The following is a 112,032-nucleotide window of genomic DNA, read 5'->3' on the forward strand; positions in this document are numbered from 1 at the left end:
ATGCCTCGCCGGTTCCAATGGCAGCGACCACGGCGGTCGAGATCAGTGGGCCAATGCCGGGAACGCTCATGAGGCGCTGGCAGTTGGCTTCCTTCTCGCTGATCTTCTCGATCTCGCTGGCGATCGTCTCGATTCGCTCATCGAGCAAAATCCAGTCTTCATAAAGGCCAGCGATCAGGCAGCTCATCCGTGGTGATATCTCGTCCTTGCGGTTCTTTAAAATTGCGGGGAGAGAGTTGCGCAGAGCTCTTGCTCCAGTCCTAACCGCGATGCCTTGCTCGATAAGGAACGCTCGGATCTGATTGATAGTCGCCGTCCGCCGCGAGACCAGGCGGGAGCGAACTCGATGGCAGGCCTGGAGATCGAGTTGATCCTGCGTCTTCTCGCGCACGGTGCGCAGGTTCGGCCGTAGGGATGCTTCGGCAATCGCCTCGGCGTCGTTGTAATCGTTCTTCTGCCCCTTCACGAACGGCTTCACATAGATCGCCGGGATAATCCTCGGCTCATGGCCCAGCTGCCGCAGGGCCCGGCTGACAAAGTGCGCACTGAGGCATGCCTCCATTCCGACCACACAAGGTGGCAACTTCTTGAAGGTCTCGGCTAGTGCCAGTCGCTTGATCTTGCGACGAAAAGCAATCTTGCCGTCAGTGCCGAAGCCGACGATGTGGAAGACTTCCTTGCCAATGTCGATGCCGATCGAGGCAAAGGGCGGTGTGGTGGTATCCATGAGCTGCTTCTCCGGGTGCTGCGGTATAGTCTTTGCAGACTATCCCCGTGGGGGAAGCAGCCGGTCCATCCCATTATCGGACATGGCGCGATGTCCGACCCGAGTCCGGAATGCGCATCAAACCGGACATCATTTTCGGATTTCTCAGCGATCCCGCGTTTCGCATCATCGGCCGAGCACATTCCACAACAGCGCCAACGCCGCGATCAGCAGCATGGCAAGGATGGTGCGCCGCCCGATGCGATTCATTTAAGCCTTGGCCCGCTTGCGGCGCGGCGTGTTCGCTGGCTTCGGCTTGCTGTGGTTCAGCGCCCGCATCATGCCGATCCGGGCGAACATCGTCGGCCCGTCATGTTCTGCGACCAGCAACAGTACCTCCATCGCCGCCTGCCATGGTTCGGCGTCGTGTTCTGCCTTGGGCAATTTCGTATGAAGATCGCAGCGTCGCGCAGAGTCGGGAGCTTTTTGCCCTTGGGTAGCAGGATCGGCTCGCTGAATTCCCGCCCAGTCCGTCGTCCGGGTGACCGCCATACACCACGCGAAAAAACCCCGCCGCGCCTCGACGGGGTCAAGTTCGGGAGAGCGGCACGAGATCACAAACGCACCGCCGGACAGATCATGCCACGATTCGGCGATGCTTGGGGCAGATAATCACGAATGGCATGGGGCGCGGTCGTCAGGAGCTATGGATGCGCATTCGCGTCGTTTGAGCAGTTGCTGGGACTTCCGCCCGCTCGAATGCACACCCGATATAGCCACGGCTCGACGTAACTGCCCGCCCACTTGCCTCGCCCCGCGTGCTCGGCTTCCCGTTGGATCGTGGCGAATTTTCCCTTCGAATACTGCGGCCAATCCAGCGCGAGCCCATTGCTGACAAGCCACCCTGCGAGGTCAGTCCCGCCAACCGAGCATGAGGCCACGGTCCGCCCATATTGGTCGTGCGAGAGCGGAATGCAGCTCACCGGCCGCCTTTCAATGAGGGCGTCGAGATCGTTCGCCGCCTTCGCTCCGCACCGATACTGCAAGCTATCTTCGCCCCGGCAAACCTGACTGCTTTCCGGAGCATCGATGCCCCACAGTCGGATACGTGTTCCGTGGATTTCCAGCGTGTCGCCGTCGATGATGCTGGCCTGACCGACGAGATCATCCGCGAATGCAGCCGACATCGATGCAAGCATTAGCCCGGTAAATATCGCCGCCGACAATCCAGTCGGGTCGTTCAAGGCGGCCACGGCTTTTTGGCTCCGGTATCGTCCCAATCGATTTCAATGATCTGCAGTGGCCTGCCGACTTGATCTCCGCGTTTCCACGCGGCGTCGACTTGATCGAATGTCTCGTGAACCACCGCGCCCGGATGACGTTCTTCAAACAGCGGCCCCTTGCCCTCAAAAATAATGATGTATCCCTTTGCCATGCCAAATTCCTGTTAATGGGGTTCAGGCCGCTGCCCGATCTTCTTTGTTGCCCAGCGCATCATCGTCAGCTCGCGGTCGGTGCCGACGTTGCGAACCACCGGCGCGGGGTAGTCGGGAAACACGCCGGGCATCGGCGGCAGGTTGCCGACGTAGCGGTTCATCACGCGAAATAGCGCAATGATGGCGGCCTGGTTGGTGGTGATCGAATAAAGGTTGCACATTGATTAATCTAAGGCACTCCGCTGTCATTTACGAAAATCGGACGAGACCAAAGTTGCATGTCCGGCCGTCAAGTGGATTGGATCAGCCAGATAACGGCGGCGAGGTTTAGGAGTGCGGTGCCAGCCGGGCCAAAAGTCTTCACGTTGTCCTTGACTGTCATTCCAACGACGGCATCAAGCGCCTGAACGATGATCATGCTCCAAGCCACGGCGAGGAGCCATCCGACCGATCCTGACAGAAACGGCACGACGCTCGCTACGAAAAGAGCGAGGCTCCTGGCACACGCATAAAGGGCCATTGTGCGGGCTGCGCCCGTCGCAGTTCGCTGTGCTGCAATAGAAAATCCCAAGCTGACCAGTGCGCTTACGGCTGAAATCAAGGCACACAGGATGAAGGGTGTCATCATCGTTCTCCCGGCCACCAAGCGGACGGTGGGTCATTGGCAGATATTTTCGTCGGACGCAGCGCCACCAGATGGCTGCGCTTGTACGGATAGCCCCGAACCTGGGAGCAATCCTTGCATCGCATGTAGCGTTCCAGTTCGTGGATCGGCGTCGTCTTCGGTCGACGGACGATAGTCAGCGCAACCGTCTGGTGCGTATCGCAGCCAAGGCACCGGACTTCGAGATAGCAGTAGCCTGCGTTGAGTGCGTCACCTAACGCCGGCGAAGGTTGGGCTGGTCCCTTGTAACGAGCATCCGATGGTTCCAGGCGACGCAGGCAAGCCGGTCGGCCTCCTTGCGCGCTTCCTGCGCGCGCTCCGCCGAGGCGCGGATTGAACTGCCATAGATCGTCTCTCGCGACTTGGTACCCATCAGGTATCTGCTCCGGTAGCACCCATCTCAGAGCCACGTTGCAAAATCCCAGTCTGCTCGACCACGCGGGCAAAGTCCGCGACTGTCTTCTCGTTGATGATCGACGATTCAGGCTTTCGCTGCTGCCGAATTCTCGGTAGGACGCTCGTTGACCTGGCTAAAACAACTTAAGCCGCGATCGCCCTGTCAAGCTGAAAGCATTTTTTGAAGCCTACAAGGACATCGAAAACCTCTGGGAAATTCTGTCTCCGTCGAAAGAACTCGTTGACCACATCGGCACCTTCAAACGCCTCGCCCAGCTTTACGCGGCGGTTCGCAACGCCTATGCAGACAAGGTCGGATTTATCTCCGATTTAGCCCACAAGACGCGGCAGTTGGTCGAGCAAAACGCGATGCAAGACGGCCTTGGTCGTCTGACCAAGAGCGTCACCTTCGACGTGAAGACCCTGGATGCGCTTCGCGCGGAGAAAGGTTCAGATGAAGGTAAGGTATTCAACCTTGTTCGCGGTTTGCAGAAGGAGATCGATGACCACGCTGACATGACGCCGGTGCTCCAGCCACTGAAAGATCGAGCAGAGCGAATTCTCAAGGATCTCCAAAATCGCAATACGACTGGGCTTGCGGCAATGGACCTCCTCGCGGCCCTGGCTGCGGAGAAAGACGCCGCGGCCAAGGCCGCGAAGGATACCGGCCTGACGCCGAAAGCCTTTGCGGTGTTCTGGGCACTGCGCGACGAAGCAGCCCTCAAGCACGCAGGTATTGATCCGCTGGAACTGGGAAAGGAAATCGAAAAGCTATTGGCCCGATTTCCAAATTTTCTTGTCAACGCCGATGAGCAAAGGCAGCTTCGGGCAGCTCTCTATCGACCGCTGATCACGCTGGCGAAGGAGCCTCGCATTCTTGTAGTCGACCGGATTGTCGCCAATCTCCTGAGTTAATACTGCCCATGTCGAAACGTGATGACAATCGTGACCTGTTAAAGCGCCGCATTGAACGCTGGGCCACAAGGCTCAACGTGGAGCCAAAACTTGTTCGCGTCCAGAAGATGACGCGCAAGTGGGGTTCATGCTCATCTCATGGCACGATCACCATCGCTGCCGACCTCGTGGATCAAACATCTGGATTTCAAGACTTTGTTGTCGCGCACGAATTGTTGCATCTTCGTGTCCCGAACCATGGACGATTGTTTAAGGCGCTGATGACTGCACATGTACCTGGATGGCGTTCGCAAGACATGCGTCGCTAAATGTCTCGCGCTGAGGCCAGGCCGGAAAACTTCGCAGACACTTGGATCGCGCAACAGGAGATAACTATTGGATCGTGAGAGCTTGCCCTCAGCCCCAGGTTGTTAGATATTCGGTTTGTGTATAGGCGCGCCAGGGGGAGGGCGAGATGTCAAAGCGACAAGTGTTTCATTCCGCTGCAAAAAATGATGCCTGGGCGGTCGTTCACAATGGCACGACCGTCTCTAACCACAACACGCAGAAGGCCGCTGAGGCTGCGGCGATTAAGGCCGGCCACAAGGCTGAGAACGCCGGTGGACTCGGTCAGGCCGTTTTGCATAAGAGTGACGGAAAAATCCGCGAGGAGCGCACTTACGGAGCAGATCCGAGAAACACTAAGGGGTGAGTCCCGCCTTGGATGCCGTTCGCGCAGTAAAAATCTGAAGCGTCGGCGAGCAACCCCGACCTGGCTTTACGATAAAGCCAGCGAGCGATGAGTGAGGCGGCGCGCGTGCAGCCTTCAGTCCGCAGCTGCCAGTTCATTCATCCGGCCTCCGCACCTACCGTATCGCAGAGCATGATTGAGTTGAGCCCGAGCGCCGCGCCAAATCGGCTGGTGTCCTTAGCGGGCGACGCTCTCTGATTGTGAAATACCATCAGCCCGACTCCGAATGGATTCGAACCAGCGTGGACACAGGTAAACCAAGGGGGACATTAGCGAACCTTAGCGTCCTGTTAAACCCACCTAAGCCATTGAAATCATTGAAGAATTGGCTCCACGGGCTGGATTCTAATTAGCGCAAAAAGCCCAATAAATAAGGTTTTTTTGCATTTCACGGCCCGCCGATACTGTAAATCGGCACTGTATGGGGTCGCCTCGCGCCCGTTTCGATCGGCATATGTTCCCCGGATCGGCGCGGGCCGATGCGAACAACGGGGATGATTAGGTATCGCAAGCATCGTCCCTGCGGCTATCACCGCTCTTCATCCGGATGCCCCAAGGGTAGGGCGTCCTCCCGGCTTTCGGTCAGGCAGATCATCCGCATGGGCGGCGCGCGCCATGGCTTGCCGTGCACCAGGGCCAAGCGGTCCCGATGGGCACACCGAAATGGGAAAATGCGCGGCGCGTAACAGGGGCCAGAAATCGAAGGTTTCCAAATAATTTGGAGCTTCACGAAATGTGAAATAGGATTCGTCCTATTGAGGCCTGAGTCCCAAAAGCTAAGGCCCTCGCCGGGGTGTACCGGGAGGGCCTGCGCTTGGTGCCTCGATTTCGAACGCGAGGGGTAGAGGCCCTTATGGAAGGGGCTAGTCACTAGCTAATGCGAGGGCCGGTTCTTTGGCAAAAGGGTGCCGGTCCCGCACTTCCTAGACGCGAATCGAGGGTGGAACCGCGACTCACCACTGGATGGTGATGCCTATGAGTCTGCCTGTCCACGCGGAAAAGTTATCAACACCCACATTTCTCGGTTTTTCATGGGTTTATCCCGGTCGTCCACAGGCAGAAACAACGCGCGCGATGAAGTCCTAAAGCGGATGCCCAAGATGCCGCCGAAGCCGCACGAGGCCGAAGTTCAGCAGCGAGGGTGATAGGCCCAAAAAATCAGGCAGCCGCCGCCCCAATCACCGCGTAAACCGTCTAGGTAGTTGAACTAGAGCGCCATGTACCTTTCCGCGAACTGAAAACTGAGATATGGAGCCGTCATCGAAGGATGACGGCCACCAAAATGAATAAGCCTGCCAGTGTCCGGAGTCAGGAGCGAATAAGCCTTGCGCGAGTGGAAGAGCGGTACCGGACCATTCGTACCCTCATTAGGGTCGCTGGGGGCGTCGGTGCCGTTCACCTAGGTCAGGGGGCAATAGCCCTTCTATCAGGAGAGACTACCAGGCTGGCGTTCGAACTTTCCGTTTTGGCTGACGTTAAATTCGCGGTTACGTTGACGTTGGCTGGCGCGACGACCACATGGGCCATTGCAGAGAGAGTGATTAGGCACCGAAAAGTGGAACAAATGCAGGGTCGCATTAAGGAATTGGAGACTAGATTAGATCCCAATCGCTCCAGTTCCGGGCTTACACTTAAAGGAAAGACCAACCCAAAGGACAAAACAAAATGACCCTGATCGCAGCAAATGCGCTGGTCAGTTTACTAGTTCTCGCGGCGTTCTTTTTCGTTGTGTATGGGCCGTGGCAGTGGGCGTGTACGGACTTTGCCCGGCAAAAACTCTTTGAGGCGAGAGACCATATTTTCGACATGGCCGCTAACGGCGACCTGAATTTCAAATCGCAGGAATATCGGGCCATTCGACGTTCGTTAGAAATGAATATCCGCTTCGCGCACGATCTGACCTTGCCTAATTTTCTGGTTCTACTGATCTCCCGGAGGGGGAAACTAGAGGAAAAGAGCGAACTTCACCGGGCCATCGAAAACCTTCCGCCGGCTGCTCGCACTGCCGTCGAGGCGAGGGTTCGATATGCGATGAAGTCACTTATATTGATGATGCTTTTTAAATCGCCGGTTGCGATGATTGTGGCGCTGCCTCTCGTTGGGGCGATTGTTTTGATTCATAGCTGCCGCGTGCAAGCATCCAAAGCCGCAGCCTTTTGCTCTGAATTAATTCAGGTGGAAGCAGAGAATGCGCCTACGGCAATTAAGGTGCATGTTGCACATCACGGCTTCGGTTGACGCGTCCGGCGGCGCAAGAACTTGCGCGCCTTTGTTTACGAAACTTTGGCTTCGTCAGGTCTACGAAACATTAGGCGCTTGCCAACGATGCCCTTGAGCGCAGTTTTTCAGCGGGCTGGCATCGCCGATCATCATCGTCCGGATGTACCCATTTGTACGGCGCGATCTCCCGCTCTTGCGTCAGCTTCACCATGTGCACGGGCGGCCTGTATCGTCGCGTTCCGCATGATCGGCATTTCAGCGCCGCTTCAAGCTTCCAGATCGGCGTATGGGCGGCCGCAATGGACCTTAATGCAGCAGCCTCTGTGACAAACAATTCTGAGGCAGGCGGTCGGTAAGCTCCGCACTTATGAGTTGAAGCTTTTGCTCCAATTGCTCGTTCAAGAGCATCAAGGCCGCAAGAGCGGCACGCAGATCACCGTTACAAGCGGCGACGATCTCGTCAACATCCTGCTCGTACTCGTCAAGAAAAACGTTGGTATCTGCGGGTAACATGCGAGCAACATCCAAGCAGAAAATGGTGCTTGGGGAGGATGGGGCTGAGGGTTTTCCCCGATATTCACAGGACATGACCAAAGCAAGCGGGTGCGATCAGTGCTAGGCCATCCGGTGAACCGGCGAACAACCGGCTCGGTGTTGCATTTTGGCAACCCGCCTTCTGCTCCGACGCGATAAGGTCGGTCGCTTGGGAGGGCACATGTTCGACGTTTATCTAAACGACAGACGCGATCTGCTCGTCGTTAGGAAGGGACTTCCTATACCCCTCGGCCGCACGCCAGGGAAATGGCGGAAGAGCAAGACGAAGGTCGTCAAAGTCAGTGACGAAATTAGGTCGGCGGTCCAAAGGCAAGGCTATTACGTGCGGAAGCTGAGGGACTTACCCACTAGTAGGCACTAGCGCGCGAAAGACCGGCCGCAGCAGCTTTCGGCAAATGTGCAATCTCTATTCCATAACCCCGAACAAAGCCGCCAGCGCCGCGCTATTCCGAGTGATAAACCGGTACGTCGGAACCTGCCGCCGATGCCGACGTGTTGTTACTGCCAGCACCGGCGGTGGCTAGAAAGAGAATGGCCCCGGTCGAGGGGCCATTCTCCATTAGTCGTCCCAGTTATGGTAACGACGCTTAATGATCACCGTTCGGTCGCCGTCGCGCTTATACCATCCGCGATGCAGCCCGCGATCATGCCCATAGAACTCCGCGCGCGGGCCGCGATAGTCGTCACGATAGTAATCTCGGTCGCTTCCGAACCGGAAGCCGAAACCCTCCGCGCTCGCAACAGTAGGCGCCGCAACCGCGATGGTCGCTAGCGCGGCGAGAACGCATGAAACCTTCTTCATATCCTTCTCCTATCGTTGTTGCGCGGGGAGAAAACGAATGGGGCATCGCGGCGTTCCTGGAACTACCTAGGAACTTTCTTGAATGGATATTCACCTAGATTGCCGATTGGACATCATTCGTGCGCGGCCATGGCGGCGCTTGTTTCGGCAAAAATGCCTCAAGCAGGAAGTCCGATGCGGCACGCTTTACTTGCGCTCGGTATCTTCCTAGCGATAAACCTACCCGCGTTTGCCGATGATCTTGGGCGGGCTAGCGTCATCGACGGCGATACGCTGGAAATTTACGGGACGCGCATTCGCCTGTGGGGCATTGATGCGCCTGAAACGGATCAGCTTTGCCGGACCAAAGGCGGTGAGCACTATCGCTGCGTGCAGAAAGCCGCGAACGATCTTGATGCCTTCATTGCCCGCCGCCCCGTCAGATGCGTCAAAGTTAATCGCGACCAATACAAACGCGCTGTTGCTGTCTGCACCGTCGCTGGCGTTGATCTCGCGGAGTGGCTGGTCAAGAACGGCCTGGCGCTCGAATTGGCCGCCCAATTATTCCAAGGGAGCATACGAGGCGGCGCTGGAAGCAAAGCGAGCCGACCGTGGCATGTGGAGCGGCAGTTTTATTGAGCCTTGCCGAAGACCGGGCGGATTACCCGAACGCCGACGATATTTGCCCGGATCGGCGTCATGAAAGCATTGAACCGGGGCCACGCTCGGGAGTTTAACCCATCTTGCAAGGAACCCCACTGGGGACGCCACAAGCTGGCGCGAGATCGATGAAAACAGTCTGGATTTACGTCGATACAAGGAAACAGGTCGGCGACCGTGACCATCTCAAGGTGTTTGCAAACTCGGACCTTGCCGATGAGTGGTTCGTGGTGAACGATCCTGAAGGCGTCGTGTTTGAATACGAGGTCATAGGCGTTGTAGATGACGAAACCCGGTCAGGACGTCAACGGCATCGCTAGGACTGAGGCCGACCACCACGTGAAATGCCCGGCCTGCGGGCAATGGTTCGACATGCGCGATCTCGGTCAGGTCGCAGAGCACATCCACGACGACCGCGAGATTGAAGTATCGGAAGCTCCGGGGCCGCCGCCGCGAGATGGGTCGGTGCAGTAGCCAGTGAGATCAGACCAAGGGTGTTATGCGGCAGCGCAGTCGGAAGCGAAGCGCGCGAACCTCGGAGTGTGGGGCAGTAGCTTCCAAGAACCTTAGCGCTATCGCACCTGCAGAAAAACAAGTGGATCGCCCGCTAGCTGTTCTGATCAGCTATAGCGACCCTGCGGTCTGATCGATATGCCGAGGTCGGGCGCAAAGGCGCTCGCGAGATACGACGGGAAGCACCGAAAATGAAATTCAAGGAGAACCTCCCGTTCGCAACGCCCGAAGCCGCCGAGCGGAAATTGCTCGAATTAGCGAACGCGATAGAGACCGATCATGCGGGGCGGCTGTCGGTCGCTGCCATCAACGGGCAATTTCGCGAGGCTGGCGGCAGCTATGAAGAATACGGCGCGGCGGTTAAGGCCGCTGTCGCGCATGGCTGGATCACGGCGCACCCGTCAGGTGCATATCTGATGTTCACGCAGGCCGGGGCGGAGCTGTTCGCGTAGTCCCGCCCTTTCAACTCGACGGTGTTTCCGATGGTATCAAAGACAGAGGCGTTGCGCAGGCTCACTTATAGAGAAGCGAGCGCAGAACACCATAAGGCGTTCGAACAACAGGTGCGCGCTGAATTAAATGACAGGGGCGCTTGCATCCTGATTTCTGCAAATCTTGAAAACGCTCTGGACGCCGCGCTCCAACAGGTCCTTTCGCCACCTCATGACGATATGTTTGAGGCGGACGGTCCATTGGCAACATTCGCCCGCAAAATTTCAATGGCGCACGCATTCCGAATTATAGGTCCTGTGACCAAAGAAAATTTCCGTCTCATTCGACACGTCCGAAACGCTTTTGCGCACGCCAAGGTACCGATTGAATTCAAAACACCGGAAGTCAAGGCGCTGATTGACGATCTTTTGCCCTACAATATGTCAGTTAGTCCACCTGTAGTGTTGCCTTCTGATAAAGCTTTCCGATTTCCGAGAAACATTTTCGAGGATGTATGTAACAGCATATCGTATTTGCTTTATACCTACTCGCTTGGCCCGATACTCCAATTTGATCACCATGGCCTCAAAGATGAATTAGGCCATTTCCCTCAGTATGATTTGTATCTGCAAAAGAAACCGCTTCCGTGACACCTTCGACCGTAGGGTGCGTGAGACCGACGCCTCATGACAAATGCCACACCTACCATAGCGGGGTAAGCTTGTGTCGTGGGATCAACGGTTTCGATCCGATCATATTGCAGGGGCCGGAAGCGCTGGTCACGCTCCACGACCCCGCGCAGTACACCATCAAACTGCCGAAAGCCGAGCGCGAATGCGGGAGTGGGAAACCCGCGATCGAGTGGTTGATGCTGGTCGGCGAGCATGGTGGCGATCCCATGGTGCCGCGCATCGCGATGATGAAAGCGTTGCCGAAGGCATGAGACGAAAACGGGGTCACGGCCAAGCTACCCCCGGACATGAGCGCGCGGGTAGGCACAGATGTTCTCACTACGCCGCGTCTTTAGTCGCAATCGCCTTGCGCAGGTCAGCGGCCAACTGGCGATAATGCAAAGCGAGCCGCGAATGTAATTCGCGTTTCGCCTCATCGGTCGCCAGCTTGGCAATCAGTTCGCATTCGGCGGCGTCGATCTCAAATTGCTCCAACTTGGCTTGAAGGTCGGTCATGGCAGCGCATCCCCTACGCCACAGCGAGGCGACTAGGTTATGCCTTTGGCTTACGTCACGGCTAACATCGTTATCCGATAGAACTATTTTTCCTTGCCCGTTCGCGTGGGGACAGACCGTTGTTGCCCATCTTTGGAAGCTTGTCAGCGCGGTATCTGACACATTGCCCCAACGATAAAACGCATAGCGTTCATTGGAGCATTTGCCGAGCGGCGCGGGGGCTGTTGAGGTTTTCGCCAGAGGCCCGGGTACCCTCAGCCGGGCGCTCGCGCGCTTTTACGTCGCAGCAGGAACGACTTTTAAAGCCCCGCTTTATTGGGTTGGGCCGCTTTTCCAGTTCGGGCGGCCCGGCACGGCACCCGTCTGATCTGCCACCAAGCCCCTCAAGGCGGGTCCGTGCTCTGGTTTTGGATTGCGCTATTTAGAAGCTGGGAAACGGCGGTGACAAGCTGCGCGGGCGCGAACGGCTTTTGCAAAAGGATGCTGTTGGGGACGCCTTGCGACGCCCAATCGTCCGCAGCCGCGCCTGTCATGTAGACGACTGGAAGGGCTGGGTCTCTTTCCCTGATTTGCCTCGCCACTTCCCAACCGCTCAGCCTGCCTCTCAAAGTCACATCGGTGACAACGGCCTTGTAATTTTTGCTCCCGCCTTTGAACAAGGTCAGGGCTTCTTCACCGGAGGAGAGAATATCGACTTCAAAGCCGCCCTCGGTGAGCGCCTCCTCCACAATACCTTGCAGCGGATACTCGTCCTCGATGACGAGAACCAGAGGTAACCCAGACACGCTTCGCTCCCGGTGGAGGAGGATTGCACCAAGTTACAAGCGCCGGGCGCTTTAGTTCCACAGAAATGTTTCAAAAGTGAACATGACCGGGCGCGGGATCGATCACGTCAGACGACGGCCCTGCATTCTGAGCGGCACGATCTCTCAGATCAGCCCTAGGAGGATGAAAAAACCGACCTCGATCAGGAATGCGGCTCCTAGGGTGGCGACGGCAAGAAAGGCGTCAGCTGGCGATAAAAGATGCATTGCTTGCCTCGCAATTTTGCGAAGCCCCGAGACCCAAGAGTAAATTCACCTGGATAAGAAATGTTTCGGTTCCGAACGCAAGGCCGCCAATTGAGGCGGCCTCATTGCACAAGAAAGCCAAAGATCATTATGCCGACAATGGCGGCAAGCCAGATAAACGGGAAGGAGAAATAGAGGCGGTCACGCATGGGCGGGATGCCTTATTTCGGTGGCCGTAGCTCACTCTTAAACCAGCCAGTGGTCTTTTCCGTTTTCAGAGGATCGGGGCCGTCGTCGCACTCAAAACATTGAAATGTGCGCGGCCCCTTGCCACCAAGAGGCAGCGCCAGAACCAGATACGCCCCGCAACTGGGGCAAGTCGGTCGTTTCGCTTGGCCCATGCAGAATTGTCGCTCCGGTTCCATGTCTCGTCAAGGAACAATGTTCTCGGTCGGGCCGACAAATCTCAGCAGGTACTTTGGGGGCCGGAAGCCCTCGCCGGGACGTGGGACGGCCCCCCTCGCGCATATTTGCCCCCGGTGATTTTGCGGTTTGCTTACGAATAATTTCCTATCGTTGCCTTGATTGGGTAGTGGGTCAGTTTGATTGTGGCAGGATTGTTAATGGAAAACGGACGCTCCGGGGGCGCATATTCGGACGATGCAAACACGCTGTCCGAAATGCTCCACAACGGTGAAATCCACCGGCCCCAACCAGTGGGAAATCATCAACGGTTTCTGCCCGGAATTATCGGGAACTCAGTGGAGCAACAGGCCTGAGTATTGCCCGATCCTCTCGCAGGTCGCAGAACCGGATGTCACTCTGCCGGGCGCGCCGAACCGGGTTGCCATTCAAGCCGAAATTGACCGCGTCAGGGTCGCAAAGGTCCAAGCATGACGCACCCCCAAAACGCCCTAGGGACCCCAACCAGCTCGCGAAGTCGATTATCGATGTAGCGACGGGGCAAAAGCCCGACTGCGACCCCACGCCAGAAGAACAGGGCAAGGACCCAGCTAATTGAGCCACTACCATTGATTGGGATGGGGCGCGGCGATCAACTTAACACCCAGCAGCGCGCGCGGATCGATATCGGGCCGATGCGTAACCGCTGCACCATCGGCTTGCGCTTTCCAAACTAACTCGGCCTCTTGCCGTTGAACCGACAGCAGGTCGGCGCGCACTTCTCCCTCCGCCTTCTGCCGCTGAGCGGCGGTTAGTGCATTCGGATCGTCGGCGACTTCATCGATCTCGCGATCCAGCGCCGCGATCAGCGCGTCGCCATGTAGCCACGCCAGCAGCGCCAGCGTGTCAGGCAGTTCGGTGAAACCGATCAGGCTGGGATCACCGTTGAGAATTCGCACTGGATGGGTCTGGGTCTGAAACGGAATTTCCGCATCGTTCTCGATAGCCTGTTCCACCCATGGTCTTCCGCTTTCAGCTAACTGTCCGATCCGTTCCCGCATCTTTTGTTTTGCGATGGCGCTCGGCCAAGGCGATGCCGCGATGCGAGCCAGATCGGCCTCCAGTTCTCGCCCGCGACGGCGAATCCGCTCTATCGCGGCTAGGATGTCCTCGCCCTTTTTCAGTTGTGGCTCGACAGGCTCGTGCATCACGATCTCGGTGCCGCCGGGCTTGCTCCGAACCCAGTCCTCGGCATTCTTGATCGTCGTCCTCAAAATGCGCCAACGTTCGCCGCGCAATTCGCCCAACTCGCTGCGTCGCTTTAGCTCAACCATTTTCTGGTCCAGCCTTGCCTGCTCGCTCGTAACGCGCACATCGTCATCATCAAGATCGAAGCCGTCTGCGCCTCGCGCTCCGCGCAGCCGGTGCAGCCGGTTGCGGTGACCTTGGATTTCAGTACGCAGGTCCTGCGTTTCTTCATGGGCGGACCTAACCAAGAGATGTGCGTCATCGCCAAGTTGTCGCAACTCGCGCAACCGCTCGGCGGCTGGCGGTGGTAACAGATCAGCCTCGTCGCCGAACTGCATCGTCATCATGCCCGGCAGCGGGCCGGTGACAACGCCAGCGTCAGCCGACGCAGCGGGATCGGTAGGAAAGCCGCCCTCGTTTCGGATCTGTGGAAATGGATTGCGCGCCATGATTCACCTCGCTGATTATCGCTGGCGCGATTAAAGCACGTCGCGTTTGCAGCGAAATCCAGTAGCTCGTTGCAAAGCTACCGCCGCTTGCGGTCACAAACAGGCGGAAAGGATTATGTTGATCAGCCGCACGCTCGGCGTCCTGCCGCGCGCTTTCAGAATTTGCCAATACAGCCGACGCCGATCATCGCGGTGGCGGCAGTCGGGATCGGACCGACAGCGAAGCCAAGTGGTGCTTTCGTAATTGCTCAAGTCGTTGCGGATCATTTCGGCTTGGCGGTTTCGGCTGCCGCGATAAAACCGGCGCGCCAACTCGCGGCTCAGATCGTCGCCCTCGGCCAGGGCAGTTTTTGTTTGCCATGACCGCTGACCGGGTTTGATGCGAAAGCCGAACGCGCTATCGGGCGCGACGCCTTGGGATATCTTACCGACCGCATCCAAGAACCATTTTCGAATGCCCGCGTCGAGCGGCGCGCCATCCAAAGCGGCGGCGACGGCTGCAAACCGGAACGGCGCGCTCATCTATCCGGGTCTTTACGAACCCGCCGCCGCCTGCGCCGACGCTTGATCGGCCTCAGTTGCTTGTCGAGACCGTTGCGCTTGCGCCATCCGGATTCGACTTTCGCCGCTCGTCCCGATAGAGCGTAACCAGCGATATCCCTGGCGCTGACCTTGACCACCATCGCGCTGTCCTTTCATCAGCAATTCAGTCACGCTTCGCGCCCTTTCTCCCATGATATGAGGAACCCGAGGTTGAAGCTTGAGCACCAAACTTCTTCCCGATCCTCACGTCATGCCCCGGTATGAGGGGGGCGGCATTTGCGCCGCCGGATACTCGGTTGCCCTTATCGCCCTTGCGGGCCAGCACCTTTTGGATGCCGTCTCCGTGCGCTTTTTTCGGCGCGCACCAGCGCTTTTGTAATCAAGGAGCCATACCGTGCTCCCGCGCTGTCATTTCACCGAACCGGGGGCTGCCCGGCGACCGTCGGCAGTTAGCCGTCGCATCATGGTCCGGGGCGCAATTGGCACAGCGTTGCCCGGAATTGTTTGATTCCGGGGTTTAGAGCGCCCCGGCGGCGCTGCGGTCATTCATCGGCGGATCAACATCGCATCGGAGCGATCTTGATAACCGGCGGCGGGAACATGGCCGATCTCGACCCGCCGCTATTCTCGCGGGGCGCGGGCGGGATGTTGGGGAGCGAAGCGGAAACCTTCGAGCGGACCTTCGCGCCAACAAGCCGACCGCGCGGGCGCGGTCGGTCAATCGGCACGAGATCGCTGACGAATTCCGGACGAAATTCTCGACGAAATTCCCGACGAAATCGCAGCCAAAGCGTCCAAGGGTTGCCCTGTGCATCTCGGATGCGTTGGCCCTCGATCCAGCCTTGCCCCTCTGGCGGGTCCGCCCAGTACAATCCCTCGAATTCTCCGACTGAATTGCGCCCGACGGTACAACCGTCTCGGGTCAGCAGGCGCTCCACAATCAGGCAGGTGATCTTGTCATCGTCAGCGATCAGGTGCATATGACGCGCGTCGGGCATTTTCGATCTCCATCGGTGGTTGGCGAACGTTGAGAGAAATCGCCCGCGCGCGGTCGGCACCGTTGCGCGGGTCTTTCTTTTGCGTGAACAGTGTGAGGGCCAGTCGCGATCATTCGGCGGACCGTTTCTCAATGCCGTTCGAAATATCGACAAGCGGCAGCATCGCTCGGCACCTTCTGGCCTTTGCGTCCAGTGAGTTGGCGGAATTTCGCGCACGAGGCTCGCTTTGGCGGGCGGTGATGTCCACCGGCCTTAGAGCGATCATCGGAGACATTGTGCTCCCACCAAGTGCATTTGCGGCAGGTTGCGCCGTTCGGGCCAGTCGTGGCGAAGTGCGCCATTCCCGAAAAGGAATGCGCTGCCGCCACAGTGATATCTGGATTAGGGATGTCAGTTTCAATTGCAGGTCTGTGAGAATGCTCATGGCGAATCCATCCACTGCTAAGGTTCGAACTGTGGCGAGATGCGTGGCAGGGAGATGCTTGCGTGATCATGGCGCTCCCACGATAGGCGACGTAATTCGGTCGGCCCGGTGTGCCGGCGGTCCCAAACGAACCAAGCGTAGGCAGTTGCGGTCGAAACCTTCGGGCCAGCCCAACCGTCGCGGTGCATGGCGGGCAAGCGGTTGCGGAAAACGTAGACGCGAGCGAGGTTTGCATGTTCAAGAATCCTGGTGCGCCGAGTGCTTTCGAGAAATGCCAATCGCAGCAGCATGATCACAAGCGGGCAGAGAGCTATCGCATGAGCTACAAATTCGTTTGCGAGCGCATATGGCGGATTCGTCACAATGCCTTCGGTCCCGGGCGGCAACTTGCGTTCGAGAAGAAAATCTCGCCCACCGGAATCTTGATCTGGTGAACGGTAGTCGATGAGATCGAATGAATGGACGACGTGGCCGTGAGTGCGCAGCACACGAGTAATCGCTCCGCGTCCACAGCAAGGTTCGCATAGAATCCTCGGCAGAGGCTCGGCCTTAATTAGCGCCCGTGTCGCTTCTGCCGGGGTTTCATACAGGTCAGTTCCGCGCTGGTTGAGCGCGGCACGGCCGACTTGAACGGAGTGCGGGAGAGGCATAATATCTGCCTTGATTACGGTAGACTGCGAAAGGCTTTGATCGCCCGGCGTGCTCGCGCCGGGCGTTTTGCTTTAGGTGTGCGCGAGATGCGCGCGATCATTTCGGGAGCCGGGCTGAGCGCGGCTTTCGGCGATGAGCGGCGCTGCTGATGCCGTCACGACAAAGGGCTGGCCATCCACGTAAACGAACTCCAGGCCACGCTGTCGGAGCTTGTAGAGGGTTGTGTTACTGACGGGGAATACGTGGGTACGAAAATACTTAGGCCGAACCAGCGGCGGAAAGCGTTCCAGAAACTTGGCCACATCCATTTGATTTGCTCCGTTGCGGCGGACCGACACGGGCAAATAAGTAAAGCAACGCATGGTGACGCACAGCAGTCTTACCGCCCGCGAAACCCCGGTAAAAATGTCAGCGAGACCGGCGGAAAATCCGGCTCATGGCTCGGCCATTGCGTTGAACGCCAAACCGCAATTCAAAATCGGGACCAAGATGCGAGTTATAAAATAATTCGAGTAGGTCGAGAAAATCAACGAACGTGCCGGAGCGACGGCTTGTGCCGGCCTTGCTTGCCTGTCGTGGCCGCTCGCCAGTGATCTGCTCAAACAGGCGGCCGATTTCCTCAACGGTCCGGTCGCGTCGCCAGTGCGGCAGGCGGCCTTCTGATGCTAGTGCAATTGCGCCGCCGATAATCGGTGCAATCTCATCCGGTGCAGGGATCGGGCCGGTAATGCCGGGAATGGTCTTGCTCCAACCCACCACACCACGAGCCTGCTCGATTAGCGCGAGAGCATCAGCGGGGAGCTTGACCCAGTTCTTCGCGTACAGCTTGGGTTTGCCGATGTTGCGCTCGACCGCGCGCAAGGCCTCGACAAGGCTTGTCGGTTGGTGGGTTACGGACAAGGATGCGGATCGTCCACGCTGTGACGTCTTGATCATCACGCGGCGATCACCGCGCAGCATAACCCGGATGTGCCCGTCGATCTGCTGCGCGGCCACGCCGACAAGGTTCGCATCGGCTGAGGGATACCGTTTGGCTAGCCAATCACGCAGGTCATCAACCCGGCGCTTGGGCCATAATTCTCGTACCGTTTGGGTCGCTGTCTTGGGCACCTGCGGCTCATCGGCGTACAGTACTTTTAACCGGGAGTTTAACGACCTCGCCCCCGGCTCGCAGAGCATCTAGCTTATCGGCCCAACACTGCATCAGTTCGATACGTTCCGGCAAACGGTCATCGCGGTCATAAACGGCCCGGGTCGCCTTATCGAGCCGGTCCTGTTGCATCTCGATTAGCTCGCGCTCAAAGCGGCGGCGGCCATTGATCCGCTCGCGGTTTAGGATCGTCGAAGCGCTAGAGCGGAACCCATGGGCGCAGTGGATGCCTTTATATCCCATCGAGTGCAGCGCGTAGTTGAGCGTATTCTCGCTGATCGTGCGGCCCGAGCGCCCGGGGAAAAGATATTGCTCGTCGCCCGTAATCTTTTGCAATTCGCGCAGCAGCGCGACCGCTTGGTGCGATAGCGGGATGACATAATCATCTTCCGAATAGCCCGCCTCCTCGCGTTGCGTCGCCATTTTCAATTCCTTGAATGGCACTACCCAAAAGCCGCTTTTGAGATTGAAGTGCGACCATTCCGCCGCCTGCACCGTGCCCGGGCGAACGAATGTCAGCGCCAGCAATTCCAAAGCGTAGCCGGTCAGGTTATCGCCGCGCCCTTCGAAGGCTTCAATCTTTCGCAGCAGCACGCCGAACTTGACGGGATCGGTGATCGCCGGGCGGTGCTGCTCCTTATGCTTGGCGAAACCTTCCTCGAAATTGATGTCAGAAAACGGCGAATGCTCGATCATGCCGTGCGCCTTGGCATATCCCATGATCTTGCGCGCCGCCGATTGGAGGCGGATGCGGGTCGGCTTGTTGACCGCTTTGAGCAGCGGCGAAAGATGGGCGACGCGGACCTGATCAATCGCCACCTTGGCGAACCCCCCCGCCGGGCCTTTGCCGTCGGTGAGGTAGCCGACCATTCGCTCGTCCCGGGCGAACGTCTTACTCTTTTCTGGCTTACCCGGGCGGGTAGCGAGCCATTCGTCGGCTACCTCACCGAAAGGGCGGGGCGCCGCAGCGGCTACGGTGGCGGCTTGCTTCTGCTCTACCGGATCGATTCCGGCCTTGACGTTGGCCCGGGCCATTTCGAGGGCGTCGAGCGCGACACCGAGGGTTTTCTTCGGGTATTCCCCGAGGGCCAAAGTCTTACGGGTGCCCAGCTTGTAATCGTAGCGCCAGAGCATCGATCCGTTGGGCTTGATCAGCAGATAAAGGCCGCCGCCGATGGTGTAGCGGTAGGGCTTCGCTTTGGGCTTTAGGTTCCGCAAATGCGCGTCAGTAATGCGTTTCATGGTTTTGGCTCTGGTACTGTAAATTTTCTCCGGGCTTACAGTATCGGGGCCTGATTGGTACTGTAAGCCGGCCCGGCTAGCGGCGAATGGCGGCGGACAGCCATGGACAGGAGGTTAACCCGAAAAGGCGGTAGAACAAGGGTTTTTTGGGGTTTTCTGTACGAAAACGGATGGCGGCGGATAAGGGAGAAGAGGCCTAATGGCTCCCCGGGCTGGATTCGAACCAGCGACCATTCGATTAACAGTCAGGTGGCGTTCTAGCGGAACTTGGCGTGGATAGCGAGCCCGACCGAAGTTGGAGACGGTCTGATTGGCACCGGATTTGGCACCGGACAGACGGGGACGACCGGTTACGTCACCAAACGGATCGGCACCGCAACCGGCGGTTTTGCTAGCATAAACGTACACAACGGGACGCCGAGGTACGGGCTAAAAAGAACGGTTGAGAATTTCAAGACCGGTGCTCAAGAGCGGTGCATCCGGACGAGGAGCGGTAGCTCGCAGATTCATTCTGCAGGCTTTTTCGCTGTGCAGGCACAAATAAATTGCCGTCCCCACCCTGTTAGTTGATGCCGCTCATGGTGTCGAACGCCATTTTGTGCACCGCCGGCAAAGGTCGGCTCTTGCGCTTTCAGCGCGATTGTTTGGACCAAGCCCAGCTGTTGCAGATGCTCCAAGAAAACAGAAATGTTCTCGGGAAACGACAAGTCGTCCGGAACGGCCATTTGTTCGACCACGGGAGCATCGAAGAAATTTCGTTGTTTGTCGTAGGAGCTCCAGCTTACCCGATCAACCGGCTGATCAGCTAAACTGATCAGGAGTTTAGCTTCATCAGGCGACAAACTCTTAATTATAGCGACAAACGCAGGGTGCGCATTTCGCAAGCGGGTGGCATCCATTGATGAGCTCAAGAGCTCAGAAAACATCCCATCTAACGACGTTCCTTCAGGCTCGTATCGAATACCTTCCACTATTGGCCCCAAGATTTGCGGGGGCGGAGAGACGCGATCAGCCTCCGGAATGCCTCTGACGGAGCGATCAATGAACGAGCGCAATCGATCCTGGTAAGCGCCCGCGAATTGCAACGGCGCCAGTGCAAGCTGAATAGTTTTCACCAAGTCTTGGACCATCTGCCCGGCTTGCTTGGCACCCGGCTTAACGACATCGCGATAGGCGGCCTTAACGGGAAGCTGTTTAGCTAATTCTTCCGCAAACGCCGCCGTTGGGTCTTTCAATGGTTCAGTCATTCAAGGATGCATCCGGACGAGGAGAGGTGAAGCGGGAAAAGTCAACTTCCGGCCTAGAAGGGTCCCCAGAGGGTCCCCAATCAATTCTGACGAGTTAGATCAAGGTCTAAAAAATATAGAAATACCCTTGTTTGTTGGGTTTTGTTGGTGAGCGCGGAGGGACTCGAACCCTCGACCCCATGATTAAAAGTCGCGTACAATCCCTTGTCAAGGTTGGGCAACGCGAAGCAACCATCAACCTTTTTCTCTACATTTTCAATAAGTTATGCTATAGTCTCCCTCGCATGACAGGGCAGTGCGTGGCGCGTCATAGCATGACGGATGTCGCACCTAATGTCGCACCTAGGGAGCGGGTTAGTGAGTAAAACGGGAAAGAGGGTTTTAACGGAGGAGGGCGTTAAGCGCCTGAAAGCTACCCCTGGCAAACAGGTCAATTACTACGATGCAAAGCAGAGCGGGCTGATCCTACGCGTGAATTGGAGCGGCTCGAAGAGTTGGCGGGTTTTGTATTACGTAGACCGCAAGACGAGGTCCGAGGGTTTGGGTTCATTCCCGGGAATGGGGGTCAAGGCAGCCCGCGACGCCGCCGCCGTATTCCGCGCCAATATCAAGACCTGGCTCGCTGACCGAAGCAAACCGTCACCGGCAGCCAAGGAAACTTTCAAGGAAGTCGCCGAGCAGTTCGTCAAACGGGAGGTGGACGGAAAACTGCTCTCGGCACCTCAGATCAAGGCAGTCCTCAAAAACGCGGTGTACCCGTCATGGGAGAATAAGCCGTTTGAGGAAGTCCGCAGAGGCGACGTCACGAAGCTGCTCGACGACATTGAGGATGGTCGCGGTCCGCGGGCCGCCGATATGGCGCTCGCCTACATTCGGCGCATCGCACAATGGTACCAAGCCCGACACGATGATTACACGAGCCCTGTCGTCAAGGGCATGGCTCGGACAAAACCGTCCCAACGTCGGCGAAAACGCATCCTGACCGACGATGAAATTCGGGCCATGTGGATGGCTTGCGATGAGCTAGGCACTTTCGGTGCGCTGACCAAGATGCTGCTCCTAACCGCACAGCGCCGGACCAAGGTCGCGACTATGAAGTGGACCGACTTGTCCGGCGCGATCTGGACCATTGAAACCGACCACCGTGAAAAAGGGACCGGCGAGCGGCTTAAACTTCCGAGGGTTGCCCTCGACATCATCGAGAAGCAGCGCAAAACCCGAATAAACGAATTCGTGTTCCCGGCGAGCCGTCCCGGCCGTCGCGATGGCCCGGGCAAGGAGTTCGGCAGTTACTCGGCCTTCGGGGAAGGGAAAGCAGACCTCGACAACCTGATGATAGCGGACTTCGCGAACCAAAAGGGCGTCAGGCTTAAGGGCCTCGACGAGGAGGCCCTGCAGCAGGCGCGCGATAAATTGTTGCCGCGCTGGATTCTGCACGATCTGCGCCGAACAGCAAAAAGCTGCATGAGCCGCGCTGATATTCGGCCAGATATCTCTGAACGTGTATTGGGTCACGCCATAGAAGGCGTCGAAGGCGTCTACGATCAGCATTCTTATGATGAGCAACGTGCTCGCGCTCTCGTCAGCCTTTCAAATCTGATAAATCGCATCGTCGATCCCCCCAGGGGAAATGTCGTCGCGCTGAAAGGGCGTTGAATCCTGTCCTCGGGGACAGTGCTGATATGTCTGCGGGACATATCGCGTTGATCGTTGCGTGTGCGTCGCCCGATCTCGCCTAATCAACAGGCAAAAACGGCGATTGCGCTCGATTAGGGCGCGCCCTGTGCGTTATTTCGGGATCGACGTGACCGACGTACAGGAGGGACGGGCGGCCGTCCCACAACCGCTTAAAACGGCGATCGCTGCTGTTGCGCTACGCTGACCGCTGATGCGCCGCATTGCCTGTTGACGCGAACGCCCGGCGTCATGCATCATCGTGGCTTCACGCAGCAATGATAACTGCGTGACGGAATGCAGAGTCGGAGCGATCAGGTCCTAGCCCTGACCTCACGCCGAGCGGCCGGTCCAGCACAGCCTCAGAGCACCGCGCGGATTCTTTATCGCAACCACGGCATGTAGCCGTGATCGAAAAGGATTCGGGACCGATGGCAACACAGACCCCACCAAGAATAGCGCGTTCGCCTTTCAAGGAAGGACAGCTGCGATGCAGCCGATTGCAAGCCGCGTTGGTGCTGAACAAGAGCACCTACACGATCGCTCGAATGGAAAAGCGCGGTGAGTTCACGGTCATCCGTGACACCAAGACCGGCCCGGTATCGCTGCTCGTCGAGGAAGTTTTGGCGAAAGCCGGCATCGAGATTTCGCCGTGCGAAATTTAACCGCAGATGCGCAGCAGCGCCGGGAACGTATTGTCGAGCGATACGGACCTGCGAAGGGTCGTTTCGTTCGCTGCCCTGCGCATGACGATAAAAACCCGAGCCTCGAACTCACGGTCAAGGACGACAAGCTGCTTTGGCACTGTAAAGCCGGATGTTCGCAGCGGGATGTGATGAATAAATTCATTGATGATGGTCTCTGGCCAGCGAGAAGCTTGGTCGGTGCGCGATTGCGGAGTGATCCTCTGGATGGTGCCCCTACTGAGGCAGACACCGGCAAGGTCGGCTTCGAGGAAATACTGGACGCATGCATAGACTGGGCAGCCTTGGCCCCCAGCGAACGCAAGATACTCTCGAACTATGCGAACAGTCGCGGCATTAAATTGTCTGATACGGTGCTTTTCTTGCCCGCGGACGCATCGAAGCGCCTGACCGGTCGTGGATTTCCAGCGATGGTTTTTGTGATTGGTCAGGGCACTGTCGAAACAGGCGCGCACGTCACTTGGCTATCGAAGTCGGGCGACACCAAACTCGACGTTGACGACCCGAAGCGAACATATGGCCGGGTCAAGGGTTCGGACATCAGGCTTCATCGCGAATATGACCGCGACGAGCCTTTGATCGTGGCCGAAGGAATCGAGAACGGCTTATCGGTCGAACGTATCACCGGCCTCAAGGCAATCGTCGCCATCAATTCCGGGAACCTCGACAAGGTCGAGGTGCCCAGATGCTCAGAGGTCATCATTGCCGCCGACAACGATCCCAACCGAGCGGGGATCGAAGGCGCGAACAAGCTCGCAAGGAAGCTGACCAATGCAGGCCGCGCCGTTCGCATCGCACTTCCGCGACACCGGGGCGATCGCAAGCGCGATTGGAACGACGAATTGCGGGACAGCAGCGACCTTGACGAGCTCAACAAACAAATCCGCAAGGCGAAACCTTACGAGCGGATCGGCGCGGTCTCTGCGACCGAGTTCCTGAAGATGGACTTCCCACCCCGACCGAGAATGTTGGGTCCATGGCTGACGACGGGTTGTCTTGCAATGGTTCACGCGCCACGAGGTGCAGCCAAGACATGGTTTTGCCTTTCCATCGCCCACGCGATCGTCACGGGAAAGAAGCTGCTTGATTGGAAGGTGAACACTCTTGCCCGAGTCATGTACGTAGACGGCGAGCTTCCGGCATCGCTGTTGCAAGACCGACTGAGACACTTTCGATGGAATGGGCGTGAAGATGACTTGATGATTTTGACGCCGGATTTTTATCACAAGAAGAATAAGTCGATGCCGGACTTGGGGGAACAAGAAGGCCGTGATCTGCTGGACGCAATTATTGAGCAGAACGATATCGACCTGATCATTCTCGACTCGATATCAACGCTCGTTCGTTCGGGAGGCGAGGAGAACGTTTCGGAGTCATGGGTTCAAATCCAGCCGTGGGCCTTGAAGCATCGGGGGCAGGGCCGGTCGATAATATTCGTGCACCATGAAGGTAGGAACAACAAACCCCGCGGCACGTCGAAACGCGAAGACACCTTGGACACCATGATCGGTCTAAGGCCACACCCAAATGTTGAAGGTGATGACTTCACGACGATTGGTTTGGAGTTCACAAAGTCCCGCGGCTTCTACGGTCTCGACGCGGCGCCACGAGTCTTGAAGCTTTCCACGGAAACGAAGGAGGTGGTGTGGTCAGACGGTTTGGTCATCAAGAGCAACCGTGATCGGGTCGTTGAATTGAAAGCCGGCGGCATGAATGGCACTGACATCGCGAAAGAATTGGGACTCACGAAAGGGCGGGTCTCTCAAATACTAAACTCGTCGTGAATGTTTAGGGGAGTTCCCCCCTTTAGGGGGGAAGGGAAGGGCCTAAACAATGTTTAGCAGTTTAGCGCCACTAGGGACTTAACGGGCTAAACAAATCGAATGAGAGAAAGAGGCACCAAATGGGAAGATGGGGACACGATAGCGATAGTGACTGGAACGGTTTTGACCCGGCCACACTTGCCTCACCCGAGACTCTGCGCAAAACGCGCAAGGCTCGCCGCGAAAGAGCGAGGATTGATGACCCTACACCTGTGCGACGGGCTGAAACGCAAACAGGGCGTGCATTCAAACCCAGCGGAGACGCCATCAAACGCGCGATCAAACTCGTGATTCTCGAGGAACCCGGCATATCAGTGCGCGACATCCTCGCTGAACTCCAAAAGCGAGTGGGAATGGTCGATGTTTCAATAGTGACCCTAACGAACATTCGCGCTGAATTCCGGCAAACTCTAAAATTTCTCAAAGAGCGCGGACACCTGAAAGGCGTCGATATTTGAAACGACCACGACAAACGACCGCGAAAAGGTGTAAACAGATGACTATGACCGATGCCGATACCCCGCTGGATATCAGCGCCAAGCTAGCCGATATTGATCGCATTTTGGCCGATCGCAACCGCACTGTGACCGATCGCGACCACAGATGGCAGCCATTTTTGGCCGTCATGTCCGGCATGACGGTCGGCGCGGCGCTGTTCGCTGCTGGCGGGACCTTTATGAATTTGTTTGGCTAGCGACCAGCGTGCAATGCAAATAAACCTTCCTCGATCTATTTAGTTAGACGCTCTGATGTCGCGCATCGGGAAGTACCCGAAATCGTCGAGTGCCGGCAGTTATGTGATCTAGGATCATGTGGCGACACCGCACAAATGGTTGGGACAGTGGCAGCCGGCACCTTTGGATAGACAGCAGGTCAGGCAGCAGGTCATGTTTCCCCTGCGAAAGAGGCGAAATATTCGCGGTCTCGAATACGGATCATCGCAGTATCGGTTATATCGATGCACGGCACGCGCAAAACAACAAAGGTCAGGTCCCGCGTCACCTCGGGCCGCAGCCTGTTTCCCAAGGTCGAAGGGGCACTCGTCGACGAACGAACGCAATATGCGCGCCGGTTTGCAGACCTTTTGGCCTCGCACCTCAATGACCTGGGTGGTGCCGATATGTGCAGCGAGGCAGAGAAGGCTATCGTTCGCAGGAGCGTGACTCTGATCGTGGCACTTGAGTCAATGGAGGCAGACTTCGCAACCGCAGGCGAGGGCACTCCCACCCAGTTGGAATTGTACGCGCGGCTCGGTGCACAATTACGGCGCATGCTGGAGTCTGTTGGTCTCAAGCGTCGACCGAAGGACATCACGCCAGATATCCGCGACTACATGGCCGGTCGCGTTGCGCGCAACGGCCACACACCGACGGGGCGTCAACGGATCAGCACCATAGACCACGAGGACGGTGACTGATGGCCTCACGTCCTCGCATTCGATTAACCGAGGACGAAAGACCAACACCACGGAAACGAATTGAACCAAAGCCAGTCGGAGCCACGATCCTCGACGCGATCGGAGACCCTCTGGTGTTCCGACCCTTCTTCAAGGACCACAACACGTGGGCCACGTGGTTCGCGATCCTAGCCGCGATCTTCGCGCTGCCGATGACCGCAGAACAGTTGGCGGCCTATCAACAGGTGACTGGCCGCAAAGAGCCGCCGACCGACATTGCAAAAGAGGTGTGGCTCGTCATCGGTCGGCGTGGCGGCAAGTCCAGAATCCTCGCTTTGATCGCGGTGTGGCTCGCCTGTTTCTTTGACTACACCGAATATCTGGCACCCGGCGAACGCGGCACTGTTCAAGTGATTGCGTCCGACCGTAAGCAAGCCAAAACCATCCTGCGCTACGTCAAAGCGCTCCTCTCCCACGTCCCGATGCTCAAACGCATGATCGACGGGGATACCGCCGAAGGCGTCTCGCTCACCAACAACGTCACGATTGAAGTCGCAACAGCTTCGTTCCGATCAGTTCGCGGGTTCACGCTCGTTGCGGCACTGCTCGACGAGCTTGCGTTCTGGCAAACGGAAGATTCCGCCAACCCCGATACCGAAGTGCTCAACGCGATCCGACCGGGCATGGCGACCATTCCCAACGCCATGTTGCTCTGCGCATCATCGCCGTACGCCCGCAAGGGAGCGTTATATTCAGCTTTCAAGGCGCATTACGGCAAGGAAGCCGACCCGATCCTCGTTTTCCAGGCGGACACCAAAACGGTCAACCCCGTCGTTGATCAGAAGGTGATCGATGACGCTTATGAGGCAGACCCGGCATCGGCTTCGGCCGAATATGGCGCTCAATTTAGGAACGACATTGAAAGCTTCATTTCGCGCGAGGCAGTCGATGCTGTCGTTTCGACGGGTACCTTTGAACGCGCGCCCATTACTGGCGTCAAGTACTCCGGTTTTGCAGATCCATCTGGTGGCTCCGCCGACTCGTTCACTCTCGCGATCGCCCATGAGTTCGAGGGCGTGGGAGTCCTCGACTGCATCCGTGAGCGCAAACCGCCGTTCTCGCCGGAAGATGTCGTTTCGGAATACTCAACACTGCTGAAGAGCTACGGCATCAACAAGATCATCGGCGATCGATATGCCGGAATCTTCCCCGTCGAATTATTCCGCAAGCACGGCATCACATACGAGCAGGCTGCGAAGCCAAAGTCCGACCTTTATCGTGAGGCGTTGCCGCTGATCAACAGTCGCAAATGTGATCTGCTCGATGACGCCAAGCTCGTTGCGCAGTTGCTCGGCCTCGAACGGCGCACCGCGCGATCAGGCAAAGATTCCATCGACCATGCCCCCACCGGCAAGGACGACGTTGCGAACGCCGTCGCCGGCGTTCTCACAAACCTATCGACCCGAAAATACAAGTACGACGCCAGCTTGGCATGGGTCGGCAACAGTAGCTCCGATGAATGGAGAAGAAGCAGGTTACATCAGTACGTCAACTCAGCAGGAAGGTATTTTCGATGACACGTAAAGCTAAAACATATGATGCGAACGGCAATCTAATCGACTCCGAGATCGTACCCGATGGTGGGGTTGTGCGGGTGCGGATGACCATGATGGATCATCAAATGCTTCCCTATCACGTGCAGCGCATCCTCGACGAGAACACCGTTGCGGATACCTGCATTCTGCACAAGCCCGGGTTCCTGCCCGTCAACGCCGCCGCTAGGCGTGATGCTCTCGAAAAGAAACTCGATGCCCGGGATGCAAAGCTCTCTGAAGCGTGGCGAGACCCGCCGAAACTCGACCAGACACACGAGAAACCGACTCCGACTCCGGCATTGGATCGCGAGGCCGTTTATCAAAGGCGCGACCAGCGCCTCCGCAGAGCGTGGGAAGATGTAGCATGATCGTGCTCTCGAATTTGCCCCTCAAGGCGCGGGAGAAATTCCGCGCGTTGGTGGACACCGAGAACGAGGCGCAATCTCTAGTCTCGGCCACGGCTCGTCAGTTAAGCGAGCTTGGGAGAGCCCTCGCTACGGCTCCTGAGGACGAGGCTGCAAACATTGAATTTGAGCAGTCGCGCATGAGGGCACGATTGCAGCAGCACCAAGACAACTATCGAGCGCGCTCCGCGATCAATTCGCGCGTTCGCCAATGGCTGGACGGGCTTGCGTCAAATACGGCGCTCGACGCCGCCAAACCTCTCAAGGTCAAGCTCAAGTCTGGCCAGACCCATTCGCAAGCAGTCGCCCGACTGCGTGAGCAGATCGGGGCACTCCGCAGTGAGCGCACGAGGACTGAACTTGCAGGCCCGACAGTCGAGGAGATCAAGGCAGCGGCCGTAGCGCATGTCAGCAAGCTGGCCGAACGCGGCAAACCGAGACTATTCATCGAGCATGGCAAATTCGAAGTCCGTTTCGGCACTGAGGACTTCAAACCGCAACCCGATATCACGTGCATCATTGCGTGGGCCGATCCCGATGCGTTGCTCAAACGGCTTGAGCAACAAATCGACGCGATGCCCAAGCCGAAATTGTCGATGTCCGCGAAAGCGCGAACCGATCGCCTCGCGGCCGTAAAGGCGGAATTGCTCGAACTTGAACGGCTCGAAGAAGCGCATATCGAGGCCGCGGAGCAAGACGGTCAGTTGATCGTCCGTCGTTCCGAAGCCGATCCCTTTGCGGTCCTCGGGCTCGTTGCCGCCCGCAGCAAAGCGAACGCGGCATGATTGTGATCCTCGGCGAGCTTTCGCCTTTGGGCTTTGCTGAGTGCGGGCAGTCAGGGTTGGTTGCCTTGGCGTGGCTCGCCTCCACAGGGCGTCTGACCTGCGGAGATCGCTGGGTCCGCAGACCCAGAGCCAGCGGCCGCCCACTCCCGCGGCGCGGCTGGCACCATTTCCATTACCCTCGGTCGTTTCAGCATCACCTCGACCGGGGACCTGGGCATCTCTGCGCATAGAGTGCCAGAGCCCGCGGCTGTTTGACGGCAGCAAAAAAACGAAATAGCACAGCGAGTTCGTTACTTTTCTTACGAACTCTGAGAACAACCACGATCCCCTCGCATGTTAAGTTGTGCGAGGGGTCCTTCAAAAGTAATAATCAAAGGGGTAGTTCGGTGGGGGAAATGAACATTATCGGAGACCTGTCCGGCGTGAGCAGGTGTCCGCATTGCTCTGTCGCAGCGCCCCAACTGAAGCAAGTTTGGGTCACCCCTAATGCTCTTTTCATACCTAGTAATCCGCTCGTGGGACGGCTGTGGGCCGCATATCAATGCACGACATGTTCCGACGTTATCTTAGCAAAGTGTGCGATAAGCCGAAGGCCCAGTGTGGGAAGTGGATTTATACCTGCTCCGAAGGTCGAACAGCTGTTCCCTTACACAAAATCAGCCCACGCTGATATACCGGAGCCAGCGCGAACCTTTCTTCAGCAGGCATATGACACACTGCATGCTCCCGACGCCGCCGCGGTAATGGCGGGAAGCGCAGTCGACGCAATGCTAAAGAAGCACGGGCTGAGCCATGGTTCTCTCTACTCGCGCATCGACGAAGCTTTGGCGGCCAATCTTCTAACGAAAGGCATGGCGGACTGGGCTCACGAAGTTCGGCTTGGTTCGAACCGCCCGCGCCACGCGGACGCGGAGAAACCGCACGTTTCCTCTGAAGAAGCCAAGCAGTCAGTCGATTTTGCGGAAGCTCTAGGTAATTTCTTGTTTGTCCTGACGGCAAGGATCACTCGGGGTATCGAAGCGTCGAAGACGGCGGAGCCTGCGGCCTAGGCGTGCAGCAGGGGATGAAGCCACCATCGCGATTGCAAATCCAGTCTCAAAATGCGGTTATGCTCGCATGAAAAAAACCGCGCTGATCACTGATCTGGACAACACCCTGTTTGATTGGGTCGAGCTCTGGCTAAACTGCTTTTCATCCATGCTCGATAGCATCGTCGAGATAAGCGGGATTCCGAAGGAGAGGCTGCTGCCCGAGATTGCCGCCATTCATCAACGGCATGGCACATCAGAATATTCTTTCTTGATTGAAGAGATTCCTTCGCTTCAATCCGTCCTCAACGGTGGCAAGGCAACTGAAGTCTTTGCGCCATCGATTGATATTTACCGAAGCAAGCGGCGCGAACACTTAAATCTGTATCCGGCAGTCGCGGAGACGTTGCTGAAGATAAAGGGCCGAGGCACACGCATCATCGGCTATACCGAATCAATGGCTTTCTATTCCAACTATCGCGTCCGCCGGCTCGGGCTTGATGGGGTGCTGGACCATGTTTTTTGCCCTGAGGATCACAAGTTGCCGGACGGCCTGTCGGAGAAAGACCTACGCAATTATCCTGCCACGCATTACAGCTTGAGGTATACTAAGCAACAGTTCACACCAAAAGGCTCGAAGAAGCCCGATACAGCCGTGCTGGAAGCGATTATCGATGACCTCAATCTCACCAAAAGCGACTGCGTGTACGTCGGCGACAACCTGATGAAGGATGTCGCGATGGCGGTTGATTGCGGGGTGGAGGATGTTTGGGCCAAATACGGCCAGGCTCACAAGCGGCCAGAATACAAGCTGTTGCAAGACGTCACGCATTGGACCCGCGAAGAAGTTGAGCGGGAGCAAAAGATAAAGGACCGAGAACACATTCATCCGACGCACACGCTGCACAACGGGTTTTCAGAGCTTCTTGAACTATTTGAGTTCGGTGCCTTCCGTGGCTAACGATCTAAGACTTCGCGACGAACGCGCAAAACAGGCGATTGACGTTTGGAAAACCATCGTTGGAGTGCAAATGCATTTCAACGAGATTGGCATGCGCGTGAGAGGCTTGTTCGTTACCATTTTGGTGGCCCTGTTTGCATCCATCGGGTTTCTGTTGGACAAAAAGCTGTCACTACAGATTTGGCGGATCAATGTTCAGTTCGCGACCGTAGTGCCGATCTTTGGAATCTTCGGTACGATGCTGTTCTATCTCATCGACCGATATTGGTTTCACCGGCTGCTCAAAGGTGCGGTCACCCACGCAATTCAAATCGAAAAAAAGTACCGCAGTCAGCTGCCCGAACTCTCCTTGAGCGACGAAATCGGCAAAGAGAGTTCCTTTAAGCCGACGGGTATCTTATGGCTGGTGGCAACAATTCTTGTTGGTGACGAAAAGTTTCAGAAGAAAGGACAGCTTCACTCAGATGGTAAGCTTGAGATCTTTTACAAATCCATGATGGTTGTTCTCGCGGTGACGTCCGTGCTGCTCGCAGTTTTGGGTGGGGTGACGCTCGACAAGAAAGGCGATCCTAGTTTTACGAAGCGTGAGCAGCTTACGAAACAGCCTTTGACGCCTCCAGCTCCCGCCGCACAGCCCGTCGGCACTCCAACACCAACGCCCAGTCCCACGCCGATCACTCCGCCTGCTCCTCCTGCGGTAGTCCCTCCAGCGGCTCCGGTGGTGCCGCCTGCGCCACCGAAAAATTAGCAGCGTGTAGTGTGACGTGAGGCCTAGCGTCGCCGCCGCATAGCGGATCGGGAGCCATCGCGTTGCCGCGCCTGGCTAGTGTCTCATTTTGAATTATCCCCGCCGTCTTTTTCAGATAAAGTCGTCCAATGACTTGTTCACTATTCGTTCTCATGATACGTTTGCCTCGACTCGGGCGGCTGTTGATTGCGGGGGAACGTTGCGGGGCCGGCGACGTAGCCAACCAGCGGCCAATTCGGCACTGTATAGAGGCAAGGCCCCGACTCTGGTAACGCACGGTCATGTATGAAGCTCGCAAGATATGCAATTTCCTTCTGGCGAATTTCGACGCGGTCGAGTTCGACCTCACCAATCTGCGTATGAACAAGCTGCTGTTCTTCATTCAGGCCGGAGCCCTGCGGCAATCGTCGGAGGGTTTCATACGCAATCATTTCGAGGCTTGGCAGTTCGGACCCGTCATCCGTCCTGTCTTCGATGCCTTCAAAATCCACAAGGAAAGTCCCATCACGGAACCTGCTCAATACCTGGACTACGGCTTAGGAAAGCATATTCCGGTCCCTTATGACGACATCCGCGAGGATCATCTCAAGATCATCGTCCGAGAATTCGAGAACTACAGCCGCTTCACGACGGGCCAGCTTGTGTCGCTCTCCCACGAACCCAATGGACCTTGGGACATCGTATACAGGGCACACCTCGCCGATCCCACCCTAAGCCCGCGTATTCCGAACCACCTTATCCGCCGGCATTTTGCTGGGGAGGAGAAATCCACAGTCCGTCATTAACGGTCCGTTTAGGATATATTGTGCCAGCCAGCCGAATCAGCCTACCGCTCAATGTTCGGCTCCATGTCACAGGAGGACCTAGATGGCGGGGCGCGGAAAGTACTTTGAGCTTTTAGATTTTCCCAAATTTGCATACCCGTCAGTAGTCGGCATGGATGCCACTCAGACCGCAGGCAACCTGATAGAGCGGTTGGCTGGTGGTGGCTTCATGTCCTACAGCATGATCTGGCCTCGCTTGGAGCCGATCGTAGGAGGCTACGCGACCGAGTCGTTCATCACGACGGAGTTCAGCCCCTACGAGGAGGACTGGAAGAACAACAGCATCCAAGACGTCGTGCGGCTCCTCAAGCAGCACTTCGGCGGTCGCGGTCGCTGGTACAGGCATCCGGTGAGGCCGACCAAGGTTCTTGGGTTTTGGTTCAAGCCCAGCATCAAGGGCGTGTGGTGGGTCGATGGTCAAGCTTACGCAGTCCTGATCAATGCTCGGAAGCAGCAGCGGCTTTTCCCGGAGCATGTGCGCTTCCTCGCTCGGGGCGTTCACGAACTGCATTGCATCGACGATCCGAACGATCCGATCCCGCTTATCATCGATGTGAGTGAGCCGGACAAAGGCCACGGTAGGGTGCTCAGGGCGCACGTCATGCCGGTCGAGAAGGCTATCTCGCTCGACGAGTTCGACGAAGCCGTCCGCCAATTCCTCAAGGCGCTGGAATTAGCAGGTGTGGCTCTGCCAACGGATGCGGTCGATGTCATCGATCTATTTAAGAAGAAGTAGGCGTCACTAGCTGATGATCGGAAGCTCGTTCGATGGCCAACAGGCAAACCTGTTTGGGGCGCATTGCTGCCTGCACGCCGGATCAAATGACGAAACATGCGGCAATTGTCGCGCATGTCGCACCTGCGTCGCACCTAGGATAAAGATCCAAAAGGCCGAAAACGCGCTAAGTTATTGATATGATTGGTGAGCGCGGAGGGACTCGAACCCTCGACCCCATGATTAAAAGTCACGTGCTCTACCACCTGAGCTACGCGCTCACTTGCCGCGCTGTGTAGGGGCCAGCTTGGTGCGGGTCAATAGCGCGACCACCTGCAAATGCGCCGTTGCGAGACGGCAGATTTTCAAGGCAACGCCGGCTGTTAGCTAGCATTCTTCAAGCAACAAGGCGCCCACAGAAAATCTGTCTGGTCAACTGGCTTCCCGATGAATGTCGGAAGTGACCGGTTGCGAGCTGCCGACCACTGTCGGCATCGCCACCGGGCGCAAGCCGATCAGCTCCGCGGTCCTGACGGCAGAACTGCGCCAGAACGAAAACGCGTTGACGCGTGAATTTTCCAGAATGGCAAGCGCCACGGCCGACAGGAACGGCAGGCTTTCCAGCACCAGGACACCCGCGAACACATAGATCTCGCGGACTTCCTTGTAGTTGTTCGTAACGACCAGCACAGCCGCGCCGACGAGCAGCAGGGTGCCGATGACCGCTTCCCAAAACGCCTGGAACTCGATCGACATCCGCGACAATCCGCCTTTTGAGGTGCGGGCGAACGGCAGGTGCTCAGTGATCAGACCGTTGGCCACCGCGCGCGAGACGGTCCATTGCACCGACATCGCCGCCACCATGGCGCCCAGCATCTGACCCCACTTCACCGGCACGCGAAGACGGTACAGCGCCATGAAATGCACCAGCGAGACCACAAAGGCGGCGATGATCGGCAGCGTCAGGATTTTGTCGGGGATGGCGATGTCGGCGAAGGCAACAATCGGGACCCAAATCAGGTTGAGAATGGCGACGAGCACGCCAAGGCTTTCGGCGCCCAGCCAGTTCAACCAGCCCAGCGCAAATTCACGCCGCTGATCGGGCGACAGCCGGCTCGCGCCGGGAAGGAAACGCCGCCAGTGCTTCTTGACGATCTGGAAACCGCCATAGGCCCAGCGGTGGCGTTGCTTCTTGAAGGCCTCATAGGTGTCCGGCAGCAGCCCGTGCCCATAGCGGTGATTGGTGTAATGCGTCAGCCAGCCGTGCTCGATGATCGCGAGCCCAAGGTCTGTGTCTTCGCAGATGGTGTCGCCGGCCCAGCCACCAACCATGTCCATCGCCGCGCGCCGGATCAGGCACATGGTGCCGTGAACGATGATGGCGTTGGCCTCGTTGCGCTGGACCATGCCGATATCGAAGAAGCCGGCATATTCGCCGTTCATGATGTAGTGCATCAGCGAACGCTCGCCGTCGCGATGGTCCTGCGGTGCCTGCACAAGGCCGACGCGTGGATCGGCGAAGACCGGCACCAAATCCTTCAGCCAGTCCGGCTGCACGACATAGTCGGCATCGATGATGCCGATGATCTCGGCATCGGCCGCCGTGCGGTCCATGGCGATGCGCAGGGCGCCGGCCTTGAAGCCTTCGACCTTCTCGGCGTTGATGAACTTGAAACGTTCGCCCAGAGCGCGGCAGTGATCCTGGATCGGCTGCCAGAACTCGGGATCGGGGGTGTTGTTGATGATGACAACACATTCGAAATTCGGATAGTCCAGCCGGGCGACCGCATCGAGCGTCTGCTTGAGCATTTCGGGCGGCTCGAAATAGGCCGGCACATGAATTGAGACCTTCGGAAATGTCTCAGTTCCCGCGAGCGCCGGCTCCGCCGACTGTCCCTGCACCAGCAGCCGGCGAGGGTTTCGGCCAAAGGCAATGGCGGCGATTTCCTCGATCCGGGCCATCGCAATCAGCACTAGCGGAACCAGAAGGATCAATCCCAGGGTCAAGGCCAGGGCCGAACCGAAAACGAAGTAGTGGCCGGCCCAATAGGCGAAGACGGTTGAGACCCACGCGCCGACGCCGTTCGCCGCCGTCGACAGCATCAGCGCCTGCATCACGGTCGGCTCCGTGAGCCGCAGAATTGGCAGCGATATCAGGACGCCGACCAGCAAGGCGATGATCGCGAGATTCCAGTAGTTCTCGTTGACGATCGGTCCGGTCCAGGCGAATTTTGGCTCGCGGGCCGCATCGAGAATGCCCCAATAGGGTCCGACGCCGCCTTCAAAGAACTTCCAGGGCTGATCGATCGCTTCGACGATGTTGTAGTCCATGCCGATGGCTTCGGCGCGCGTGACGAAATTGCGCAGCACCGACGCTTGCTCGAACGGGCCAGGTTCGGCATTTCGCAAATTGTAGCCGGCGCTCGGCCAGCCGAACTCCGCGATCACGATCCGCTTGCCGGGAAACTGGTCGCGCAAGAGCTGGAACATCGAGACCGCCTGGTCCACCGCCTGCTTGTCGGTGAAGTTTTCCCAGTAGGGCAAAACGTGGGCGGCGATGAAGTCGACGGAGTAACCGAGCTGCGGATTGTCGCGCCATATGTTCCAGATCTCGCCGGTGGTGACGGGAACGTTGACGGACTTCTTTACCCGCTTGATCAGCTCGATAAGGTCTTCGACCTTTTGCTCGCCGCGATAGATCGTCTCGTTGCCGACCACGACGCCGATGACGTTGCTGTTGCGCCGGGCAAGACTGATCGCGGCGTCGATCTCGCGCTCGTTGCGATCGGTATTCTTGTCGATCCAGGCGCCGACGGTAACCTTGAGGCCGAATTCGGCGGCAATCGGCGGAACCAACTCGACGCCGCCGGTCGAGGAGTAAAGCCGGATCGCTCGCGTCAGCGGCGCCAGTTTCTTGAGGTCAGCGCGGATTTTTTCGGCGCTGGGAATGTTGTCGACGTCGGGATGCGCCGTGCCCTCAAACGGGGCGTAGGAGACGCTCGGCAGCGTACCCCGGAAATCGGGCGCCTCCTGCTTCCCCTGAAGTAGACCCCAAAGTCCGGCGTGAGCAGCGGTTACAAACAACAGAACGGCGACGACGGCGCGCATCGCGACTAAACCATACGGGGCCTGCATTGGAGGAAACGAACCCGTCCCCTAGGTTCGACCGTCACGGCGGCAATTCAGGATATTCCTGCCACGTGATTTAACAACTGGTATGACGCCATGGCGTTTTAAGGGCGCGAATGACGGAACTAGCAAAAATTGCCGATCGTTCCGGCAGCCGCGAAGATTATTTTGGCGGCGCCGTCGGCGAGCCCGCCGGCTGAGGTGTGGCGGGTTGCGGTGAGGCGGGCGCCGCGGCAGCACCGGCGGTCGAAGGCGTCGGGGAGGCGGCAGCCGCCGCCTGCGGTTGCGCGCCCGGATTGATCCAGCACGCGTGGATGCGATCGCTGAGGCTCTTGGCCACCTTGTCGTCGATCTGCCCGCCAAACCGCGTCAGGCAGCGGAAGGTAGCCTGGACGTGTCCACCGGGACAGCCGAACCGATCATAGAGATCGAGGTGACGAAAGGCGGTGTCGAGATCGTCGAGCCACATCAAGCGAACGACGCGACGGCCGAGCCAGACGCATTCGGGATTCCCGCCCGGGCCATTGATGGCCTGCGAGGCTTCGACGAATTCGTCGGTCTTGCGCTGATTGTCTTTGGTTGCATCGGCCGCCGCCGCATTCGCGGCGGCTGGTTTGCCGGACTGATCCTGGGCCCGCGTGTCGCCGCTCTGGGCAAAAGCACTGCCAATACCGATCAGGAGGGTTAGCCCGGGCACGGCCAAGTGGCGCAGAACCGCATGTTTAACCTGAAGCACCCGTCGACGCATAACTTCCCCGATTTGTTGCCTGCCCGCGGCCGGCGCGCACGCGCCAGCTTGATGCCGTCCAAATAGGTCTCCAATGCGGCGGAGACGCCAAGGGATTCCCATGACGGACATTTCGGATTTTGTCCAGCAAACTCACAACTTTATCGCGATGTGGTAAAGCGGTCGGGCGGCAGCGCCTTCGATTGCGCATATCCTGCTCTTGGCAGACGGCCGGTGACCGGTTAATCGACGGACCCCCACCCGGAGGATGGAACCGATTTCTCGTCGTACGCCAGTCGCGCTTTTGCTCTTATCCCTGGGTGCAATTGCTGCCGTGTGGTGGTGGCAGGCCACACCTATCAGGCTGGTGCGCGCGCCGATCGATCCCAACGCCAAGCTGTTGTGCGTGTCCTACGCGCCGTTCCGCGACGCTCAGACGCCGCTGGTGCAGACCACCCAGATCGCTCCGGAGCAGATCGCCCAGGATCTGGCGCAACTCGCCAAAATCTCCGATTGCGTGCGCACCTATTCGATCGAAAACGGTCTCGATCAGGTTCCGGCGCTTGCCGCAAAAGTCGGGCTGAAGGTCATCCAGGGGATATGGCTCGGCAATAACCGCCTGAAGAACCTCGCCCAGATTGCGACCGTCGTGCGTCTGACCAAGGAGCATCCCGCCGTCATCACCGCGGTGGTCGTCGGCAACGAGGTTCTGCTGCGCGGCGAGATGACGACAGCCGACCTCGCCGCCACTATCCGCTCGGTCAAATCGCAGGTTTCGGTTCCGGTCACCTATGCCGACGTGTGGGAATATTGGCTGCGCAATCGGGAAGTCTATGACGCGGTCGATTTTGTCACGATCCACATCCTGCCTTACTGGGAAGACTTTCCGATCCGCGCCAGATATGCGGCGGCCCATGTCGATGCCATCCGCAAGCGAATAGCGGTCGCATTCCCCGGCAAGGAAATCCTGATCGGGGAGACCGGCTGGCCGAGCCAGGGACGAATGCGCGAAGGCGCGTTGCCGTCGCGCACCAATCAGGCGCGGGTGGTCTCGGAAATCCTCGATCTGGCGAAACGAGAAAACTTCCGCGTCAACCTGATCGAAGCTTACGACCAGCCATGGAAACGCCAGCTCGAAGGCACGGTCGGCGGATATTGGGGCCTGATCGATTCCGTCCAACGCGCGGTGAAATACCCGCCGGGCGAGGCCATCAGCAATTTTCCGTTCTGGAAGCTGCAGATGGGCTGCGGAATGGCGCTGAGCATTTTCACATTCGGCGTGGCCTGGCTGACGCTGCGCCGCCGGCCCTGGACGCCGCGCCTTGCATCCTGGATCGCAGTCGGAACCTCCGCGACCACCGCCGGGATCTTGTTGGGCGTCGCCGGCGACAAGATGTTCTATGAAAGCTACGGCATTGGCGGCTGGCTTGGCTGGGGCGCGTTGCTGACGGCCGCCATCGCTTCGCCCTTGCTTTGCGCCAACGCCTTGATGTCGGGGCGGGCGCTGCCGACATTTTTGGAGTTACTGGGCCCGCGCGAAACCAGAGCCCGATCGATTCTGACGATCATGCTGGGCGCCGTGCTGGTCGTGACCACGTTGATCGGCGTCGAGACCGCGCTCGGCTTGGTCTTCGACCCCCGCTACAAGGATTTTCCGTTTGCCGCGCTGACCATGGCGGTGGTGCCGCTCTCAGCGCTGATGCTGCTCAACCGTCCGCAGGACGGCGTACGCCCCATCGCCGAGTCGGTATTTGCCGGCGTATTGGCGGGATCGGCGCTCTACACGGCGTTCAACGAGGGCCCGGACAACTGGCAGTCCCTGTGGACCTGCATGATGTATTTCCTGCTCGCGGTTACGCTGTGGCGGGCGCGGGCCGTGCAAATCCCAAAATAAGCAGCGCGATCGCGGTACCCGATAGGCCGTTATTGTAGAGCACGATGCCGAATCCGGCGGCGATCAGCCCGCCCGTGAGCAAAACGATCGACGGCCGGATCACGTGAAGCGTCGCAATGATGAGTGCGACCACCCCGAAGACCGAATTGCGAAACAGGTAGGTCGCGAGCAGGCGGGTCTTGCACAGCATCGTCTGCAAACCGGCATCGCAGGCCAGCGCCACCGGCGAGAATTCGATCGCGAGATAGCGCAGATAGAGCGCATAGCCGACGGTGACAAAGCCGACGACGAGCAGCCATTGCACCTGATAGGGCGTCAGCCGAAACGGAGTTTTTTTCACGGGGGCATTTTCCGGCTAAGTGGAATCCGGTTAGTCGCAAGAAATTGCGGCTGACCAACCGAGGCGAATATGGTCGGGAATGCGCGGCGGGACAACCCGGGCGGCGACGTTTTCGATCCCGCCAAAGCGCATGAAAAATCGATGCCAAGCCATTGCCATTATAGCGTTTATTGGCGCAGGCTACCGTCGGCCGAACAGCGAAGAGACGGTGGAAGGGTCGGGATTTTTGGGCGGATTTTCGATTGTCGTCGCTCCCTTTGGCGTGCTTCGCCTGCGCACGGTAGGCGTGGTCGCAGCAGGATTGGCGGCGGCGGCCGGATCATCGGCCTTCATGACAAGGCGTTGACCGTCGAACACCGTGGTCGCGCAGGTCCGGTCGTTTTCGATCATGACGGCGCAGATTTTTGCCGCCGCCGCAGCATCGCTGAGCGGTCCGGCGACCAGCCGCAGCTGCATGCCTAATCCGTTGCTGCCCTCCCTCACCACGATGAGCGGGCGCAGCGTCGTCAGCACTGCATTCGACCGCGACTTGAGCAGTCCGCGCCACAGCGCGCGCAAGCCGCCGACCGAATTGGCACCCCCGACATCGACGCCGAATTCGGTCCGCTGTACCGCGAATTTAGGCACTGCATCGGCTCCCGCATCCTCGGCAGGTGTAACCAAGGCAACTACTTCCGGCATCGGCGCGGCGGTGATGGTTTTCGCGGGCTTTTCCGGTTCGATCAGTTTTGTGGCCGCCGCATCGGGTGGGGCCATCATCGATTTCGACGCCACCAGCGGCGTTGCCGGCGCGGCCGTCGGCGCGGCTGAGGTTCCCTGCCCAACCGGTGAGACCGGGACCTGGACTTGCTCGGGAGCAGGGGCGGCGTCTGCACGCGGTTTCTCGGCTGTGGCGGCTACCGCTGTCGCCACCGGCGACACCGCCGGAGCAGGGGCCGCATTTTGCGCCGTCGGCTGCGGCTCTGCCGTTGTGGAAGAGCTGGCAATGGCTGGAGTCGAGGCCGCGGCAGAAGTTTTCCGCGCAATCGCGCCGGTTGCGGAATCCAGTTCCAGGACCGTGACGCGGGAATACAGCCGGTCGCGATCGCTGTTTAGCGTGTCGATGGCGGATGCCAGCCGCCGCGTCTCGTTCTGGCTTTCCTTGGCGGCCGACTGGATTTGCTGCGACTGGCGCAGCAGATCGGCTGCCGCGAGCTGTTCGCGGCGCAATCCGATCGAGGATTGGTTGGCGTAGAGGGCAAGGGTTACCGCGCCGACCGCGGCAACACCCCACGATCCGAGCCGCCAGACAGAGCGCCGGTCGAACTCCTCCTCCTCGGCCAAAAATCCGGTCAGCGAGCCGCCGGGGTTTTCGGTGTCCAGGCTGCCAGCCAGATGGTCGTTATTCCTTGCCATACGACGCCTTCGGCCCTCCCGAGGCCTGCCGAATCACACGGCAAACATTAACAGGAAATGGGCCCCGGTCCTGATCCCGGCCGCCGGCGCGGTGCGAATCGCCCTTTCCATGGGGGATAAAAACGCTTTATGAGGGCGGCGGCGCACTATCAGCCGCAAATATAAGGATTCGGATGACCGCTCGATCCAGCCTGACCGTGGTGCTCGCGGCCGGCGAGGGCACGCGCATGCGGTCCTCGATGCCGAAGGTGCTGCATCCTGTCGCCGGCCAATCGCTGCTGGCGCATGTGCTGGCAGCCGCCCCCAAGGGAGCCGACGCGGCGCTTGCGGTGGTCATCGGGCCCGACCACAAGCCTGTGGCGGATGAGGTCAAGCGTGCGCGTCCGGACGCCGTGACGTTCATTCAGCACGAGCGTCTCGGCACCGGGCACGCCGTACTCGCGGCCCGCGATGCCATCGCGCGGGGCGCGGACGATCTGCTTGTGGTGTTTGGTGATACGCCGCTGATTTCGGCGGCGACATTTGCGCGTTTGCGGGCGCCTTTGAAAAATGGTGCCGCCCTAACCGTGCTCGGCTTTCGCGCCGCCGATCCCACCGGATACGGCCGGCTGCTGGTCGAGGGCGATCGATTGGCGGCGATCCGCGAAGAGGCCGATGCGACGCCTGCGGAACGCGCCATCAAGCTCAGCAACGCCGGCGTGATGGCGTTCGATGGCCGCAGAGCGCTGGAAATCATCGACAAAATCGGTAATGCCACCAGCAAAGGCGAGTATTATCTCACCGACGCGGTTGCTGTGGTTCGAGAGTTGGGACTGGAGGCCGTCGTGATCGAAACCAGCGAGGATGAAGTGCGCGGCATCAATACCAAGGCCCAGCTCGCCGAGGCCGAGCAAGTCATGCAGGCGCGGTTACGCCAGGCGGCGCTCGACGCCGGCGTGACGATGATCGCGCCCGAGACGGTCTACTTGGCCGCCGATACGACGTTCGGCAGCGACGTGACGATCGAACCGTTTGTGGTGATCGGTCCCGGCGTCTCGATCGGCGACGGCGCGGTGATCCATTCGTTTTCCCACATCGTGCAGTCCTCGATCGGCAAGAAGGCGTTGGTCGGCCCCTATGCGCGCTTAAGGCCGGGGACCTCGCTCGGCGAGGGCGTGAAGATCGGCAATTTCGTCGAGACCAAGGCCGCGACGCTGGAAGCCGGCGCCAAGGTCAATCATCTCTCTTACGTCGGTGACGCGCATGTCGGCGCGAAGGCCAACATCGGCGCCGGCGCCATCACCTGCAACTATGACGGCATCGGCAAGCACAAGACCGAGATCGGCTCCGGCGCCTTCGTCGGCTCGAATTCGTCGCTGGTGGCGCCGGTGAAAATCGGTAGCGGCGCCTATATTGGTTCGGGCTCGGTGATCACGCGCGACGTGCCTGACGACGCGCTAGCGGTGGAGCGCGGTCAGCAGACCAACCGCGAGGGCGGGGCCAAGCGATACCGCGAGATGAAAACGCAGGACAAGACGTCGAAGGGCGGATAAAGACCGAGGTTGTTGAGCTTTTGGCTTAATCCTGTTTCAATTCGCAATAATTATTGAGTATCTGGGCGTTCGCGATTCTCGTTAAGAGGAAATGCGCGATTTCGGCGATTTTTCGTCAATTTGGGGATATTGATCCGCATGTGCGGCATTGTCGGCATTCTCGGGCGGGCTCCAGTCGCAGAGCAATTGGTGGACTCACTCAAGCGCCTTGAGTATCGCGGTTACGATTCCGCAGGGGTCGCCACGCTCGAAGGCGGTCGTCTCCAGCGCCGCCGCGCCGAAGGCAAACTGAAAAATCTGGAAGCGCGGCTGAAGGCAGAACCGCTTGCCGGTCATAGCGGCATCGGGCACACGCGCTGGGCCACCCACGGCAAGCCGACCGAGAGCAACGCGCATCCGCACGCGACCGATAACGTTGCGGTCGTTCACAACGGCATCATCGAGAATTTTCGCGAGCTGCGGCTTGAGCTGGAAGGTGAGGGGGCGAAATTCTCCAGCGAGACAGACACCGAGGTCGTGGCGCATCTGGTCAATTCCTATCTGCTGAAGGGCGCTTCGCCCCAGGATGCGGTGAAGGCATCGCTGCCGCGGTTGCGCGGCGCATTCGCGCTGGCGTTCCTGTTCAGGGGCCATGGGGATTTGATGATCGGCGCGCGCAAGGGCTCGCCGCTGGCGATCGGCCACGGGCGCGGCGAAATGTATCTGGGCTCGGACGCGATCGCACTCGCGCCTTTTACCGACACAATCAGCTATCTCGAGGACGGCGACTGGGTGGTTTTGACCCGCGAAGTCGGCGTGATCTACGACATGCATGGCGCGGTGGCGAATCGCGAGGTGCTGAAATCCGGCGCGTCGTCGTTTATGGTCGATAAGGCGAATTACCGCCACTTCATGGCCAAGGAAATTCACGAGCAGCCGGAAGTAGTCGGTCACACGCTGGCGCGCTACGTCGATATGGCGACCGAGCGCGTGGCGCTGCCGCAAAAACTGCCGTTCGACTTCAAGGATATCCAGCGGATTTCGATCACGGCATGTGGCACCGCAAGCTATGCGGGCTATATCGCGAAGTATTGGTTCGAGCGCTTGGGCCGCGTACCAGTCGAACTCGATGTCGCCTCGGAATTCCGTTATCGCGAAGCGCCGTTGCGCAAGGGCGATCTTGCGATCTTCATTTCGCAATCCGGCGAGACCGCCGACACGCTTGCCGCGTTGCGTTACGCGAAAGCGCAGGGGCTGCACACGCTATCTGTGGTGAACGTTGCGACATCGACGATTGCCCGCGAAAGCGAGACCGTGCTGCAGACGCTGGCCGGTCCGGAAATCGGCGTCGCTTCGACCAAGGCGTTCACCTGCCAGCTGATGGTGCTGGCCGCGATTGCTATAGCCGCAGGCAAGGCGCGCGGCGAATTGTCCGATGCCGATGAAGCCAAGCTCGTGCATGGCCTCATCGAAATACCGCGTTTGATGGCGGCGGCGCTCGCGATCGAGCCGCAGATCGAGAGGCTGGCACGCGACATCGCCAAATCCAAGGACGTGCTCTATCTCGGCCGCGGCACCAGCTACCCGCTCGCTTTGGAAGGCGCGCTGAAGCTGAAGGAAATCTCCTACATCCACGCCGAAGGCTATGCGGCCGGCGAACTTAAGCACGGGCCGATCGCGCTGATCGACGAGAACATGCCGGTCGTGGTGATCGCGCCGTTCGACCGGGTGTTCGAAAAAACCGTCTCCAACATGCAGGAAGTGGCGGCCCGTGGCGGCGGCATCATTCTGATGACGGATGCGAAGGGTGCCGCGGCAGCGACCATCGAATCGCTGGTCACGATCGTGCTGCCCGACATGGCCGCGACGTTCACGCCTATGGTCTATGCCGTTCCCGTGCAGCTCTTGGCTTATCATACCGCCGTGATCATGGGCACCGACGTCGACCAGCCGAGAAATTTAGCGAAATCCGTAACGGTAGAATAAGGCGTGCTCCCGTCTATGTCGCAGGTCTTCAAATATCTGCTAAAAGAACTTAGCTGACATCTTATGATGGCCGCTCCGACCGACCTGGAACCCCAATGAACCGCGACGATCTGCCTACGTCCGTGCCCCCGGCCGGAGTCCCGCCGGACGCCCATAGCGGCCTCATGGCCCGTTTCCGAAACTACTTTCTGACCGGTTTGGTGGTCGCCGGCCCGATCGCCATCACCTTTTATCTGACTTGGTGGTTCGTGAACTGGGTCGACAGCCTGGTTCGGCCATTCGTTCCCACGGCCTATCGGCCGGAGACATATCTGCCGTTCGGGCTGCCGGGCTCCGGGCTCATCGTCGCCGTCTTCGCGCTGACGCTGCTGGGCTTCCTCACCGCAAACCTGATCGGGCGGACGCTCGTTGACCTCGGCGAGAGACTGCTCGGGCGTATGCCGGTGGTGCGCGCGATCTATCGCGGTCTGAAGCAGGTGTTCGAGACGTTGTTCTCGGGGCAGGGATCGAGCTTTCGCCGGGTCGGTCTGGTCGAATTTCCTTCGCCAGGAATGTGGTCGATCGTTCTGATCTCGCAGGCTCCGAGCGTCGAGGTCGAAAAAAGTCTTCCGGGCAAGGAAGAGCACATTTCGGTGTTCCTGCCGTGCGCGCCGAACCCCACCACGGGTTTCTTTTTTTACGTGCCCAAGAGCAAGATCATCGAAGTCGATATGAGCGCTGAAGACGCCGCCACCCTGATCATGTCGTGCGGCGTAGTGCAGCCCGGCTCAGACCCGCAGAAGAAAATTGCGGCATTGGCCGGAATGGCGAACGCCGCGCGGGTCGCGACTTCAGCCAAGCTGCCGCCGGAACCGGCGAAGGTGGAATGATCGACATCGTCATTCCGGCCCCTCCGTCATTGCGAGAAACGAAGCGACGAAGCAATCCATCTTTATCTTTTTGCTTAGGCAAAATGGATTGCTTCGCTTCGCTCGCAATGACGGGGAGGGGCTATGGTTGACCTCATATCAGCGACTCATACAGGTCCTTCCAATCGGGATTTAGTGCGTCAATCAAAGCTAGTTTCTTCGCACGGCTACCGGCCTTGATTTGCTTTTCCCGAGTGATCGCCTCGATCATGCTCTCGTGCAGTTCGTACCAGACCAAAATCTTACAGCCATATTTTTTCGAGAAGCCCTCAAGCAATCCCTCGCGGTGTTCGAAGGCGCGCCGTGGCAAGTTAGCCGTGACGCCCGTATAGACAGTTCCGTGACGCTGGCTTGTCATGATATAGACGCAGGGTTGTTTCATCTACTTTGTCCCGGCTGACCGCTTACGCCGTCATTGCGAGGAGCGAAGCGACGAAGCAATCCATCTTTATCTTTTTGCTTAGGCAAAATGGATTGCTTCGCTTCGCTCGCAATGACGGGGAGGGCTCTACCCGGCGCCGATCAGCGGCAGGGCTTCATCGCGCTCGAACAGATAGAGCAGGCAGCGCAGCGCTTCGCCGCGCTCGCCGGCTAGCTTGGGGTTGTCCTTCATGATGCGCAGCGCTTCGTCGCGTGCTTGCGCGATAAGCTGGGCGTGCACGTCGGAGCGCGCTATGCGGTAACCGGGCAGACCGCTCTGCCTGACGCCGAGCACGTCACCTTCGCCGCGCAGCTTCAGATCTTCCTCGGCGATCCGAAACCCGTCGGTGGTCTCCCGGATCACCTTGAGCCGTGCCATGGACATTTCGTTCAGCGGCTCCTTGTAAAGCAGCAGGCAGGTCGATGCTTCGGAGCCGCGGCCGATCCGGCCGCGCAACTGGTGCAGTTGCGCGAGCCCAAAGCGTTCGGCATTCTCGATCACCATGATGGTGGCGCCGGGAACATCGACGCCGACTTCGACCACGGTCGTTGCGACCAGAAGCCCGATCTCGCCCGCGGCGAACTGCGCCATCACGCGATCCTTGTCGGTGCCGCGCATCTTGCCGTGGACCAGGCCGACCTTGTCGCCGAAGCGCGCTTTCAGCCTCTCGAAGCGCGCTTCCGCGTCGGTGAGGTCGACGGTCTCGGATTCCTCGACCAGCGGGCAGATCCAGTAGACCAGTTTTCCGGCTGACAATGCGCGACCGACGGCCTCGATCACTTCGTTCAGGCGGCTATCGGGCACCGCGCGGGTATCGATCGGCTGGCGTCCTGCGGGCTTCTCGCGCAATTCCGAGACGTCCATGTCGCCGAAGTAAGTCAGCACCAGCGTGCGCGGGATCGGCGTCGCGCTCAGCACCAGCACATCGACGTTACCGCCCTTGGCGGTCAGCGCCAGGCGTTCGCGCACCCCGAAGCGGTGTTGTTCATCGACAACGGCGAGCGCCAATGCCTTGAATATCACATCGTCCTGGATCAGCGCGTGGGTGCCGATCAGGAAATCGATGTCGCCGGCTTCCAGCCGCGCCAGGATGTCGCGGCGCTCCTTGCCCTTTTCGCGTCCGGTGAGGATCGCGACCCGCAGGCCCGCACGTTCGGCGAGCGGCGTAATCGTCTTGATGTGCTGGCGCGCGAGGATTTCCGTCGGCGCCATCAATGCCGCCTGTTTGCCGACCTCGGTCACGGCGGCCGCTGCCAACAGCGCGACCACGGTTTTCCCTGATCCGACATCGCCCTGCAGCAGCCGCAACATGCGGACCGGCTGGCGCAGATCGTCGGCAATGGCCGCGGCAGCCTGCCGTTGTGACGACGTTAGCGCGTAGGGCAACGCGTCGATGATCTTGCTGCGCAGATGGCCGTCGCCGGCGTGGCGGTCGCCCGCAGGCCGCCGCAACTGCGCGCGCACCAGCGCCAGCGCCAATTGGCCGGCCAGCAGTTCGTCGAACGCAAGCCGCGACCAGAACGGTCCATCGGGCAAAATATCCGTGAGCTCGCTTGGCATGTGCACGCGGTTCAGCGCTTCCGCGATCGGCGGAAACTTGCAGCGGCGCAGCACCTCTGGACTGATCCATTCCGGTAGATCAGGCAGCTTTTGCAGCGCCTGCGCCATCGCGCGGCGCAGCGAGCCCAGCGCCAGTCCTTCCGTGAGGGGATAGACCGGATCGATACCGGACAGCTTTGCGAAACCGGCTTCATCCACGACGCGGTCGGGATGCACGATCTGCGGGGTGCCGTCGAACATCTGCAAGGTGCCGGAGACGAAACGCTTGGCGCCGACCGGCAGCAGCTTCTCGACATAGCCCGGTTGCGCCCGGAAATAGGTCAGCACCACGTCGCCGGTATCGTCGCTGGCATAGACCAGATGCGGCGCGCGCGGATTGCGCCCCGGCGTCGGGCGGTGCCGGTCGACGGTGACCTCCAGCGTCACCACGGTGCCCGGAACAGCATCGCGGATTTTCGGCCGGGCGCGGCGATCGATCACGCTTGCCGGCAGATGCAGCAGGAGATCGACGAGGCGCGGCGTCTCACCGCGGTCGAGCAGATAGCGGAACAGTCTGTCCTGTTTCGGCCCGACGCCAGCAAGGCTCGTGACCGGCGCAAACAGCGGATTGAGAAGAGCAGGGCGCATTGGAAAACCAAAAGATCGACTCGAGCGATGATGCGCCCCCACCGTATCAGGGCCGTCATAGCGCGGCCACGCCGGTGCCGACCGCCGATCTCGGGTGGAATTGGTCTAGGAGATAGCCGTGAAGGATACCCCGACGGACGCTACGACGCGAGCGGCACGCTGATGAGGATCACCGGGTAAGCGGCAAACAGTTGTTCGGATCCTGCTCAAGCCGCGCGAAATTGCCGCGAAACTGGTCGGTTCTCGCGAGAGGTCTGGGCAATCAACGCCGATATTGCACCGCTGAAGCTGCATGATCACTGTGTTGGCTTCGGAGAGCACCGCCATAGTGAACCTTCCGCCTTCGCTCTTCGAGCTACGGCGGACAGCTCGGCTGTTGCCCGACGGGCAAATCAGCAAGTTGGCTGTCCAGTCCCGTTTGCAAAAATATTCCTGTTCCCGCCGGACCCAAATCACTTCATAAGCTTCGCCGTCTCACCCCATGAGAGGGGCGTATCGCGATCGTCACGGACGCGGGGTGGGATGCGGTGGACGCGGCAGCGTCGGCGCGTGAGGCGAGCGCAGGGCGGGTTGAACCTCGTGAGCGATTGCGGCGCGCAGACGAACGGCGATTGCAGCGGACGGCAAAACCGTGTGGTCCTGGCACCCGTTGCTGGTGTCAAGTCGGCGGAGGTTTTGAGAGCCCAACCGGGTTCGGCAAAACCTTCAATCCGCCGATGACGGTGACAAGACGAATTCGTCGCCGGGGAGAGCACGATATAAGCCGTTAAAACCATTGCGTGCGGGAATGCCGGGTGTTCCGGTGACCTGCGGTGACTACCGTGTGCTTACTACCATTGCACACGGGCTGCGGGTGCAACGGGCACCCGGCATTCCCCACGCCCTCTGTTTCCTGGGCGAAAGATTCCAGCACGACTCGGGCGCATCGCGCCGCGAGACGTAAATTCGTGTCTGGACTGTTTGGAATTTGGATCGGTGGCGTGCATTGAGTAGCGCGTCACACGCCCAGCCGTCATCGCCGGCGAGAGAGCGTGTGAAGGATACTGACCTCATCCTGAGGAGCTTGCGAAGCAAGCGTCTCGAAGGATGGACGCAAACGCAGGGACTCGCAGCCATCCTTCGAGACGCGCGCAAGGGCGCGCTCCTCAGGATGAGGGATATGATCACAACTTCGAAAGCAGGCGATCCAGCAATCCGAAGCGCCAGCGATGGACCCGAGGAGCCGCGGCGTACTGGATACCCCACAGGAGCCTGTCATCGGGCTCGCCGAAGGCAATACCCGGTGGCTCGCAATGACGTTTTCCAAACGTCCGGCCACAAGGCTCTTTGGCCAGAGATAGGCTGGGTTGTGAATTTGCACAGCATACAGCTACTGACATCTGCTGATCCCAACGCTATATCAACCCCGCCCGGCACGTCCGGGCTTTTGGCGTTCGGATTGGAATCGGAAATGACAGGTTCGACACGATCGAGCGGCGGCCTCGACGACCGCCGCAAGCGGCTCTTGTTTCGCTGCTGGCATCGCGGCACCCGCGAGATGGATCTCATTCTCGGCCGCTTCGCGGATTCCGAGATTGCAAGCCTTACACCAGACGAACTTACGCAACTCGAGCACCTGATCGAGGTGCCGGATCCCGATCTCTATGCCGCGCTGACCGGCGAGGTGGCGCTGGCGCCGGAATATGCGAACGGCCTGTTCAATCGCATCAAATCGTTTCGCGTGGAAAACGACGCATGAAATCGCCGACACGATCGCCTGCTCAATTGCTGGCGCCTGGCCGCGCGCTGACCTTTGCCAACGTCGGCGAGGGCGCGGAAGGTCTGGTTGTCTCCGATCTGGCGCGGGCGGTGGCGGCGCAACCAAAACCGCCGGCGGTCAGCCTCGCTGTCATCTGCCGCGACGGCCCGCGGATGCAGCAATTGGCGCGGGCGCTGGAATTCTTCGCCCCCGATTTGCCGGTGATGCAGTTTCCGGCCTGGGATTGCCAGCCTTACGACCGGGTGTCGCCGCATGGCGGGATCCTCGCACAACGGCTGACCACGCTGGCGCGGCTGTCACGGCTGGAGGGCAGCGACAAGCCGCTCATCGTGCTGACCACGGTCAACGCCGTCGTGCAGCGCGTGCCGGCGCGCGACATCATTGCGGCGCAGGCGCTGTCCGTCGCGCCCGGCCATGTCGTGCCGATGGATTCGATCGTGTCGTGGCTGGAGCACAACGGCTACAACCGCGCTTCGACCGTGCGCGAACCCGGCGAATACGCGGTGCGCGGCGGCATCCTCGATCTGTTTCCGGCCGGGCTCGATCAGCCCGTACGATTCGATTTTTTCGGCGACGCGCTGGAATCGATCCGCTCCTTTGACGCGGAAACCCAGCGCACGCTGTTGGATATGCGCTCGCTCGATCTGGTTCCGATCTCGGAATTTCAGCTGGTGACCGAAACCATCCGCCGCTTTCGAATGGGCTATGTCGCAGCGTTCGGCGCACCTGAGCGCGACGATCCCTTGTACGAAGCGGTCAGCGAAGGCCGCCGCCATCCCGGCATGGAACATTGGCTGCCGCTGTTCCACGAGCGGATGGATACGCTTTTCGACTATCTTGGTGACGCGCCCGTCGCGATCGAGCCGCAAGGCGAGGACGCCGCGCGCGAACGCTTCAAGCAGATCGTTGACTATTACGAGGCACGGCGCGAGGCAATGGAGCACCCCGGGGGCGGCGCGGTCTACAAACCCTTGCCGCCAAACCGGCTTTATCTGACCGAGGACGAGTGGACCAAACGTCTGGAGCAAGCAGCCCTGGCGCGGCTCACCCCGTTCGCGGTGCCCGACGGCAGCGCCGACGTGGTCGATGCCGGTGCGCGGCAGGGGCGCAACTTCACGCCGGAGCGCGCCGACAGCGCGATCAACGTGTTCGAAGCGGTCGTCGCGCATGTGCAGGCGTTGCAGGTCCAGCGCAAGAAGGTGGTGATCGCGCTGTGGAGCGAGGGCTCGCGCGACCGCATGGGAAGCATGCTGCGGGATCACAAGCTGCTCAACCTGACCAACGTCAACACCTGGCGGACAGTGCAAGCCACGCCGCGCAACGAGGCCATGCTGGCGGTGGTCGGCATGGAATCGGGTTTTGAGACCGACAATGTCGCTGTTATCAGCGAACAGGACATTCTCGGCGACCGGCTGGTGCGGCCGCGCAAGGCCAGCCGCAAGCTCGACAATTTCATTTCCGAAGTCACGAGCCTCGCTAGCGGCGATCTCGTAGTTCATGTCGAGCACGGCATCGGCCGTTTTGTGGGGTTGCAGACGCTCGAGGTGGCGGGTGCGCCGCACGATTGCCTTGAGCTGCACTACGCCGCCGACACCAAGCTGTTCTTGCCGGTTGAGAATATCGAACTGCTGTCGCGCTATGGCTCCGACCAGGCCAATGTTGAACTGGACCGGCTCGGCGGCAGCGGCTGGCAGGCGCGCAAGGCCAAGCTCAAGAACCGCATCCGCGAGATTGCGGGCGAGCTGATCAAGCTCGCTGCCGAGCGGCATCTGCATGAAGCGCCGAAAATGCCGGTGCAGCCGCACGTCTATGACGAGTTCTGCGCGCGCTTTCCGTATGAGGAAACCGAAGACCAACTCGGGGCAATCAACGCGACCCTGAAAGACCTCGAACGCGGCCGTCCGATGGACCGGCTGATCTGCGGCGACGTCGGATTCGGCAAGACCGAGGTGGCGCTGCGCGCGGCGTTTGCAGTGGCCCTCGATGGCAAACAGGTCGCCGTTGTGGTGCCGACCACGCTGCTCGCACGCCAGCACAGTAGAACCTTCGCCGAGCGCTTTCGAGGCTTTCCGGTCAATGTCGCGCAGGCCTCGCGCCTGGTCGCGCCAAAAGAACTCACCCAGGTCAAGAAGAAAATCGCGGACGGCTCCACCGATATCGTGGTCGGCACCCACGCGCTGCTCGGCAAGTCTATCAAATTCAGGGATCTCGGTCTTCTGATCGTCGATGAGGAGCAGCATTTCGGCGTCAGCCATAAGGAGCGGTTGAAGCAGTTGCGCGCCGAAGTGCACGTGCTGACGCTAAGCGCGACGCCAATCCCGCGCACGCTGCAACTGGCGCTGACGGGGGTGCGGGACCTCTCCATCATCGCCTCGCCGCCGGTCGACCGGCTCGCGGTGCGCACCTTCGTGGCGCCGCACGATCCGCTGATGATCCGCGAGGCGCTGTTGCGCGAACGCTATCGCGGCGGACAGGCATTCTATGTCGTGCCGCGCATCGAAGACCTCGCAGGTGTGAAGGACTTCCTCGACAAGAATGTGCCGGAGATGAAGGTCGCGGTCGCGCATGGCCAAATGGCGCCGACCGTCATCGAGGACATCATGTCGGCGTTCTATGACGGCAAATACGATATCCTGCTGTCGACCACGATCATCGAGTCCGGCCTCGATATTCCTACCGCCAATACGCTGATCGTGCACCGTGCCGACATGTTCGGGCTGGCGCAGCTCTATCAGTTGCGCGGGCGGGTGGGGCGCTCGAAGCTGCGCGCCTATGCGCTGTTCACGCTGCCGGCACAGCAGAAGATCACAGCGCAAGCCGAGCGACGGCTGAAAGTGCTGCAATCTCTGGAGACGTTGGGTGCCGGATTCCAGCTGGCCTCGCACGATCTGGATATTCGCGGCGCCGGCAATTTGCTGGGCGAGGAACAATCGGGACACATCAAGGAAGTCGGCTTCGAGCTTTACCAATCGATGCTGGAAGAAGCGATCCTCAACCTCAAGGCCGGCGTGGTCGAGCCTGTGCCCGATCGCTGGTCGCCGCAGATCACCATCGGCATGCCGGTGTTGATTCCGGAGGACTACGTCGCTGATCTTTCGGTGCGGCTATCGCTGTACCGGCGGCTGGCCGATCTCGAAACCGACGAGGAGATCGACAGTTTCGCCGCCGAACTGCGCGACCGCTTCGGCGTGTTGCCGGATGAAGTGCGCTACCTGTTCAAGGTCGCCGCGATCAAGGCCTATTGCCGCCGCGCCAATGTCGAGAAGGTCGATGCCGGGCCCAAGGGCGCCGTGATCACCTTCCGCGACAACAAGTTCGCGCAGCCGGACCGGCTGGTGTATTTCATTCGCCAGCATGGCCAGGCGGCGAAGGTGCGGCCCGACATGAAGGTGGTGTTCTTTCAGGAATGGGAAACGCCGGAGGAACGCCTGATCGGCACTACCGAAATTTTGCGCCAGCTCGCCAATCTCGCCGAAGACCGAAAGGCGGCGTAGTGCGTGTGCCTGGCCGTTCACGAGGCGGCGCGACGCGCTTCGTCGTGAAGCCGCGCCAGCAGCGACTTCGCTGAGTCTGCCGGCAGCAGGGTGGCGAGCGTGACAACCGGCTCCGAGCGCGTGTCGCGTTTGCCGTTTGACGTCTGCCGCATCACGCTGGAAAGCCGCCGCGCGATCATATGAGCGGTGCGCAAATCGGTTTCGGCGAACACCACGATGACGGATCCGTCTTCCTGAGCGGCACCGAAATCCATTTGCCGCATCAAACGGCTGAGAATCCGCGCACCGTCGAGCTGCGCGCGTGGATGGGCTGGCTCGAAGGCAAAGCGAGCCAGCGACAACCCGCCGCCGCGCGATAGCGTTTGATAAACAGCCGTAGCGAAATCGCGATCGAAGGCGGCAGGCGTGAGCAAACCGGTCTTCGGGTCAAGCAGGCCGCCGGCATCGATCGACCGCAGCGTGCGGCTCAAATGGGCTTCGAACGCATGCTGACGGATCAGCGGCAACGCATTGGCGGCGACGCGTTCGGGGTCACCGGATATGACTTCCAGATTTGGCAGATCATAGGCCGGCACGACGCCATCCGAGGTCAACACCACGGGCAGGCTGCGAAAGCGCGCATCCTCAGTCAGCACGGTGAGGAAGGCGTCGACCACGCGCGGGCTGAAACCTTCGCTAAGCACAATGCCGTCGATGTCGCGGGTGTTGAGGTGCTTTGCCGCGGCTTCGATAGAGAGCGCCCCGACCACGCCCATCCGTTCGCCGAGCGACACCGAAAGCGAAGGATAGGCGGCGCCACGGCCGATCAGCAGCACCGTGGCATCTCGCGCAGGATCGGTATCCGCCAGGATCGTTCGCACCGCCGAGTCACCATCAAGCCGGCGCATCACGGTGGCATGCAATGCCCGGACACGCAGCGCGGCGCGCAGCCGTGCAATCAGGCGTTCGAAATTGCCTCCGCTTTGCGAGAAAGGAATGGCGTTCTCGGGCAACGATGTCTCGGGGTCGATGGCGATCAACGGCAGATATGGCTGCCGTCCCGCCATCTGTTTCGCGAGCGCATCGAAGCGATCTTCAGCGGCCTCCGCCATCGCGACGAGAACCGCGACCGGCTGCAGTTGCTCGACCGCGCGCGACGCGTCGGCCCAGGCGGCCTCGATCACCGGAAACAGCTTTGCCTCGTCGAGCGCGCTCGCGAAGGGCGGCCGCTCGGCGGTCGAAATGACAAGGATCGGGCCCTGCTGGGACATCAAAAGACTCGGATAACGCGATCAATGGAACCCGGAGGATGCTAATTTTTCCGCCTTAACGTCGCGTCAACGAAGCCGTCCGGATTTTCAAATCAGGTGGGGCGCGCCCGATCCCGAAACGCCTCCACCATCAGCGGGTTAAGCCCGAGTTCGGCTAGCGCCTCGCGAGCGCGGGCATTGTCCTGGGCGCGTCCGGCAAGGCGGTGACCGCTTACGCGGTCGGGCAACGCCGTCAGCAGCGCGCCCTGTCCGAGCCGCTTGGACCATTCCTGCAGATCCTGCGATAAGAACCGGTAACCGCCGACTGCCAAGATGCCCGAGGGCGGCGCGGTGATGCAGATCGCTCCGGTCGAAGGGTCGAGCCGCGCCGCGTAGTCGGTATCGACATAATCGCGCGACGGCGGCGCCACGAGAGAGTCGCCCGGCGGCGCCGCGGGTGCGTAAGCCGCAGGCGTTACCATCGGCCCACGCAGTGCCAGCGTTCCCTTCGGCGTCAGAACGATTTCGCCTGCGATCGATGAGCCCGGGACTTCGCGCGGCGCGCCATGCGGTCCCGGCAAGATCGGCGCCGGCGCGCCGTCTGCCGCGCGCCGGGCGCCGAACAGTCCGGCTTCACCGAACAGATAGACGTCCGTCAGCGTCGCCTGTTCTTTCGTCCAATTGGGACTTGACGCGACCTGTTCCGGCGCGCGCCATAAGCCGATCACATTACGCAACGTCGGCAGACGCGACGCCATGTCGATCTCAGCCAATCGCAGCGCCAGTTGCGCCGGAGCAACAAGCGTATCGCAGGAATACTGGTTGATGTCTTGCTCAAGCACCTCGCCATCGAATGGATGATGCAGCGCCAACGCTCCGCCCGATAACAACCAGACCACGAGCGAAGAGGTGAGGCCCGCGAACGATGACGGCGCGAATGCCGACATTACGGTCGATCCCTGCAACACATCGCTTTCGAGCGCCAATACCAGGCCACCGGCGATCAAACTCAGATGCGTACGCGGTACCGCGCGGAAGCCATCGACCGTGACATCGAATGAGATCATGGCCGCCTTGCGGCCGTCCTGGATTGCGGGGCCTATGGTCGCCGATTCACCCGAGAGGGCAAGGTCGAGCGATGCCATGCCTTCCGGCAGGTCATTGCCGAAGCCGCAGACGTGGCGGATCGAAAATGCTTCGGCCGCGGCGTTCATGGCGAGATCGGCATGGCTGACGCCGTCGATCTTGCTGGTGGTGACGATCGCTCGCGCCCCGGTGCGATTGAGCGCAACCGTCAGTTCCGCCTGCCGCCAGAGCAGCGGAAGCAACGCAACGATCAGGCCTGCGCGATGCGCGGCAAGCACCGTCAGCATGAACTCGACGGTGTTCGGCAGTTGAATCGCGACCACGGAATTGGCCGGCAAGCCGGCTTCGATGAAGTGCGCCGATAGCGCCGAGATCGCTCGATCGGCTTGTGCGAAGGTCAGGCGCTTTGGCGGTTGGCCCGTGACACGCTGCTTGTTGACGGGATCAAGCAGTGCCGGCGCATTCGGCCTGCGTGCCAGGATCCGTCGAAACAATCCGTCGAGCGTTGGTGAAGCGTTGTTCTGGATCACGGGATCACTTCGCTCGAGGTTCCGGCCGTTGCCACCAGGTTTCCGGGAGATATCCCGTCAAGGCCGTGGCCTTGGGCCATTTTATACGATTCCAGCGTGCAATCCATTGTTCTTGCACGTTATACAGCGGGATAGCGTAGAAGTTCGACATCAGCGTCCGGTCGAGCGCCCGCACCGCCGAGACGAAAGCGGGATGTTCCCGCGCCTCCAGCATGGCCGCGATCAACGCATCGATGGCGGGATCCTTGGCGCCCATGTAGTTTCGCGTGCCCTGATTGTCCGCGGCCTCGCTCCCCCAATAGAACGACTGCTCGTTACCCGGCGACAGCGACTGATCCCAGCGGTTCTGGATCATGTCGAACTCGAAACTGAGCCGGCGTTGATCGAATTGAACCGCGTCGACTGCGCGCACCGAGGCCTCGATGCCCGCGCGCTTCAGATCGCGCATATACGCCAGCGCGATGCGCTCCTGGTCGCGGGTCGTCACCAGGATCTCAAACGTCAGCGGCGCTTTGGTCGAACGCTGCCGCAACACAGTTCCGTCGAGATCGTATCCGGCCTGGGACAACAGCGTCAGCGCGCTGCGAAGCGTTGCGCGATCACGGCCAGAGCCGTCGGTAACGGGGAGGCGGTAGGTGCCGTCGAGAATGTCTGATGGTATGTGCGATGCGAACGGTTTCAGGAGCTCTCGCTCACGCTCGTCGGCGGGGCGGCCATAGGCCGATAATTCCGACCCCGCGAAGAAGCCTGCCGAGCGTCCATAGAGCCCGAAGAAGTAATTGCGGTTGATCCATTCGAAGTCGAACAGCAGCGTCAAAGCCCGGCGCACGCGTACATCGGAAAACATTGGACGCCGCGTGTTGAACACCAGGAATTCCGAGGGCTGCGGCATCCCGGTCTTGATCGTATCGCGGATCACCTCGCCACTGCGCGCTGCCGGGAAATCATATCCGTCGTGCCAGCGCAGCGGCTCGCTCTCGACGCGAAAGTCATAGAGGCCGCGCTTGAATGCTTCGAACTGGCCATTGGCCTCGCGATAGAAATCGAGCCTGATCTCGTCGAAGTTCCACAAGCCGCGATTAACCGGCAGGTCGCGGCCCCAATAGTCGGGATTGCGCGTCAGGGTCACGCTGGCGCTGGGCTTCACCGCGCTGACGCGATAGGGGCCGGAACCGATCGGCGCCGTCATCGTGGTCTCTTCGAAGGTCGCGACGTCGATGGCGTGCTTGGGCAATACCGGCATCAGGCCGAGGATCAGCGGCAGCTCGCGGTCATTGGCGTCGCCAAAATCGAACCGCACCGTGCGCGGGTCGGGGGCTTCGGCCTTTACGACTTTGGAATAATACTGGCGATGGTTGGGCCGCCCCTTGTCGCGCAGCAACGCCCACGAAAACAGGACGTCCTCGGCGAGCACCGCTTGCCCGTCGGAAAAGCGCGCGTTGGGATCGAGATGGAAGGTGACGTAACTCCTGGCGTCATCCGTCTCCACGCTCTTGGCCAATAGACCGTAAAGCGTGAAGGCCTCGTCATTGCCCCGCGCCATCAGACTCTCGACCACGAAGCCTCTGATTTGCTGCACGGCGAGGCCCCTGACGATCAGCGGGTTGAGGCTGTCGAAAGTGCCGAGCAGGCCCTGCACTAACCGGCCACCTTTCGGCGCATCGGGATTGGCATAGGGCATTTGGGTGAACCCGGGCGGCAGGGCCGGCACGCCATGCATGGCGATGGCGTGGCTCTCTTCCGCCGACACCTTGCGGGCGTCGATCGCCAACAGCACGGCGAAAGCAAGGGCGCCCGAGAGGAAAGCTCGAGCGGGCGTGCGCCTCGAAACCTGCGGCCCAGCACGCTGATTTGATTCGGTATTGCTCACTGTCGAGTTTTACCATAGCCGCAGCACACGGGCCTGTGGGATACGCCAAAGATGCTTGTCGGCATTGATCTTTTCGCGCGCCACTGTATGAAGGCGTGCAATTGACCAAGGCGCCAAGGCCTGTCACCTAACTGCCTCAATTGGCAAGGAGACAGCCGCCAAAACGGCTAAATGTCGGTGCCTGCAGCGGTTTCGGGCACTCCCGTTCAGAAAGGGTTTTCCGCAATGGATTTTCGTGTTTTGGCCGGATCGGTCGGGCCGTGTGGGCGTGTTTTCGCCTTGTTGGCCGCGACGGCATTGACCGCGGTGCTGCTCGCCCCCGGCGCGCAGGCTCAGCAGCCGACCCCGGCACCCGGTGCGCCCACGGCAGCGCCGAAGGCCAAGGCCCCCGCGCCGAAGGCTGCGCCGAAAGCTGCCCCTGCGCCCGCACCGTCCGCTCAGCAGGCTCCGCCGGCCAATGGAGCGCCTGCGGCGGGAGCTCAGCCGCAGGAACAGCAGGTTCAGCTGATCTATGCTCCCTGGACCAAATTCTGTCTCAAGGGCCAGGAAGCCAATGCCAAGCAGGTCTGCTTCACCGGTAAGGACGGACGCATCGAGTCCGGCCAGCCAGTGATCGCGGCCGTCATCATCGAGCCCGAAGGCGAGCCGAAGAAGATCCTGCGTGTCACGCTTCCGCTCGGCATGCAGCTGGGTCACGGCACCCGCGTCATCGTCGATAACAACCCGCCGGCGCAAAGCCCCTATGTGATCTGCTTCGCCAATGGCTGCATGTCGGACTACGACGTGACCCCGGAGCTGCTCGCGAATATGAAGAAGGGTCAGAATTTGGTGGTTCAGGCGATCAACTCCAACGGCGCGCCGCTCACGCTGCCGCTGCCACTCGCCGAATTCGCCAAAGCTTATGACGGGCCGCCGACCGACCCGAAGCAGTTCGAGGAAACCCAGAAGAAGCTGCAGGAAGAGTTGCAGAAGCGCGCTGAGGAAGCGCGCAAGAAGCTCGAGGCCAACCCGCCTCCCGGCACGCCTGCGGCCAATCCGGCTGCCAAGTAAGAGGACACTCGGCCATAAGGAAAAGGCGCTCGATCGAGCGCCTTTTTTGTTGGACAACGGACGCTTGTAGCCCGCATGGAGCAAAGCGCAATGCGGGAAGGGCGCTGCTCTGGTCCAGGATTTCGCTTTGCCCCATGCGGGCAACGAGCCGGTTTGTCCGGCGTCCCCCGGATGCAACGCCGCGCGCCGCCGCGTAGTGCGCTGCTGATCCGGGCCATCTTACGATCATCCGCGTAAGTCCCGGCTCTGCGGGCAGCGTGAAGTACGCTGCGCCGGGACCCGCGGCTTGTGTATGTTAATTCAGCGACGGATTGCGCGGGCGATAGCCGCCGGCCTTGTCCTTCACGAAGATCTCGGCGACTTGCGAATGCCGGATCGGCTCGCCGGAATCGTCAGGCAATAAATTCTGCTCGGACACGTAGGCGACGTATTCCGATTCCGAATTCTCGGCCAGCAGATGATAGAATGGCTGATCCTTCTGAGGCCGGACCTCCTCGGGGATCGACAACCACCATTCCTCGGTATTGTTGAAGACCGGATCGATATCGAAGATCACGCCCCGGAACGAAAAGATCCGGTGACGGACGATCTGTCCGATCTGAAATTTGGCGGTCCGCGCTTTTATCATAACTCGTCGAATAGACCATGATTGTGGCCGATGCTAGAGGCAAACGGCCGAATTAACCTTTGCCATGGCCAGTCCGTCCAAGTGCTGATCGGCGCTAATAATGATGAAAAAGACGCATCCTCATGACCGACATTCTCAATCTTGCGCTGCCGTATTTCGGCCTGATCTTCGTCGGCTACGCCTGCGGCAAGGCCAAGGGTCTTCCGGAACAGGGGCTGGCCTGGATGAACTTCTTCCTACTGTATGTCTCGCTGCCCGCGCTGCTGTTTGGGATCATGGCAAAGACGCCATTCGAGGAACTCAACAACCCGCCATTCCTGATTGCGACCACGCTTGGTACGATCAGCGCCTTTGCCCTTGCCATGTTTGCCGGCCGGTTGGCCGGACGGCTCTCGGTCCGCGAGGCGACGCTGGCGGGCCTTGCCGGCGGCTACGGTAACATCGGCTATATGGGCCCCGGCCTGGCGTTGGCCGTGCTTGGCTCCAAGGCTGCCGCGCCGACGGCGTTGATTTTCTGCTGCGATAGCATCTTTCTGTTTACGATCGTGCCGCTGTTGATCGGGCTCACCGACAGCAAGCACCGGCCCTTGCTGCACACGCTCGGTATCGTGGTGCGACAGATCGTTTTGAATCCGTTGATCATGTCGGCTTGCGCGGGCGCATTCGCGGCGGCGTTTCACATCCATCCGCCGGTTGCGATCGACAATACGATTCTATTTCTGCAAAACGCCGCGGCGCCTACGGCGCTGTTTGTGCTGGGAGTGACTGTCGCGCTGCGCCCATTTGGCCGTGTACCCTGGGAAGTGCCCGCGGTGATCGCGGTAAAACTCCTGATCCATCCGCTCGTCGCTTTCGGATTGATGTTGCTGCTGGGGCCGTTTCCACAACCGTGGGCGGCGACCGCCGTACTGATGGCGTCGCTGCCGCCGGCGCTGAATGTGTTCGTGATCGCCCGGCAGAACGATGCCTGGATCGAGCCCGCGTCTGTCGCCGTGCTGATCGGAACGTTTGCCTCCGTCGTCACGCTCACCAGCGTGATGTGGTTCATCCAGACCGGCCGGCTGGTTTTTCCGTAAAAGTTTAAACAATCCGCCGGCTCGGCCGCCAGGAAGGCGCCAGTCCCTCACGCATTGCCAGACGGCGCAGCGGCCCGATCGAACCGATCAGGTGCAGACCGGCCGCGCGCATTGATTGCATCGGCAAGAAGTCGCTGAGCAGCGAACGGTTCGCCATATCGATGACGAACGTCCGGCTTGCAACGTCGGCGCGCCGGGCAGAATCGTAACGCTGGAGCACTTGCGGCGAGCCGACGTCTTGGCCTGATAGCATCGCCTCGTGCACGATTACGGCGATATCGGCGGCATCGCGCAATCCCATGTTCAGGCCTTGCGCGCCGATCGGCGGCACCACATGCGCGGCCTCGCCGACCAGCGCGACGCGATGCTGCGCGAATTGCCGGGGCTGCTCGATCGCAAGCGGAAACAGATGACGTCCCGGTTCGACCCGGATACGGCCGAGAATGGAATGCGATTGGCTTTCGGCGGCCTCGGACAGTTCGCCGTCGCTCAACGCGATCAGCCGTTCGGCTTCCCTGGGTGCGGCAACCCACACCACGCTGGATCGGTCGCCGGGTAGCGGCACAAATACGCACGGACCCTGCGGCGTGTGAAACTCAGTTGAAATATTTCGATGCGAGCGCGAATGGCTGACGTTGAAGGTCAGCGCCGCCTGGTCGAGTCCGCGACGCTTAAGCTGGATGCCGGCGGCTTCGCGGCAGAGCGAGTGTCGCCCATCGGCGCCGACCACAAGGCGCGCGGACAGCGCTTTTCCGTGGGCGGTACCGATTGCAACCAGCGCCTCGTACGGGTTGATCGTATCCGCCTCATCCTCGAACCGCGTCAGATGATCGGAAAGCTCAGCGGCGCGCTCCTCCAGCGCTGCTACCAGCAGACGGTTCTCGATGTTGTAGCCAAATACGTCGAGACCGATTTCGTCGCAGGAAAACCGCACCTCGGGGGCACGGATCAGGCGGCCGGTATCATCGACCAGGCGCATCGCCCGCAATGGCGCCGCCCGGTCTTCGCAGCGCCGCCAAACGTCCAGCTGCTGCAACAAATCGACGGAACCGCCAAGCAGCGCGGTGGTGCGATTGTCGGCGTAGGGCGCTCGGCGGGCGATGAGGGCGGTATTGGCGCCGGTTTGCGCCAACGCAATCGCGGCCGCAAGTCCTGCAGGGCCGCCGCCGATCACGACGACGTCGTGTGTACCCGATACTTCGTTCATACCGGGACAATTGACGTTCCCGGCAGCATTTTCAAGCCCACGTCATGGCATCAATTGCCTGACCTGGTTACGCGGCGGAACGTCGCAATCGCGGATGTGCAAATCGAGGCAATTCCTGATAGCACTGCCGGGCAAATGAACCAGGCAAACCAAAAAGATTCGTTGCTAACATCGCCGGCAACCCGCGCCGCCGCATTTTCCGTGCATATCTTCACGGCGCTGGGGGCGGGCATCGCCCTGATCGCGCTGCTTGAGGCCGTGCGCGAGCACTGGGCTGCGATGTTTGGCTGGCTCGGAGCGGCGCTGGTAATGGACGCGCTCGATGGCCCGATTGCGCGGCGGCTGGATGTCGCGCGCCTGCAACCGAACTGGTCCGGCGACGTGCTCGACCTCGTGGTCGATTTCGTGACTTACGTCTTTGTTCCGGCCTATGCGATCACCGCAAGCGGTTTGCTGCTGCCGGTGGCGGCGCCGCTTTTGGGCGCGGGCATTGTCGTTACCGGCGCGCTCTATTTTGCAGACCGCCGCATGAAGGCCGACGACAATCATTTTCGCGGGTTTCCAGCGCTGTGGAATGCTGCAGCGTTTTATCTGTTCCTGCTGCATTTGCCGCCGGCAATTTCAAGCCTCGCGGTCGCTATCCTGCTTGTGCTGACATTTGTTCCATTCCGCGTCGTTCATCCGGTACGAGTGGTGCGCCTGCGTAATCTAACCTTGTCGTTGCTCGCCATTTGGGCGGTGCTTGCGGTGATCACGCTGGCATTCGATTTCAATGTGGACGCGCCCATAACGATCGGGTTGTGTGCGATCGCCGTCTATATCATCGGAAGCGACGCGGCGATCCGGTTCGTGAGGTCGCTTCGCGCATGATCGACTTGTTGACCAGCCCGGAAGCCTGGGCCGCATTATTGACGCTGACAGCGCTGGAAATCGTGCTCGGCATCGACAATGTTATTTTTCTGTCAGTCATTGTATCGCGTGTTCCTCCGCGGCAGGCGAAGCAAGCGCGGCAAATCGGCCTGGCGCTGGCGTTGGTATTTCGCATCCTGCTGCTCAGTCTCCTGGTGTGGTTGATCGGATTGACCCAAGCCGTCGTCACCGTGAAGGGTCTGGACTTTTCCTGGCGCGACATCATTCTGATTGGTGGCGGGCTGTTTCTGATCGCCAAGGCGACCCACGAAATTCACGGCGAAGTGGAAGCACGTGACGGCGAGGACGACGACGCGCCAAGCGCCAGCGCCTTCTTCTGGGTGATTGTCCAGATCATTATCATCGATATGGTGTTCTCGCTGGATTCGATTATCACCGCCATCGGCATGGCCCAGGATATCGAAATCATGATCGCAGCCGTCGTCATCGCCTGCGTCGTCATGTATGTGTCTTCCGGCCCCGTCGCGAGATTCGTGGCGGACCATCCGACCACCAAGATGCTGGCGCTGGCGTTTCTGGTGCTGATCGGCGTCGCGCTGGTCGCGGACGGATTCAAATTTCATATCCCGCGCGGCTATATCTACTTTGCCATTGCCTTCTCGGCGGCGGTTGAGGCTTTCAATGTGCTGGCCAAACGCAACCGCAAAAAACCCGTTCGTTAGAGTTGCGTATACTCTATTCCAAGACCGGTACCCACTTTTGCGGAATACGCGTTCTGCATCGCGGATGCGCGCGGTCATTGAGTTGACAACGCGGCCTTGATGGCTTTCGCTTGATCTCAAGGCAATGCCAATGGAGAACCTGATATGACGAAGGCCGTGCGCGTGCACAAAGTAGGGGGGCCGGAAGCCCTGGTTTATGAAGAGGTGGACGTTCCTGCGCCCGGCGCCGGCGAGGTTCGCATCCGCCAGCATGCCGTCGGTCTCAACTTCATCGATGTGTACTATCGCACGGGTCTCTACAAGGCGCCGGGGCTGCCGTTCATCGCCGGCAACGAAGCCGCGGGCGAGGTTCTCGCGGTCGGACCCGGCGTGACGAACTTTCACATCGGTGATCGCGTCGCCTATTATTTCAACCTCGGCGGCTACGCCAGCGAGCGGAATATCCCTGCGGAAAAACTGGTCAAGCTGCCCGACCACATCACCTATGAGCAGGGCGCGGTGCTGATGCTCAAAGGGCTGACGGTCTGGTACCTGCTGCACAAGACATTCAAGGTCGAACCGCACCATCGGGTGCTGATCCATGCTGCAGCCGGCGGCATCGGCTTGCTCGCGTGCCAGTGGGCGAAGGCGATGGGAGCGCATGTCATCGGCACTGTCGGCTCCAAAGCCAAGGCCGACCTCGCGCTCGCCAACGGCTGCGATCACGTCATCCTCTATAACGAGGAGGATTTCGTCGCCCGCGTCAAGCAGATCAGCCGCAACGAGCTTTGCGACGTGGTCTACGACGGCGTCGGCAAAACGACGTTTCCGGGCTCGCTGTCTTGCTTGAAGCCGCGCGGTTTGTTCGTGAGTTTCGGTAGTGCGTCCGGTCCGGTGCCGCCATTCTCGATTGCCGAACTCAACAATCATGGTTCGCTGTTTGCGACGCGGCCAAAACTCAACGACTACGTCGGCAGGCGCTCGGAATTGCTGGAGGGCGCCGACACGTTGTTTGCGGCTGTCATCAACGGCAAACTGCACGTGCCGATCAACCACGCCTATGCGCTGAAGGACGCGGCCAAAGCACATATAGACCTGGAGAGCCGGGTCACCACCGGCGCGTCGATCCTGAAGCCGTGAGAAGGCTTCTAAGCGGCTCCGTTGTGAACTAAAGCCATTGGGCCGTGATTTCGTCATTGCGCGGAGCGAAGCGACGAAGCAATCCGGCTGCCACCTCTGGATGGCTTCGCGGAGCCTGTCATCGGACCCATTCGCGCGACCCGTTGGCTAGGAATGACGGTCTCAATCCGCTACGCGACGCGCCGTGCAGCGCCGATCCTCGTCAGCACTGCATCGAGAGCATCGATCATGCCCGCGATTTGCTCCCGCGTGACATTGAGCGCGGGCATGAAGCGCAGCGCGTCCGGTTGCGGCGCGTTGAGCAATATGCCGTCATCAAATGCTTGCGCGACGATCGGCGCGGCGATTGGGTGTCTTAAGTCGAGTGCTACCAGCAAACCCCTGCCGCGCACCTCGCCGAGACCATGCCGCGCGGACATCCGCTGCAGTTCGCTCTCCAGATACAGCCCGCTATCAACGGCCGACTTCAGAAAATCCGGATCAGCTACTTGCTGCAGAACCGCCAGCCCGGCCGCGCACATCAGCGGATTGCCGTTGAACGTTCCGCCTTGGTCGCCGTGTTCGAAGCAACACGCCGCTTCGGTCGCCAGCATTGCGGCCAACGGTACGCCTCCTCCGATGCCCTTGCCGAGCGTCATGATATCGGGCTCGATCCCGGCATGCTGGTAGTGGAAAAGTTTTCCGGTACGGCCCATGCCGGTCTGGATCTCATCGAGGATCAGCAACAAGCCGTGCTCTCTGGTGAGCGTCCGCAGTTCGCGCAGAAAATGGTCGGTCGCAGGCCAAACGCCGGCTTCGCCCTGAATCGGCTCCAGCATCACGGCGATGGTTTTGTCATTGATCAGCCCCTTCACGGACGCGAGGTCGTTTAGCCGTGCCTTGGGAAAGCCTGACACCTTGGGCTCGAACAAGGGCTCGAAGGCCTTCTTGCCGGATGCCGACATGGTCGCCAGCGTCCGACCATGAAAGCCGCCTTCGAATGTGATGATTTCATGCGCGCCACTCCGGTGCAGCGCGCCGTATTTGCGGGCGAGCTTGATGGCGCCCTCGTTGGCTTCCGCGCCCGAGTTGGTGAAGAACACCCGATCGAAGCAACTGTGATCGACCAAAGCCTTCGCCAGCTTAAGGCTGGGCGCATTGTAAAAGGCAGGGCTTGGCGTCAGCAGCAGCTTTGCCTGTGCGGCGAGCGCTTCGGCGACGACCGGCGGCGAGTGGCCGAGGCAATTGACCGCCCAACCCTGGACGAAATCGAGGTAGCGCTTGCCATCGTCGTCCCACAAGAACGAGCCTTTACCGCGCACGAATACCACCGGCGGCCGTGCTGTGATGTCCATCAGCGCGTCAAACGGATAGGTGGCGTTGATCATGTCAAAACTCCTTTGGGTTGGATGATCTGGGCTGGATGAAAGGCTGGCCGAAACGCAAGAAGGCCGCACTTGCGGGTGCGGCCTTCTCGAAAACGTTGCTGATCTATCTGTTCAGCGTTGTCGTCGGACACGGCGCGACCCATCATCGTCGACAGAGCGACGACGGAAAGTGGCGCGGCGGGTGGTTCGGTTCAGGATCATGGGGCGAGGGCCATACAGCCGAAGCGAGGGCGATGTCAAGCGCGTCAGAAGCCGGCGACGGTGCCGTGCAGGTCGTATTGGTCTGATCGTTCGATCTTCGCGGTGACGATCTCGCCGATGCGGAGCGGACGGCGGCTTGAGAGGTAGACCGCGCCATCGATATCAGGCGCATCGGCCTTCGAGCGGCCTTTTGAAACGGTCGGACCGACCTCGTCGATGATGACCTGCTGCCGGGTGCCGACCTTGCGCTTCAATCGGCGGGCGGAAATCTTTTGCTGCCGCGCCATCAGCGCATTCCAGCGCTCTTGTTTGACGTCCTCGGACACGGCATTGCCGAGCGCATTCGAGGAAGCCCCGGCGACCGGTTCATACTTGAAGCAACCGACGCGATCGATCTCGGCTTCCTCGAGCCAGTCTAGCAGATAGGCGAAATCGGAATCGGTTTCCCCGGGGAAACCGACGACGAAGGTGGAACGCAAGGTGAGTTCCGGGCATTCCTCACGCCATTTCTTGATCCGCGCCAAGGTCTTTTCCTGGGCCGCCGGACGCTTCATCTGTTTCAGGATTTCCGGGCTCGCGTGCTGGAACGGAATATCGAGGTAAGGCAAAATCTTGCCTTGCGTCATAAGCCCGATGACTTCATTGACATGCGGGTAGGGATAGACGTATTGCAGCCGAACCCAGGCGCCGAATTCGCCGAGCTCTCTGGCCAAATCGAAGAATTTCGCGCGGACCTCGCGATCCTTCCACGGGCTTGCGGCGTATTTCACGTCGACGCCATAGGCTGAGGTGTCCTGCGAAATCACCAGCAGTTCTTTCACGCCGGCGCTGACGAGCTTTTCGGCCTCACGCAGCACGTCGTTGGCCGGACGCGACACCAGATCGCCGCGCAGCTTTGGGATGATGCAGAAGCTGCAGCGGTTGTTGCAGCCCTCGGAAATCTTCAGGTAAGCGTAATGCCGCGGCGTCAGCTTGATGCCCTGCGGCGGCACCAGATCGAGATGCGGATTATGCACCGGCGGCAGCGCGCGATGCACGGCATCGAGTACGCTTTCATATTGCTGCGGCCCGGTGATCGACAGCACGCCGGGATAGGCGGCCTCGATCTGCTCAGGCTCAGCGCCCATGCAGCCGGTGACGATCACCTTGCCGTTCTCGGCCATGGCCTGGCCGATGGCGCCGAGCGACTCCTGCTTGGCGCTGTCGAGAAACCCGCAGGTGTTGACGATGACGATGTCGGCACCATCGTGCTTGCGCGCCAGCTCATAGCCCTCCGCGCGCAGCCGCGTGATGATGCGCTCGGAATCCACCAGCGCCTTGGGGCATCCCAGCGAAACAAAGCTGACTTTGGGCGCGGCGGCCTGTTGCATGTTTTGATCTGTCCGATTGATGTGCAGGAGCTAGTCCCAATTGTCCATAATTACAAGCTTTGAGCGGGTCTGCGCCGTGTTATGAGTATTTTAGGGCAATCCGAATGATCGATGGGCGCCGAGTCGTCTCCTAAAATCATCATTGTCGACGAAAGCCCGATCCGTGCCGCGATCCTCGAGGAGGGGCTGCGGGAAGCTAGCTTTGCTGGCGTCGTCCACATCAGCGAAATGCAGAGTTTGCTGGCGCGGATCTATGCGCTCGATCCCGACGCCATCCTGATCGATCTGGAAAATCCCAGCCGCGACGTTCTTGAACAAATGCTCCAGGTCAGCCGCGCGCTGCGCCGGCCGATCGCGATGTTTGTCGATCAAAGCGACGCGGCCTCGATTCAGGCTTTCGTCGACGCCGGTGTCTCCGCCTCCAATCCGCTTTAAATACTCACGAATACAATTCTCGTCGGAATTCATCGCATAGAATTTTTAACTTCGACCGGAGTCCTGCGAGGAATTTATATCGCTATTTTTCGCGCTGTCTTGCATCCCGCCGCGAACAGTATTCCATTGTTCCGTGATGAGACGTTGGAGATCGATCATGCGCGAGTTACCGGCGGAAGCCCGCCTGCACGTTTACGCGCGGTCCCTTTCGGCACGAACCGGAACAGGCATTCATATGGCCGCGCTCTACGCCGCGTTTGCGCTGATCGCCGCCATCGTTTTCGGCACGCTCTCGGTCCATCCGTTCTGAAGTTGTGGAAATCATAGGGCGGGCAAAGGCGTGTTTGCGCCGTGCCCATCGCGCTTGCAAGGGCCACCGGCGGGTGGCGCGCTTCACCCACCCTGATTTGCGCTCTAAGCCGCTTTCTTGAACGGCGCCACTTCGACGCCAGCATCTTTCAACGCCTGTCTCACGCCGCGCGCGATATCAACGGCGCCGGGCGTGTCGCCGTGAATGCAGACGGTGTCGGTGCGCATCTTGATGACCTTGCCGGTGACCGAGACCACTGCGCCGTCCTGCACCATCCGCACCACGCGTTCTGCGATCTCCGCCGGGGCATGCAGCACCGCGCCGGGTTTGCGGCGCGACACCAGCGAGCCATCGTCTTCATAGGCGCGGTCGGCGAACACCTCATGCACCATCGGCAGATTGGCGGCTTCGCCGGCCTGCACCAGGGGCGAATTGGCGAGCACCACAAAAATCAGATTGGGATCGACGGCCTTGATGGCGGAGGCAATCGCGCGGGCGGTCGTGTCGTCCTCGCAGGCGACGTTCGATAACGCACCATGCGCCTTGACATGGGTGACCTTGTGACCGGCCGCGGTCGCGATCGCCTGCAAGGCGCCGATCTGGTAGGCGACCAGGTTTTCGATTTCCGCGGCTTTCATACCGGGAAACGGCCGGCGGCCGAAACCGTGCAGATCGCGGTAGCCGGGATGCGCGCCGATGCTGACGCCGCGCGCCTTCGCGAGCTCCACGGTCTTGCGCATGATGTCGGCATCGCCGGCATGGAAGCCGCAGGCGATGTTGACCGATGTGGCAAGCTCGATCATGGCGGCGTCGTTGCCCATCTGCCATGCGCCAAATCCTTCGCCGAGATCGCAATTGAGATCGATCGTTGTCATGTCCGTGTCCCCTTGCGTGAGTGGATCTTCAGTTAGTCTTTCGCCAGCGCATCCGCAGACGGAATTTGCCAGGTTCTGGCGTCGACGGCGCTGACCGCGGCGCCGGCGACATTAGCATCTTGCAGCGCCTCTATGTTGAGATCGAAATTCTCGATCGGACGCAGGCGGTCGGGCAGGGTGCGCAGCAATGCCGCGAACTTTCGCACCTCTGCCTGCGCCTCGGCCATGCTGACGGCCTTGAAACGGAAAGCACGGCCGGCCGGAATCTGCGCGAACCGCCCGAGATCGGCTGAAATCACGGTGGCGATCTTGGGATAGCCGCCGCTGGTGCCGCGGTCCGACATCAGCACGATGGGCGCGCCATTGCCGGACACCTGGATGCTGCCGTTCACCGTGCCGTCGGAGACGATGTTGTGACCGTGCAGATGTTTTATCACGGGGCCTTCGAGCCGGTAACCCATGCGGTCGCTGGTTGGCGATATCTTCCACTCGCTGTCCAGAAACAGTTTTGTGGCCTCGCCCCCGAATTCGTCGTCCTGCGGCCCCATCACCAGGCGGATCGGCCCGTCGGCTGGCGGCGGAAGATCGATCCGGCGCTCGGCCGCGCCGCTGCCGGCTTTGGCGTGCAATTCGTCGCCCGCCTGCAGCGGACGCGGATATGGGCTGCCGAGGCCGGCGCGGGCATTCACCGCCAGGCTTCCGAACATCGGCTCGCCTTCGATCGCGCCTTCGATCGCGAGGTAACTGAACGAACCGCCGCGCGCAAAGCCCAGCCTCAGGGTCTCGCCGTCCACGAGTATCATCGACGTATCGGTTGCCATGGCGCGTCCCGAAATTTCGGCGCTGCGCGGTGCTCCCGCGAGCCCGACGCGAACCGCACCTTCGCGCGCCGTGAACGCGGCGCCGAATGGGCCGATTTCGATTGCAGCCGCGAATAATTCGTTTCCAACCAGGCAATTCGCAGCTGCAAGCGCGAGCCGATCCATCGCCCCGCTTGGCGTCAGGCCGTAGCGCTGGGCGCCATGCCTACCTCCGTCCTGTACGGAACTCGCAGGTCCAATTGTGGAAACAACAAGCTTGCTCATGGGGCGATCAGATCGGCGACGATCTCGCCAGCTTCCGCGGCGCGATCCTGCTCGGCGAAGATCTTGGCATCGACAGCCGAAAACGTCACGGCGTCACCGGGTTCCAGCAGGAAGATCGGATCGCGGTGCAATTGGTAGGTTCTCACCGCTGTCCGGCCCAAGAGATGCCAGCCGCTCGGACCGGCCAGACATTGCACGCCGGTCTGCACGCCGCCAATCGAGATCGTGCCGGCCGGCGTCAACAGCCGCGGACTTTGTCGTCGCGGCATGTGCAGCGATTTCTCGAGGCCGCTGAGATAGGACCATCCCGGCGTAAAGCCGATCATCGCCACGCGATAGTCGCCGGCGACATGCCGCGCCACGATGTCGTCAGGCGTGGTGTTCAGCGTCTTGGCGACATCCTCCAGATCGATGCCGTGCTCGCCACCATACACAACCGGAATGCGCCAGCGCCGCGTCTTCGTGACAGGCGGAACCGGCCGTTGCGCCAGTGAGACAAGCTTTTCGCTCAGCGCGTCGAAGTCGATCTGCTCGGGATCATAGTGCACCAGCAGCGATCGATAGGTTGGCACCGTCTCGGTCACGCCGGATACCGGCTCGCGCGCCAGCGTTCGATCGAGCGCCAGCACCCGCTGGTTTGCGGCATCATCGATTTTGCGACTGAATTCCACCGTGACGGCGCTGTCGCCACTGGGCAGAATACGGGGCGAAGAGAGTGTCGCGGCCATGGCCTCTAAACTCGTCGGCGAGATATCAGCTCTAACGTGTTTTCCGGCGAAGTGGAATTGGCTTCGCGCAAATCGGCCTGCAAGTTCAATAAATTAATCTGCATACCCGTGATAAGATGTTGTGATTGCACGGTGTGATGCAGGCCCTTCAGCCCTGCATTGCGACGCACTTGACGCGATGCTCGCGCCCCGCAAGATGCGCCGCCTGATCAATCCGTAACCGGAGTTCCTTTTTCGATGTCCCTGACCCCCGAAGCGATCGCGACCCTTTCCCGCGTGTCTACTGCCACCATCACCACTGTTCTGCTCAAGAAGGGCCTGCGAAACGTCTGGATGCGAGGCTCGCGTCCGCTGCGGCCGGGGCAACCGCGGCTGGTCGGGCCGGCCTTTACCTTACGTTTCGTGCCCGCGCGGGAGGATCTGGCGACGCCGGAATCCTGGTCGTCGCCGATTTCGACCCGGACGGCGATCGAAGCCATGCCGGAAGGCTGCATCGCCGTGGTCGACGCCATGGGCGTCACCGATGCCGGCATCTTCGGCGATATTCTGTGCGCGCGCATGGCCAAGCGCGGGGTCGCGGCGCTGGTGACCGACGGCGTCGTCCGCGATCTCGAGGGCGTGCTTGGAACTGGATTGCCGGTGTGGTGTGACGGCTACGCGGCACCGCCCTCGGTCGCCGGGCTGACATTCGTCGGCTGGGGCGAACCGGTCGGCTGCGGCGGCGTCGCAGTGTTTCCGGAGGACATTATCGTGGCCGATCAGGATGGTGCCGTAGTGATTCCTAAAGCGTTTGTCGACCTTATCCTGGCCGAAGGCGCGGAGCAGGAGCGGATGGAAGCCTGGATCGTCGAGCAGGTGAACTCTGGCGCCGCACTGCCGGGTCTCTATCCGATGAATGCCGAGACCAAAGCGCGTTACGCAGCTACTAAGAAATAACCTCATCCTGAGCAGCGGCGTCTTCGCCGCGTCTCGAAGGATGGCCTCATGGTTCGAGACGGCGCGAAAGCGCCTCTTCACATGAAAGATTACCGATCAACAAGGAGGACTCCATGGACATCCATCTCGCCGGGTCGCGGCCGACCCGCCGCGCGCCAAATGATTATTTCACCGGTACGGTCTGGCAGGATCCGATCATTGCGACCGAGGCTCCGGCGCGGATTGTCTCGACGCGGGTCTCCTTTGAGCCCGGCGCGCGCACTGCATGGCACACCCATCCGCTGGGCCAGACGCTGTACGTCATCTCGGGTGTTGGCCGGGTTCAGACCAAGGGCGGGCCGGTGCGCGAGATCCGGCCGGGCGACGTGGTCTGGATTCCGCCGGGGGAGAAGCATTGGCATGGCGCCTCTCCAGCCAACGGCATGACCCACGTCGCGATGCAGGAATCGCTGGACGGAAATTACGTGACCTGGATGGAGCATGTCACCGACGCGGAATATGCCGTGAAGGTCGGAGAGTAGCTGTGTCGGACGGGCAGCTTCATCCCCCGTGCTTAAATGCGCTGCGCTGTCCAGGTGCCCGTGCACAACGCACCGCGCCATGTACCCGATCCTGAGGTGCCCGTGAGGCGACCGAAGCCTTTGGCGCGCTTCATTCCGCTGGTCAGGGTGACGCTGATGTTGCCGGCGTCGGCGACACGGCCCGAGGCTTTCATCAGGCCGCTGGTCGAGGCGACCTGGCCATTGTTGATCCCGATCGAGACGGTTGCTCCGCTGCCGCACGCTGTGTTCGTTGAGACGATCTGGACATTCCATTCGCCGTCAAACGTTGCCGCCGCAGCAGGCGCGGCGACCGGCATTGCCAGAAGCAACAGGATGCCTGTGGAGATAATTGCCTTGCGAAAGTGTCCCATGACGTCCTCCTCTTTTGGACGCCACCATCGTCACACACCGGCTCGCCGGAGAATGTGATGGCAATCACGCCGGCCATGAGAGTGAGTTGCCGAGAAGCACATGGGGTAATTGCCTCCGCACGATAGTGAGATAGGCGCAAGCACAAGGCCCCGCTGGACAGCGGGGCCTGTGAAGGGATCGCTTTCGCTGGCTTGCTAGTTCACCCGGCTCCAGGTCTGGCCGCCGCAGAACATGCCGCCAAAGGCGCAGCCCTGAACACGCAGGGTATCGGACCCTTTCAACGCGATCGTCGAATCATAGGTGCTGCCGGTGTTTGGGTCGTGAATTCGCCCGCTCCATTTGGAGTCCTTGGCAGGCTTCATGTTGATCAGAATCTGTTCGCCGTTCTGGTTCGATTTCGCATCGACGGAGTATCCGCACAGATTGGGGCCGCATTGTTCGATCCGAATCTTGCCTTCCTTCTCTTCCGTCAGCCATACGCCGAGCGGGCTGTTTACCGACTGAACTGCCGAGGCAGGAGGCGTCGGCGCCGGCGCGGTTGCGGGAGCCGTTGCGACAACCGGGGGCAGCGCGGGTTTCGCAGCGGGCGCCGCTTGCTGCTGAACTTGCGGTGCGGGCGCGCTGGCCGGGGGCTGTGTTGAAGTCGCGGTTTCCGCAGGCGCAACGTTTGGGGTAGCGGCAGAAGGCTCAGGTGAAGTTTTCGCGGGCGCAGGAGCCTGTTCGGTCGGGGGAGGACCAGCGACCGAGGGCCGCGGATCGGCCTTTGCCTGCTCAGGCGCCTGTTTGCGCGGACGCTCGCTGTCCGGGCGTTTTGCTTTGCGCCCGGTGTTGTCGTAGACACCTGGTATCGAAACCGTCCCGCGATCCGGATCGATGTGAATGGTGCGCCCGCCGTATTCGATGGTGTACTGAGCTTGCGCGGCGGTGCTCGCCAGCACAAACACGCCGATAGTAAGAAGCTTTTTCATCATCGACTTCCTCAGTAGGTCCCACTCGAGCGTAAACCTCGGCAGATTTCCGCTGCGTGATCTACATCACTTTCATCATACGTGATCTACATCACTTTCAAGGTATGAGTCGTGGACCAGCGGCTTTGGGTTCAATGCGTGCTCGCCAGCAATTTAAGTTCGGGCCGCCGGCGCGGTCAAATTTCCGGAAGCTTAACGCATTCGGGTGCTGAAATTTGGACGCGAACTCGAGGCGCAAATGGCTATAGTTCGCTGCTGTCTTTGCGGACGAGGTTCGCCGCCGCGGCTCGTCCGGTCATTTCGCTTTTGAGCTGCTCAAATCGCCGCCGCGCCCCGCTCTCGCGCTCGTCAACCAGGCTGATTGCAGCATTCTTTGTCATCGGCCCGCTGACAACAGGCGCCGAGTTTTCGCCGATCGTTTCGTCCACATAATATTCGCCGTCTTCCGCGCGGCGCACCGTCCATTTGAAACGGATCGCAGCCATCGGACCAGGACCGGTTTTCGAGTAACCGTCAGCCTCGATCAGCTCAGGCGCGATCGGCTTTTCCTCAACCGGGACCTTTTCCGGCTCGTGATCGAGGATGCTGGCGATGGCTGCGAGCGCATTATCGGTCGGGTCGCTGGAATTCAAGACGTCAACCTCCGGTAGTTACGATGGGCGGGAGGAGCAATTCTGCCGCCGAAGCCGAGTTCCATTCCTCGTCCTCGAATACGGCTGAGTTTTGTCAGTTTACGCGCAAACCGGCGGCAATTTGTCTCTCCATGGCCGCTCTTGCTCGAGTTGGGCCGCCATCCGAAACAAGGTTGCCTCGTCGCCGAAGCGTGCGGCGAACATCATGCCTAGCGGCAAGCCGGCGGCATTCCAGGCTAGCGGCACCGACATCGCGGGTTGACCGGACATGTTGAACATGGAGGTTGCCGGCATATAGCGCCGCAGGATCGGCGCGATATGGGACAGATCCTTCGACATCGTGTTGAGCTCGCCGATACGCAGGGGTGCCGAGCAAAGCGTCGGGCACAGGAACACATCGCAAGTTTCGAAGAACGCCGCCAGGCCCGCGCGAAATCTGGAATGCACTGAGCTGGGCGGCCACATAGTCCGTTCCGGTTGCCTTTTGCGCGTTGTGGGCGCTCGCAAGCGTCAAGGCCTCGAAATCGTTCTCAGTCATCGCGCGGCCAAAGCGTCGTTTGGCAAGCCTTACGTTGAGCGCGGTGTTGGCGCTCACAATCGTTGCCATCACGACAGCCGGATCGGCGGCCAAAACAGGCGCGCGCTCCTCTACGTGATGACCAAGCCCAGCCAGCAGGGCGGCGACTTCCCGAGTCGCTGCGGCGATTTCGGGATCAATGGCGTCGCCATAGGGCGACTTGCCGGTAAAGGCGACGCGCAGCCGGCCAGGATCACGTCCGACCTCCCGGGCGAAAGGCCGTTCCGGCGGGGGCGCCACATAAGGGCTCGATGGCTCAGGTCCGTGGATCGCGTCCAGCATGACAGCACTGTCGCGCACGCTGATGCTCAACACGTGCCCGCAAGAAAACCCGGCCCAGCCTTCGCCGCGATCGGGGCCGAGCGGAGTGCGCGCGCGGGTCGGTTTCAATCCGAACACGCCGGATGCGGAGGCGGGGATGCGGATCGAACCGCCACCGTCGCTGGCATGGGCGACGGGCAGAATGCGCGCGGCAACGGCCGCGCCGGCCCCACCAGATGAACCGCCGGAGGAATGCGCGAGATTCCAGGGATTTCGGGTCGGACCGAACAGGCGAGACTCGGTGGTCGGCATCAATCCGAATTCCGGACTGGAGCTCTTTCCGAAGATCGCGACCCCGGAGTTGAGAAACCGCTGGGCGAGGGTGCCGGTATGATCGGCGACATTGTCCTTGTAGATACTGGCGCCTGAAGTTGTGCGTGTGCCCTCAAGAAGATCCAGGTCTTTCAACAAAAACGGCACGCCGGTGAAGGGGCCGTCGGGAAGGCCCTTTTCGATCTGCCGCTCGGCATATTCGTAATGCTTTACGACCACCGCGTTGATTTGCGGGTCGATCCTGGCGGTGCGGGCGATCGCCTCGTCCAGCAATTCCTTGGCACTGACCTGTTTTTTCCGCACGAGCTCGGCAAGGCCGACCCCGTCATAGCTGCCATATTCCCTAAAGGCCATGATGATACCCGTGGTGATGACGCAACCGAGCCAGGGAAGGCACTCGGGTCAGCCGAGGACGTCCTGATTGATGACGTTCTGACGGATCGGATCGCCGTCGAGCGCGCTAAGGATATTGCGCGCGGTTTGCTCGCTCATCCGGTCGACCGCTTCGCGCGTCACGCCGGCCACATGCGGCGCCATGATGACATTGGGAAGCTCGAACAGCGAGTGGCCAGCGGGCGGCGGCTCCTGTTCGAAAACGTCGAGGCCGGCGCCGGCGAGCTTGCCGGACACCAGCGCGTCATACAGCGCTCGCTCGTCGACGATCCCACCGCGCGCGGTGTTGATAAGATAGGCCGTCGGCTTCATGCGCTTCAATCGCGCCGCATTGAACATCCCGACCGTCTCCGGCGTCTTCGGGCAATGGATGCTGACAAAATCGGCACGCGGCAGCGCCGCATCGAGATCGGCAACCGGTTCACAGCCCGTCGCCTTGATCTCGGCGGCTGATTTATAGGGATCAAAGACCAGAACGTTCATTTCCATCGCAAGGCAGCGTTTGGCGGTGCGCGTGCCGATGCGGCCGAAGCCAACGATGAGCACCGTCTTGCCGAACAAGTCGTAGGGCAGCATTCCCAGACGATAGCCCCAGTTGCCGTCCTTCACGATAGAATGCATTTCCACCGCGCGCTTGGCCAGCGTCAGCATCATGAACAGGGCCTGTTCCGCGACAGACGGAGAATTGGCGGTGCCCGCCACCATCAGCGGGATCTTGCGGCGACTGAGGGCCGGGACATCGACGGCGTCGTAGCCGACGCCGATCCGGGTCACCACCTTCATATCCTTGGAAGCTTCCAGTTCCTGCTCGCCGAAACGGGTGGCGCCGAGCGCCACGCCATGAACCGGCGCCTGCTCCCTCAGCATCACTTCGAAATCGCTGGCGGAAATCATGTTGGGAAATTCGACGATTTCGATGTCGCCTCGCTCCCTCAATAAAGCCCGTCCCTGGTTCGACATCGATTCAGTAATGAAAATTTTCTTCTTGTTGGTCGCCATTCCCTGTCCCTTGCCCAGCCCTTTGGCCTTTTCTTGTGCGCCCGTCAAAGGACGACGCCTGTGACCTCGTTTAGCAGGTGCATATTGTTGAGGTCCACTGCCAATCGAAGCGGCCCGCCATCGTGGGCGCCCGCGTTGGGATTAACCCGCCCGCAGATTTGCGCGCCTTCGAGCGTGAAGTAAATCAGCGTCTCCATGCCCATCGGTTCGGTCACGTCCAGCACCACCTCGAAGGCTTCGATTCCCGGCTCCGGGTGCGCTTTGGCTTCTGTAATGTGTTCTGGCCTGATCCCGAGCAGCAATTTTTCGTTTCGCGGGACGCCTTGATATCTCGCCGCGCGATTGGGCGGCAGCGGAAAGGCGAGCCGGTCGGTCAAGCGGATGTGCAGCTTGCCGGCGGCGTCCTCGAGCCGGCAGGGCACGAAATTCATTGCGGGCGAGCCGATGAAGCCTGCGACAAAGCGCGTGGCCGGATTGTGATAGAGATCGTTCGGCGTTCCGATCTGCTCGATGCGGCCGTGGTTCATCACCACGACCCTGTCGGCAAGCGTCATCGCTTCCACCTGATCGTGGGTCACGTAGACGGTCGTGGTGCGGACCTTCTGATGCACTTTCTTGATTTCGATCCGCATCTGGACCCGAAGCTTGGCGTCGAGATTGGATAGCGGTTCGTCGAACAGAAAAACCTTGGGATTGCGTACGATGGCGCGGCCCATTGCGACGCGCTGGCGCTGGCCGCCCGATAGCTGCTTCGGCTTGCGGTCGACAAGCTCGACGATATCCAGCATGCGGGCGGCTTCGTCGATCCGGGTCTTGATCTCGGCTTTCGGATAGCGTTTCAGACGCAGCCCGAACGACATGTTTTCCGCGACCGTCATATGCGGATAAAGCGCGTAATTCTGGAACACCATCGCGATATCGCGGTCCTTCGGCGGCACGTCATTGACGACGTCGCCTCCAATCATGATGTCGCCGTCGGTGATATCCTCCAGGCCCGCGATCATTCGCAGCGTGGTGGATTTTCCGCAGCCCGACGGTCCTACCAGCACGACAAACTCATGGTCAGCGATGTCGAGATCGATGCCGCGCACTGCCTCGACGTCGTCGTAACGCTTGATAACCTTCCGCAACGTCACGTCAGCCATGAGTTCAACCCTTTGTCGCACCGGCGGTCAGGCCGGCAATGTAGTAATCCATCAGGAATGCGTAGATGATCAATGGCGGTGCGGCGCCGAGCAGGGCGCCGGTCATGATCTGTCCCCAGTTGAAGACGTCACCCTTGATCAGGGTGGTGATGATGCCGACCGGCAGCACCAGCTGATCCGTCGAGGTCGTAAATACCATCGGATAAAGAAATTGCGCCCATGAGACGGTGAAGGCGAAGATGGTTGCGGCGATCAGGCCTGGCAGCGCGACCGGAATGAAGATGCGCGTCAACGTCTGAAACCACGACGCGCCGTCGATGATGGCCGCCTCGTCGAGCTCCTTCGGGATCGAGGCGAAGTAGCCGATCATGATCCAGGTGCAGAACGGCACGGTAAGCGTCGGATAAACGATCAACAGCACATACCATCTGTTGATCAGCTGAATTCCGGTCAGGTCTCCAACCGCCGCAAACATCTTGAAGAGAGGCAGAAACAATAGCGTGTCCGGAATCAGGTAGGTCAGAAACACCCCGGTGGCGAGCGTCGCCGAGCCCCAGAACCGCATCCGCGCCAGAGCGAACGCCGCGGGCACGCTGATCAGCATCGTAATCGTCACCACGAAGATCGAGACGAGCGCGGAGTTGCGGAAGAACGTCAGGAACTGGTTCGACGTCAACAATCCGATGTAATTTTCCAGCGTCGGATGGAGTACCCACCAGGGATTGGTCGCGGCCGAAATTTCGGCACTGCTCTTCAGCGAGGTGATCAGCATGTAGATCGGCGGCAGCAGCGAAAAGATCGCAAACAGCATCAGGAAGAAGTACGACCACCTCAACGCCCACGCGCGATCGCGGCTCATGCTGCCATATTTGACCGGCCGGGTCGGCGCGGCTTTGTCAATCACTGCCGTGCTTGCCATCAGGATTCATTCCCGCGTTTGTTGATATCGCGCAGGATAAAGATCGCCGCGATTGCGAGTATCGGGAACATGAACAGCGAAACGCTCGCACCGAGCGGGATGTCGCCACCTTCGATACCAACGCGAAACGCCCAGGTCGCGAAGATATGCGTGCGATCCAGTGGGCCGCCCGATGTCAGCACGCGGACAATATCGAAATTCGCAAACGTCACGATCAGCGAAAATAGCGTCGTGATCGCGATGATGTTGCGCATCATCGGCAGCGTTACGTACCAGATGCGCTGCCACCAATTGGCGCCGTCGATGGCCGCGGCCTCATAGAGCTGCTCGGGCACCGACTTCAGCGACGCCAGATACATGATCATGAAGAATGGGGCGCCGTACCAGATATTGACGAGGATCACCGAAAAGCGGGCCCAGCCAGCGTCGCCGGTCCACGGAATCGGCCCGATGCCAAAAAAAGACAGGGTATAGTTGAAGGCACTGTAGGATGGATCGAACAGCCACAACCAGGCCAGCGTACTCATTGCCGGCGGGATCACCCACGGCACCAAAAGCATTCCGCGCCATTTGCGCTGGCCTTTGGCCGGAATGTTGTGGACGAAATGGGCCACGATGAAGCCGATCAGAGCTTTGAAGATCACGGCCGTGATCGCAAAAATGCAGGATTGCTCGACGACCAGCCAAAATGTTTCGCGCTTGAAAAGAAATTGGAAATTTGCAAGTCCGACAAAGCGCTGCATCGATTTGTTCAGTGTTGCCAGATGCAGCGAGTAGAACGCGGGATAGATCACCAGGAGCGAGATCAACAGGATCAGTGGCAGCGTCATCAGAAACGCCGCCGTGGACTTTCGCTTGAGCGCAGATCGTAAACTGGAGCGTTTGCGTACATTTCCAGCACTGGCGGCCCTGTTCTGCTGAAATGCCACGTCAGCCATGATTCATCTTCCTCGCGAATTCAGATCAGCGGAATTCCCAGATCGATGGTCGAAAAATTGGCGTCGCGCCGGCTCCCCTTGAAGTTGTTGTTAACAGCGTCGGGGGATGCTCGCCGCAACGACACGCAATCAGGTGCGCGCCATTGCGGCGGAATCCAGTGCATCAGCTCCGCATGTAGCCTTCACACTCGCCTTCCGCCCAGGCCAGGGTCTTCTCCATCGCTTCGCCCTGATGGTATCGCTGGCACATTTTCGTCAGGATAGCCTGCGAGTAGATCTGTTGGGCAACCTTCGGAGGCGCCGGCGACGCGGCGATTGACAAGATTTGATGCTTGTACGGATTTGGATAGTGAAAGAGCGTCCCCTTCGGCGGGCCTTCTTCGGCCCAGGTCTTCAGGGTCGTCATCTTCTCGAACGCCGGCAAGTCGTAGCCGCCGCTGGCTGCCACAAGCTTCTCAATCGAAGCCGGTTGCGATAGATGGACCAGCAGGCTCTTGGCAGCTTCCTTGTTCTTTGAGAAGCTCCAGATACTCCAGAAGAACGGAAGGAAGGGAGCAAATCGGCCTTTGGGTCCCACCGGGAAGCCATGCGTCCAGCATTGCTCCGCGACCTGCGGCGCATCGCGCTTGGCCACAGCCCATGCGCTCGGTGGATTCATGATCAATGCGCCACGGCCGGAGACCAGCCACTTGTTGTTGGAGGCGTCGTCCCAAGCCCCAACGTCCGGCGGCAGGAACGGGATGAGCTTCTTGTAGAATTCGAGAGCCTGCCTTACCGCGTCGGTCTTGACCGTGAGGTTGCCTTTGGCGTCGACGAGCTGAGCGCCAAACGCCTGGAAAAATGCGCCGGCAGTATCGACCGAGTCAGTTGTCTCGCCGAGCCCGATGCCGAAGGCAACGCCGCCCTTGTGGCAAGCTTCGGCCGCCTTCAGGAACGTGTCCGTCGTCCAACCGTCGGCTTGCGGCGGCGCGCCCGCCGGATACATCGACTGAATGTCGATGCCGGCGTGCTTCTTCAACAGGTCGATTCGTGAGCAGGGGCCCTTGATCTGGCTGCCGATGCAGGCCGGAACACCCAGCCACTTGTCGCCGGCCTTGCCGAGGTATTGCACCGTGCCATTCACTTCGCCGTTCTGCTTGATGAGCGGCTCCATGATGTCGTTCACGGGCTCGAGCAGATCGGCCTGTGCATGAGGCCACCATGTCGGCATCGCAAGGATGTCATGACCGGACTTTGCCTGGCCTTCTGCGGCGATCGTCAATTGGGTTTTGTTGCCCTGACTTGTGATGTAGTCAATTGAAACTTCGACCTTCTCCTTTTCGGCCCATTCGTTGACCAGGTCGGTAGAGGCCTTGTTGGCGCCGGGTACCCAGTGATCCCAGAAGCCCATCGTGAGTTTACCGGCCGCATGGGCGGTTCGAATATATGGCGCTGCCATCAGCGCCGCGGATGACATAGCCGTAGCAGCTACAAATTGTCGTCGAGATAGCTTTCTCCGTGACATTGGGGTTCCCTCTCTGCTGAGCCAAAGTTTTGTTTTTGACGTCGCGCCGAATGACAGGCGCGGTAGCGCGGAGACTTGGTGTTGAGATCAGAGCAGAATTGCCGGCCTCTGTCGAGAAATCAGGTTGGCAGTTTTAGAACTAACGTTCTGCGCGCAACTGGCCGCAGCAAGTCCTTCCAGTGCAAACCTGCATCGCCTTCAGCAAAATTATTGCGCCGCACACGTCGTGTCAGGGTGTCCATGGAACGGTGCGCAATTGTGCCGCAGCCCGGTTGCAGCTTGGCTAACTGGCTCTTGCAGCGATTTTTTTTCGATCATGAACGACGCAGCGCGAAGGTGGACTCGTTCGGCTCGAAAACGATAATGTCCGCCCCCGGCAAGAAGCCGTGCCGCCCTCCAAAAGCACTCGGCCAGATATCAAGATCGACCATGGAGACCAATTAATGATCAGTCCGACACCGGCAGCGCGTGCGCAGTTTAAATTGCGCCTCGTGCTTGGAGCAGTTGTCGTCATGCTCTTCAACGCACCCTCGGCGGTGGAGGCGCAAGGTCTGGTTCAAGGCGTCCAGCAGGGAGCGCAAGCCGGCAACAAGGCGGCCGGACCGGTCGGCGGCGTGTTGGGAGGCGCCATCGGCGGTGTCGTCGGCGTGTTTACCGGCGTGCTGGGCGTCGGTGGGAAGAATGCACCGCCGCCCGCGGCGAACGGAACGAAGCAATCTGGTTCCGCGAAAGCCGCCAAAGCAGGCAAGGGCGCCAAGGCAACCAAGCAGGCTGTGCTGACCCAACCGGGTGTACCGCAACTGACCGCCGAACAGATTGTCGCGAATAGCGATGCGAACATCGAGCGCATAAAAAAGGAGTTGAACCTCACGCCGGAGCAGGAAAAGCATTGGACCGGCCTCAACAGCGCGATGCACTATCTCGGCCATAACGGTGCCGACCGGCTCAACTTACGAATTGCGCGCGCCAAGCGTGACCCGCCGGACGACATTATCGAGCAGATGCGCAATGAAGCCCAGTTTCTCAATGACCGCGCAGTCGATCAGCGCAACGTCGCCGATGCAGCCGAGCCACTGTTCGCAAGCCTCGACGACAAGCAGAAGGCGATCTTTATCGAGGAAATGGTGCGCTTGAGCCATGAGCGAGGGCTCGACTAGGCCAATCGGGAAAAAGAACGACCGATCGGGCGAGCGCAGCGCCCTGCGCAGCCGCGAACAGTCGGGCGCACATGCCCTGAGGTAGGTTGAAAGACGCCGCAGCGCGCATCAAAGCGCTACGCGCGCTTTAGGCAAATCGTCCAGATCAGTTGGAACCGGAACAGATCCGGGCCACAGCCATTGGGCGCGGTGCCGATTGCTTGGGGTCACGAGCACGCAACTACGAACACGTCACTAGATGCAGCGATTGCCCGAATCGGCAGCGCGATCCCGGGTTCCCATTTCACCGTGACGGCTAGCGCTCATGGCTCCACGGGAAGAGAGAGGCCGGGAAGTCTGCCGCATAGCGGTGTCCTTTCCGCAGGCGTGGTTGTTCTTGTGGAGGATTCGGATCGGGCTCTATTACCTTCCGATAAAGATGCCAGGTGGCATGACCGAGCACCGGCAAAACGACAGCCAGACCGAGGAAGAACGGTAGCGAACCGATCACGAGGAGCACCGCAACAATCAGCCCCCACACGGCCATGGCAAATGGATTTTTCACCACGGCCCGCAGCGACGTCCGGATTGCATCTATCGCAGTCGCATGCCGGTCGAGCATTAGCGGAAACGACACAACGCTGACGCACAGGGCCACCACGGCGAACAGGAAGCCGACGCCGCAGCCGACGATGATGAGCCACCATCCTTCCGGCGTCCTCAGTACGCGCGCTGCGAAATCGGGAACGCTTGCAGCCGGAGCGTGGCCGAAGGTTGCAATGTAGATGCCGTCCGCGGCCGCGATCCAGGTCACGAACAAAGCGAGCAGGAGCGTGCCGAGTCCGAGCATGGCGCCGAAAGACGGTGCGCGTAGCACATGCATTGTATGCCACGCAGCAGCTTCCTCGCCGCGCTCGCGGCGGCGGCTGAGCTCGTAGAGACCGAGCGCGGCAAAAGGACCAATCAGCGTAAAACCGGCGGCCAACGGAAAGAGCAGGGGCAGCACGGAATAGCCAAGGACCAATCTGAACAGAACAAGACCGAGAACGGGATAAATCACGCACAGGACAATAGCGTGAGTTGGTATCGCCTTGAAATCTTCCCAGCCGAGGCGCAGCGCGTCGCTCAAGTCGGATAGGCCGATTTTGCGGATGACAAAGGGGGTGGCGGTGCCGAACAGTTGTGGTTTTACGGCGTTGTCGGAAGCGTTGTCGGAAGATTGTGTGGCCATGGCCGCAGCCTCCCTTGCTCGTGGTCGCCGGTGAAACGGCGCCCCATGTGCGAAAATCGCGATCGAGCCGGGTACGGCAAAGCAGTTCACGAAAGGGGCTTCGCCGAACGAAACCTGTCGCGACCTCTTCAGCGAGTGTAGCGCGATACGCGATGGAATCAAACTAGCACTCGCTGTTGGGTGAATTGTGCATCCGCACAAATCGCTTGCTGCGTTGCATCACCAAACGATTGGTGCCGACCAATGCTCGCGGCTTGCGCGGATTGGAGATAACACGCGCGGTGCCAAGGTGTGGCATACTCCTCAATTGGTCTATTGACGGCAGGCTCGACGGGTATCATCTTAAAATTATAAGCGCCCCAAGCTCCGATGAGATTAGCGGTCGCAACGTGCACGCTGTGTCATGTTTTAACGTCGCGACCGGTTGAATGGGCGAGGCAAGAGACACGACGGCGGCGACTCTGAAGTCAGCCATCGCGACAGGCGTGAGCTCCGCCCTTTAGTTCGTATCCGTAGCCTTCAACGGGCAAGGATGAATGAGGGATGGCTGTAGCACTCATACTGCTTTTGGTTGCGGTCGGCTCGGTGCTGTTTCATCTCTACAGCCCGTGGTGGTGGACGCCGATCGCCACCAACTGGCGCTACATCGACGACACGATCAACATAACATTCTGGATTACCGGGGCGGTTTTCTTCGCGGTCGTCGCGTTCATGGCCTATTGCGTCTTCCGCTTTCATCACAAAGAGGGAAGGCAGGCAGCCTACGAGCCCGAAAACAAAAAGCTCGAATGGTGGCTCACCATAGGGACTGCGGTTGGCGTCGGAGCCATGTTGGCACCGGGCTTGGTTGTCTGGCACCAGTTCGTCACGGTTCCGGCGAGCGCCACCGCCATCGAGGTGATGGGTCAGCAGTGGCGCTGGAGCTTCCGCCTCCCGGGGAAGGATGGCCGGATGGGCACCTCCGATGTCCGCTACGTCAGTTCCGACAACCCTTTGGGCTTGAATCCGGACGATCCGAATGGGCAAGACGATGTTGTGATCGACGGTGGCGACTTGCACCTACCGGTCGGGAAGCCGGTCAAGGTCTTGCTCCGCTCCGTCGATGTCTTGCACGATTTCTATGTGCCCGAGTTCCGGGCCAAGATGGATATGGTTCCTGGTATGGTCACCTATTTCTGGATGACCCCCATCCGAACTGGAACGTTTGATGTTCTCTGCGCTGAGTTGTGTGGCGCCGCGCACGCGCAGATGCGTGCCAAGGTGATCGTCGAAGAAGAGAGTGAATATCACGCTTGGCTGGAGAAGCAGCAGACGTTTGCGGAACTGTCAGGCCGAGGCGCCGTGATGAGGGCGACGTACAAATCCGGCGGTGAGTAAGAAAATGCCGCTGCAAGGATAAATCGGGCGCGTGAGACCAACTCATCGCCCCTGGTGGAGACGACCGAGGAGGTATTTCGATGGTCGATGTTCCGTATGACGCAATCGCACGCGTTCCGCCAGCCGAAGTAGGGGATGTTGATCTCTACCACCCCAGAAGCTGGTGGACGAAGTATGTCTTTTCGCAGGACGCCAAAGTCATCGCCATCCAGTATTCGATCACGGCGACGGCAATCGGGCTGGTGGCCCTGGTGCTGTCGTGGCTGATGCGACTGCAACTGGGATTTCCCGGCACATTTTCCTTTATCGACGCAAACCAATACCTCCAATTCATCACCATGCACGGCATGATCATGGTGATCTATCTGCTCACAGCATTGTTCCTTGGAGGCTTCGGCAACTACCTCATCCCTCTGATGGTGGGCGCCCGAGACATGGTTTTCCCCTATGTGAACATGCTGAGCTACTGGGTCTACCTGCTCGCAGTCGTGGTGCTGGCCTCGACCTTTTTCGTGCCTGGCGGCCCCACCGGCGCCGGCTGGACGCTGTACCCACCGCAGGCGATTCTCTCCGGGACCCCCGGGCAGGATTGGGGCATCATTCTCATGCTGGTCTCCCTGATCCTGTTCATCATCGGCTTCACCATGGGCGGGCTGAACTATGTGGTGACGGTGCTGCAGGCGCGCACACGCGGCATGACGTTGATGCGTTTGCCTTTGACGGTGTGGGGCATTTTCACGGCCACCATCATGGCGCTGCTGGCGTTCCCCGCGCTGTTCGTTGCCGCGGTGATGATGCTGTTCGACCGTATCCTGGGAACCAGCTTCTTCATGCCTTCACTCGTCGAGATGGGCCAGCTGATGAAATATGGCGGTGGCAGCCCGATCCTGTTCCAGCACCTCTTCTGGTTCTTCGGCCATCCTGAAGTCTACATCGTCGCCTTGCCGGCCTTCGGCATCGTTTCCGACCTGATCAGCACCCATGCGCGAAAGAACATCTTCGGCTATCGCATGATGGTGTGGGCTATCGTGGCAATCGGCGCGCTCAGCTTCGTGGTATGGGCGCACCACATGTATGTGAGCGGCATGCACCCGCAATTCGGATTCTTCTTCGCTACCACGACGCTCATCATCGCCATCCCGACCGCCATCAAGGTGTACAACTGGGTGCTAACCCTGTGGCGCGGCGACATTCATCTCACCGTCCCGATGCTGTTCGCCCTCGGCTTCATCATCACGTTCGTGAACGGCGGGCTCACTGGCCTCTTCCTCGGCAACGTTGTCGTGGATGTCCCGCTTTCGGATACTATGTTCGTCGTCGCGCATTTTCATATGGTGATGGGCGTGGCGCCGATCATGGTTGTGCTGGGGGCGATTTATCATTGGTACCCCAAGGTCACGGGGCGGATGCTGCACGACGGGCTGGGCAAGTTTCATTTCTGGGTTACGTTCCTCGGTGCCTACCTGATCTTCTTTCCCATGCATTATCTTGGGCTGCTCGGAGTTCCGCGCCGGTATCACGACATCGGCGAGGTGGCGTTCATCCCGCCATCGGCCCATACGCTGAATGCCTTTATCACCGTGGTGGCGTTGACCGTTGGTTTCGCTCAGATGGTGTTCCTGTTCAATCTTGTCTGGAGCCTGTTCAAGGGCAAGCTCTCGGGTGGCAATCCTTGGAGGGCGACAACACTAGAGTGGCAGACGCCGCACACGCCGCCCGAACACGGCAACTGGGGCAAGGAGCTCCCGGTGGTCTATCGCTGGGCGTATGATTACAGCGTGCCAGGTGCTGAGCAGGACTTCATTCCACAGAACCAGCCGCGGGCGACGCGAGCCGTTCAGGGAGCTGCGCAGTGAGCGCCATCATCCTGTTCATGGCTGTGATCGCGGTCATTGTCGGATGGTGGCTCTCACAGCAACGGCTGACAGCCAAACCCTGGCTGGAAGAAGGTCCGATCGGTGACTTCCCCGGCACGGGCGCAATGACCTCGCCGGCAGCGAAGATCGGACTCGGAGTGTTTCTCGCTGTTGTCGGCTCGTTGTTCGCACTCTTCATCAGCGCCTACTCGATGCGCATGAACATGGTGGACTGGCGGGCGCTGCCCGTACCCAGGCTGCTCTGGTTTAACACGGGCGTCCTGGTCTTGAGCAGTGCCGCGTTGCAATGGGCGCACATAGCCGCGCGCCGAGACGACATGGACGGTGTAATCGTCGGCCTGCTCGTAGGGGGAGCATCCGCCGTTACATTCCTGGTTGGGCAGCTCTTGGTATGGCAACAGCTCAGCTACGCCGGGTACTTCCTGGCGTCCAATCCAGCCAATTCCTTCTTTTACCTGATCACCGCGGTGCACGGGCTGCATCTGATGGGCGGTCTGGTGGCGTTGGGCAGAACGACTGCCAAGGTCTGGCGTGGCGCTGAGATGAGCCGGGTACGCCAGAGCGTGGAACTCTGCGCAATCTACTGGCATTTCCTGCTGGCGGTCTGGCTGGTCTTACTCGGTATGCTGACGGGCTGGACGGACGATTTCATCGACATCTGTCGCCAGTTGCTCAACTAGGGAAGGCAAAGACCAGATGGCGGAGACTGCGCTGACAAGCACCGGAGAATCGCCTGCGCGGATTGCAGGCTGGCGAGGCATCGCCGCCGATTGGTCCTCGGATCAGCGCGCTTTCAAGAATGTCTCCTGGGGCAAGGCCATGATGTGGATCTTCCTCCTGAGCGACACCTTCATTTTCAGCTGTTTTCTGCTGTCGTACATGACCGCGCGAATGTCCACGACCGTGCCGTGGCCGAATCCGAGCGAGGTATTCGCTCTCGAGATTGCGGGGCACCATATCCCGCTCATCCTGATCGCCATCATGACCTTCGTCTTGATCAGCAGCAGCGGGACGATGGCGATGGCCGTCAATTTCGGTTACCGCCGCGATCGCGCCAAAACTGCGGCCTTGATGCTGGTCACGGCGGCGTTTGGCGCAACCTTCGTCGGAATGCAGGCCTTCGAATGGACCAAGCTGATCATGGAGGGCGTCCGGCCCTGGGGCAATCCTTGGGGCGCGGCGCAGTTTGGTTCGAGCTTTTTCATGATCACCGGTTTCCACGGCACCCACGTGACGATCGGCGTGATTTTCCTGATCGCCATCGCGCGAAAGGTTTGGCGGGGGGACTTCGATGTCGAAAGGCGCGGATTTTTCACGAGCAGGAAGGGGCATTACGAGATCGTCGAAATCACCGGCCTGTACTGGCATTTCGTCGATCTTGTGTGGGTGTTCATCTTTGCCTTTTTTTATCTTTGGTGAGGTCAGCGCATGACAAACGCAGCGGTACACGTAGAAGGACAACAACATTCGCTACACACTCACCTCCATGACGCACTCGCATCGAAAGCCACCCATACAGAGGGCCAGCAGCACCCGATCAAGCTCTATCTCGTGGTCTGGGGTTGGTTGTTCGTCCTCAGCACCTGCTCCTACCTCGTCGACTACTTTGGCTTGCATGGCTATCTGAGGTGGTCGCTGATCCTGCTGTTCATGGTGTTGAAGGCTGGCTTGATCGTCGCCGTCTTCATGCACATGGCCTGGGAGCGGCTGGCGTTGGTCTATGCCATCCTGCTGCCGCCGGTGTTGGTGTTGGTCTTTGTGGCGATCATGGTGTTCGAATCCGACTACACGCACCTCATCCGGGTCATATTTTTCGGGTCACCGACGTAGATACCATGCCTCGTACGAGAAGGAGGTGGGTTATGACCACATACATCATGCTTGCAAATTGGACCGACCAAGGCGTGCTGAAAGTAAAAGACTCGCCACGTCGTCTGGACGCGGCAAAGAAAGCTCTCAAGGATATGAGCGGCGAGTTCAAATCCTTCTTCCTCACCATGGGCGACTTTGACATCGTCGCGATCTACGAAGCTCCGGACGATGCTGTGGCGGCGCGTTTCAACCTACAGCTTGGCATGCTGGGAAACATCCGGACCCGCACGCTGAAAGCTTTTCCCGAAGCAGCTTATCGGGAAATTATCAGCTCACTCGGCTAGACTAGCGATTGGCGAAATCGTCACTGCGGTTTGCGCGAGCATATCTTCTTATCGGCTATGGAGAGGATGCGCAGTCTCGTTCCGGGAGCCGGAATCTTCGCAATCGCCCCAGGGTATGCCCGGGTAGCGGCCTCGGGCGAGAATATCTTCGGGCGAAGGACCCGAAGCAAATCGACGTTTGTCGCCTATCCGACGCTGCGAAAGGCTGACGTCCCAAGCTCATTCGGAAAATCAGCGGGCCGCGCCCAATTTGTTTAAGCTTTGCTGCTAGTGTTGCGGTGCAGCGTTAATCGAGGCCGCGATTCGATGGAAGAAAAGCGAAAGCACCCACGTACCGAAATCAACGAGCCTGCCTACGTGTCCTCGGGCGGTTCCGTCATGAGCTGCATGGTGCGGAACATCTCGGCCGAGGGCGCGGCCATCGACGTCGAGAACCCCGCCTTCGTCCCCCCGCGCTTTCGCCTGGTGATGGCGAGCAACTCAACCGTTTATGAATGCACACTTACCTGGATCCAAAGCAATCGGATCGGCGTGACGTTCGCTGCAACGCCGCAAACGCATAATCACCAGGACGAATGAACTCAGCCCGCTAATGCTTCAACGGCGATCGGATTTTGTTCTCCAGTTCTTCAAACCACATGGCGCCCCAAGAGAAGCAATTTTTGATCAGCGAAAAGCCGCAAGCCTGATCCTTCCCGTAGGTACCGACAGCCTGTTGGCTCATGCCGGCCTGGGCGCCGATCCGAACCCACGGCAAAGACCGGTGCCTTAAGCCCCTCGGCAACCCTTCCACCTTTAGAATTCGGGGACTTGTGCGCGTGGCGGTTAGGGCAGCTTCCATGATCTGGGCGCGATCGTTTTGTTTGGTCGAAATCGCCGTTTTGATCGGCTCAAGGGCGCCAAGCGGACCCCAGCGCAGCGATTATCAGCCACCCGCGCCACCCACCGCCTGCTGCGTCGGGTCCGCGACGCCGGCATCCGCGCCAGCGAGCATCACATGACGATGGGGCGAGCCATCAGCCGGGGGCGCTCGCTCGCGGATCAGGGTAAGCCTCGGTGAGCCGTCACAACCAGCGACGCGACAACTGACCTTGCGAGAGGGATCGGTTCAACGGACTAAGATGTCCCATTTCATCTCGTAAATGCCATCGTGGGCACGGAACTCCGCCACACCGGAGCCGTTTGGCGGCACGGTTTCCGGCGGCGTGGACGCATTGATCTTCGCCTTGATCGCCACCGGCGGGAAGAACTTGTCCTTCGACCAGCCAATCAATGCGCTGACCGCCGCGCCAGCGAACTTCACCGCGTATATTGCAACCGCCGTGACTATGGCAGCGGTGAAAGCTTCGCCAACCTTCTCGCTCTTGTCTTTCTCTTTCGTGGTGGCATCCGCTTCGACAACCATAGTGCCAGTATTGAAGCGAGTGGCGGAGGCGACGGAACCCGTCCACCGATTGACCACGGCCGCTCCGTGCCGGCCCGTGGCGGAAAACCGCCCCGCGTCGGGACGCGACAGGTAGCCGGGCTGGGCTACGGCTCGCGCTTGTGCGGGCGACATCAGCCCCTTCAGCTTTTCCTTCAGCTGCTCTTCGTAGACCGTGACGAAAGTCTCCCACGCCTTCTTGAGGCCGTCGCCTTCCCTCAACTGCGATTCGATCAGCACGACGGAGAATCCAAGTTCCACCTCACCGGTCGCACCAGCTAGATCAAGGGTGACAACCTCCCTCGGGGGATTGAAGGTCTTTACGTCGCCGTCATCGAAGTTGTCGTAGATGTTGATGCGTCCGCTGTTTTTCGTCGAACCGCGCAAATCCGCAGAGAACACAGCGCATTTGATTTCGTCGTTACCGAACTTCTCACGGTACTTTCCGCCCATTTCGTCCCGACACTTGACGCTTTGGATTCTGAACGTTGCAGTGTTGGTCATGACACGCTCCTTTGTGCGGGGTTGGGGTGCTCGCACCTCCTTTTCTCACGGGAACGGGTTCGCAGTGTGTGAGCCAGTTCACACACTAGCTGCTTCGATCTCACGCGACCTACGACAATCAGGCTCGGCGCACCCGTCGGTCAACAAGGATGCGCCGTCGCCGCGAACAGTACATTTCGTTGGTCGCATTTTGCCGCCGCCATTTCTTGGCGGACTTCATCATCTATACGTGCGAGTTGATTTCCGACAGGCACCACTCCAAGAGCGCCAGGCCAGCAGACTACTTGGGCTCCAGGCCGATCCTATTTATCAAATCGCCCTTGATCGCGAAATCCGCCGCGACGTCAGCCCGGAACCCCGCGCCGTTCTTGTAACTCGGCACCTGGCCGCCATTGATGATGAACTGTTGGACTTCCGTGTCCCTCATTGCCACGGCGCAAGCATTCTCGAGCGAGGCCTTGACCGGGGCGGGCAAGCCCTTCGGCGCGAACACACCGTTGAGCGTAGGCACGTGCCGCACGCCGAGTTCCTTTGCGGTCGGCACATCCGGGAGCAGGGGGACGCGTTCTTCCGCAAACGTTACAAGCACGCGCATACCCTGCCCAAGCACCGAAAGCAGGCTCAACGCGCCAAAATCGAGCCGCCCTGCCAGCACCTCCGGAAGCATCGGACTATCACCGCGGAAAGCCACGGGCTGGAATTGCAGCTTGAGATTGCCAGCGAGATTCTCTACCGATAGGTGGGAGTTTGAGCTTACGCCGGCGTGCCCGAAGACCAATTTCCCCGGATCCGCCTTCGCCGCCGCAAACAGGTCCTGGGCGCTCTTGAACCTCGAATTTGTTGGAACCGCGATCACGAACACGTTGTCGAAGGTGCGGCAAATGTACTCGAACGAATCCAAATTGTAGCGGAGGCCCTTGAACAGATGGGTCGCGTTGGCAATCGGCGTCGAGGGCCCACCACCTATCGTGTAGCCGTCTGGCGCCGCAGACGCGAGCGCATTAAATCCGATGCTGCCGGAGGCTCCGTCGCGGTTGAGTACAACAATGCTCTGACCAAGGGTTTCAGCCATAGCTCGTGCGACGCGGCGTCCCGTTATGTCGGTGCCGCCGCCCGCTGCGAATGGAATGATCATTTCTATAGGGCGCGTCGGCCATTGCTGAGCCGAAGCGCTCGTCGCGAATAGGATAGCGGCGGTCAGGGCGCCCATATGTGTTTTCATCAGTCTGCTCATTGTTGAAAATTCACGTCAGCGACGGACACTCAAGTCTGCGCGGCAGGATGGGCTACAAGCTCGGCAAGCTCGATGAGCATGTTTCCAGTCGACTCCGGATCGATGAATGCGATCTTCGAGCCGTTGTGACCTGAGACCGGCTGATCATTGAGAAGCTTCACGCCCTTCGCCTTTAGTTCCGCGAGCGCTTCGGAAATGTCTTCCACTTCAAAGCAGATGTGAAAAAGGCCGACGCCTCTCTCACCGATCCATTTTCGCGTTCGGGAGGTCGGGTCTTCGCTGTGCAGCAGCTCCAGATAGGTCTGGCCAACCGGGTACATCGCCAGCGTCGTCGTGTTGATACGCTCTTCGTATTCGAGGTTGAGCCCGAACAGATTTGTTAGCATTGACTTGCCGCCTTCAAGGTCATCGACCGCGACGGCAATGTGTTCGATTCTCTTGATCTTCATTTCCGCTCCCTTTCGCTGCTCGTGTTCATCCCCGGCGATCTTTCGTCGCCGAACGCTGCTCCCTGGTGTTCCGTAGCGAACCAGCTCGGCCGGCGCCGCTCTAAAAAGGCCTGCATGCCCTCTCTGCCATCGGCCGCAACCCGCATGGCGGCGGAGTGCGCGGCGGTCTTATGTGACACGGCGTCGTCGATGTGGCTCCAGGACGCCCGCGCGGTGAGGGCTTTGGTCGCCGCGACGGCTGAGGGGCAGCTTGCGAGGACGGCAGCCACGACCTGATCGCGGGCTTGGCGAAGGCCAGTCTCGTCGTCGACAAGCTCATGCACGAGCCCGATCCCGTGCGCTCGAGCGGCGGAAAATCGTTCGCCGGTCAGGAGGTATCGTTGCGCCTGGCGCGGTCCCATTGCGGCGACGACATAGGGCGAAATGACGCTCGGAGTGAGGCCGATACGCACTTCGGTCAATCCGAACTGTGCGTCGCGTCCTGCGATGACGACATCGCATGCGGCCACGAGCCCTACGCCGCCGCCGAGACAAGCGCCCTGCACCAGTGCGATGGTCGGCAAAGGAAGGGAGTGAAGCTGCTGAAACATCGCGGCGATGCGCTTTGCGTCTGCTAAATTCTCGTCTTCCCTGAACGTTGCGGCTCGCCGCATCCAGGTTATATCGGCGCCGGCACAGAAATGCGTTCCCGCGCCTTGCAACACGATCGCCCGCACGCCCGGGGTCTTGCTCAGGTCACGAAAGGCATCGTGGAGGAGCCCGACAAGATGTTCATCATAGGCATTACGCACTAGCGGACGATTCAGAGTGACGTCGGCCACTCCTTGCGCCGACAGAGCAACGACCAGGGAATCAGCGTTAGGCGGCGTACTATCGCTCATGGTGTCGACTGCATGGGGGGGTGGGTGAAGTCACGTCATCGTTGCGGAGAGCATCGTCTTGAGCCGCTCGAGGAAGAATGGAGCACATTTCATGATCCGCGTTTCCATATGCAGCATCAGCGGATGGATCTTGGGGCGATAGGCTTGCCATTCGGGATCGGCGAATAACGCGGCTCGGCAGCGTTCGCGCTGATTAAGGTCGTCATAGGCCCACATATGGACGATCAGATTCTGCACGCCAACTTCGGTCGCGTAGTATCCGAGCATGTGGGGCAGGTACTTGAGCTGGACCGGCATCCCGTGCGTTTCGTAATGGTGGAAATACTCGTCGACCTTACCTGGCCGAAGGCGATACATTCGTTCTTCGACGTACATGATCTCCTCCCTTCGTTAGCGTCGGCGCTTCGGCCGGCGTTGCCTTCCGACTCCCTACGCCGGACATGCGTTGGTGTTTTTTGAGCGCGCTATCATTCAGGCGTGATGTTTGCGGCGCGGATCGCCGCTCCCATCTTCTCGTATTCAGATTTGAGGAAGGCGTTGAACTCCGATGCCGAGTTTCCAGCAGGGACAAATCCGATCGCCTTGAGTTTCTCCTGTACGGCAGGCTTCCCGATGGCCTTTACGAAGGCCGCGTTCAGCTTCTCGATATGGGCGGGAGGCGTCTTGGCGGGCGCGACGATGCCGTACCAGTTTGCGGAATCGAAGCCGGGAAAGCCCGATTCAGCGATCGTCGGGACTGACGGTAGCATGGACGCCCGGGTCTTCGTCGTAACGGCGAGTGCACGAACACGACCATCGGAGACGAAGGGAGACGCCGTTGTGAGCGCGTCGAATACCAGGTCGATGCGGCCGGCAAGCAAGTCCATGTTGGCCTCTGGTCCCCTGTAGGGGACATGCTGCAGTTTGATGCCTGCCGCCATTTCGAACAAAAGCGCCGCCGTGTGGTTGGAAGTGCCGATGCCCGGCGTTCCATAGGTGATTGTGCCCGGATTAGCTTTGGCGCGCGCGATCAGATCCTGGAGACTGGTGATCGGGCTGCCCGCCGACACGATGATCAGGAGCGGGCTGGCTCCGGCCAAGGTGACGCCGGTGAAGTCATCCAGGCGGTACGACATACTTCGTTTGAGATGGGGACTGATCACCATTGCCCCGGCGGCGGCAGTCATCAGGATGTGTCCGTCAGGGTCGGATTTGGCGACGAAGTCGCCGGCAATAATGCCGCCCGCACCGGCCTTGTTCTCCACGATGATCGGTTGCCCGAGAAAAGGCGACGCCTCTTCCGCGAGGATGCGGCTCACCGTGTCGATGCCGCCACCGGCGGTATAGCCGACCTGCAGCCGAATGGGGCGGTTCGGGAAGGTTTCAGCCTTTGCTCCGGTAACGCACCCAAGGAAACCAGCAACAGCAAGCAGGGTGCAGGCCGCAGCCCTGCGCGTACGGATCAACGCGGGTATCGCCATCGTAGTCAATCCTTTTGGGTAGATGATTCCGCTCGGCCATTCGTGCGCTCAGCGTCATGGTCGAGAACCTGATAGATGTGGAAACCTTCGAGGGCGGTCTCACCGCGCTGATTGACGAGCGCTGTGGTGATGCGGACGAAGCGCTTGCCGCCCTCGGACCAGATTTTCTCGACGTGAAAGCGGGGAGTGACGGTGTCGCCAACGACCACCGGCTTCAGGAACCGCGAACCCTGTTCGACGAAGACAAAGCCCTCGATCTGGCGTGACACCGACGAGGCGCCGAGCGCGGTCATCGCGGTGACGAGAAGTCCATGCGCGAGCGGTTTCTGAAAGCGCGTACGCCGCGCATATTCGACGTCATAGTGAATCGGGTGGTTGTCCCCTGTGACGCCGGAGAAAAGTACGAAGTGAGCGTCCGTCAGCGTCTTGGACGGACTCGAGAACGCCTGCCCAAGTGTCAGGATGAGTTCATCGTCATCTTGGGCTGCCCACGCATCTTTGTGTTCCACGCCCGGCGCTCTCTTTCCTGATTGCTTTTTCGAATGCACGTCTTTCTCTCCTGAACAGGGAGCAGCATGCAATGACGCTGACCCTCGGGTCAATACTAATTAGCGGAGGCAACAATTGATGTATGGAGGCCAAGCGATACTGTTGACTAGACAGTCAAGTCTGGTAGGAGTTGCGAACGAGCTAGGGGTATGCCGCTGGCGGACGACCCTGGAGAGTGGTGGGAGCTGTTGATGGGGGCACCATTGGACATTGCCGTGGGCTCGTACGGACTCACTGAATTGCAGCGTGAGCTGAAAGCCGGCGCGCGCGCATTTGCCCAAAGGGTATTGGCCCCGGCTGCGCAGGAAGCGGATAGGGCTGGAGGCGATTTTCCGAGCGCGGTCCTTGCTGAGATGGCCCGAGCCGGCTTCCTGGGACTGGATGTGCCCGAGGAATTCGGCGGGCAGGGCCTCGACACGCTGACCTGCGCCGCCATTCTCGAAGAGCTGGCAGGTGGCTGGTTTTCCTCGACCATCTACGCGATGAACCTTGCAACGGGACCGCTACTTGCGGCAGCGTCCGGCGCGCAGCGTGCGCGCTACCTTCCGGGGATTTGCAAGGGCGAGCTGGTGCCCGCCTTCGCCCTAACGGAGGCGACCGGCGGGTCCGATGCTGCAGCCATCCGCACGCGCGCCGTCCGTGACGGCTCGGACTACGTCATCACCGGACAGAAGATATTCATCACCAATGCGCACCGGGCGGACGTGCTGATTGTATTCGCCAGATTGGCGGGCGACGAGAGGCGCGGAAAGGGGATCTCGATCTTCCTGGTTGAAAAGGGTGCGCAGGGACTCATCATCGGGCAGCGGTTTGCGACGCTCGCGCATGGCGCGAACCCGATCTGGGAGGTGGTGTTCGACGGTTGCCGGATCCCCGCAGAAAATCTCGTGGGGATTGAGGGCGAGGGCTTTACCTATATCCAGCGGGATTTTGCGAAGATTCGCGCTGTGTACGGGTCGCGTTGCGTGGGTGTCGCGCAAGCCGCGTTCGATTACGCCCTGCAATACATCAACGAGCGCACGCAGTTCGGCCAGCCGGTGGCAAGCTTCCAGGGTATCCGCTTCAAAGTGGCCGATCTCGTTGCGAAAATTGAGGCCGCGCGCCAGCTTTCCTATCGCGCGGCGGTTGCCGCCGATGCGTTGAGTCCCGATGCTCCGGCCGCGGCATCGATGGCGAAGCTATTCGCGAGTTCGGTGGCGGTCGAGGCGACTGGCGATGCGCTCCAAATGATGGGCGGGCACGGATACATCAAAGACCACCCGTTGGAGCGCTATTACCGCGAGGCGAAGCTGTTCCAAATCGGCGACGGGACCGATCAGATGCTCCGTCTGCTGATTTCCCGCTTTGCAAATCAACGTGCGAAAGACAAGCAATCGGCGCAGCTTTTGTGATGTGCCGAGACGGCCTCCGGCATCGGCGGCCTATTCGAATGGTGTTCGTTGAGTGCTGATTGGAGGGATAAGTGCACGAGGTGATAAGCGTTCCAAATTGGAATCCCCGTTTAACCTATTCGCCCGCGGTGCGCGCAGGGGACTTCATCTACGTGTCCGGGACGGTTGCGTCGAATGAGAACGGAGAGGTCGTTCACCCCGGCGATATCGTTGGCCAGACGCGATACGTCTACGGGAAGATCGCGCGTATTCTGGGCAGTGCTGGCGTCGAACTTTCGTCAATCGTCGATACGCTCGAGTTCTACATTCCCGATCCCAATTACCGTGACACGGCAGCGGTGCGCCGCGAACTGTTCGGGGAAAAATTTCCGACGGCGACCGGCATTCCTGTCCAGTCCCTGATACGCGAAGGTGCGCTGATCGAGATCAAGGTCGTAGCCTACGCGCCTCAGCGATCCGTCCAATCATAGTGAAGGACCCGCGCCGGGGTTGCAGCGTCACCTCTGTCGACCCCTTGCACGAACACGTGGGAATGTCGTCTCATGACAATGCTGCGGCGTCTTGCCGATGACAGTATCGAGGGAGCTGGCGACGATGTCGCCATGGTTCTCGACGTCCTGGAACGCATGCTGCAGGATGGCGAGAGCCGTCAGACCTTTCGGGCTTGTCGTCAGCGTCCAGATGAAGCGCGGGACAATCGTGTCTGGAAGCTCATGTGTGAGACGGGGATCGCGCATGTCTGCTATCCGCAGGAACTCGGCGGTTCTGGCGCGTCGCTTGCCAGTGCAGTGCTCTTGGCCGAGACGATCGGGCGTCACCTGGGACCGGATGCATTTACGGCTTGCAGCTTCTTTGCCGGTGCATTCCTCAATGGACCGAACGCTTCCCAATTGGCGGCGGGGCGGGCGCTTCTCGGTGGTGATCTGCCGGTGATTGCGCTCGCGCTTCAGGATGTCGAGGCGAGCGCGCCCGCGCCACGGGCCGAACTCGCACTAGAAGGTGGATCTCGCGTCCTGCGTGGGGAGAAGCAGCGCGTCCGAGGCGCGCCGTTTGCCACGGCATTCATTGTGACGGCGTGGGACGGCGACGAGCCTGTTGCTTGCCTCGTTCCGGCAGGTGCGACCGGTGTTGACGTCACCTACACGCCGCTTTTCGATGGGACATCGGCTGCCAGGCTCCACCTGAACGGTGTGCCGCTACGCGATGAAAATGTACTGGCGCGCGGCGCAGCATGCACGGCCGCGCTGACGCAGGCGACCGAATGGACGAACGTCGCCATCTCGGCGGAACTTCTGGGGATCCAAACCACGCTCCTGGAAATGACTCTGGAGCACATCAAGACGCGACGGCAGTTCGACCGGCCCCTGGGCGATTTCCAGGTCCTCCGCCACCGCGCCGCCGACATGTTCACGTCGCGAGAGATGACCCGCGTGGTCGTCTTGGAGGCGATCCAGATGCTGCAAAGTGATGCATCGCCGCTGCACCGGCAGATCATAGCCAGCCGAGCGAAGGCGCGCGCGACGGATTCAGCCGAAAAGATCGGGCGCGAAGCCATCCAGATGCACGGAGCGATAGGCTTCAGCGACGAGTGCGACGTTGGTCTTTTTGTGAAGCGTGCACGCGTGCTTTCCCCGTGGCTCGGGGGCGTCGAGCACCATCGGCGGCGTTTTGCCGAACTGGCATCCGTGGCCGTGGGCGAGGTGGAGTGAGTCATGAACTGGATCGAAATGACGGACGAGGCGTTTCGCGATCTGCTCCGTGCATTCTTCGCCGCAAACGTTCCCAGCCATCTGCGGAACCATCCACACCGAATCCCGCGCTGGGCTGAATCGAAGGACTGGTATCTCACCCTCGCCAGCAAGGGCTGGCTTGCTCCCAACTGGCCGCGTGAGCACGGCGGCATGGGCCTCGATGCCGGCAAGCTTCTGATCTATTTCTCCGAGATCGAACGGGCGGGAATTCCACGTCTCTACGACATGGGGCTCTATATGCTCGGTCCCGTGCTGATCCGGCACGGCACAGAGGAACAGAAGCAGACCTATCTCCCGAAGATCCTCAGTGGCAAGCATCTCTGGGCACAAGGCTACTCTGAACCAGAGGCCGGATCGGATCTCGCCAACCTGCGTACGACCGCGACGCTTAAGGATGGGGAGTTCATCGTGAACGGCCAGAAACTCTGGTCAACGTTTCTCGATGACGCCACCCATATGTATATTCTTGCACGCACCAAAACCGGAACACGCAAGCAAGAAGGCATCAGTTTCATCATCGTCGATCTGGCAAGCCCGGGCATCACGCGACGGCTGATCAAAACGCTTGCAGGTCAGGACGAACTGGGTGAGGTCTTCTTTGACAATGTGCGGGTTCCTTACGAAAATCTCGTCGGGCCACTGCACAACGGATGGGGCCTTGCAAAGGATCTCCTGGAGTTCGAGCGGCTCAACAACGGCAGCCCGAAGCTTCCGCTGTCGGCCCTGAACCTCTTGACCGCCTACGGGGTGTCGAACGGCGTTCTCCAGGACCCGTGGATCAGTTCGCGCTTCACCCAGCTACGGATGGATCTCGAAGACCAGATAACGGCCTACCGCTATTTCGGTGAGCGGCTGAAGTCCGGAAAGGGCGTGGGACCCGAAGTCTCAATCCTGAAGGTCTGGTCCACCGAGACATTCCAGAGGATCGCCGATCTGTTTCTTGAACTCACCGGTGAAGAGGGCATCGAGGCCTATTGGTCCGATGACGACCCGACCGGTGCACTGCGCATGTTCTTCAATTCGCGGCCTGCTACGATTTATGCGGGCTGCAATGAAGTGCAGCGCGACATTCTCGCTAAACGCGTCCTCCAACTGCCAGGGTGAACAAGTATGTCCGGTGCAACCACGGAGCCAATGTCGACAGCTCCGATCATGCCATTGTACTTCGAGGATTACGAAGTCGGGGCGCGCTTCAAGACCTATTCGCGCACAATCACGGAGGCGGACCTCGCGATGTTCTGCGCGCTGGTCGGCTACCACATGCCGCTCTTCATTGACGAACACTACGCGCGTGAAACGCGGTTCGGCGGTCGCATCGTGCCCGGGTCTCTGACCGCGTCCTACTCGACGGCTTCGACGGAAGTACTGACGCGCTGGTCGATCATTGCGCATCTCGGGAACAGAGAGGCACGCTTCTTGGGCCCGGTACGGCCGGGCGATACGATCACGACGCATGTGGAAGTGATCGAACGATCTGATCGAGGCGAGGGACGCGGCATGGTTACCTTCCGCGACACCGTCGTGAATCAGGACGGCACTACCGTCTACACCGTTGAAAAATTGGTGATGGTGAAGAAGCGGCCGGCCTGACGCATCTGACGATCTCTCTCCAACGCGCGAAACGCACCCAGGAAACGCAGTCATGAACATCTCCGATCCCATCCGCACTCATGCATTGCGCCGGCCCCGGCACCCTGCTGTGGTGACTCGACAGGGCGAGGTGCGCTATCGCGAATTCGAAGCCGGGATCAATCGCGGCGCGCGCATGCTTCTCGACGCGGGAATCAAGCGAGGCGATATCGTGGGTGTCGCGCTTGGCGATTCGGCGGAACACATGGCGATGTTGTTCGCCATTGTGCGGATCGGCGCCGTGATCCTGCCGATCGATCGCCGCTGGACGCAAGGAGAGCTGGCGCGCATCGTCGGGCATTTCGGCGGGAGCCTCGTGCTGTGCGAGCAGGGCGATCCTGCGATCGAGGGCGTACGTAGTATGTCGGTGGAGATCCCCATCTTCGAGGAGGGGGCGGTGGAGCCCGTTCCGTCCGCCGCCGAGGGCGATGATCCGCTGATGCTGTCGCTGTCGTCCGGCACGACGGGACGGCCAAAGGGGCCGATGCTGACCCACGCGAATTACTTGCATCGGTTCCAGATCTATTTCATCAGCGCGACTTTCAACGAGCACGATCGTTTTGCTTCCACGTCACCGTTGTACTTCACCGGTAGCCGCGCTTTCTGCATGGCGATCTCATTCGCCGGCGGGACCGTTGTCCTGCTGCCGCCGCCCGTGTCGCCCGCCCAGCTGATCCAAGAGATCAACGATTATCGATGCACCGCGACCTTCGCTGTACCGACGATGTTGCGGCGTTGGATTGATCTGAATAAGGAAGACAAACTGTGCTTTCCGGCCCTGCGATTGCTGCTGCTCACCGGCTCGGCGGTCTTCCCGGAGGATTGGGAGCAGGCCCACCGCAAAGTGGCGCGCTATCTCATCAATTTCTATGGGTCGGCGGAAGGTGCGGGTGCAACCGTGCTCACCTCGGATCATCCGCCAGAGGCGATCCGATCGGTTGGCACTGTCGCTTATGGTTCGGTAGTCAGGATCGTCGACGCGCAGTTCAATGATCTTCCTACCGGCACCGAAGGGCGGATCTGCTATCGCAGCCCGGCCACAGCGCGCGAATACTTCCGTGATCCGGAACAGACGCAGAAGGCCTTCCATGACGGTTGGTATTGCCCCGGCGATCTCGGCTATCTGAGTGAGGACGGATTTCTCTGCATCACGGGCCGTGAAAAGGACCTCATCATCCGTGGGGGCATCAACATCTATCCGGACGAGATCGAGAGCATTTTAGTGACGCACCCGAGCATTTCCGAAGCCGCCGTGGTGGGACTTCCATCGCAGGAATTCGGTGAAGAGGTGGCGGCGATCCTCATTTCGGATGAGGAACTGGATCAGGACCAATTGCGAGCCTTTTGCAAGCAGCAGTTGGCGCCCTACAAGGTGCCGTCCCGCTACTATCGCTTGCAGGAAATGCCGAAAACGAGTGTGGGAAAGATCGACAAGAAAGCACTACGGATAAGCCTGCAGAACAACACGGTGCCCGGTTGAGCGGCGAGATAACCTCGAAATGAGGAAGAGCTTCTTGTGACCCATCCTTCCGAGATCAAGCCACGCGAGGGATATGCGCGGGGAACCCGCCCGAGCGAATTTATCGTCGGCACGCGTCTTCCGGCGGTCCATTTCACGGTCACGCGCGCGATCGTCGTCGACTATTGCGCGGCCATCGGCTGGAAGGTGATGCCGACCCGGGATGGCCGGCCGCTCGCACCGACGACCGTTCTCACGCTGTATCAGACCGCCATTCTTTACCGTCGCTTTCTGCCGCCCCAGGGGGTCATCCTGCGAGAGCAGGAGTGGTGGTGGAAAGGGCTAGTGTGGGCCGACGAGGACACCACGGTGGAAGCCGACGGAGAAGTAGTCGATCGCTTCGAGCGCCGCCAAAAGCAGTATGTCAAATGGGCTGTTGAATTCCGGACGAACGAGGGGCGGCCTATCGCCTCGTCTCTCTGTACCCTTTACATTCCCGGTGGTTCGTCATGACCGGCACACTTCGCAGGCAGATCACGCAGGAATCAATCAATCGATACGGCGAGCTCAACGGCGACAACGATCAACTACACTACGATGCCGAATATGCGCGCAGCCGGGGATTTGAGGGAACGATAGCACACGGCCTCATGCTGCTGGGAACGGTGACAGAACTCGCCGTCTCGCGGATGGGCTCGGCATGGTTCGAGCAAGGGTATGTCGGACTCAAGTGGATCGCACCGACGCACGCCGGCGACGAAATTGTTGTGGCCATTGACGACGCCGGCAAAATTGAGGTCTATGCGGCTGCCGGCCGCGTTGTCGCACTGGGAACTGCAACGTCAGCAGGCGGTGGGCCTTCTGATCAGACATCGGGTTCGGAATGACTGATGTTCTGTTTTGCGTCCTGCAAGGCGTAATCGGCGCTCGCACTGGCTATAGGGAAATAAACCTGTTATCCACCCGTGCTGAATGCGCCCTATGAGACGTTCAGCATGAGCATGGATGCCAGCGAGTGGATTGCTGCCGATTCGCCACGGAAGCGAGACGAGATTTTGCGTAGTCTCGGCGCTTACCTGCAGCGAACCAGGCTTTCGTCGCTGACGATGCAAGACATCGCCGACCAACTCAACATCAGCAAAGGCAGCCTCTACAACTACTTCAAGAGCAAGCAGGACATCATTTTTCATTGCCATATGAAGGTGATGGAAATGAGCTTGGCGGCGCTGCGAGAAGCGAAGCAGGCCGGCGACTCGTCGGCAGCCCGTCTCCAGATCCTGCTGGAGAAGCATATTCGCGGCATGACCGATGAAGTGTATGGCGGAGTGCTGTTGCTGCCGATAGACGACCTGGATGCCGCACAGCGCCGCAAGTACATTGGATTGCGCGATCAGTTCGAGCGCGGCGTGCGCAAATTGATCGATGACGGGATCAGGAGCGGCGAATTTCGTCCGATCGATGCCAGAATAGCATCGCTTGCGATTCTTGGTTCGATCAATTGGCTACCGCGATGGTACCGCTCCGACGGGCAACTGACGCCCAGTGAAGTAGCGGCGCAATTTGCCAGCCTTTTCGTGCATTCGCTCCTGGCCGACAATCATCGTCCCCCAACAGGGATTGCGCGGCGGAGCAGGGCACGACCTAGGCAGGCTGCGGGCTAGGTGTGCAGTCCCGGCATTTGATGGATTGGATCGAGGATGAATCGATCCGGTTCTCTTGTCCGGCTTTTGCAGATGTATTCGTAGGGCGTGAGGCCCTTAAGGGTCTTGAGCCGGCAGGCGAAGTTGTAGGTGGTGATGAAGTCGGCGAGGTGCTGGCGGAGCTGGTACTAAATTCATATTCAAGAGGTATTGCATCGCCGCACTATTGGATATGCATCGAACATCAAGGGCGCGAGAATTGCGTAAGCTGACTGGGAGGATCGATTGACGTTTTCAATTTTAGCTTTCTGCGAGGAGAGTGGAAAAATCGGCGTAGGCCAATCGACGGGAACCCCAGCGATTGGCAATCGCACTTTTCGCATCTTTCCAGGGCGGGGGGTTTTCACAGTCCAAGCAGGGCATAATTTTTATCAACGGGAACTCGCCGCCGCGCTTTTCGAAGCTGGATGGGGCGCTCAGCGCATCATCGACGCGCTCGATGCGGCAGATCCCTATTCCAACCAGCGGCAGGTTGCCGTCTTGAGAGTGACGGGTGATATCGCGGTCAGAACCGGCTCAAAGGCGTTTAGCTGGAATGGGCATCGGGTGGGAGAAAACTACGTCGTCGCCGGCAATGCGCTGGTGGGTCCAGGTGTCGTCGATGGAATGGCGGCAGCTTTTGAAGGTGGCGAAGGCGAGGAATTAGAAGATCGATTGCTCCTCGCGATCGAAGCTGGGCGCGATGCCGGCGGTCAACCCACAGGGCAACGCTCTGCTGTTCTGCAGGTCTTCAAAGATAAAGCCTATCCGCTGTTCGATTTGCGTGTTGATATCAATCAGGAGCCCGTCGCAGAGCTCCGCAAGGGCTTCGATTGGTACCGCCCTCTGGCTCAGCACTATGCTGAGTGCTACGAGGCGGGCACCATCGCGAAATATCGGGACCACCTAACGTCCATCGGATGGCCGACAAGCCCCAGCTTCTGAATATTCCCTTTCAAGAATCTGCATCCTGCTTTGCTGCGCAAATGATGGCGAGCGCGCAAGCATGTCCAATTCGCCACCATTCAAATCGAACAACCGCCGGAGCAAGGCCACGTCCGCAAACGGATTCGTCTTCACCGCAGGATAGACCGCAGAAGACCTGTCAGGCGACACTACAGTGCAGACCAAAACGTTTTGACGCAGGTCGACCGCCATCTAGGTCAGTCCGGTACTTCAAAGGACAATATCGTAAGCGTGATTATTTGGCTCACTCGCCGGCGACGCGAGAACAGCCGGCCCGAAGAAGCCCGTCTGGACGGTTGCACGTTTGAATTGCGAGATGCGCCAGAGATGCTTCGCCTCGCGTTGTTCGTTCCCGTTCCTCAACGAGAATTCCCCGATGAACTAGTAAATACAGTCGACCAGCTAACGCGCTGTTTTTGTTAGATCTTCCGTACAGTAGCGAACAGAGGAGAACAGTATGATGGCGGAAGGGGTGTCCTCCACATGATATTGATATAATGGGACTTTTGTGCGGTTTTCAGCTGTTCTCCACGCGCCTCTCCACGTTGCCAGTGTGAAACTCGGAGAATGGAGGTTGGCGGCATTAAGTCAGGCGTCAGACTTCGGAAGCCTGCACAGCTCCAGAAGACCGGATGAAGGCGGGTGGGGAGCATCGCGTACCGTTGGTGCCGTGCTGCCCCGAAGCCAGCCGGTGGGCACCGCCATCGATCTTGCGTTCGCTGGTCGCTCGGACAAGAGACCATGCAACTGGTGCTGCTCATGAACACGCCGGCACTGAATAAAGAGCGCAGCTTCCGGTCAGCGTTCCGGGACTGGGCGTCGGAGCGGACCAATTTTGCCCGCGAGATTTGCGAGGCGGCGCTCGCGCACATCGTAAAGGACAAAACCGAGGCTGCGCATCGGCGTGGAGACCTGTTCAACCGGCGACGCGAATTGATGGTGGCGTGGGCTGCGTTCGTTGCAGCACAAAGTACAGTAATTGCCCACGTACGATCCGCTCGATTTAAAAAGCCCAACTTCAGATTGCGTCGGAGTTTTCTCGTATTATCGGTAAAGTTGATTGCCGTGAACGGCGCCACAGAATTGACGAGCAAAAACATCCGGGTATGGGTGATCTTATCCGACTTCCGATAAAACCAAAGTTTGAGAGCCAAGGTTGCAAACAACTTGCGATCGAATCTTCGCTCCCAAAAAAATTGACCTGGCGCGCGTCCGGCATAGTTTAGCACCGTGTCGTGAACGCCTAGGGCATCTGTTCTGCCTTACTTGACCAACAGGCCCTGGGTCGGCGGCAGGTTTTCACATCGTTGAGCAAAAAAACGCTGAAACAAGCGAACGGGAGAGTCATGCCCAAATCTCATCGCAACATCAATCCGTTGGCGGACGATGGATTCGTCGGCCCCAGGACCATCCTGGCTCCGACCGGACCGCTGCTGGCAACAATCACCGATCCGATCGCATACCTGATCCGGCGCAAGTTTTACCGGAGGGAGACCGGACTGGAATGCTTCCGGACCGATCGCCTGGTGGGCATGGCGCCTGAAGCCGAACGCAAGGCAGTCGAGGCGTACCGAAGCGAACTTCAGGCTAGGCGGCCTGAGGAAGTATCGGCGTTGGTCGAAGCCGAACTCGCGCGCGAAGCCTCCGAGGAGGAGCCGCAAGCTCAACAGGCAGATCAGGACCGTTTCTTCAACCTGCCGGGCGCCAACGCCGATCTCACACACTGGAGCCGGGCGATGATCTGGTCATTGGAGGGTGCCGTTGCGCTATCGTTCGGCAAAAACCCCGACGTTGTCACTTGGAAGCGGGTCAAGCCACATCTTCAGTTCTCGCCGTTTGCCACCGAGTACCGCCACGTACTGGAGCTGGCCTACGACGCGCGGGATAGCGGGCTGTTGGACCATTTCGTCGAACCTGGCCTTTTTATCGCTTGGGCCAAGCGGACTGGCATCCCTTTCCCCGCGGACCTCGAACGTGCGGTTATCGCGGAGGAGCTTGAGACGGTGAATTGGCAGGCGAAGTATTATGAACTCGTGTATAGTTCCGACGCGCGCGAGCAAGAAGATCGGGCTATCAAAGAGCGCCGGCGCGCCGCGATTGACGAATTGACCCAGCGCTGCGTCGACCTCGCAAACCAGCTTGCAGCGGCTATGAGCCCCTTGCGTACCGAGCCAGTCAAAGCGACGGAAATCGGAACGCGGGAGCGCGACACCTTGCTCAAGCTCGTGATCGGCATGGCCGTGAAAGGGTACGGCTACGACCCGGACCAGCAACGGAGCGGCACGGTGCGGGAGATCGTCAGTGATCTCGAACTCGTGGGCGTGGCTTTAGATGCCGATACGGTCCGGAAATGGCTCAGACGAGCTGCTGGCCTTCTGTCTCGCGAACAACCCGAATAGCCCAATCGCGCTAACCGAAGACGGTCAGTGGTAACCGAATTCGGTTAGGGCTTAACCGAGTTCGGCCACCGCCCGACCTGCACTTCATAGACCGGCACCGTCATCAACCAGACGGAGCCAATCCATGACATCCCCTGCTGCTTCCCCCAGGACAGCGTTTGCTGTCTACCCCAAGACGGATGTTGCTGCCACTTCGCCTGAGACGGCTTTCGTTGCCGCTTTTCCCAAAACGGGTTTTGTGCGGCTCGCATCCATCTTAGCACCGCGCGGCCCGATCCCGGTCAGCAAGTCGACCTGGTGGGCCGGCGTCAAGTCCGGCCGCTTTCCGAAGCCGGTGAAGCTGGGCGACCGTATCACCGTCTGGCACGCTGAGGACATCCGCAAGCTGTTCGAGCCGAGGGCTGTCCAATGAGCGGACGGGGGCATCGCCGCAAGGGCGATCGTATCGAGCGCGAAATCGTGGATCGGCATCGCGAATTGGGCATTCACGCCGAACGCTACCCGCTGTCGGGCGCGAGCCGGTTCCGCGGCAGCGGCCACGACGTCGACATCTACCTGTTCGGCATCGATCAGGCGCCGATCAAGGCGGAGGTGAAGGGGCGCAAGAACGGCGCCGGTTTCGTCAGCTTGGAGAACTGGCTCGGCGACTACGACGCGCTGTTTCTGCGCAAGGACCGCACCGATCCGATGGTGCTGATCCCGTGGCGCGTGTGGGCGCACCTTGTTGAACGGGTGCGCCAGTGACGAGCTTGTGCATGGAGTTGATCGAGGCGGGGCGGGTGGTCGCTGTGGCCAAGTTGACGGCCACCACCGATGGCGTCGCGCTGACCGTCGCGAAGGTTGCTTATGGCGAGGCCGCCCTATGATGCCTCTCACCATCGATCATGCGCGGAGCTTAATGCATGGGCGGTTTGGCCAAGCCGACGCACCGTGCCCTGCTTGCGGTCCCCTGCGTCGCAGCGCGACAAACCAGAAACGGCGCACCATGAGGCTGTGGTGCGCCGATCCCAGCTTCATAACGTATCACTGTGCCCGGTGTGGCGAGCATGGCTTTGTGTCTGGGAGTGACACCTCGCCTGCGAAATGGATGTCCAGCGCAGACGTGGAAAAAATCCGGGCCGATATAGCTGGGCGCGACGCGGAGCATAAAGCCGCCCGGCGGCTGAAAGCTCTGGGATTATGGCGCCGCCGGAAGCCTATCGCGAATTCGCCGGTTGAATTTTATTTGCGCAACGCCCGCTGCTATCGCGACCGATTTCCCGCGACGATCGGATTTTTGCCGGCGTTGGGCGATTTCACGCCGGCGATGATCGCCGCCATCGGCATCGCTCACGAGACGGCGCCCGGCGACATCGGAATTGCCGATCAGGATCTTCGCGGTGTCCACGTTACCTCGTTGATCGAAGACGGATCGACCAAAGCCGGCACCGGGCGAGATAAGATCATGATCGGGCACTCTATCGGTTCGCCGATCATGCTGGCGCCGCCAAATGATTTGCTTGGGCTCGCAATCACGGAAGGCATCGAAGATGGCCTGAGTGTCCACGAAGCGACTGGGCTCGGCGTCTGGGCCGCTGGCTCCGCGTCGAGAATGCCGGCGCTTGTTGAGGCCGTTCCCGCCTATATTGACTGCATCACCATCGTTGCCGATGGCGATGATACCGGCTGCGACAACGCTCAAAAGCTCGCCGCTGCATTGGCTAATCGTTGTTGCGAGGTTCGCATTGTCGTGCCGTCCGCAAATCGGAGGGCATCATGAAACCGTTAGATGCCAACGCGATTGCCAGCGAGCAAGGAATTGATGTCCTTCACCAAGCTCTGGACGCGCCTGTCCTTCGGCCATCAGCCCGCAGGTTCACGCGCACGAGCACGAACGTCATCATGGCGACGACATACCCGCCCCTGCGGTCGGTCGTGCCCGGCTATGTATACGAGGGTTTCACGGTGCTGGCGGGACGGCAGAAGCTCGGTAAAACGTGGCTCGCCATCGACTGGGCATCGGCGGTGGCGACCGGCAGAATTGCGATGGGTTCAATTCCGTGCGAGCTGGGCGATGTCCTCTACATCGACATGGAGAACGGACCGCGGCGCATTCAGGGCCGCATTAAAGCGCTGTTCCCCAATGAGCGCGACAGGCCCAACCTGTCGCACCTCGAATGGGTGACAGAGGCGCTGCAACTGGATCAGGGCTTTATCGATGAGCTTGAGAGGTGGCGCGCCTCGGTGCAAAAACCCACGCTGGTGGTGATCGACGTGTTGCAGCGGATCAAGCCCCCCGGCAGCCCGGCGAGGAACGCCTATGAAAACGACTACTCGGCCTGGGCGCCGTTGCAGCAGTGGGCTACCGAAAATCGGGTCGCGGTGCTCGGTCTTCACCACACCAAGAAGGGCGGTGCCGAAGATCCGCTTGAGGCGTTATCCGGCTCCAATGGTCTTTCGGCCTGTGCCGACACCACCATTCTTCTCGACCAAGACCAGAACGGCCGCACGCTGTACGTCCGTGGTCGCGACGTAGAGGAAAAGGAAACGGCGGTGATGTTCGCCGGCGGCTTATTTTCGATCCTCGGTGAAGCGTCGGAAGTGCGTCGATCGGACGAGCGCACGGTTATCATCGCGGCACTCACAGATAACGGCGAAGCCATGACGCCGGCCGAACTCGCGGCAGCGCTCGGCAAGCAATCGAACAATATCAAGCAGTTATTGTTTAAGATGGCGAAAGCCGGTGAAGTCTACCGCGTAGGTAGGGGCCGGTATTGGGTAGAACCGTCACACCCCCATAACCCTGATAACCGCGGTAACCGTTCGGGCGACGATGGTGACTGATCGTCAACCGGTTATCGGGTTATCGCGGTTATCGGTCTTTTGGACAATTGCTGCGTGAGTTCAGCCGCAGGTCCGCATCAGTGAACACGAACAAATCCGAAGGCGAGATAGGAAAGCGACCGACATGAAGTCCAGGATACGAGGCGGCGATGCCGCAAGGGCCGCGGTAGCGACGACGGAGCGCCTGCCGATCACGTTGCAAGCGACCGATCTGGTAGGACCATTTCTACCTGCACCCGATGACGGCCAGCGCAGGAAACCGCCGCGGGTCCGAAAACCGTCCGCGTCTCACGACGTCATTCAGGCGCCGTCGGCCGACCTCGAAACCCACCGCGCCATGTTGCAGGCCACGTTTGGGACGCTTTCCGAGGAATTTGCCGACACCATGATGGGCAAGATCATCTCCGGTCTGCGCCCCAACGCCTACGACATCCTTGGCGAGGCGACCCTCAACGCGGCCCTCGCCACCGTCGCGTCATTGAAACCGGAGTCGGAGATCGAGGCCCTCATGGCCGTGCAAGCCGTCATCGCCGGCTTTTCGGCGCTGCGCATGTTGGAACTCAGCCAGCGGCATTTGGGCGAGGTGAACATCACGGTCTACGGCGGTTATGCCAACCGGCTCCTCAAACTCCAGAACGACCTGCTGCAAACTCTCAACCGGCATCGGCGGGGAAACAGCCAATCGATCGTGGTCAAGCATGTGCATATCCACCCCGGCGCACAGGGGGTGGTCGGAATTGTAAATCGGGATGAAGGCCAGCGGTGAGGAGGAAGCGAAACATGACCGACAACCCCGTGCGTCCGGTTGACAATGGAACGCTGTCACAAGCCGGCCGCTGCGGCGCCAAGACCAGATCAGGCGCGCCCTGCAAGTCAGCGCCGGTCACGGGCCGACGACGGTGCCGGATGCACGGTGGCGCAGACGGCAGCGGTGCACCAAGCGGCAGCAGGAACGGCAACTACAAGCACGGACGCTACACTGCGGAGGTTGCCGCCACGCGCCGTTGGCTGCGCGAGGCCACTCATATGCTCCGGAAGCTGAACGAGAGCGCCGGCTGACAATCGAAACTACGAGAGCCCAACACCAGGCAGAATATTGTTATGACACGAAAAGACTGGCCGGCAGATCCGGCTGAAACATGGGGCTCAACTCAATGATCATGAATCGCGTCGGGATGCTCGTTGCGAACGACCCAGGAATCCGAGATCGTCAAGTCCCAATTAGCAGAGTGATTCGACCATGACGCCGGCCTCGGCTTACCTTGAAAGCCTCAATGCTCAACAGCGCCGCGCTGTCGAGCATGGCGTCACCGAACCGAATTGTACGTCCGGTGGTCCGCTTCTGGTCATTGCCGGCGCCGGTTCCGGCAAGACCAACACCTTGGCGCATCGAGTAGCCCACCTGATTGTCAACGGTGCCGATCCGCGGCGGATTCTGCTCATGACGTTTTCGCGGCGAGCGGCGGCCGAAATGACAAAGCGGGTTGAACGGATCTCGCGGAACGCGATGGGTGACAAGGCCGGCGTGATGACCGATGCGCTGGCGTGGGCGGGGACGTTTCACGGCATCGGGGCACGCTTGTTGCGCGAATATTCCGACCAGATCGGGCTCGATCCGGCTTTCACCATCCATGATCGCGAAGACGCCGCAGACCTCATGAACTTGGTGCGGCACGATCTTGGTTTCTCCAAAACCGAACATCGATTCCCCACCAAGGGAACGTGCCTTGCGATTTATTCCCGTTGCGTCAATGCCGAGGTCGCGATCGAGGAGGTTTTGGGCACGTCCTTTCCGTGGTGTTCAAGGTGGGCCACCGACCTCAGGCAGCTGTTTGCCGCCTATGTTGAGGCGAAGCAGGGCCAGAACGTGCTCGACTACGATGATCTGCTGCTCTACTGGGCGCAGATGATGGGCGACCACGCTCTTGCCGACGATGTCGGCGGCCGCTTCGACCATGTTTTGGTCGATGAATACCAGGATACGAACCGGCTGCAATCATCCATCTTGTTGGGTCTCAAGCCGACAGGCCGGGGGCTCACCGTAGTCGGCGACGACGCACAGTCGATCTATTCTTTTCGAGCCGCGACGGTACGGAACATCCTCGACTTTCCCGACCAGTTCAGCCCGCCGGCCAATATCATCACGCTCGATCGTAACTACCGATCAACGCAGACCATCCTGGGCGCGGCCAACGGCGTCATCGGTCTGGCATCCGAGCGGTTCACCAAGAATCTCTGGACAGATCGGGCGTCCGGCCCTAGGCCACAGCTTGTCAGTGTGCGCGACGATGCCGATCAAGCACGGTTCATCGTCGAGCGCGTGCTTGAGAACCGCGAGGCCGGCACACTGCTGAAGCAGCAGGCTGTGTTGTTTCGGACCTCAAGTCACAGCGGACCGCTTGAGATTGAACTAA

General features: G+C 59.8%; 115 protein-coding genes, 1 tRNA gene and 6 pseudogenes (1 of these 122 only partly in view). 68 read left to right on the forward strand and 54 right to left on the reverse strand.

Translation table 11 applies throughout. The annotated features are described in order from the left end of the window. The 6 genes and pseudogenes from N554_RS0107575 to N554_RS35530 form a co-directional block, all read right to left on the reverse strand. Positions 1-727, reverse strand: a 727-nt coding sequence (locus N554_RS0107575; protein WP_036052636.1) for an IS110 family RNA-guided transposase, incomplete at its 3' end; no start/stop codon positions are given. Positions 728-1,410: 683 nt separating this feature from the next. Next, a complete protein-coding gene (locus N554_RS0107590) occupies positions 1,411-1,905 on the reverse strand; it encodes a thermonuclease family protein (RefSeq protein ID WP_029582922.1) in 495 nt (164 codons plus the stop codon). 41 nt (positions 1,906-1,946) lie between these two features. After that, the gene (locus N554_RS0107595; RefSeq protein WP_029582923.1) at positions 1,947-2,141 is read right to left on the reverse strand and encodes a hypothetical protein; all 195 of its coding nucleotides are present in this window, start codon (positions 2,139-2,141) and stop codon (positions 1,947-1,949) included. A gap of 18 nt (positions 2,142-2,159) precedes the next feature. Then, a pseudogene (locus N554_RS0107600) lies at positions 2,160-2,363 on the reverse strand (SOS response-associated peptidase); the annotation flags it as partial. A gap of 68 nt (positions 2,364-2,431) precedes the next feature. Then, the gene (locus N554_RS0107605) at positions 2,432-2,767 is read right to left on the reverse strand and encodes a hypothetical protein (RefSeq protein WP_197033472.1); all 336 of its coding nucleotides are present in this window, start codon (positions 2,765-2,767) and stop codon (positions 2,432-2,434) included. Then, positions 2,767-3,179, reverse strand: a pseudogene (locus N554_RS35530) (hypothetical protein). The gene N554_RS0107605 and the pseudogene N554_RS35530 overlap by 1 nt, the downstream one beginning before the upstream one ends. 392 nt (positions 3,180-3,571) lie before the next feature. Between N554_RS35530 and N554_RS0107615 the strand changes: the two are divergent. The 4 genes from N554_RS0107615 to N554_RS0107635 all read left to right on the forward strand — a co-directional run bounded on the left by N554_RS0107615 (position 3,572) and on the right by N554_RS0107635 (position 7,085). Continuing rightward, on the forward strand, positions 3,572-4,117 hold the full coding sequence (locus tag N554_RS0107615) for a hypothetical protein (protein WP_197033474.1): 546 nt from the start codon (positions 3,572-3,574) through the stop codon (positions 4,115-4,117). A gap of 8 nt (positions 4,118-4,125) precedes the next feature. Beyond that, a complete protein-coding gene (locus tag N554_RS35535) occupies positions 4,126-4,425 on the forward strand; it encodes a M48 metallopeptidase family protein (RefSeq protein WP_036052639.1) in 300 nt (99 codons plus the stop codon). 146 nt (positions 4,426-4,571) lie between these two features. Next, on the forward strand, positions 4,572-4,808 hold the full coding sequence (locus N554_RS0107625) for a DUF2188 domain-containing protein (RefSeq protein WP_029582927.1): 237 nt from the start codon (positions 4,572-4,574) through the stop codon (positions 4,806-4,808). Positions 4,809-6,512: 1,704 nt separating this feature from the next. Then, positions 6,513-7,085, forward strand: a complete 573-nt coding sequence (locus tag N554_RS0107635; RefSeq protein ID WP_029582929.1) for a hypothetical protein — start codon at positions 6,513-6,515, stop codon at positions 7,083-7,085. A gap of 288 nt (positions 7,086-7,373) precedes the next feature. Here N554_RS0107635 and N554_RS0107640 read toward each other — a convergent pair whose 3' ends face one another. Further along, positions 7,374-7,580 carry a hypothetical protein gene (locus tag N554_RS0107640; protein ID WP_029582930.1) on the reverse strand — a complete coding sequence of 69 codons (207 nt, stop codon included), beginning with the start codon at positions 7,578-7,580 and terminating at the stop codon, positions 7,374-7,376. A 202-nt stretch (positions 7,581-7,782) separates the two neighbouring features. Here N554_RS0107640 and N554_RS41825 point away from each other — a divergent pair, with 202 nt between their 5' ends. Beyond that, positions 7,783-7,983, forward strand: coding sequence for a hypothetical protein (locus N554_RS41825; RefSeq protein ID WP_036052642.1), 201 nt, complete (start codon positions 7,783-7,785; stop codon positions 7,981-7,983). Between the two features lie 34 nt (positions 7,984-8,017). Next, positions 8,018-8,095: pseudogene (locus N554_RS41830) on the forward strand (SOS response-associated peptidase); the annotation flags it as partial. A gap of 86 nt (positions 8,096-8,181) precedes the next feature. Here the strand turns inward: N554_RS41830 and N554_RS0107645 are convergent. Further along, positions 8,182-8,424: a hypothetical protein gene (locus tag N554_RS0107645; RefSeq protein ID WP_029582931.1), complete on the reverse strand. Its 243-nt coding sequence runs from the start codon at positions 8,422-8,424 to the stop codon at positions 8,182-8,184. Positions 8,425-8,553: 129 nt separating this feature from the next. Between N554_RS0107645 and N554_RS38035 the strand changes: the two genes are divergently transcribed. From N554_RS38035 to N554_RS0107675, 5 genes are all read left to right on the forward strand, one after another. Next, positions 8,554-9,042 (forward strand): thermonuclease family protein, encoded by a 489-nt coding sequence (locus tag N554_RS38035; RefSeq protein ID WP_371259467.1) that lies wholly within the window; start codon positions 8,554-8,556, stop codon positions 9,040-9,042. Between the two features lie 303 nt (positions 9,043-9,345). Beyond that, positions 9,346-9,537 carry a hypothetical protein gene (locus tag N554_RS39710; protein WP_156041838.1) on the forward strand — a complete coding sequence of 64 codons (192 nt, stop codon included), beginning with the start codon at positions 9,346-9,348 and terminating at the stop codon, positions 9,535-9,537. Positions 9,538-9,767: 230 nt separating this feature from the next. Next, the gene (locus tag N554_RS0107665) at positions 9,768-10,028 is read left to right on the forward strand and encodes a hypothetical protein (RefSeq protein ID WP_029582933.1); all 261 of its coding nucleotides are present in this window, start codon (positions 9,768-9,770) and stop codon (positions 10,026-10,028) included. A 30-nt stretch (positions 10,029-10,058) separates the two neighbouring features. Then, on the forward strand, positions 10,059-10,658 hold the full coding sequence (locus N554_RS0107670; RefSeq protein WP_029582934.1) for a hypothetical protein: 600 nt from the start codon (positions 10,059-10,061) through the stop codon (positions 10,656-10,658). A gap of 71 nt (positions 10,659-10,729) precedes the next feature. Continuing rightward, a complete protein-coding gene (locus N554_RS0107675; RefSeq protein WP_051677372.1) occupies positions 10,730-10,951 on the forward strand; it encodes a hypothetical protein in 222 nt (73 codons plus the stop codon). A 67-nt stretch (positions 10,952-11,018) separates the two neighbouring features. On the opposite strand, the gene N554_RS40870 is transcribed toward N554_RS0107675, so the two are convergent. The 10 genes from N554_RS40870 to N554_RS37235 all read right to left on the reverse strand — a co-directional run bounded on the left by N554_RS40870 (position 11,019) and on the right by N554_RS37235 (position 20,559). Next, positions 11,019-11,195 (reverse strand): hypothetical protein, encoded by a 177-nt coding sequence (locus N554_RS40870; RefSeq protein ID WP_197033476.1) that lies wholly within the window; start codon positions 11,193-11,195, stop codon positions 11,019-11,021. A 383-nt stretch (positions 11,196-11,578) separates the two neighbouring features. Then, positions 11,579-11,980, reverse strand: coding sequence for a response regulator (locus N554_RS0107685; RefSeq protein ID WP_029582936.1), 402 nt, complete (start codon positions 11,978-11,980; stop codon positions 11,579-11,581). A 1,250-nt stretch (positions 11,981-13,230) separates the two neighbouring features. Continuing rightward, positions 13,231-14,304 carry a hypothetical protein gene (locus N554_RS0107700; RefSeq protein WP_029582937.1) on the reverse strand — a complete coding sequence of 358 codons (1,074 nt, stop codon included), beginning with the start codon at positions 14,302-14,304 and terminating at the stop codon, positions 13,231-13,233. A 93-nt stretch (positions 14,305-14,397) separates the two neighbouring features. Then, complete coding sequence (locus N554_RS0107705) at positions 14,398-14,826, reverse strand: hypothetical protein (protein WP_029582938.1); 429 nt, start codon at positions 14,824-14,826, stop codon at positions 14,398-14,400. Then, entirely contained in the window at positions 14,823-14,987 is a 165-nt protein-coding gene (locus N554_RS39715; protein ID WP_156041839.1) for a hypothetical protein, read from the reverse strand. The genes N554_RS0107705 and N554_RS39715 overlap by 4 nt, the downstream gene beginning before the upstream one ends. Positions 14,988-16,286: 1,299 nt before the next feature. Then, positions 16,287-16,757, reverse strand: coding sequence for a hypothetical protein (locus tag N554_RS38040; RefSeq protein ID WP_245283547.1), 471 nt, complete (start codon positions 16,755-16,757; stop codon positions 16,287-16,289). 234 nt (positions 16,758-16,991) lie between these two features. After that, on the reverse strand, positions 16,992-17,228 hold the full coding sequence (locus N554_RS0107720; RefSeq protein ID WP_029582941.1) for a hypothetical protein: 237 nt from the start codon (positions 17,226-17,228) through the stop codon (positions 16,992-16,994). Positions 17,229-17,328: 100 nt separating this feature from the next. Continuing rightward, positions 17,329-18,030, reverse strand: coding sequence for a hypothetical protein (locus N554_RS0107725; protein ID WP_156041840.1), 702 nt, complete (start codon positions 18,028-18,030; stop codon positions 17,329-17,331). Positions 18,031-18,037: 7 nt separating this feature from the next. After that, entirely contained in the window at positions 18,038-19,312 is a 1,275-nt protein-coding gene (locus tag N554_RS0107730; RefSeq protein WP_029582943.1) for a tyrosine-type recombinase/integrase, read from the reverse strand. 506 nt (positions 19,313-19,818) lie between these two features. Then, on the reverse strand, positions 19,819-20,559 hold the full coding sequence (locus N554_RS37235; RefSeq protein WP_051677374.1) for a DUF4393 domain-containing protein: 741 nt from the start codon (positions 20,557-20,559) through the stop codon (positions 19,819-19,821). A 357-nt stretch (positions 20,560-20,916) separates the two neighbouring features. Between N554_RS37235 and N554_RS0107740 the strand changes: the two genes are divergently transcribed. The 14 genes from N554_RS0107740 to N554_RS0107805 all read left to right on the forward strand — a co-directional run bounded on the left by N554_RS0107740 (position 20,917) and on the right by N554_RS0107805 (position 33,237). Next, positions 20,917-22,215 (forward strand): tyrosine-type recombinase/integrase, encoded by a 1,299-nt coding sequence (locus N554_RS0107740; protein ID WP_197033478.1) that lies wholly within the window; start codon positions 20,917-20,919, stop codon positions 22,213-22,215. Between the two features lie 449 nt (positions 22,216-22,664). Continuing rightward, positions 22,665-22,898 (forward strand): hypothetical protein, encoded by a 234-nt coding sequence (locus N554_RS39720; RefSeq protein ID WP_156041841.1) that lies wholly within the window; start codon positions 22,665-22,667, stop codon positions 22,896-22,898. Beyond that, positions 22,886-24,721, forward strand: a complete 1,836-nt coding sequence (locus tag N554_RS37240; protein ID WP_051677375.1) for an AAA family ATPase — start codon at positions 22,886-22,888, stop codon at positions 24,719-24,721. Before N554_RS39720 ends, N554_RS37240 begins: the two co-directional genes overlap by 13 nt. 119 nt (positions 24,722-24,840) lie before the next feature. Beyond that, positions 24,841-25,218 (forward strand): hypothetical protein, encoded by a 378-nt coding sequence (locus N554_RS0107755; protein WP_156041842.1) that lies wholly within the window; start codon positions 24,841-24,843, stop codon positions 25,216-25,218. 44 nt (positions 25,219-25,262) lie between these two features. Further along, on the forward strand, positions 25,263-25,454 hold the full coding sequence (locus N554_RS0107760; RefSeq protein WP_029582949.1) for a hypothetical protein: 192 nt from the start codon (positions 25,263-25,265) through the stop codon (positions 25,452-25,454). A gap of 264 nt (positions 25,455-25,718) precedes the next feature. Further along, positions 25,719-26,177, forward strand: coding sequence for a hypothetical protein (locus N554_RS0107765; protein WP_051677376.1), 459 nt, complete (start codon positions 25,719-25,721; stop codon positions 26,175-26,177). Positions 26,178-26,368: 191 nt separating this feature from the next. After that, positions 26,369-27,733: a hypothetical protein gene (locus tag N554_RS0107770; RefSeq protein ID WP_245283548.1), complete on the forward strand. Its 1,365-nt coding sequence runs from the start codon at positions 26,369-26,371 to the stop codon at positions 27,731-27,733. Next, positions 27,730-28,119, forward strand: a complete 390-nt coding sequence (locus N554_RS0107775) for a hypothetical protein (protein ID WP_029582952.1) — start codon at positions 27,730-27,732, stop codon at positions 28,117-28,119. The genes N554_RS0107770 and N554_RS0107775 overlap by 4 nt, the downstream gene beginning before the upstream one ends. Beyond that, positions 28,116-28,940 carry a hypothetical protein gene (locus tag N554_RS35550; protein WP_029582953.1) on the forward strand — a complete coding sequence of 275 codons (825 nt, stop codon included), beginning with the start codon at positions 28,116-28,118 and terminating at the stop codon, positions 28,938-28,940. Before N554_RS0107775 ends, N554_RS35550 begins: the two co-directional genes overlap by 4 nt. 395 nt (positions 28,941-29,335) lie before the next feature. Further along, complete coding sequence (locus N554_RS42650) at positions 29,336-29,989, forward strand: DUF4145 domain-containing protein (protein ID WP_036052653.1); 654 nt, start codon at positions 29,336-29,338, stop codon at positions 29,987-29,989. Between the two features lie 67 nt (positions 29,990-30,056). Then, positions 30,057-30,929, forward strand: coding sequence for an HAD family hydrolase (locus tag N554_RS0107790; protein ID WP_029582955.1), 873 nt, complete (start codon positions 30,057-30,059; stop codon positions 30,927-30,929). After that, positions 30,922-31,677 (forward strand): hypothetical protein, encoded by a 756-nt coding sequence (locus tag N554_RS0107795; protein ID WP_156041843.1) that lies wholly within the window; start codon positions 30,922-30,924, stop codon positions 31,675-31,677. The genes N554_RS0107790 and N554_RS0107795 overlap by 8 nt, the downstream gene beginning before the upstream one ends. 359 nt (positions 31,678-32,036) lie before the next feature. After that, positions 32,037-32,462: a Panacea domain-containing protein gene (locus N554_RS0107800; protein ID WP_210165372.1), complete on the forward strand. Its 426-nt coding sequence runs from the start codon at positions 32,037-32,039 to the stop codon at positions 32,460-32,462. An 82-nt stretch (positions 32,463-32,544) separates the two neighbouring features. Continuing rightward, positions 32,545-33,237, forward strand: a complete 693-nt coding sequence (locus N554_RS0107805; RefSeq protein WP_156041844.1) for a hypothetical protein — start codon at positions 32,545-32,547, stop codon at positions 33,235-33,237. 184 nt (positions 33,238-33,421) lie between these two features. Here N554_RS0107805 and N554_RS0107810 read toward each other — a convergent pair. From N554_RS0107810 to N554_RS38045, 3 genes are all read right to left on the reverse strand, one after another. Continuing rightward, positions 33,422-33,497 (reverse strand) — tRNA-Lys (locus N554_RS0107810). Positions 33,498-33,648: 151 nt separating this feature from the next. Next, a complete protein-coding gene (locus tag N554_RS0107815; RefSeq protein WP_029582959.1) occupies positions 33,649-36,324 on the reverse strand; it encodes a glycosyltransferase in 2,676 nt (891 codons plus the stop codon). A 184-nt stretch (positions 36,325-36,508) separates the two neighbouring features. Further along, positions 36,509-37,093: a hypothetical protein gene (locus tag N554_RS38045; protein ID WP_029582960.1), complete on the reverse strand. Its 585-nt coding sequence runs from the start codon at positions 37,091-37,093 to the stop codon at positions 36,509-36,511. 247 nt (positions 37,094-37,340) lie between these two features. On the opposite strand from N554_RS38045, the gene N554_RS0107825 reads away from it, so the two are divergent. Continuing rightward, complete coding sequence (locus N554_RS0107825; protein ID WP_029582961.1) at positions 37,341-38,966, forward strand: glycoside hydrolase family 17 protein; 1,626 nt, start codon at positions 37,341-37,343, stop codon at positions 38,964-38,966. Here the strand turns inward: N554_RS0107825 and N554_RS0107830 are convergent. Together N554_RS0107830 and N554_RS0107840 are read right to left on the reverse strand one after the other, a co-directional pair. Continuing rightward, positions 38,926-39,306, reverse strand: a complete 381-nt coding sequence (locus tag N554_RS0107830) for a hypothetical protein (protein WP_029582962.1) — start codon at positions 39,304-39,306, stop codon at positions 38,926-38,928. The genes N554_RS0107825 and N554_RS0107830 overlap by 41 nt on opposite strands. Positions 39,307-39,486: 180 nt before the next feature. After that, a complete protein-coding gene (locus N554_RS0107840; protein WP_051677378.1) occupies positions 39,487-40,701 on the reverse strand; it encodes a hypothetical protein in 1,215 nt (404 codons plus the stop codon). Between the two features lie 173 nt (positions 40,702-40,874). Between N554_RS0107840 and glmU the strand changes: the two genes are divergently transcribed. From glmU to N554_RS0107855, 3 genes are all read left to right on the forward strand, one after another. Beyond that, positions 40,875-42,233: a bifunctional UDP-N-acetylglucosamine diphosphorylase/glucosamine-1-phosphate N-acetyltransferase GlmU gene (gene glmU, locus N554_RS0107845; RefSeq protein WP_029582964.1), complete on the forward strand. Its 1,359-nt coding sequence runs from the start codon at positions 40,875-40,877 to the stop codon at positions 42,231-42,233. Positions 42,234-42,371: 138 nt separating this feature from the next. Further along, positions 42,372-44,198, forward strand: a complete 1,827-nt coding sequence (glmS, locus tag N554_RS0107850) for a glutamine--fructose-6-phosphate transaminase (isomerizing) (RefSeq protein WP_029582965.1) — start codon at positions 42,372-42,374, stop codon at positions 44,196-44,198. A 95-nt stretch (positions 44,199-44,293) separates the two neighbouring features. After that, the gene (locus tag N554_RS0107855; RefSeq protein ID WP_029582966.1) at positions 44,294-45,067 is read left to right on the forward strand and encodes a DUF502 domain-containing protein; all 774 of its coding nucleotides are present in this window, start codon (positions 44,294-44,296) and stop codon (positions 45,065-45,067) included. Positions 45,068-45,200: 133 nt separating this feature from the next. On the opposite strand, the gene N554_RS0107860 is transcribed toward N554_RS0107855, so the two are convergent. Both N554_RS0107860 and recG read right to left on the reverse strand, forming a co-directional pair. Further along, positions 45,201-45,488 carry a GIY-YIG nuclease family protein gene (locus N554_RS0107860; RefSeq protein WP_029582967.1) on the reverse strand — a complete coding sequence of 96 codons (288 nt, stop codon included), beginning with the start codon at positions 45,486-45,488 and terminating at the stop codon, positions 45,201-45,203. A gap of 126 nt (positions 45,489-45,614) precedes the next feature. Further along, the gene (gene recG / locus N554_RS0107865) at positions 45,615-47,714 is read right to left on the reverse strand and encodes an ATP-dependent DNA helicase RecG (RefSeq protein ID WP_029582968.1); all 2,100 of its coding nucleotides are present in this window, start codon (positions 47,712-47,714) and stop codon (positions 45,615-45,617) included. Between the two features lie 1,450 nt (positions 47,715-49,164). Between recG and N554_RS0107870 the strand changes: the two genes are divergently transcribed. Both N554_RS0107870 and mfd read left to right on the forward strand, forming a co-directional pair. Next, entirely contained in the window at positions 49,165-49,452 is a 288-nt protein-coding gene (locus tag N554_RS0107870) for an FAD assembly factor SdhE (protein ID WP_029582969.1), read from the forward strand. Then, entirely contained in the window at positions 49,449-52,967 is a 3,519-nt protein-coding gene (gene mfd / locus N554_RS0107875) for a transcription-repair coupling factor (protein WP_029582970.1), read from the forward strand. Before N554_RS0107870 ends, mfd begins: the two co-directional genes overlap by 4 nt. A gap of 17 nt (positions 52,968-52,984) precedes the next feature. Here the strand turns inward: mfd and N554_RS0107880 are convergent, their stop codons facing one another. The 3 genes from N554_RS0107880 to N554_RS0107890 all read right to left on the reverse strand — a co-directional run bounded on the left by N554_RS0107880 (position 52,985) and on the right by N554_RS0107890 (position 57,589). Continuing rightward, positions 52,985-54,217 (reverse strand): hypothetical protein, encoded by a 1,233-nt coding sequence (locus tag N554_RS0107880; RefSeq protein ID WP_029582971.1) that lies wholly within the window; start codon positions 54,215-54,217, stop codon positions 52,985-52,987. Between the two features lie 92 nt (positions 54,218-54,309). Further along, on the reverse strand, positions 54,310-55,812 hold the full coding sequence (locus tag N554_RS0107885; RefSeq protein WP_029582972.1) for a class I adenylate-forming enzyme family protein: 1,503 nt from the start codon (positions 55,810-55,812) through the stop codon (positions 54,310-54,312). A gap of 4 nt (positions 55,813-55,816) precedes the next feature. Beyond that, positions 55,817-57,589: an extracellular solute-binding protein gene (locus N554_RS0107890; RefSeq protein ID WP_051677379.1), complete on the reverse strand. Its 1,773-nt coding sequence runs from the start codon at positions 57,587-57,589 to the stop codon at positions 55,817-55,819. Positions 57,590-57,907: 318 nt separating this feature from the next. Here N554_RS0107890 and N554_RS0107895 point away from each other — a divergent pair, with 318 nt between their 5' ends. Beyond that, entirely contained in the window at positions 57,908-58,732 is an 825-nt protein-coding gene (locus N554_RS0107895) for an invasion associated locus B family protein (RefSeq protein WP_029582974.1), read from the forward strand. 295 nt (positions 58,733-59,027) lie between these two features. Here N554_RS0107895 and hspQ read toward each other — a convergent pair whose 3' ends face one another. Further along, a complete protein-coding gene (gene hspQ, locus N554_RS0107900; RefSeq protein ID WP_029582975.1) occupies positions 59,028-59,360 on the reverse strand; it encodes a heat shock protein HspQ in 333 nt (110 codons plus the stop codon). Between the two features lie 122 nt (positions 59,361-59,482). On the opposite strand from hspQ, the gene N554_RS0107905 reads away from it, so the two are divergent. Beyond that, positions 59,483-60,436, forward strand: a complete 954-nt coding sequence (locus N554_RS0107905; RefSeq protein ID WP_029582976.1) for an AEC family transporter — start codon at positions 59,483-59,485, stop codon at positions 60,434-60,436. Positions 60,437-60,440: 4 nt separating this feature from the next. On the opposite strand, the gene N554_RS0107910 is transcribed toward N554_RS0107905, so the two are convergent. After that, on the reverse strand, positions 60,441-61,643 hold the full coding sequence (locus N554_RS0107910) for a UbiH/UbiF family hydroxylase (protein ID WP_029582977.1): 1,203 nt from the start codon (positions 61,641-61,643) through the stop codon (positions 60,441-60,443). A 135-nt stretch (positions 61,644-61,778) separates the two neighbouring features. Here N554_RS0107910 and pcsA point away from each other — a divergent pair, with 135 nt between their 5' ends. From pcsA to N554_RS0107925, 3 genes are all read left to right on the forward strand, one after another. Continuing rightward, positions 61,779-62,513: a phosphatidylcholine synthase gene (pcsA, locus tag N554_RS0107915; RefSeq protein ID WP_029582978.1), complete on the forward strand. Its 735-nt coding sequence runs from the start codon at positions 61,779-61,781 to the stop codon at positions 62,511-62,513. Beyond that, on the forward strand, positions 62,510-63,235 hold the full coding sequence (locus tag N554_RS0107920; RefSeq protein ID WP_029582979.1) for a TerC family protein: 726 nt from the start codon (positions 62,510-62,512) through the stop codon (positions 63,233-63,235). The genes pcsA and N554_RS0107920 overlap by 4 nt, the downstream gene beginning before the upstream one ends. Positions 63,236-63,379: 144 nt before the next feature. After that, positions 63,380-64,354 carry a quinone oxidoreductase family protein gene (locus N554_RS0107925; protein ID WP_029582980.1) on the forward strand — a complete coding sequence of 325 codons (975 nt, stop codon included), beginning with the start codon at positions 63,380-63,382 and terminating at the stop codon, positions 64,352-64,354. 170 nt (positions 64,355-64,524) lie between these two features. On the opposite strand, the gene N554_RS0107930 is transcribed toward N554_RS0107925, so the two are convergent. Continuing rightward, positions 64,525-65,721, reverse strand: coding sequence for an acetylornithine transaminase (locus N554_RS0107930; RefSeq protein WP_029582981.1), 1,197 nt, complete (start codon positions 65,719-65,721; stop codon positions 64,525-64,527). 35 nt (positions 65,722-65,756) lie between these two features. Here N554_RS0107930 and N554_RS0107935 point away from each other — a divergent pair, with 35 nt between their 5' ends. Then, the gene (locus N554_RS0107935) at positions 65,757-66,008 is read left to right on the forward strand and encodes a hypothetical protein (protein WP_156041845.1); all 252 of its coding nucleotides are present in this window, start codon (positions 65,757-65,759) and stop codon (positions 66,006-66,008) included. Here N554_RS0107935 and rimO read toward each other — a convergent pair. Next, a complete protein-coding gene (rimO, locus tag N554_RS0107940; protein ID WP_029582983.1) occupies positions 65,967-67,292 on the reverse strand; it encodes a 30S ribosomal protein S12 methylthiotransferase RimO in 1,326 nt (441 codons plus the stop codon). The genes N554_RS0107935 and rimO overlap by 42 nt on opposite strands. A gap of 111 nt (positions 67,293-67,403) precedes the next feature. Here rimO and N554_RS0107945 point away from each other — a divergent pair. Together N554_RS0107945 and N554_RS39725 are read left to right on the forward strand one after the other, a co-directional pair. After that, a pseudogene (locus N554_RS0107945) lies at positions 67,404-67,712 on the forward strand (response regulator); the annotation flags it as partial. Positions 67,713-67,884: 172 nt separating this feature from the next. After that, complete coding sequence (locus N554_RS39725) at positions 67,885-68,037, forward strand: hypothetical protein (RefSeq protein ID WP_197033480.1); 153 nt, start codon at positions 67,885-67,887, stop codon at positions 68,035-68,037. A 104-nt stretch (positions 68,038-68,141) separates the two neighbouring features. Here the strand turns inward: N554_RS39725 and N554_RS0107955 are convergent, their stop codons facing one another. From N554_RS0107955 to pxpB, 3 genes are read right to left on the reverse strand one after another with little or no spacing between them, the layout of a single operon-like run. Continuing rightward, positions 68,142-68,912 (reverse strand): LamB/YcsF family protein, encoded by a 771-nt coding sequence (locus N554_RS0107955; RefSeq protein WP_029582985.1) that lies wholly within the window; start codon positions 68,910-68,912, stop codon positions 68,142-68,144. A gap of 32 nt (positions 68,913-68,944) precedes the next feature. Next, on the reverse strand, positions 68,945-69,997 hold the full coding sequence (locus N554_RS0107960; RefSeq protein WP_029582986.1) for a 5-oxoprolinase subunit C family protein: 1,053 nt from the start codon (positions 69,995-69,997) through the stop codon (positions 68,945-68,947). Next, a complete protein-coding gene (gene pxpB / locus N554_RS0107965; RefSeq protein WP_029582987.1) occupies positions 69,994-70,725 on the reverse strand; it encodes a 5-oxoprolinase subunit PxpB in 732 nt (243 codons plus the stop codon). Before pxpB ends, N554_RS0107960 begins: the two co-directional genes overlap by 4 nt. Before the next feature lie 237 nt (positions 70,726-70,962). On the opposite strand from pxpB, the gene N554_RS0107970 reads away from it, so the two are divergent. Both N554_RS0107970 and N554_RS0107975 read left to right on the forward strand, forming a co-directional pair. Further along, positions 70,963-71,661, forward strand: coding sequence for a ribonuclease activity regulator RraA (locus tag N554_RS0107970; protein WP_029582988.1), 699 nt, complete (start codon positions 70,963-70,965; stop codon positions 71,659-71,661). 113 nt (positions 71,662-71,774) lie between these two features. Next, complete coding sequence (locus N554_RS0107975; RefSeq protein WP_029582989.1) at positions 71,775-72,182, forward strand: (R)-mandelonitrile lyase; 408 nt, start codon at positions 71,775-71,777, stop codon at positions 72,180-72,182. Positions 72,183-72,214: 32 nt separating this feature from the next. Here the strand turns inward: N554_RS0107975 and N554_RS0107980 are convergent, their stop codons facing one another. From N554_RS0107980 to N554_RS0108025, 10 genes and pseudogenes are all read right to left on the reverse strand, one after another. After that, entirely contained in the window at positions 72,215-72,574 is a 360-nt protein-coding gene (locus tag N554_RS0107980; protein WP_029582990.1) for a hypothetical protein, read from the reverse strand. 195 nt (positions 72,575-72,769) lie between these two features. Next, positions 72,770-73,543: a DUF2147 domain-containing protein gene (locus N554_RS0107985; RefSeq protein WP_029582991.1), complete on the reverse strand. Its 774-nt coding sequence runs from the start codon at positions 73,541-73,543 to the stop codon at positions 72,770-72,772. A 242-nt stretch (positions 73,544-73,785) separates the two neighbouring features. Next, a complete protein-coding gene (locus N554_RS0107990) occupies positions 73,786-74,175 on the reverse strand; it encodes a hypothetical protein (protein ID WP_029582992.1) in 390 nt (129 codons plus the stop codon). Positions 74,176-74,274: 99 nt separating this feature from the next. After that, positions 74,275-74,640 carry an amidase family protein gene (locus tag N554_RS42655; RefSeq protein ID WP_256378726.1) on the reverse strand — a complete coding sequence of 122 codons (366 nt, stop codon included), beginning with the start codon at positions 74,638-74,640 and terminating at the stop codon, positions 74,275-74,277. Between the two features lie 157 nt (positions 74,641-74,797). Then, a pseudogene (locus N554_RS35565) lies at positions 74,798-75,700 on the reverse strand (amidase); the annotation flags it as partial. A gap of 48 nt (positions 75,701-75,748) precedes the next feature. Continuing rightward, the gene (locus N554_RS0108000) at positions 75,749-76,738 is read right to left on the reverse strand and encodes a hydroxyacid dehydrogenase (RefSeq protein WP_029582993.1); all 990 of its coding nucleotides are present in this window, start codon (positions 76,736-76,738) and stop codon (positions 75,749-75,751) included. A 44-nt stretch (positions 76,739-76,782) separates the two neighbouring features. Further along, positions 76,783-77,883: an ABC transporter ATP-binding protein gene (locus N554_RS0108005; RefSeq protein ID WP_029582994.1), complete on the reverse strand. Its 1,101-nt coding sequence runs from the start codon at positions 77,881-77,883 to the stop codon at positions 76,783-76,785. 4 nt (positions 77,884-77,887) lie between these two features. Continuing rightward, positions 77,888-78,802, reverse strand: coding sequence for a carbohydrate ABC transporter permease (locus N554_RS0108010; protein WP_029582995.1), 915 nt, complete (start codon positions 78,800-78,802; stop codon positions 77,888-77,890). After that, positions 78,802-79,740, reverse strand: coding sequence for a carbohydrate ABC transporter permease (locus tag N554_RS0108015; RefSeq protein ID WP_029582996.1), 939 nt, complete (start codon positions 79,738-79,740; stop codon positions 78,802-78,804). The genes N554_RS0108010 and N554_RS0108015 overlap by 1 nt, the downstream gene beginning before the upstream one ends. 163 nt (positions 79,741-79,903) lie before the next feature. Beyond that, positions 79,904-81,244, reverse strand: a complete 1,341-nt coding sequence (locus N554_RS0108025; protein WP_029582997.1) for an ABC transporter substrate-binding protein — start codon at positions 81,242-81,244, stop codon at positions 79,904-79,906. A 443-nt stretch (positions 81,245-81,687) separates the two neighbouring features. On the opposite strand from N554_RS0108025, the gene N554_RS0108035 reads away from it, so the two are divergent. After that, on the forward strand, positions 81,688-82,401 hold the full coding sequence (locus tag N554_RS0108035) for a Spy/CpxP family protein refolding chaperone (protein WP_029582999.1): 714 nt from the start codon (positions 81,688-81,690) through the stop codon (positions 82,399-82,401). A gap of 295 nt (positions 82,402-82,696) precedes the next feature. On the opposite strand, the gene N554_RS0108040 is transcribed toward N554_RS0108035, so the two are convergent. Further along, positions 82,697-83,611 carry a DUF2189 domain-containing protein gene (locus tag N554_RS0108040; RefSeq protein ID WP_029583000.1) on the reverse strand — a complete coding sequence of 305 codons (915 nt, stop codon included), beginning with the start codon at positions 83,609-83,611 and terminating at the stop codon, positions 82,697-82,699. A 543-nt stretch (positions 83,612-84,154) separates the two neighbouring features. On the opposite strand from N554_RS0108040, the gene N554_RS0108045 reads away from it, so the two are divergent. The 7 genes from N554_RS0108045 (at position 84,155) to N554_RS0108075 (ending at position 89,600) form a co-directional block, all read left to right on the forward strand. Further along, positions 84,155-84,988 carry a cytochrome c oxidase subunit II gene (locus N554_RS0108045; protein WP_029583001.1) on the forward strand — a complete coding sequence of 278 codons (834 nt, stop codon included), beginning with the start codon at positions 84,155-84,157 and terminating at the stop codon, positions 84,986-84,988. An 80-nt stretch (positions 84,989-85,068) separates the two neighbouring features. Beyond that, entirely contained in the window at positions 85,069-86,844 is a 1,776-nt protein-coding gene (locus tag N554_RS0108050) for a cbb3-type cytochrome c oxidase subunit I (RefSeq protein WP_029583002.1), read from the forward strand. Beyond that, a complete protein-coding gene (locus N554_RS0108055) occupies positions 86,841-87,545 on the forward strand; it encodes a cytochrome c oxidase subunit 3 (protein ID WP_029583003.1) in 705 nt (234 codons plus the stop codon). Before N554_RS0108050 ends, N554_RS0108055 begins: the two co-directional genes overlap by 4 nt. A 16-nt stretch (positions 87,546-87,561) precedes the next feature. Then, positions 87,562-88,284, forward strand: coding sequence for a heme-copper oxidase subunit III family protein (locus N554_RS0108060; RefSeq protein ID WP_029583004.1), 723 nt, complete (start codon positions 87,562-87,564; stop codon positions 88,282-88,284). 9 nt (positions 88,285-88,293) lie between these two features. Continuing rightward, positions 88,294-88,695, forward strand: a complete 402-nt coding sequence (locus N554_RS0108065) for a cytochrome C oxidase subunit IV family protein (RefSeq protein ID WP_029583005.1) — start codon at positions 88,294-88,296, stop codon at positions 88,693-88,695. A 32-nt stretch (positions 88,696-88,727) separates the two neighbouring features. After that, a complete protein-coding gene (locus N554_RS0108070) occupies positions 88,728-89,021 on the forward strand; it encodes a GYD domain-containing protein (RefSeq protein WP_029583006.1) in 294 nt (97 codons plus the stop codon). Positions 89,022-89,327: 306 nt separating this feature from the next. Then, positions 89,328-89,600, forward strand: a complete 273-nt coding sequence (locus N554_RS0108075; protein WP_029583007.1) for a PilZ domain-containing protein — start codon at positions 89,328-89,330, stop codon at positions 89,598-89,600. 529 nt (positions 89,601-90,129) lie between these two features. Here N554_RS0108075 and N554_RS0108085 read toward each other — a convergent pair. From N554_RS0108085 to N554_RS0108115, 7 genes are all read right to left on the reverse strand, one after another. Continuing rightward, the gene (locus N554_RS0108085; protein ID WP_156041847.1) at positions 90,130-90,948 is read right to left on the reverse strand and encodes a hypothetical protein; all 819 of its coding nucleotides are present in this window, start codon (positions 90,946-90,948) and stop codon (positions 90,130-90,132) included. Between the two features lie 280 nt (positions 90,949-91,228). After that, positions 91,229-92,170 carry a Bug family tripartite tricarboxylate transporter substrate binding protein gene (locus tag N554_RS0108090; protein ID WP_197033482.1) on the reverse strand — a complete coding sequence of 314 codons (942 nt, stop codon included), beginning with the start codon at positions 92,168-92,170 and terminating at the stop codon, positions 91,229-91,231. Positions 92,171-92,211: 41 nt separating this feature from the next. Beyond that, the gene (locus N554_RS0108095; protein WP_029583010.1) at positions 92,212-92,631 is read right to left on the reverse strand and encodes a VOC family protein; all 420 of its coding nucleotides are present in this window, start codon (positions 92,629-92,631) and stop codon (positions 92,212-92,214) included. Next, positions 92,628-93,512, reverse strand: coding sequence for an enoyl-CoA hydratase-related protein (locus N554_RS0108100; protein WP_081851168.1), 885 nt, complete (start codon positions 93,510-93,512; stop codon positions 92,628-92,630). The genes N554_RS0108095 and N554_RS0108100 overlap by 4 nt, the downstream gene beginning before the upstream one ends. 30 nt (positions 93,513-93,542) lie before the next feature. Continuing rightward, positions 93,543-93,887, reverse strand: coding sequence for an NIPSNAP family protein (locus N554_RS0108105; RefSeq protein ID WP_029583012.1), 345 nt, complete (start codon positions 93,885-93,887; stop codon positions 93,543-93,545). 92 nt (positions 93,888-93,979) lie between these two features. Next, on the reverse strand, positions 93,980-94,972 hold the full coding sequence (locus N554_RS0108110; protein ID WP_036052667.1) for a Bug family tripartite tricarboxylate transporter substrate binding protein: 993 nt from the start codon (positions 94,970-94,972) through the stop codon (positions 93,980-93,982). A gap of 5 nt (positions 94,973-94,977) precedes the next feature. Further along, complete coding sequence (locus tag N554_RS0108115; RefSeq protein ID WP_197033484.1) at positions 94,978-95,481, reverse strand: MaoC family dehydratase; 504 nt, start codon at positions 95,479-95,481, stop codon at positions 94,978-94,980. Positions 95,482-95,670: 189 nt separating this feature from the next. Between N554_RS0108115 and N554_RS0108120 the strand changes: the two genes are divergently transcribed. From N554_RS0108120 to N554_RS0108160, 9 genes are all read left to right on the forward strand, one after another. Further along, positions 95,671-96,912, forward strand: coding sequence for an acyl-CoA dehydrogenase family protein (locus N554_RS0108120; RefSeq protein WP_081851170.1), 1,242 nt, complete (start codon positions 95,671-95,673; stop codon positions 96,910-96,912). Positions 96,913-96,983: 71 nt separating this feature from the next. Then, complete coding sequence (locus tag N554_RS0108125) at positions 96,984-97,382, forward strand: RidA family protein (protein ID WP_029583016.1); 399 nt, start codon at positions 96,984-96,986, stop codon at positions 97,380-97,382. Between the two features lie 72 nt (positions 97,383-97,454). Next, on the forward strand, positions 97,455-98,621 hold the full coding sequence (locus N554_RS0108130) for an acyl-CoA dehydrogenase family protein (RefSeq protein ID WP_051677383.1): 1,167 nt from the start codon (positions 97,455-97,457) through the stop codon (positions 98,619-98,621). A 3-nt stretch (positions 98,622-98,624) separates the two neighbouring features. Continuing rightward, positions 98,625-99,767 carry an acyl-CoA dehydrogenase family protein gene (locus tag N554_RS0108135; protein WP_029583018.1) on the forward strand — a complete coding sequence of 381 codons (1,143 nt, stop codon included), beginning with the start codon at positions 98,625-98,627 and terminating at the stop codon, positions 99,765-99,767. Positions 99,768-99,797: 30 nt separating this feature from the next. Further along, positions 99,798-100,253, forward strand: coding sequence for a MaoC family dehydratase (locus tag N554_RS0108140; RefSeq protein ID WP_051677384.1), 456 nt, complete (start codon positions 99,798-99,800; stop codon positions 100,251-100,253). A gap of 52 nt (positions 100,254-100,305) precedes the next feature. Further along, a complete protein-coding gene (locus N554_RS0108145) occupies positions 100,306-101,772 on the forward strand; it encodes a class I adenylate-forming enzyme family protein (protein WP_029583020.1) in 1,467 nt (488 codons plus the stop codon). Positions 101,773-101,808: 36 nt separating this feature from the next. After that, positions 101,809-102,264, forward strand: coding sequence for a hypothetical protein (locus N554_RS0108150; RefSeq protein WP_029583021.1), 456 nt, complete (start codon positions 101,809-101,811; stop codon positions 102,262-102,264). Further along, entirely contained in the window at positions 102,261-102,638 is a 378-nt protein-coding gene (locus N554_RS0108155; RefSeq protein ID WP_051677385.1) for a MaoC family dehydratase, read from the forward strand. The genes N554_RS0108150 and N554_RS0108155 overlap by 4 nt, the downstream gene beginning before the upstream one ends. Positions 102,639-102,746: 108 nt before the next feature. Then, positions 102,747-103,412 (forward strand): TetR/AcrR family transcriptional regulator, encoded by a 666-nt coding sequence (locus N554_RS0108160; RefSeq protein ID WP_156041848.1) that lies wholly within the window; start codon positions 102,747-102,749, stop codon positions 103,410-103,412. Here the strand turns inward: N554_RS0108160 and N554_RS39730 are convergent. Then, a pseudogene (locus tag N554_RS39730) lies at positions 103,409-103,576 on the reverse strand (IS481 family transposase); the annotation flags it as partial. The gene N554_RS0108160 and the pseudogene N554_RS39730 overlap by 4 nt on opposite strands. 100 nt (positions 103,577-103,676) lie before the next feature. Between N554_RS39730 and N554_RS0108165 the strand changes: the two are divergent. The 10 genes from N554_RS0108165 to N554_RS0108215 form a co-directional block, all read left to right on the forward strand. Next, a complete protein-coding gene (locus tag N554_RS0108165; protein WP_051677386.1) occupies positions 103,677-104,375 on the forward strand; it encodes a DUF1028 domain-containing protein in 699 nt (232 codons plus the stop codon). Positions 104,376-105,137: 762 nt separating this feature from the next. Further along, positions 105,138-105,530 (forward strand): hypothetical protein, encoded by a 393-nt coding sequence (locus tag N554_RS42910; protein ID WP_029583025.1) that lies wholly within the window; start codon positions 105,138-105,140, stop codon positions 105,528-105,530. A 479-nt stretch (positions 105,531-106,009) separates the two neighbouring features. Further along, entirely contained in the window at positions 106,010-106,795 is a 786-nt protein-coding gene (locus N554_RS0108175) for a hypothetical protein (RefSeq protein WP_156041849.1), read from the forward strand. 124 nt (positions 106,796-106,919) lie between these two features. Next, positions 106,920-107,207: a helix-turn-helix transcriptional regulator gene (locus N554_RS38050; protein WP_081851172.1), complete on the forward strand. Its 288-nt coding sequence runs from the start codon at positions 106,920-106,922 to the stop codon at positions 107,205-107,207. Then, complete coding sequence (locus tag N554_RS0108185; RefSeq protein ID WP_051677387.1) at positions 107,204-107,539, forward strand: PDDEXK family nuclease; 336 nt, start codon at positions 107,204-107,206, stop codon at positions 107,537-107,539. Before N554_RS38050 ends, N554_RS0108185 begins: the two co-directional genes overlap by 4 nt. Positions 107,540-107,882: 343 nt before the next feature. Beyond that, on the forward strand, positions 107,883-108,554 hold the full coding sequence (locus N554_RS0108195; protein ID WP_029583029.1) for a toprim domain-containing protein: 672 nt from the start codon (positions 107,883-107,885) through the stop codon (positions 108,552-108,554). Continuing rightward, on the forward strand, positions 108,551-109,618 hold the full coding sequence (locus tag N554_RS0108200; protein ID WP_051677388.1) for an AAA family ATPase: 1,068 nt from the start codon (positions 108,551-108,553) through the stop codon (positions 109,616-109,618). Before N554_RS0108195 ends, N554_RS0108200 begins: the two co-directional genes overlap by 4 nt. A gap of 196 nt (positions 109,619-109,814) precedes the next feature. Beyond that, positions 109,815-110,384 (forward strand): hypothetical protein, encoded by a 570-nt coding sequence (locus tag N554_RS0108205; RefSeq protein WP_156041850.1) that lies wholly within the window; start codon positions 109,815-109,817, stop codon positions 110,382-110,384. Positions 110,385-110,398: 14 nt separating this feature from the next. Next, the gene (locus N554_RS0108210) at positions 110,399-110,677 is read left to right on the forward strand and encodes an HGGxSTG domain-containing protein (RefSeq protein ID WP_029583032.1); all 279 of its coding nucleotides are present in this window, start codon (positions 110,399-110,401) and stop codon (positions 110,675-110,677) included. Positions 110,678-110,858: 181 nt separating this feature from the next. Next, positions 110,859-112,032, forward strand: the 5' portion of a protein-coding gene (locus N554_RS0108215; protein WP_029583033.1) for an ATP-dependent helicase. Its footprint extends 905 nt past the window's final position; only the first 1,174 of its 2,079 coding nucleotides appear in the window; it begins with the start codon at positions 110,859-110,861; its stop codon lies off the right edge, out of view.

It is taken from the genome of Bradyrhizobium sp. URHD0069, from assembly GCF_000701345.1.
Classification (GTDB): domain Bacteria; phylum Pseudomonadota; class Alphaproteobacteria; order Rhizobiales; family Xanthobacteraceae; genus Bradyrhizobium.

Excerpts from the sequence above, each read along its gene's own strand:
- N554_RS0108075 (WP_029583007.1), top strand. The coding sequence starts at position 89,328 with ATGGAAGAAAAGCGAAAGCACCCACGTACCGAAATCAACGAGCCTGCC.
- N554_RS0107955 (WP_029582985.1), bottom strand. The coding sequence starts at position 68,912 with ATGACAACGATCGATCTCAATTGCGATCTCGGCGAAGGATTTGGCGCA.
- N554_RS0107625 (WP_029582927.1), top strand. The coding sequence starts at position 4,572 with ATGTCAAAGCGACAAGTGTTTCATTCCGCTGCAAAAAATGATGCCTGG.
- glmU (WP_029582964.1), top strand. The coding sequence starts at position 40,875 with ATGACCGCTCGATCCAGCCTGACCGTGGTGCTCGCGGCCGGCGAGGGC.
- N554_RS0107805 (WP_156041844.1), top strand. The coding sequence starts at position 32,545 with ATGGCGGGGCGCGGAAAGTACTTTGAGCTTTTAGATTTTCCCAAATTT.
- mfd (WP_029582970.1), top strand. The coding sequence starts at position 49,449 with ATGAAATCGCCGACACGATCGCCTGCTCAATTGCTGGCGCCTGGCCGC.
- N554_RS0107855 (WP_029582966.1), top strand. The coding sequence starts at position 44,294 with ATGAACCGCGACGATCTGCCTACGTCCGTGCCCCCGGCCGGAGTCCCG.
- N554_RS0108200 (WP_051677388.1), top strand. The coding sequence starts at position 108,551 with ATGAAACCGTTAGATGCCAACGCGATTGCCAGCGAGCAAGGAATTGAT.
- N554_RS39710 (WP_156041838.1), top strand. The coding sequence starts at position 9,346 with ATGACGAAACCCGGTCAGGACGTCAACGGCATCGCTAGGACTGAGGCC.
- N554_RS42910 (WP_029583025.1), top strand. The coding sequence starts at position 105,138 with ATGCAACTGGTGCTGCTCATGAACACGCCGGCACTGAATAAAGAGCGC.
- N554_RS0107870 (WP_029582969.1), top strand. The coding sequence starts at position 49,165 with ATGACAGGTTCGACACGATCGAGCGGCGGCCTCGACGACCGCCGCAAG.
- N554_RS0108045 (WP_029583001.1), top strand. The coding sequence starts at position 84,155 with ATGGCTGTAGCACTCATACTGCTTTTGGTTGCGGTCGGCTCGGTGCTG.
- N554_RS0107860 (WP_029582967.1), bottom strand. The coding sequence starts at position 45,488 with ATGAAACAACCCTGCGTCTATATCATGACAAGCCAGCGTCACGGAACT.
- N554_RS0107985 (WP_029582991.1), bottom strand. The coding sequence starts at position 73,543 with ATGAAAAAGCTTCTTACTATCGGCGTGTTTGTGCTGGCGAGCACCGCC.
- N554_RS0108060 (WP_029583004.1), top strand. The coding sequence starts at position 87,562 with ATGGCGGAGACTGCGCTGACAAGCACCGGAGAATCGCCTGCGCGGATT.
- N554_RS0108065 (WP_029583005.1), top strand. The coding sequence starts at position 88,294 with ATGACAAACGCAGCGGTACACGTAGAAGGACAACAACATTCGCTACAC.
- N554_RS0108025 (WP_029582997.1), bottom strand. The coding sequence starts at position 81,244 with ATGTCACGGAGAAAGCTATCTCGACGACAATTTGTAGCTGCTACGGCT.
- N554_RS0108050 (WP_029583002.1), top strand. The coding sequence starts at position 85,069 with ATGGTCGATGTTCCGTATGACGCAATCGCACGCGTTCCGCCAGCCGAA.
- N554_RS0108100 (WP_081851168.1), bottom strand. The coding sequence starts at position 93,512 with ATGAGCGATAGTACGCCGCCTAACGCTGATTCCCTGGTCGTTGCTCTG.
- N554_RS0107840 (WP_051677378.1), bottom strand. The coding sequence starts at position 40,701 with ATGGCAAGGAATAACGACCATCTGGCTGGCAGCCTGGACACCGAAAAC.
- N554_RS0107880 (WP_029582971.1), bottom strand. The coding sequence starts at position 54,217 with ATGTCCCAGCAGGGCCCGATCCTTGTCATTTCGACCGCCGAGCGGCCG.
- N554_RS0108130 (WP_051677383.1), top strand. The coding sequence starts at position 97,455 with ATGACAATGCTGCGGCGTCTTGCCGATGACAGTATCGAGGGAGCTGGC.
- N554_RS0107925 (WP_029582980.1), top strand. The coding sequence starts at position 63,380 with ATGACGAAGGCCGTGCGCGTGCACAAAGTAGGGGGGCCGGAAGCCCTG.
- recG (WP_029582968.1), bottom strand. The coding sequence starts at position 47,714 with ATGCGCCCTGCTCTTCTCAATCCGCTGTTTGCGCCGGTCACGAGCCTT.
- N554_RS0107635 (WP_029582929.1), top strand. The coding sequence starts at position 6,513 with ATGACCCTGATCGCAGCAAATGCGCTGGTCAGTTTACTAGTTCTCGCG.
- N554_RS0107760 (WP_029582949.1), top strand. The coding sequence starts at position 25,263 with ATGACCGATGCCGATACCCCGCTGGATATCAGCGCCAAGCTAGCCGAT.
- N554_RS41825 (WP_036052642.1), top strand. The coding sequence starts at position 7,783 with ATGTTCGACGTTTATCTAAACGACAGACGCGATCTGCTCGTCGTTAGG.
- N554_RS0107595 (WP_029582923.1), bottom strand. The coding sequence starts at position 2,141 with ATGGCAAAGGGATACATCATTATTTTTGAGGGCAAGGGGCCGCTGTTT.
- N554_RS38035 (WP_371259467.1), top strand. The coding sequence starts at position 8,554 with ATGGCGGCGCTTGTTTCGGCAAAAATGCCTCAAGCAGGAAGTCCGATG.
- N554_RS0108010 (WP_029582995.1), bottom strand. The coding sequence starts at position 78,802 with ATGGCAAGCACGGCAGTGATTGACAAAGCCGCGCCGACCCGGCCGGTC.
- N554_RS42655 (WP_256378726.1), bottom strand. The coding sequence starts at position 74,640 with ATGTGGCCGCCCAGCTCAGTGCATTCCAGATTTCGCGCGGGCCTGGCG.
- N554_RS0107605 (WP_197033472.1), bottom strand. The coding sequence starts at position 2,767 with ATGACACCCTTCATCCTGTGTGCCTTGATTTCAGCCGTAAGCGCACTG.
- N554_RS0107645 (WP_029582931.1), bottom strand. The coding sequence starts at position 8,424 with ATGAAGAAGGTTTCATGCGTTCTCGCCGCGCTAGCGACCATCGCGGTT.
- N554_RS0108195 (WP_029583029.1), top strand. The coding sequence starts at position 107,883 with ATGTCCAGCGCAGACGTGGAAAAAATCCGGGCCGATATAGCTGGGCGC.
- N554_RS0108095 (WP_029583010.1), bottom strand. The coding sequence starts at position 92,631 with ATGAAGATCAAGAGAATCGAACACATTGCCGTCGCGGTCGATGACCTT.
- N554_RS0107720 (WP_029582941.1), bottom strand. The coding sequence starts at position 17,228 with ATGGATGTGGCCAAGTTTCTGGAACGCTTTCCGCCGCTGGTTCGGCCT.
- N554_RS0107765 (WP_051677376.1), top strand. The coding sequence starts at position 25,719 with ATGCACGGCACGCGCAAAACAACAAAGGTCAGGTCCCGCGTCACCTCG.
- N554_RS40870 (WP_197033476.1), bottom strand. The coding sequence starts at position 11,195 with ATGACCGACCTTCAAGCCAAGTTGGAGCAATTTGAGATCGACGCCGCC.
- N554_RS0107670 (WP_029582934.1), top strand. The coding sequence starts at position 10,059 with ATGGTATCAAAGACAGAGGCGTTGCGCAGGCTCACTTATAGAGAAGCG.
- N554_RS35550 (WP_029582953.1), top strand. The coding sequence starts at position 28,116 with ATGATCGTGCTCTCGAATTTGCCCCTCAAGGCGCGGGAGAAATTCCGC.
- N554_RS0107730 (WP_029582943.1), bottom strand. The coding sequence starts at position 19,312 with ATGAAACGCATTACTGACGCGCATTTGCGGAACCTAAAGCCCAAAGCG.
- N554_RS0107665 (WP_029582933.1), top strand. The coding sequence starts at position 9,768 with ATGAAATTCAAGGAGAACCTCCCGTTCGCAACGCCCGAAGCCGCCGAG.
- N554_RS0107800 (WP_210165372.1), top strand. The coding sequence starts at position 32,037 with ATGAACAAGCTGCTGTTCTTCATTCAGGCCGGAGCCCTGCGGCAATCG.
- N554_RS0108155 (WP_051677385.1), top strand. The coding sequence starts at position 102,261 with ATGACCGGCACACTTCGCAGGCAGATCACGCAGGAATCAATCAATCGA.
- N554_RS0107935 (WP_156041845.1), top strand. The coding sequence starts at position 65,757 with ATGAAAGGCTGGCCGAAACGCAAGAAGGCCGCACTTGCGGGTGCGGCC.
- N554_RS35535 (WP_036052639.1), top strand. The coding sequence starts at position 4,126 with ATGTCGAAACGTGATGACAATCGTGACCTGTTAAAGCGCCGCATTGAA.
- N554_RS0107705 (WP_029582938.1), bottom strand. The coding sequence starts at position 14,826 with ATGAGCGCGCCGTTCCGGTTTGCAGCCGTCGCCGCCGCTTTGGATGGC.
- N554_RS0108140 (WP_051677384.1), top strand. The coding sequence starts at position 99,798 with ATGTCGACAGCTCCGATCATGCCATTGTACTTCGAGGATTACGAAGTC.
- N554_RS0107815 (WP_029582959.1), bottom strand. The coding sequence starts at position 36,324 with ATGCGCGCCGTCGTCGCCGTTCTGTTGTTTGTAACCGCTGCTCACGCC.
- N554_RS0107755 (WP_156041842.1), top strand. The coding sequence starts at position 24,841 with ATGGGAAGATGGGGACACGATAGCGATAGTGACTGGAACGGTTTTGAC.
- N554_RS39725 (WP_197033480.1), top strand. The coding sequence starts at position 67,885 with ATGCGCGAGTTACCGGCGGAAGCCCGCCTGCACGTTTACGCGCGGTCC.
- N554_RS0108005 (WP_029582994.1), bottom strand. The coding sequence starts at position 77,883 with ATGGCTGACGTGACGTTGCGGAAGGTTATCAAGCGTTACGACGACGTC.
- N554_RS0107895 (WP_029582974.1), top strand. The coding sequence starts at position 57,908 with ATGGATTTTCGTGTTTTGGCCGGATCGGTCGGGCCGTGTGGGCGTGTT.
- hspQ (WP_029582975.1), bottom strand. The coding sequence starts at position 59,360 with ATGATAAAAGCGCGGACCGCCAAATTTCAGATCGGACAGATCGTCCGT.
- N554_RS42650 (WP_036052653.1), top strand. The coding sequence starts at position 29,336 with ATGAACATTATCGGAGACCTGTCCGGCGTGAGCAGGTGTCCGCATTGC.
- N554_RS0108120 (WP_081851170.1), top strand. The coding sequence starts at position 95,671 with ATGCCGCTGGCGGACGACCCTGGAGAGTGGTGGGAGCTGTTGATGGGG.
- glmS (WP_029582965.1), top strand. The coding sequence starts at position 42,372 with ATGTGCGGCATTGTCGGCATTCTCGGGCGGGCTCCAGTCGCAGAGCAA.
- N554_RS0107615 (WP_197033474.1), top strand. The coding sequence starts at position 3,572 with ATGCAAGACGGCCTTGGTCGTCTGACCAAGAGCGTCACCTTCGACGTG.
- N554_RS0108035 (WP_029582999.1), top strand. The coding sequence starts at position 81,688 with ATGATCAGTCCGACACCGGCAGCGCGTGCGCAGTTTAAATTGCGCCTC.
- N554_RS0108015 (WP_029582996.1), bottom strand. The coding sequence starts at position 79,740 with ATGGCTGACGTGGCATTTCAGCAGAACAGGGCCGCCAGTGCTGGAAAT.
- N554_RS0108145 (WP_029583020.1), top strand. The coding sequence starts at position 100,306 with ATGAACATCTCCGATCCCATCCGCACTCATGCATTGCGCCGGCCCCGG.
- N554_RS38045 (WP_029582960.1), bottom strand. The coding sequence starts at position 37,093 with ATGCGTCGACGGGTGCTTCAGGTTAAACATGCGGTTCTGCGCCACTTG.
- N554_RS0107970 (WP_029582988.1), top strand. The coding sequence starts at position 70,963 with ATGTCCCTGACCCCCGAAGCGATCGCGACCCTTTCCCGCGTGTCTACT.
- rimO (WP_029582983.1), bottom strand. The coding sequence starts at position 67,292 with ATGCAACAGGCCGCCGCGCCCAAAGTCAGCTTTGTTTCGCTGGGATGC.
- N554_RS0108000 (WP_029582993.1), bottom strand. The coding sequence starts at position 76,738 with ATGGCGACCAACAAGAAGAAAATTTTCATTACTGAATCGATGTCGAAC.
- N554_RS0108085 (WP_156041847.1), bottom strand. The coding sequence starts at position 90,948 with ATGACCAACACTGCAACGTTCAGAATCCAAAGCGTCAAGTGTCGGGAC.
- N554_RS0108090 (WP_197033482.1), bottom strand. The coding sequence starts at position 92,170 with ATGAAAACACATATGGGCGCCCTGACCGCCGCTATCCTATTCGCGACG.
- N554_RS0108105 (WP_029583012.1), bottom strand. The coding sequence starts at position 93,887 with ATGTACGTCGAAGAACGAATGTATCGCCTTCGGCCAGGTAAGGTCGAC.
- N554_RS0107930 (WP_029582981.1), bottom strand. The coding sequence starts at position 65,721 with ATGATCAACGCCACCTATCCGTTTGACGCGCTGATGGACATCACAGCA.
- N554_RS0107790 (WP_029582955.1), top strand. The coding sequence starts at position 30,057 with ATGAAAAAAACCGCGCTGATCACTGATCTGGACAACACCCTGTTTGAT.
- N554_RS0107770 (WP_245283548.1), top strand. The coding sequence starts at position 26,369 with ATGACCGCAGAACAGTTGGCGGCCTATCAACAGGTGACTGGCCGCAAA.
- N554_RS0107825 (WP_029582961.1), top strand. The coding sequence starts at position 37,341 with ATGGAACCGATTTCTCGTCGTACGCCAGTCGCGCTTTTGCTCTTATCC.
- N554_RS0107775 (WP_029582952.1), top strand. The coding sequence starts at position 27,730 with ATGACACGTAAAGCTAAAACATATGATGCGAACGGCAATCTAATCGAC.
- N554_RS0107590 (WP_029582922.1), bottom strand. The coding sequence starts at position 1,905 with ATGCTTGCATCGATGTCGGCTGCATTCGCGGATGATCTCGTCGGTCAG.
- N554_RS0108070 (WP_029583006.1), top strand. The coding sequence starts at position 88,728 with ATGACCACATACATCATGCTTGCAAATTGGACCGACCAAGGCGTGCTG.
- N554_RS0108160 (WP_156041848.1), top strand. The coding sequence starts at position 102,747 with ATGAGCATGGATGCCAGCGAGTGGATTGCTGCCGATTCGCCACGGAAG.
- N554_RS0108040 (WP_029583000.1), bottom strand. The coding sequence starts at position 83,611 with ATGGCCACACAATCTTCCGACAACGCTTCCGACAACGCCGTAAAACCA.
- pcsA (WP_029582978.1), top strand. The coding sequence starts at position 61,779 with ATGAACCAGGCAAACCAAAAAGATTCGTTGCTAACATCGCCGGCAACC.
- N554_RS38050 (WP_081851172.1), top strand. The coding sequence starts at position 106,920 with ATGACATCCCCTGCTGCTTCCCCCAGGACAGCGTTTGCTGTCTACCCC.
- N554_RS0107975 (WP_029582989.1), top strand. The coding sequence starts at position 71,775 with ATGGACATCCATCTCGCCGGGTCGCGGCCGACCCGCCGCGCGCCAAAT.
- N554_RS0108185 (WP_051677387.1), top strand. The coding sequence starts at position 107,204 with ATGAGCGGACGGGGGCATCGCCGCAAGGGCGATCGTATCGAGCGCGAA.
- N554_RS0107920 (WP_029582979.1), top strand. The coding sequence starts at position 62,510 with ATGATCGACTTGTTGACCAGCCCGGAAGCCTGGGCCGCATTATTGACG.
- N554_RS37235 (WP_051677374.1), bottom strand. The coding sequence starts at position 20,559 with ATGACTGAACCATTGAAAGACCCAACGGCGGCGTTTGCGGAAGAATTA.
- N554_RS0107910 (WP_029582977.1), bottom strand. The coding sequence starts at position 61,643 with ATGAACGAAGTATCGGGTACACACGACGTCGTCGTGATCGGCGGCGGC.
- N554_RS0108135 (WP_029583018.1), top strand. The coding sequence starts at position 98,625 with ATGAACTGGATCGAAATGACGGACGAGGCGTTTCGCGATCTGCTCCGT.
- N554_RS0108110 (WP_036052667.1), bottom strand. The coding sequence starts at position 94,972 with ATGGCGATACCCGCGTTGATCCGTACGCGCAGGGCTGCGGCCTGCACC.
- N554_RS0107640 (WP_029582930.1), bottom strand. The coding sequence starts at position 7,580 with ATGTTACCCGCAGATACCAACGTTTTTCTTGACGAGTACGAGCAGGAT.
- N554_RS0107905 (WP_029582976.1), top strand. The coding sequence starts at position 59,483 with ATGACCGACATTCTCAATCTTGCGCTGCCGTATTTCGGCCTGATCTTC.
- N554_RS0108210 (WP_029583032.1), top strand. The coding sequence starts at position 110,399 with ATGACCGACAACCCCGTGCGTCCGGTTGACAATGGAACGCTGTCACAA.
- N554_RS39715 (WP_156041839.1), bottom strand. The coding sequence starts at position 14,987 with ATGGTGGTCAAGGTCAGCGCCAGGGATATCGCTGGTTACGCTCTATCG.
- N554_RS0107700 (WP_029582937.1), bottom strand. The coding sequence starts at position 14,304 with ATGGCGCGCAATCCATTTCCACAGATCCGAAACGAGGGCGGCTTTCCT.
- N554_RS0107980 (WP_029582990.1), bottom strand. The coding sequence starts at position 72,574 with ATGGGACACTTTCGCAAGGCAATTATCTCCACAGGCATCCTGTTGCTT.
- pxpB (WP_029582987.1), bottom strand. The coding sequence starts at position 70,725 with ATGGCCGCGACACTCTCTTCGCCCCGTATTCTGCCCAGTGGCGACAGC.
- N554_RS0107960 (WP_029582986.1), bottom strand. The coding sequence starts at position 69,997 with ATGAGCAAGCTTGTTGTTTCCACAATTGGACCTGCGAGTTCCGTACAG.
- N554_RS39720 (WP_156041841.1), top strand. The coding sequence starts at position 22,665 with ATGGCAACACAGACCCCACCAAGAATAGCGCGTTCGCCTTTCAAGGAA.